Consider the following 115343-nt stretch of genomic DNA (forward strand, 5'->3'; position numbering starts at 1 on the left):
GATCCCGCCAATGGCGTGGTCGAGGTCGGTTCGGTTGCCCATGGCGCCAGGATGAAGCGCTCGCCGCTTTCGACCGAAGCGCATTATCTGATGGCGAAACACGTTTTCGAGGATCTGGGTTACCGCCGCTACGAGTGGAAATGCCACAATCAAAACGAACCCTCCAAGATCACGGCGAAGCGTTACGGCTTCACCTTCGAGGGGGTGTTCCGCCAGCACATGATCTCCAAGGGTGCGAACCGCGATACGGCGTGGTTTTCAATGATCGACGGCGAATGGCCGTTGATCGGCAAGGCGTTTGAAATCTGGCTTTCGCCGGAGAATTTTACGGCCGACGGCGCGCAGAAGCGCAAGCTTGAGGATATCCGCGCGGAGCTTGCCCATGGCCACGCCTGAAAAGAAGCCTGGCTCTGGCCGTAAAGACTGGTCGCCGGGCCTTGCCGCCGCTGGCATCATCCTCGGTTTTGGGCTGGTGTTTTACGTGATGCCGAAAATCATGCTGTGGCTGGGGGATTATTCGCCCTTTCTTGCGGCGGCGTTTGGCTCGGTGGTGGTGCTGTGCTTTTTCCTGCTGTTCTGGCTGCGCGCCCGCTACCAGCGCCGCCGCGACAGTTAGAACTGAAGCGACGCGCCAAGCAGCATAAGGCCCATCAAAAGCACGAACAGCGCACCGGCAATCTCGATCGCGTGGCTGATGCCCGCTGCCCTGCGGCTTCCGGGGCCGGCGAAGCGCACGGCGAGCCCTTTGGCCGAGACGGCCATGATGGCAAGCAGCGATACGGTGATGGCGGTACCCAGCGACATGGCAAGCACGGAAAGCACGCCGCCGAGAAAAATCCCGTTCAATAGCGCAAAGCTCATGACGATGATGGCGCCGGAGCATGGCCGCAGGCCAACTGCGATGATGGCCGACCATGCTTCGTGCAGGCTGAAATTCTTGCGTTTGAGAAGCAGCGGATCGGGCGCGTGCGATTTTCCGCAGGAGACGCAAAGATCACCTGTGCCGCTATGGGCGTGGTCCGCGAAAACCGGCTTGCCCTGAAACCTGAGGCCCGTGCCCATGCCCGTGGTTCTGACCGCTGTTGCTTCCCCCGCAACGGCGAAGGCGGCAACCGGTACGCGCCGGATGCGCAGCGACCAGAGCTTGCGCAGCAGAAGCCAGGCGCCGAACAGCGCCACCATGGCAAAGCTGGCAATCTCCATTGCCTGCGTGGCTTTCGTCATGGTGATGGAGGTGCCGCGCAGCACGAGCCAGGCTGCGACAACGAGGCCAATGGCCATTGCGCCCTGAATGAGTGCTGAAATGAAGGAAATGAGAATGCCGCGTTTCAGCTGCGTTTCATTGGCGATCATATAGGAAGAGATGACAGCCTTGCCGTGGCCAGGACCGGCGGCATGAAAGACCCCGTATGCAAAGGAGAGGCCAACCAGCGATGCCATCGCCCAATTGTCTTCGCGCATGGCTTTCAGGGCACCGGTCAGCGCCCGGTAGAACATCTGCTGGTGCACGTTGATCCATTGCATCAGCGGCGCGAACGGCCCGCCAAGGGCAAAAGACGGCTCGGCCGAGCCGATGCCGAGCGGCGATTGCGCATGGGCAGCACCTGCCACCGCCAGAACGCAGATCGCGGCGATGGTCAGGTGTCCGCAAAGGCGCCCGTTTCGGCTCAGCATGTCACCTCCAGCCGGGTGGCGAAGAGCTTGGTCATGTCGGTGCCGGTCGGGTCGTTGAAGAAGGCGTCGGTGAGCGAACTCTGGTTTTGCGAGATCACCTCGTCCGGGTCGGGGCGCACGACATGGTGCTTGCAGGCGGCGAGATCCTTGCCGACGGTCGCCAGATCACCGTCTTTCGCAAAATCGATCGCCGTATACATGGTCGGGTCCCATGCGCCGAAGCTGAGCTTGCCCTTGATGGAAAGCGGTGTGTTTGGCTTGACGGAAAAGAACATCAGGATCTGCTTGTCCTTGTAGTCCACGTGAATGGTGTCGGGCTTTGCGAAATCCACCTGTTTTCCGTTGGCGGTGATGAAGGTGTAGTAGGAAAATTCGCCAAGCGATTCACGCACGGTGTTGCCGATTTCGGCCAGCTCGTTCTTGTCCAGCTTCAGGTCGCCGTTCTTGTCGTAATCCATCACCACGCTTGCCGAAAACATCTCGTCGAAACGCCAGATGTTGCGCACCTCTTCGATGGTACCGTTCGGCCCCTCGACGATTTCCATGCGCGCTTCGGCGAATATATGCGGATGTGCCGCGGCAGCAACGGGAACGGAGGTCAGGCCAGCCGCAAGGAGCAAAAGTCGTCTGTTCATTATCCGGTCTGTCCTGCCTTCGAATCTCGGAGATGGATTCTAGCAGAAATTGGGACCGAATTTCGACTTGATATGCGCTTTGGTGATGTGGCTGCCTTATGTTTCAGAAGGTGCCGGTGAAACGCGAGGTCACGCTGGAGCCGCTATAGGACAGGTCGGTGTCGCGCTCGCCATGCAGAAGGCGGTTGAATTCCACCTCCAGCTTGCTGTTCTTGCCGGTATCGAAGGACAGTGTGGCCACAAGCCTGCGTTCGCTGGTGTCGTAATTGTAGTAGATCCAGTCCTTTTGGACACGCTGCAGCGCCAGGTCCAGCGCCACCTTGTCGGTGAGCTTGCTTTTAACCACGAACTGCCAGCGGCGGTGGAACTCGGCAATGGGATCATCAGGGTCGAAAAGCGCATAGTCCTGGGAGAAGCCAGCACCGAAGGCGATGCGGTCGGTAGCCTTCACCTCGGCTTCGGCCCTGAGATAGGGCCGGGTGCGCTTCACCTTGTCGCTGATATCGTCGCCGGAAATGGTCGCCAGGCCCCCTTCGGCCAGAACGGCGAAGCGTTCGGAGAACTTGTAACCGTAGGCAAGTGAGCCGCGCAGCGTGCTGGCCGGAAAACGCTCGTATTTCTCCTGCTGGCTTTCCGGCACGGCAATGCGGTCATAGGCAATTGTCAGTCCGGCCTCGCCGCCCGCCAGCGGGCGCACATGTTCGGCCTTGAGCGACAAGAGCGCTTCATTGGCCTCCAGGCGGGTGGGCATGAAATAGGCCGGACGGAAACGCGCCTTGCCTTTCATCAGGCTGGCAAAACCCGCCGTCAGCGTGTTCTTTCCGCCAAGAGCAAGGATGCCGAGCTGTGTCGATGCCTCCAGTTTGTGGTCCAGTCGCCGGTAACCGATGTCTTCTTCCGGCAGATGCAGGAAGATATCGCCGGCATCGCTGCGTGTGCCACGCAGTTCCACGGCCCATTCCAGCCGCTCCGACAGACGCCTGGTCAGTCCCAGGCTGGCAATGGTGTTGTGTTCATTGGCAAAACGGTACCGGGGCAGGCGAACCTCCTCATGCTCGAGCGAATAACGCAGTTCCGTGCCATCAAGCACGAATTTTCCGTTAAGCCCGAAGCCGGCGCGCAGCGAAATCGCCTTCAGCCGGTTGGTATCGCCGAAATAATTGGTGTCGTAGCCGATGCCGGTTTTATAGGTGATATTGTGTTCATCGGCGTTTTCCCCCGCCTGCGCACCGCAGGTGCAGGCAAGCCCAAGAACAAGCGCGATGTATCCCCCCAGCCGCATTTGCATCTCCGGTCGCTAATTAAGCAATATCTTATAGTTGGATGGTTAATAAAGTTTCAGGGGCGATATATTGTCGAGGCCGGAAGTCATGGTGTATTCCACGGAAATTCCAGAAGAATAGACCAGCGCCAATCGCGTAAAACTTGATTAAAATCACCAGTATTAAAGTTAATTGTTTATTGTAATATTAGGCTTTGCTTGAATTAGAATCCTCTAAATATACAGTTCGACTACGCCATGGGGCGTGATCAAACATAAGAGGAGAGAGAAATGATTGCCAAATTTGCTTGCATAGCCGCTGTTCTTACTGTCGCTTCCGTTGGTCAGGCCAATGCCGGTGGTCTGCTGGGCGGCATCCTGTCCGGAAACAGCAACAAGGGCGGCGCACTCGTCGTCGTGTCGCCAAGCATCGATCTGGGTGTCAGCGGTATCCTGTCCAATAACGGGATTCTGAACGGCAACAAGACCGGTATCCTGAATGGCCTTCTCAACGGCAACAAGACTTCCGTCGATGTCATCGACAACAAGAACGATGGCGGCAAAAAGCGTCGCCACTAATGGTGCAGATCGAAAATCGACAGGGATTTTCGGCGTAAACGATGCGCGCAGGATATAAGCCGGGAGCAGTCCTCCAGCTACGTGTGTATGACACACGATGCTTCCGGAAATAACAAACGGCGCATCGCATGACTGCAAGGGGGCCTTCAGGCTCCCTTTTTTTGTTCCTCTTTTCCGGTTTGCACCGTCTTTATCGGTGCGCACAATCCTCGGTAGCCATTAAGTGTAGAAAGGCGCGGACCTGGGAGGTTTTGGACCAACTAATATTCCAAATGTATATATTTTTTCTAATTTAATATACTTTTGTATTTTTATATATTGAAATAATATCTTGAGTTACATTTAGATATATTATTCCTACTTCGGCATTTCCACACTTGTTTTTAAACTTTAAATGTTTCAATCATAGGGTGTGTAAACTTGGCGAGTTTGTTTTTCGACCAGGTAATATTTCGTCCGCATCGCGGCGGGTAAGAAGATTTTGAAGGAGCTATTGCATGTTGAAACAATCATTTCTGGCGCTGGTCGCGCTCGCTATGCTTTCCGGTGTGGCCGTTGCCGCCGACGCCGTCAGTGACGTTCCGGTAGCGCCTGTCGCCACTGACGCCGCACCGGCCTTCTCATGGGGCGGTTTTTACGCCGGTGCTTCGGCAGGCTACGGTTGGGATCGTGTAAAGGTGAGTGCCTTTGGCGAATCCGTAACGCAAAAGTTTGATGGCGCCCGTTTTTCGGGTTTTGCAGGCTATAATTTCGAAGTGGCACCCTCCGTCATTCTCGGCGTTGAGGGCGACCTCGGTTACGACTGGGCCAAGAAAACCATTGACGGAGACAAGATCTCCACAGGTCTGAACGGTTCCGCACGCTTGCGCGCCGGCTACGCCTTCGACCGGGCCTTGATCTACACTGCTGGCGGTTACACCGCGACGGATAGCCAGGTTGATGCTGGTTCTTTCGGCAAGAGCAGCAAGTTGGTTCATGGCTGGACCATCGGCGCGGGTGTTGACTATGCCTTCAGCGACAACGTTTTTGGCCGCGTGGAATACCGCTACAACGATTTCGCTAGAGGCTCATACAGCATTGCGGGCGACTCCTTCCGTGGCGACCTCAACAACCACGTTGTCAATGTCGGCCTCGGCGTGAAGTTCTGATAAGCACCTCTGCCGCTTCCGGTCAGAGTCGATACGTCTCCTCGACGCTCACAGCATTGGTGACGGTTGACAGCATATTGATCCATTCCTGCCCGGCTGAAAGCTCCGCCGGGCAGTTACCTATGGCGGCGCGCGGTAGGCTAGTTGTCGCTATGGCGAGGCGAGGGAAAGCGACTAGCTCTTCCCGAAATCACAACGATGCTTAGACCATCCATGCGGGCTTGAACGGCGCGCCGTTTTGGTGTGAAGGTGGGCTTCACGTCCTCCCAGCCGCCAGTCGATTCCCATGCTACAGAAAAACACCTCGCCGGGCGTTTTTGATCGTCAGGCCTATATGATCGCCGTGCTGGTCTTCATCGCCGGCGGCACCAATGCGGCTGTTGTGCCGTTTATCGGTTTTTACATCATACAGGTCCTTGGTCACCCGCCCGCCACGCTTGGTCTCTACAGCGTGACGGCAATGGTTGCTTCGATCATCGCCAGCCGCACTTATGGCGAACGTGTCGATGCTGGTGTGCGGGTGCGGCCATTGCTGCTGCTATCTGTGTTTGGTGCTTTTATCGCAGCGGCGGCGGCGACCTCCGGGCACCTGGCATTGCTCGTGGCGGTGACGGCAACGGGAATGGGGCTTTCCAACGCCGCCAGTACCCTGATTTTCAGTTATGGTCGCTACTATGGCCGGGTAAAAGCACTGGATGCACCTGCCTATAACGCCTTTCTGCGGACAATGGTGTCGCTGGCATGGATGCTGCTTCCGGCCGCCGCCTATCTGATCCTCGATCTTGCCGGTGCGCAGGCCGTGTTCATGAATGCCATGCTGATGGCGGCCATCTGGGGCGGGCTTGCCCTTGCCTTCGTGCCGCGCGGCCAGACATGCCCGATGGAACGTCGGGAAGAGGGCGACAACGATAAGCGGCGCAACCTGCCGCTGTTGATGGCGGCGGCGGCCAGCTTCTGCATGTCTTTCGCCCACGCCCTGTGCGCCTCGGCCCTGCCGGTATTTCTGGTGCGCGAGGTGGGCCTGCCGGATTACGTGCCGGGCCTGTCGCTCAGCGTCAAATGCGCGATGGAGGTTCTGCTGATCCTGCTTGCGCCAAGGATCATGCGCCGGGTCAGCGCCCGCATCCTTCTTTGCATCTCTGCGGTGATGGCAATCGTCGCCTTCAACGTCATAGCCTCGGTCCAGACCCTTCCGGCCATGTTGTTCGGAGCAGCACTTGAAGGGGCCTATTACGGGCTTTGCGCCGGCACGTGCCTCACCTTCGTGCAGGGCTTTGCGCGGGGCCGCACGGCGCGGGCGACCGCGCTCTACATGAATTCCATCTTCCTTGCCGGGTTGTTTGCCGTGCCGCTTATGGGGTTTGTGTCGCAATATGCAAGCTTCGGTACGTCGATCAGACTTGCTTCGGTTGGTGCAGGGGCAGCCCTGCTGCTGCTGTTCCTGACGCGGCGTCAGGTGAGCGAATAGGGAGACAACGCCGAGGTTTTCTGGCGCTGACACCCACCAGCCCTCATGCCTGTGCTTGTCACAGGAATCCAGCCGATACGCGTCTGCGTGGCGAGAGAGCCCCTTCAGCCCAAGGACTTGGGCTGACTGAATTCCCGTGACAAGCACAGGCATGAGGGTAGTGGGAGATCGGCCAGCGCATTGTGCGCCCCATTGCTGCCCTTACGCTGAAATATCGACGATGCCGCAGTCGCCTGCCTCGGAGGCAAATGCGAGCAGTTTGCCGGTGGCGCTCCAGTCCATGCCGGTAATGGCGCCCTTGCCGGGGCGGCGAAGCAGGGCTTCCTTGCCGTCCGCAAGCCGCACGCCAAGGATCATGCCGTCAATGAAGCCAATGGCCAGCACATCTTCCAGCGGGTGAAAGGCGACATTGGTAGCCATGATGTTGGCGCGGCTGCCGAGTTCTTCGGGTGCCTTGCCCATCGGGCCGTCCTTGCCGGAAAACGGCCAGACGATCGCGGCCGGGGCACCTGATGAGGCGAGCCACTTGCCCTTTGCCGACCACGAAACGGATTTCACCTTGGCGGGATAACCCGTCATGCGCATATGGCGGGCTTCCATGCCGCCTTTTGTCGCTTCCATCTTCCAGCCATGCAGGGCGTTTTCCTGCATGGTGGTGACGAGGAACTTACCGTCAGGCGAGAAGGTGACGCCGGTATGGGCACCCTTCCATTCCAGATCGACCGGATCGCCTGCACTCGCCACCCAATGCAGCGTCACGCCGTTATAGCGTGCAACAGCAATGCGCAGGCCCTTGGGCGCGAAGGCTATTGCCTCCACCGTGCGCTCTTCCTTGAACTCCTTGATCGTCCCGTCAGAAAGCCGAACGAAGCTGGACTTGCCGACGCCATAAGCAACCGCCTTCTGCGGACCGCCGGCAACAACGCCGACCCATTTGCGCGGCACATTGGCCAGCTCGCTGAGGCTGCCATCGTGACCAATGCGTAGCACGCGCCCGTCCTCGCCGCCCGACAGCAGCGTGGCGCTGTAGGGATCGCGGATGCAGGTCAGCAGACCCTCATGCGCCTCAGTGACCTTCTCGCCGCCATCCAGCCGGTGAATGGTGCCGGCGGCGGTGGCAAACAGCGGAATGTCGCCGAGAAAATGGGTCGAGACCACGTGGCCTTCGATATCAAGCGGGGCAACAGTCGGCATGGGGCATCGGTCTTTCGTCTATGTGTTTGTCATTGATGGATTTCGGTCGCAGACCAGGTCGGGAAGACCCGTTGGTGCGGTTTCAACCCGTGGCGTCAGGTGGATCATAGGGGGCAGGCCCGTGAATGATCCGACTATCCATATGCTGGCGGCAATGGCTCCTCGGGTCAAGCCCGAGGACGACGTCGAAATTGAGGAAGGGCACCGAAAACGCCAAGGGTGGCACGGTGCCCCGTCAAGGATGTCAAGCCGTGGCAAGGCAGGCGTTGAAGCTCTTTTCCAGCTTTTCGCGGTCGAGTTCGCGGCCGATGAAGACAAGGCGGCTTTCGCGCTTTTCGCCTTCCTTCCACGGGCGCTGGTGATCGCCCTCGATGATCATGTGCACGCCCTGCACCACGTAACGTTCCGCATCGCCCTTGAATGCGATGATGCCCTTGAGGCGCAGGATGTTCGGGCCGTCTGTCTGGGTGACCTTCTGGATCCACGGGAAGAAGCGCTCAGGGTTCATCTCGCCGCCGCGCAGCGACACAGACTGCACCGTCACGTCATGGATCGGGGAGGCCGCGCCATGGTGGTGGTGATCGTGGCCGTGGTCATGATCGTGGTGCGCGTGATCATGGTCGTGATGATGGTGGTCATGGCCGTGATCGTGCCCATGATCATGGTGGTGGTGGTCGCAATCAGGACCGCATGCGTGATCCTCGTGGCCGTGCTCGAGGAAGTGCGGATCGTTTTCGAGCGCACGTTCCAGATTGAAGGCGCCCTGGTCGAGAACGCGGGCGAGATCGACGCCGGAACGGGTGGTCTTGTAGATGCGCGCAGAAGGGTTGATGGCGCGCACGATATCCTCGATGCGGGCGACTTCTTCCGGCGAAACGAGATCGGTCTTGTTGACGATGACGACATCGGCAAAGGCGATCTGGTCTTCGGCTTCGCGGCTGTCCTTCAGGCGCAGCGGCAGGTGCTTGGCATCGACAAGTGCGACCACGGCGTCAAGCTCGGTCTTGGCGCGCACGTCGTCATCCATGAAGAAGGTCTGGGCGACCGGAACGGGATCGGCAAGACCGGTGGTCTCGACAATGATACCGTCGAATCGGCCGGGCCGGCGCATCAGGCCTTCGACCACGCGGATGAGGTCGCCGCGCACCGTGCAGCAGACGCAGCCATTGTTCATTTCGTAGATTTCTTCGTCGGATTCGACGATCAGATCGTTGTCGATGCCGATCTCGCCGAATTCGTTGACGATGACAGCGTATTTCTTGCCGTGGTTCTCGGACAGGATACGGTTGAGAAGCGTCGTCTTGCCGGCGCCTAGATATCCCGTCAGGACGGTGACTGGAATGGGCTTGGCTGGTGCTGTTTCGGTCATGGAAACCTCGCGTGGAGAAAGGCCGGTTGAGGCCTCAAGGAATAAGTGTCGACGTCCATATAGGCGTGACATCAGGGCAGTTCAAAGGGATTCTGGCTGGTTTCGGCGCAGTTTTTCAAATTTTGTTATGAAATAACGTTATGTCAAAAGCGTGGACGTCTTCAAGCAGTTCGACAAGGCCTGAAATGGCATGGGAAATGATCCTTTCGCCCTTCTCGGCTGAGGCGGCGGCGGCGTTTCCGGCAACGCCATCAGGGTTCAGGTCGCTCATCAGCCAACCGAAAGCGTGTGGACCATAGGCACGCAGATGCCTGAAACGGCTGGCGAAATCGCTCTGGCGGGAGGGGAAGTCGGCGGCTTTCTCCATCGCCACCCGCTCCGGGCAAAGCGCCAGCATGACCGACGTTTCTATATCGCCACCATGGATATCGATCGCCTTGTCTTCCGGTGTCACCACATCCGTCGGCACGCCGAAGCGGGTCCAGCTGGTGGCGACCGCCAGCATACCGAAGCGGGCGCGCGCCTCGGTGGCGACGATGGTCATCAATGGCGAATTGCCGCCATGGGCGTTCAACATCACGAATTTACGCACGCCTTTTTCATATTCGGCCTTAGCAATGCCGAGCCAGCGCTCAACGGCCTCATCGTAACGCAACGACTTCGTGCCCGGCACATTCATGTGCTCGATGGAATATCCAACGGGCTCCACCGGCAGGAAGGAGACCGGCAGACTGGCGGGCAAAACAGCAGCCAAACGGGAGACAATGCCCGCCGCAATCAGCGTGTCTGTCTCGAAGGGCAGGTGCGGCCCGTGCTGTTCGTGCGCACCGAGCGGCAGCACTGAAATTGCACCTGTTGCGCGAAGATGAGGGTCTGTTACGTTTTCGTCGTGATAATGCGTGTATGAGTTTGGCATCTGGCAGTCCGCGCGTGCATTCGGTAAGGATTTCCAGCAACATATATCGGTTCCGCCACAGGGTAAAAGGCACTCGCATATGAGCAAGGACAAAACTGGGCATAAGGACAAGGGCGCCAAAAAGGACAAGGGCACCAAGAAAATAAAGGACGCCAAAAAGAGGGATGAGAATTTCAACCCTGAGGAACTGGCGCAATCCATCACCCAGGCCGCCCGTTCCATGCGCACGGCGCTGAGCCACAGCCTTGCCGAAAGCGGCCTTTATGCCGGGCAGGACGGCGTTATTCTGGCGTTGGCGCAGGAAGGCAGCCTCACGCCTGGGCAGATCGCCCAAAAACTTGGTGTCAAGGCGCCGACCATGACGCGAACCATCGGCCGCATGGAAGCCCAGGGCTTCGTGGAGCGCAGTGGCGATGACGAGGATGGCCGCGTAACACTGGTGAAACTGACGGAGACAGGCCTGAAAAGCGTCGAACATATCAACGTATCCATCGCAAATTGCGGTGCGCGCGCGATTGAGGGGCTTTCGGCCAAGGACATCAGGACCGTGGTTAAACTTCTCAAGGTGATCGATACCAACCTTCAATAATTTGTTGAGTTTTTAAAAAACCACTGTCTTTTTGTTGATATTCCTTAAACCGGTTGCGGATTTTGTTTAAATTGTTTAATTGCGATTTAAACAGATACTTCTGTCAATGACATGGGTTTGGGGAGAAATGCCGTGGCACAAAAGATCAAACTGTCGACAATCGCCGAAAGCCTCGGTCTATCGACTGCCACCATCTCCCTTGCATTGCGCGACAGTCCGCTGGTCGCCTCTGACACCCGCGACAAGATCAAGGAACAGGCCCGGGCGCTCGGTTACATCTACAACCGCCGGGCCGCCAGCCTGCGCACCTCGCGCTCCGGCATCATCGGCGTGGTGTTCCACGATGTGATGAACCCGTTTTATGGGGAAATTCTCAAGGCCATCGAAACTGAGCTGGATCGCAGCCGCCAGACCTTCATTCTGTCCAACCATTATGATTCGGTTGAAAAACAGCGCACCTTCATCGAGACGCTGCTGCAACTTGGTTCTGATGGTATCATCATGTCGCCCGCCATCGGCACGCCGATCGAGGACATGACATTGGCTGAGGAAAACGGCATGCCGGCCATTCTGGTGGCCCGCTCGCTCGAGGGCGTCGACATGCCGACCTATCGCGGCGATGACAGCTATGGCATTTCGCTTGCGACCAATCATCTGATCAGCCTTGGCCATCGCACCATTGCCATGGTTGGTGGTACCGACCAGACCTCGACCGGCCGCGATCGTTATCAGGGTTATGTCAACGCGCTGCGCAAGGCGGGAATCGAGGTCGATCCGAACCTGCGTATTCCCGGCCCACGCTCCAAGCAGGGCGGTTTCGAGGCCGCCGTGCATTTCCTGTCGCTGCCGCAGAAGCCCACCGCTGCCGTCTGCTGGAACGATCTGGTCGCCATCGGCCTGATGAACGGTATTTCGCGCGCCGGACTGGTGGCGGGCGTGGATATTTCCGTGACGGGTTACGACGATCTGGAGGAGGCGGCCATCGCCACGCCGGCGCTGACCACCGTGTCCAACGGCCAGGCCGAGGTGGGGCGCCTTGCGGCGCGCGCGCTTCTGGACAGGCTGGCGGGCAGCCACGAGCCTGATGGCGTGCACCTCATCAAGCCGGAAATGCGCATCCGCCAGTCGACAGGGCCGGTGCGTCCGAGAGTTTGAGCAGCGTATACCTCTCTTTCGTCATTCCGGCCTTAAGCCGAAAGCCAGCCAGCTCAAGTCCTTGAGCTGGAAAGACTCTTTGCGCCGCGCCGACGCGCGCCTCAAGTCCGGCATGACGGAGGTGGGTGTGTTAAAAAAGGCATGAAACTTCCGTCTGCCCCCATAGCTTCCCCTTATTGCCCTTTTCACGGCCGCCGTTGTTTGAAAAGATCGCGGCCCAGAAGAGCGGGACGGCGAGTGGTTCGCCCATGAATCCGCTCTGACGATATCAGAATGCAATCAGGAGGAATATCCACCCATGTCTGACAGACAAGCCGTCGTTCTCGTTCCCGGCAAGATCAACCCGCGCGTGCTCGAACGCCTCGAAGGCAAGGTCGAAATCGTGACAGTGCCTGCCGGTGCCGAGCCGGTTCTGCCTGATGGTGCGGCTGAGCGCATCAATGCCATCGCCGTTTCAGGCGTCGTAAACGCCAAATGGATCGATGCGCTGCCGAAACTCGAGATCATCGCCAATTTCGGCGTCGGTTACGATGGCGTTGATGCCAAACATGCCGCCACGCGCGGTATCGTGGTGACCAATACGCCCGACGTGCTGAACGACGAAGTTGCGGACACGACGATTGCGCTGCTGATCAACGCGGTTCGCCGTCTCTATCAGGCCGAAACCTGGCTGCGTGAGGGCAAATGGGTTGGCGAAGGGCCCTTCGCGCTTTCGCCGTTTTCGTTGCGCGGCCGCAAGGTCGGCCTGTTCGGCATGGGTCGCATTGGCCAGGAAATCGCCAAGCGGCTGGAGCCATTCAAGGTGGAGATCGGCTATCATACCCGCAGCAAGCGCGATGGTCTGCCCTATACCTATTACGGTTCGCTAAAGGAGATGGCGCAGGCTGTCGACACGCTGATCTGCATCGTGCCCGGCACCCCGGAAACGCACAAGGCGATCAATGCGGAAGTCCTCTCGGCACTTGGTCCGCAGGGCGTGTTCATCAATGTCGGACGCGGCTCCAGCGTCGATGAGGATGCGCTTTTGCAGGCCCTGAAGAGCGGTGCGGTGGGTGCTGCCGGTCTCGATGTGTTCTACGCAGAACCGAAGGTGCCGGAAGCGTTCCTGTCACTGCCGAACGTTTCCCTGCTGCCGCACGTCGCCTCTGCGTCCATCCCGACGCGCAATGCGATGGCCGATCTGGTGGCCGACAATATTCTCGGCTGGTTTAGGGATGGCAAGGTGCTGACGCCGGTGCCGGAAACGCCGGTTAAGGGGTAACACCTCTCCGCCGTCATCCTCGGGCTTGTCCCGAGGATCCAACCACGTAGCGTTAAATCAATCGGTTGCAGATGCTCGGGACAGGCCCGAGCATGACGAAAGAGGCAAAGTTCCGCGCTAACCCCGACTCTGCCTATTCCGCAATCTCACTCGTCGCGACCCATCGTCCCTCGGCGAAGGATCGGGCCATGGCATGAATGCTGCGCTCGATCTTCAGGCCTTCCTCGAAGTCGATGATATGCGCCGTCTTGCCCTCGATGGCCGCGATCAGTTCCCGGCACTCGATCACCTTCAGATCGTTGAAGCCGAGCCCGTGGCCGGGGGCGGGAATGAAGCGGTCATACGGCTTGTGGTGAGGGGCGGCGAGAACGGTTCTGAAACCCTGCTCCTCCGGGCGCCCGTCCGTGGTGTAGAGCTGGAATTCGTTCATCCGCTCCTGGTCGAAAAGGATCGAGCCGGTGGAGCCGTAAATCTGGATGGCGATACGGCCCTTGCGGCCCCAGGCCGAGCGGTTGGCGATCAGCACCGCCGAAATGCCGCCTTCGAGCTTCAGAAGCACGCTGGCAAGATCATGCGTTTCCACAGCGCGCTCGCCGCCACCACTTAGCGGCCGCGTCTCGTAAGGCTTCACCATGTCGGTGATCGCGCTTTCGGCATGGCCGAAAAGGGAAAACAGAAGTGATAGCGGATGAACAGCGAAATCATCCAGCGCGCCATAGCCGGAGGACGCTTCGCTCTTCCAGTAGAAGGGCTGGGTGGCATCCGCCATGAAGTCCTCATCCATTTCCGCACGGACATGGTAGACATTGCCGATCGCGCCTTCGTCGATAAGGCGGCGCATATGGCGGATGACAGGGTTCTGGATGTAGTTGTAGCCCATGGCCGCCGCCTTGCCCGAACGGCGGGCCGCATCACGCATCTTCACCGCATCAGTAAAGGCAGGCGCCATCGGCTTTTCGCACCAGACGTGTTTGCCGGCATCGAGTGCGGCAATCGCCATTTCGGGATGAAAGGCATTGGGTGTGGTCACCGAGATCACATCGATTTCAGGGTCGGCAAGCAGATCGCGCCAGTTGCCGGTCGAGCGGGCGAAACCGAACTCGGCGGCCTTCTTTGCCGCAAGCTCGGGATTGACCTCTGCCAGTGTGACCAGTCGTGGACGCTCCACATCGCCGAAAACGCTGGTGACGTTGTTCCACGCCAAAGCGTGGCACTTGCCCATGTAACCCGTGCCAATAAGGCCAACGCCAAGAGCGGCCATGGTCTCTTCTCCCTAAATTATTACAATGAAATCAGTGATCTATCTATTCATGTTGTATTGAGCACAGTGTAAGGCGGTAGGGCCGATATCTGCCCCACTGCCCTCATCCCTATGACAGGCACAGGAATGGGGGTACTGCGGAGTGCCTCAGGGATTGTCGCGCTTGAAAATCCAGTCGTGATCGGGGTGGTTCTTGAAGCGCCACTTGCGCATCGGCCCGGCCATCACGTTCAGATAATACATCTCGTAGCCATAAGGCGCGCCGCAGGGGTGGTGTCCCTTGGGAACCAGCACGACATCGCCATCCGCCACAGCCATGGTCTCGTCCAGCGACCCATCCTCGGTGAAAACGCGCTGGAAACCGAAGCCCTGCGCCGGGTTGAGCCGGTGATAATAGGTCTCTTCCAGATAGGTCATATCAGGGTAATTATCCTCATCATGCCGGTGCGGCGGGTAGGACGACCAGTTGCCCGACGGGGTGAACACTTCCGTCACGAGGAGACTATCGGCGACATCGCGCTCTTCCATGGCGATGGGGAAAATGTAACGCGTATTGGCGCCTTTGCCGCGCTCGGTCAGTTGCACGCCATCGGGACCGATCTGTTGCGCTTCGCGGCTACCTTTTTCACCCGGTGCGGTGCAGACACCGACGGTGCAATCCGTCGTCGCCGTCAAGGACCATTCGGAGCCGGCGGGGACATAAACGCAGTGCGGAGGCTTGCGCTCGAACACGTTCATGCGGTCGCCGAGTTCGCCGAACTCCTTGCCCCCGGCGGAAATCTTCGCCTTGCCTTCGACAAGCACCAGAATGACTTCCGTATCGCCAGTTTTCTCGGCTGCGGTTTCACCGGGCTTCAGACGATAAAGGCCGAAACCGACATAACCCCAATCCGCGCTCTGGGGCGTGATGTCGTGCACCTTGCCGCTTGTCGCGACCGGCTTGCGCAGAAGTGAGGTCATGGTGGTGTTCCTTTTCGTCGATATTTCGAATGGGCGGCGAACTACTCGTGACGTTTCGTTTTCCTCATCCCTGTGCTTGTCACAGGGATCCAGCCAGCCCAAGTCCTTGGGCTGAAAGGACTCTCTCCACCGCGCGAGAGCCGCGTCGGCTGGATTCCTGTGACAAGCACAGGAATGAGGGAGTAAAGGGCCTCAAGCCGCCTGAGCCTTGTCCAGTCCGGCCTCACGCGCAAAAGCCTTCAGCGATTTCAGGCCTAGGCTCTGATATTCGAAGGGGTTGCGCACATCCGGGTCCTGTTCGGCCTCGATGACCAGCCAGCCGCTGTAATTGTGCTCGGCGGCAATTTTCAGAACCGGCGGGAAGTTCACGCCGCCCTCGCTGTCGCCCGGCACGGTGAACACACCGCGGCGAACGCCTTCGAGGAAGGAAAGCCGCTCGTTCCGAACCTGATCGGCAATCACCGGCCGCACGTTCTTGGCGTGGATATGGCCGACGCGGTGCATGTATTTCTGCGCGACGCGCACGGGATCGCCGCCGCCGAACAGGCAATGGCCGGTATCGAGCAGCAGATGGGTCTTCGGCCCGGTATGCTTCATCAGAAGGTCAATCTCGTCTTCGCTCTCGACCACGGTTCCCATGTGGTGATGGTAGACGAGGGTGATGCCCTGTTCGGCAGCATAGGCCGCCAGCGCCTCGACACCCGCGCCGAACTTCGCCCAATCTTCAGCCGCAAGGCGCGGACGGTCGACCAGCGCCGTGTCGTCGGCACCGTGAATGGCGTTCGAGGTCTCGCAGACAATGATGACCTTCGAGCCCATGGCTTTCAGCAGATCGAGCGCCGGCTGCATCGCCTTCTTTTCGGATTCGATGCTGTCGGTCAGAAGGTTCAGCGAATGCCAGCCGGAGACGAAGGACAGGCCGCGCGGCGAAAGCACGCCCTTCAGGCCTTCCGGGTCGGTCGGGAACTTGTGGCCCTTCTCGATACCGTCGAAGCCGATCTTGGCGGTTTCGTCGAGGCATTGTTCAAGGCTGATATGGGCGCCCAGCGTGCGGTCGTCGTCGTTGGACCAGGCAATCGGGTTGGTTCCGTAACGGATCATCTTACTGTCTTTCCTTGATATGGTTTTCATAGCGCGCGCGCGCCGGTCCGATTTCGGCGCGGTCGGAAACTTCGGGTACCGCCACATCCCACCAGTGGCCACCGGCCTGCGGTGTCGGATAGGGGTCGGTATCGATGACGATGACAGTCGTGCGGCTGGATTCGCGAGCGGCCGCAAGCGCCGCTTCCAGCTCGGCGATGGTGGAAACCTTGCGCGCATCCGCGCCCATGGAGCCGGCATGGGCGACGAAGTCGATGGCGATGGGGTTGACGTTGGTGTGGGCGTAGAGGTTGTTGAACTCCGCGCCGCCGGTTTCCATTTGCAGCCGGTTGATGCAGCCGTAACCGCGGTTGTCGGTGATGACGAGCGTGATCTTGACGCCCATGGCAACCGATGTCGCAAGCTCGGAATTCATCATCATATAGGAGCCGTCGCCGACCATGACGATCACGTCCCGGTCCGGTTCCGCCATCTTGATGCCGAGGCCGCCGGCAACCTCATAGCCCATGCAGGAGAAGCCATATTCCATGTGATAGGAGAGCGGCAGCTTCGATTTCCACAACTGATGCAGCTCACCCGGCATGGTGCCCGCCGCGCACATGACAACGGTATTGTCGCGCGACTGGCGCTGCACGGCGCCGATCACCTGCATGTCGGTGGGCAGGCTGTTGGCATTGTCCTCACCCGGTGCCGCCGTATCGGCATCGGCCTTCTCGAACCATGCCGCCTTGAGCTTGGCATCCGGTGCCGTGAAGCGGTGGCTGCCAAGCGCGGCCGACAGTTTTTCGAGACCGATCTTCGCATCCGCCGTCAGGCTGATCGCATCATGCTTGGTGCTGTCATAGTGCTGCACATTGAGGGCGAGAATCTTGCGGTCCGGGTTCTTGAACAACGCCCAGGAACCGGTGGTAAAGTCCTGAAAGCGAGTGCCGACGCCGAACACCAGATCGGCTTTCTCGCTTATGATATTGGCGCTTTCGGCACCCGTGACGCCGACCGGGCCGAAATTGAGATCGTGATCCCACGCCAGTGCCGATTTGCCGGCCTGCGTTTCGACGACCGGGATGGAATGGGTTTCCGCAAAACGCTTCAGCGTTTCGGTGGCGCCGGAAAAATGCACACCGCCGCCGGCAACGATGACGGGGTTCTTCGCAGCCTTCAGCGCGGCGACGGCCTCTTCGAATTCCGCCACATCCGGTTCCGGGCGGCGTTGCCGCCAGACGCGCTTTTCAAAGAAGCTGACGGGATAATCATAAGCTTCCGCCTGCACGTCCTGGCAGAAGGCCAGCGTTACCGGGCCGCAATCGGCCGGGTCCGTCATGGTGCGCATGGCGCGGGGAAGGGCGGTCAGCAATTGTTCCGGGCGCATGATGCGGTCGAAATAACGGCTAACCGGACGGAAGCAGTCATTCACCGTCATCGTGCCGTCGCCGAAATCCTCCAGCTGCTGAAGCACGGGGTCGGGACCGCGATTGGCGAAGACATCGCCGGGGATGAGAAGAACCGGCAGGCGGTTGACATGGGCAAGCGCTGCCGCCGTTACCATGTTGGCAGCACCGGGGCCGATGGAGGAGGTGACCGCCATTGCCCGCCGGCGGCGCAGCTGCTTGGAATAGGCAATCGCCGCATGCGCCATGGATTGCTCGTTCTGGCCGCGATAAGTCGGCAGTTCCTCGCGAATGCCATAAAGCGCCTCGCCGACGCCGGCGACATTGCCATGGCCGAAGATGGCCCAGACACCGGCAATATAGGTCTCGCCATGTTCATTCATCTGCGCGGCGAGGTAACGAACCATAGCCTGCGCAGCCGTCAATCTGATTGTCTTCACGCTGCCTCTCCCTTTTTGGCGCGCGCCTCATCCCATATGCGGCACAGGCTGGTATAGCGCTGCGCCATGTCCTTCACCGCTTCCTCATCGGTGATCTTGCCACCGAGCCAACCACGCGCGGCGTCGGCGAAAATCGTGCGGCCAACCGCGAAACCTTTGACCAGATCGAAACCGGCGGCAAGGCGGAAGCTCTCCTCCAGCTCGCTTTGCGGTGCGTCGAGACCAAGAACGACGATGCCGCGCACGTAAGGATCGTTGCGATGCACGGCGTCGCAGGCATTTTTCCAGGCGGCTCTGGTTTTCATCGGCTCCAGTTTCCACCAGTCGGGATAAACGCCGATCTCGTAGAAGCGTTCGATGATGCGCGCGGCGGTCAGATCGTCGGTCGGGCCGACCTTGGAGGGAATGACCTCGAGCAGCATTTCCAACCGGTTGCGGCGTGTCGCCTGGAACAGACGCATCACCGTCTCCTCCTGCGCAGCGCGCATTTCGTCGGTATCATCCGGGTGGTAGAAGCACAGAACCTTGACGACATTTTCCAGCGGCCATTCGGAAAGCCCGCCGAAATCCTTGCCGAGTTCCGGTTCCAGCGTCAGCGGGCGCGAACCCGGCCATTCCACCGGCCGGCCGATCCACAGGCCGGAGCCGCTGGCTGCGAAAAGCGCATCGCGCCCGAGGCGGCCATCGCAGAGAATGCCGTAACCGGCCTTGTCACCGGCGACCGTTTGCGCGGCCTCGAGGCAGAGCTTCTTGAAGGCGCCGATGCGCTCGTGTTTCACGCCGAGTTCGTCGGCGATCGCTTCCAGCTGCATGCGATGGTCGAAGGCGAAGACGCGCATTGTGTCCCATTCGCCCTTGCGATTGGTGGACCAATGCACCTGTTCCAGCGCCTCGTCCTTGCGCAGCGCCTTGTTGCGGATGCCGGCCTTGAAGAAATATTGCAGCTCTTCCCAACTCGGATAGGCGGGCGTGCAGCCGTGGCGGGAAACGGCAAAGGCGCCGCAGGCATTGGCGTATTTCAGCGTTGTCGGCCAGTCCTCGCCGCGCAGCCAGCCACGGAAAAGCCCGGCCATAAAGCCATCGCCCGCGCCGAGAACATTGAAGACCTCGATCGGGAAACCTTCGCCCGTCTCGCCATCGTCCAGGCTCGCCGGAATTTCGCCGGCGAAAACCGAAGCACCCATCGGGCCACGCTTGCATACCAGCGTCGCGTTCGACACCTTGCGTACGGCGTTCAGCGCGGCCAGCGTATCGGTCGAGCCGCCGGCAATGTGGAATTCTTCCTCGGTGCCGACAATCAGATCGAACAGGTGGAGGGTAGATTGCAGCTTGGCGGTGACCTTCTGCGATTCCACGAAGCGGCTTTCGCCGTCGCCATGGCCGGCAACACCCCAGAGGTTGGGTCGGTAGTCGATGTCGAGCGCTGTTTTCGCACCGTTTTCGCGGGCAAGTTTCAGCGCCTTCAATACGGCCGCTTCCGTCTTCGGATGCGACAGATGCGTACCGGTGGCGCAGACACAGCCTGCTTCGGCAATGAAGGCGGGATCAATGTCGTCTTCGCTGAGCGCCATGTCGGCGCAGTTCTCGCGATAGAAAATCAGCGGAAACTGGTTCTGGTCGCGAATGCCGAGAAGCACCAGCGCCGTCAACCGCTCCGGATCGGTTTTCACGCCGCGTACGTCCACGCCTTCGCGCACCAGCTGTTCGCGGATGAAGCGGCCCATATGCTCGTCACCAACGCGGGTGATGACGGCACTGGCAAGGCCGAGCCGCGCAGCGCCGGCCGCAATATTGGTGGGAGAGCCGCCAATATATTTGGCAAAGGAGGCCATGTCCTCCAGCCGGCCGCCGACCTGCGAACCATAAAGGTCGACCGACGAGCGCCCGATCGTGATAAGGTCAAGTTTTTTCAAAAGCTTCCTCCTTCGGACCCCGCATTGAGGGAGCCTGATGCCAGTGGGCCTCCTCCGCCCACTTTCTGTCTCACCACCTTCGGGTGCATTCACGAGACGGACAATTATGGAATGCCCGTTTCATGAATTTGGATCATAAATTCTATTTTTTATGTTTTCAATAAAAATATTCAGGCTGTTTTGCGTGTTCCCACAGCGACAGCGAGTGTAATGGCGAGACAGAGCGTGGCGGAAAGCGAGCGGAATGCGCCGAAGTCGATTTCCGTTACCGTGAGCAGCGTGGCGCCGGACTTGCGCAGCGGATTGACGGCCGAATCGGACATGGCGACGACGGGAATGCCGTTGGCGCGGGCCATCTCCGCCAATTCCAGCGTTTCCGCCGAATAGGGGGAGAAAGTGATCGCAATCAGCGCGTCATCGCGGGAGATGGCGCTCAGATTGCCAAGGCCACCGACCGCGCTGTGCAAAACCGCAGGTACCTTCATTTTCTCGAAGGCGTAAGCGAGGTAACTGGCAATGGGGAAGGAGCGCCGCAAACCGATGATATGCACCGTGCGCGCCTGTGCTAGCGCCGAGACCGCCTCGTCAAGCTGCCGTGTATCGACCGATTTCAGCAGCATTTCCAACGAGGAACGGCCAGCCTCCACGAACTCCGCCAACAGGCCCGACGCGCTCTCGTCGCCCTTTTCGCGCAGGTGGTCCAGCCGGGTCGCATAATCCGGCCAGCCGCCTACGTAGGAATCGCGAAACAGGCGCTGCATCTCCGAAAAGCCGGAAAAACCCATGATCTGGCAAAAGCGCATGAATGCAGACGGCTGCACGCCGGCACCTTCTGCCATTTCGGCGACGGTGGAAACGGCGATGCGATCCTGATTGGACGCGACATAATCTGCACATTGACGTAATCGTTTCGGCAGGCCTTCCGCGACCTGAAGCAACCGCTCCTCAAAAGCCTTCACGGAGTCTGGCGCATCGATTGCCGTCATTGTCATTCCTTTGTGCAGATTGAAATCGTGTGCACTTTAACTGCAATGGAATTTTTATTCCATTCTGTTTTTTAGGAACGGATAAATGAAGCGGGATTGGGGTTTGTTGCGGTGTGTGATCGGGTTAACTTTCGTCATTCCGGCTCGAGGCCGGAACGACGAAGAGGGGGTGATTGACGCTTTTGGGTCAGTGCAATCCACCCACACCAAGATGCGTATCAACAATATCCGGGTTCGCCGCAAGATCGTCGGACGGTCCCGACCAGACGATGCGACCGCGTTCCATGATGATGGCGTGGTCGGCGAAGTCGATGGCCATCTGGATGCGCTGTTCGATGAGAAGAATGGTCATTTCGCCCGATTGCGCGAGTTTCGAGAAGGCCGCCATCAGTTCCTCGCAGATGACGGGCGCGAGACCTTCGAGCGGTTCATCGAGAAGCAGCACCTGCGGCTGGCCGAGGATGGTGCGGGCGGTGGAAAGCATCTGCTGCTCGCCACCGGAGAGTTGCGAGCCAAGATTGCGGCGTCTTTCCTTCAGGCGCGGAAACAGCGTGTATGCTTCCTCGATTGCCGCTTTCGGCCGAACCTTGAGGCCGACGAAGAGGTTTTCTTCGACTGTGAGTGTCGGAAAGACATCGCGGGTCTGCGGCACGTAACCGAGACCGGCGAGGGCGCGGGCAGCACTTGGCAGGGCGGTGATGTCCTGCCCGCCGAGATGGATATCACCGGCAAAACGTTTCGTCTGCCCGGCAAGCGTGGCAAACAGGCTTGTCTTGCCAACGCCGTTACGTCCGAGCACCGCGAAACGCGAACCGGCGGGAACGGAGAGCGACAGACCCTCGATGACACGGGTGGGGCCGTAACCGGCGGTCAGGTTGGCGATTTCAAGCGGCGCTGCGGGCATTGGCGTAACTTCCGAGATAGGCTTGGCGGACTTCTGCGTTGCTGGTAACTTCGCCAGGCGAACCGTCGAATATAACGGCGCCTGCGGCGAGCACGACCACACGTTTGGCGAAACGGAAGACCAGATCCATGTCGTGTTCGATCATCAATATGGCGAGGTCGGCGGGCAGGCGGTCGAGCGCCTGTTCGATACGCGCCGTTTCCGTCGAGGGAACGCCGGCGGCAGGTTCATCAAGCAGCAGGATTTTGGGCCTGAGCGCCATGGCGAGTGCGATCTCGATCAGCCGCTGCTGGCCATAGGCGATTTCACGCACACGGGTTTCGGCGATGGCAAGCAGGCCAAGCGTACCGAGAATGTCGCGCGCCTCGCTCATCACCGTTGGCATGGCGCGGTAACGGCCGAAAATCCGGCCCGTCCTGCCTTCTCTTTGCAGAATGGCGAGTGCGACATGTTCCTCTGGCGTCATGTCCTGAAACAGCCGCGTCACCTGAAACGAGCGGACAAGTCCGCGCTTAACGCGCTGACTGGCGCTGAGCCCCGTCACCTCTTCTCCGGCAATCCGCACGGTTCCGGCGGATGGCTTGATGTTTCCGGTAACGAGGTTGACGAAGGTGGTCTTGCCGGCGCCGTTGGGGCCGATCAGCACGGTGCGATCGCCGGGCGAAAGCGACAGCGAGACATTGTTGGTAACGACGAGACCGCCGAAATTTTTCTGCAGGCCGGAAACTTCGAAAATGGCGCTCATTTGCGATCTCCCCGCAGGCGCGCGATGATCTGTTCGCCCGCGCCATAAAGGCCGCGCGGCGCAAACAGCACGACGGCGATCAGAAGCAGGCCGACGATTGTAAGCCAGTGGAACGGATTGGCGGCGGAAACGACGTCCTCGAACCACATGAAGGTGGCGGTGCCGATCAGCGCGCCATAAAGCGAGCCCGCGCCACCGAGAACCAGCATGACCAGCGCTTCGGCAGACAGCGTGAAGCTGAGGCTGTCAAGGCCGACCACCTGGGTGGAGATGGCGTTCAGCGCGCCGCCGATTCCGGCGACGATGCCTGATATCACGAACATCTTCAAAATCGTGCCATTGACCGAGCCGCCCATAGCCTGAATGCGGATGCTGTCCTGCTTGACGCCGCGACACAGCATGCCGAAGGGCGAATTGACGACGACGCGAAGTGCCAGAAAAACCAGAAGCAGCAGGCAGACGCCATAGATATAGGCGGTGCGGCCGTAAAGATCGAATTCGAAGGTGCCGAACAGCGCATCGGGCGAGACGCCGGCAAGCCCGTCGCTGCCGCCCGTCCAGTCCGACGCCTTGTTGGCCGCCTCATGGAAAAGATGGACGACGGCGATGGAAAGCACCAGCTGCGGCAGGCCGTGCGCGCGCAACAGAACGGTGCCGGACAGCAATCCCGCGATGCCGCCCACTGCTGCGCCGATGAGGGTCATGAGAAGCGGGTCGGTGATACCGTAGTGGGCAGCGGCAATGCCGGCGGCATAGGCGCCGGCACCGAACAGGGCCGCATGGCCAAGTGTCGCCACGCCGCAATAGCCGGTAACGAGATCGATGGAGAGCACGAGAAGCGCTATCGCGATGATGCGCGTCAACAGCGCCAGATTATCCGGAAACAGGAAGTAACCGGCGATGGCGGCGATGATGATGAGCAGCGGACCGCCAATCGCGCGCAGGGGCGAGCGGGCCTTCGGCGGTTTTGCCGTTTCAGTGAGGTCGTTCATGAGCACCGCCATCTCATTTCGCCCTTCCAAGAAGGCCGCGCGGAAACAGCGTGATGATCACGATGACCGCCAGATAGAAGAAGAATTCGCCATATTCGGGGGCAAGGTACCGCCCGGTCGTATCGATGGCGCCAAGCAGCAGACAGGCGATCAGCGCGCCGGGGATCGAGCCTGCGCCGCCGACGGATACGACCACCAGGAAGGTGACCATGTAGCGCAGCGCATAATAGGGTTCGACCGGCAGCAATTCTGCGCCGATGACGCCGCCCATGGCGGCAAGGCCGACGGCGATGGCGAAGCTTACGGCATAGATGATTTCGGTGCGCACGCCGAGGGCTGCTGCCATGGCCGCGTTGTCCACCGCTGCCCGCAACTTGATGCCAAAGGCGGTCTTTTCGAACGTGAACCAAAGTGCCGCCGCCACCACGAGGCCAGCGACGATGGCGAAGATGCGGTGGGTGGCGATGGTGCGAAAACCGAGATCGGTGGGACCGGCCAGTTCCTGCGGCAGCGGAATGGTTTTGAGCGTTGGCCCGAACACGAAATTGGCGATGCCGATGATGCAGAAGGTGATGCCGATGGTCATCAGCACCTGCGTCAGTTCGGGCGCGCCGTAAATGCGCCGGTAGAGAAACCGTTCGAGCGGTATGGCGATCACGATGGTGCCGACAATCGCAACGAGGATTGCCGCCGCGTAACCAAGGCCGAGGCCATGGGCGGCATAGGAGGCGAGATACCCTCCGATCATGGCGAAGGCGCCGTGGGCGAGATTGACCACACGCATCAGCCCCATTGTCACGGATAGGCCAATGGAGATGATGAAAAGCACCATGCCATAGGCAAGCGCATCGACAAGGATGCTGAAGACCGTCTGCATGTTCGAAAGCTCCTCCCGATGCGATTGCGCCCGTGCCGGAGCCGCCCGCAAAAGGCGGCGCCGGTCATTTCCGTCTCAATGCTTACTTGGCGGCGGCAAGGCCCGGATCGCCCTGTTTTTCGAAAGTCTGGACTTCCTTGTTGTAATAGTTGCCGTCATCGCCCTTGGAGACTTCGCGCAGATAGATGTTCTGCGTGATGTGGCGGCTCTGCGGATCGATGCTGACAGGGCCGCGCGGGCTTGTCCAGGAAAGACCCTTCACCGCCTCGACAGCCTTTTCCGCATCCTGTTTGCCGCCGGTCGCCTCGATCATCTTGGTGATGACATACATGCCGTCAAACGCGCCTACTGCGGGGAAGGACAGTTCCTTGGGATTGCCAATGGCCTTGGTTGCGGCCTCCACGAAGGTCTTGTTTTCGGCTGAATCGTGGGAGACGGCATAGTGGAAGGTAGTCTGCATGCCGAGCGCTGCTTCGCCAAGGGCCGGCAGATCCGATTCCTGTGTAAGATCGCCCGGCGCGAAAAGCTTGATGCCTGATGATTTCAGGCCGTTGTCGTTGAAGGCCTTCACGAAGCCGAGCGTCGTCGGGCCGGAGGGCAGGAAGGCGAAGACGCCTTGTGCGCCGGAATCCTTCACGCGCTGCATGATGGGGCTGAAATCGTTTGTGGAAAGCGGCATGCGAATGCTTTCCACAACTTCGCCGCCAGCGGCGGTGAAGGCTGCCTTGAAGGCGTTCTCCGCGTCAACGCCCGGGCCGTAATCGCTGACCAGCGAAATGACCTTCTTGACGCCGCCATCAAAAGCCACCTTGGCGATGGGGGTGGATGTCTGCCATGTCGTGAACGAGGTGCGCACCACATAGGGGCTTTTGGTAACGATGGCCGACGTGGCCGCATTCATGATGACCATGGGCACATTGCCCTGTTTCAGAAGCGGCGTAACCGCCATGGCGTCGGGCGTAAAATAGAAGCCGGCGAGATATTGCACGCCTTCCTTTACAACCAGCTCCTGCGCCAGCGCCTTGGATTGCGCCGGATCGGCCTGCGGCACATCGCGGTAGACGACTTCGACAGTGTCATTGCCCACCTTGTTGCCGTGAAGCGAAAACCAGGCGTCTATGCCGGCCTTGAAGTTCTTGCCTTGCAGCGCGAAGGGGCCTGAGAACGGGCCGACCACGCCGACCTTGATCGTCTCGGCATAGGCAGCGGAACTGAAGCAGATGGCCGCGATTGCGGCGGTGATCCGTAATTTCATGATTTCCTCCCAATTGATCCGTGGCTCCCTCCACCGATCCAGCCAGTCAAACTGGTAAGTGCGATGGCCAAAGTAAAATGAAAAAAAAGGGGGCAATAAATAACCTTATGGTTATGGATCGCCGCCTTATCCGGTTCTGCCCGATATTGGATCATACAATAGGGATAGTCTGGCGATTCTCAATTGCCGCAGCAGCTGCAGCCATCACGAATGGTCCCGTTTCACCATGCTGCTTCCAAATGCCGCCGTTATGAAAAACGCCCTGCGCCACGCCGTCGGAAAATGACGATAATATGCACGTAATCCCGGTGCCTTAACCAGTTCTAAGGGGATTGTCCCTAGTCTCCCGAAGCATATTTTGAATTTCATTTGGTGTCTTGATGGGCGAATATCAGAATAAAGCCGTTGATCTTATGCGGAATCGCGTTGGCGACAGTATACTCAACAACAAGATCGAGCGCCGCGAAGCTTTTCTCCGCAAGGCGATGGCGCTGTATCACGTCATGGGCGGCGCGGCGGATGGCATGCGCGCCGCGGTGGAAGATGTTGTGCACCTGCCGAAGCCGAGCGTCGATGTCGCTGTTGGCGACGTGATGCATGAACTGGCAGCAATCGGTCACGTTGCCGATCTCGATATTATCCAGGCCGGGTATAACAAACTTGATGCCGCCAATCTGCATATTTTGAGCAAGGGCAAGCGGCTTTTGCAGAAGCAGCAGGAAAAGAAGCTTGCCGCCACGGCTGAGAAGTAAGCCGTACAAAGGGCAACTGAGGGTGATGACAAAGCTCCCTCACACCCGGCGTCATCGCTGGATTGCCCCAAGGATCCAATCACGTCCAACTAGATCAAGACGTTGCAGATGCTCCGGACAAGCCCGAGCATGACGGACGAGGGCTTCGGGACTTCGTCATCATTCTGAGGCCCCCGATCGGGCGCGCTTCGAAATCAGGCAACGTCCGCGACGAAAATATCCTGCCAGGCGTCGTAAGCGGAAAGAACCGTTTCCATCTGCGCCGTGTGTCCGGTGATGAAGTCGTCGCCGTAGATTGTCTCATCAGGATATTCGGTAATCAGCGTCATCGGCACTGTGTGGCGGTCGTCGATGGACGACAGGCACGGGAAGCCGTTGATGATGCGGAAACCGGTTTCACCGGCGTGAATCTCGTAAAGCGCGATCTGGCGGTTGTTGTAATCCAGCAGGCCCGGAATGGCGCCGAGATGGCGGGTAACCCGGTCGAGCAGGGCTTCCGCCTGCTTTTCCCAATCCGCATGGTGGCGGATGATCAGGAAAAAGCCCTTCGGCAGGGTCCACATCGCGAAATTGCGCGGCACATAACCGGAAAGCGGACGGGTCCATTCGTGCGAGGGATAACCGTGCAGGTTCACATGCAGGCTCGCGCCGCTCATCTCCTGCGCGCTGAAACGGATTGCCTTCTCGTTGAGATGGACGCCCGAATTTTCCAGCGTACGATATTCGAGATCGTCGCCGAGCGCCGTGTACCGCGCCGCATGGTGCATGTGGCGTGGATTGTCGGCGCGCAGCCGCTGGTGCAGGGCATAACCATCAGGGTTTTCCAGCGGCGAAATGGTGAAATGCGCGCCCTGTCTTTCCGCAAGTTTGCGGGCGGCGCGGACGGCGCCGACGATGCCGGTGGTTTCATTGGGATGCTGGCCGCCGCTGATCATCACGGCGGCATCGCTGCCCGCGACATAACGGGCGGCAAGAACGCGGCCCGACCGCGAGCGGGCCTCGAACGCCTCGCCGCCGATTTCCGCAAGCATCCGCGCGATCTGACCTGCCGCCACCGGTTCGCGGGCCTCGTCGATCCGCTGTTCGCCGCCATCCAGGAAAGTGGTGGTGAGTGCACGGGTCTCGATGCGGACCGAAACGTCGCCGTTGCTTTTGACGAGTTCCGGAACGATCTGGCCGGGTTTCAGGCCCCTGTCGCCCAGCGGCCGGCCGGACTTCTTCTGGAAGAATTCCAGGAGGGAGAAATAGAAATCCTCGTGCAGCGCTTCACGCAGGCTGACCACCTCGTCCCCGACCGGCAGCGCCATGTCTTCGGACGGATGCGTGACGCGGATGTTCAACTCCTCGAAATAGGGTTCCTCATCGCCCCAGCCGTGGTTGGCAACGGCATTGATTGCCGCTTCGAAAAGCTGCTCGTAATCCGTCTCCAGCCGCTCGCCCGTAGCGTCGCCGGCCGGACGGAACCAGCCGGTTGGCGAGACATTGGTTTCGCCGACGATATCGGTATGAACCCGGTTGGGAGCGAGAACCTTCAGGGTTTCCTTCTTGCTGTTGCGGCTCAGCGTAACGTCATAATGAAGCGCGTCGTCGTCGCGGGCGATAAAATCGATCTTCGCGTCGCCGGCTAGTGCCGCCAGCGGATAGGCCTCCAGCCGGAAACGATTGGCGGGTGCATTGGCGTGCACCGGGTAATGCACCTCGATGGCATCGACGCCACCAAGATTGATCTCTTCCAGAAAGGTGAAGAGAAGCGGCTTGTAGGCACTGCGGATGCGGGCACTGACGCCTTTTTTCTTCAGCCTTTCTTCGGCTTCGCGGCGGCTTTTGGCGTCATCGAACGTCCATGCCTCGAAGGACTGGCCGGGCGCGGAATTGGCGAGAAGCGCATCCAGAGTACGCTTGAAGGTCTGGTCGAAAATCTGGCTCATCACAATCACCTTGAGGTTCTGCCGGTGGGGTCGAGGCTGTCGCGCAGCCAGTCACCGAGAAGGTTGAGGCCAAGCACGGTCAGAAGGATGGCAAGACCGGGGAAGACGCTGACCCACCATGCCGTTTGCAGATAGGTGCGGCCATCCGCCAGCATGCCGCCCCAGCTCGGAATGGTCGGATCGACACCGAGGCCGAGGAAGGTGAGGCTGCTTTCCAGCAGGATGTTGTTGGCGACGTTGAGCGTCATCAGCACGATGACCGGGCCGATCAGGTTCGGCAGAAGGTGCTGGAGAATGATGCGCCAGTCCTTCACGCCAATGGCGCGGGCGGACAGGATGAATTCCCGTTCGCGCAGCGTCAGCACCGAGCCGCGTACCAGACGGGCATATTGTACCCATTGCGAGACGATCAAGAGGATGATGGTGTTGGTGAGGCTGCCGCCAACAATCGCGATGAAGGTGATGGCCAAGAGAATGAAGGGCATGGCGAGCTGGATATCGGCAAAGCGCATGACCAGCATGTCCCAGAAGCCGCGATAATAACCGGCGACCAGGCCGACGATCACGCCGAAGACCACGGCACCGATGACCGATGTGAAACCGACGAGCAGCGAAATCTTGCCGCCGGCCACGACACGGGCCAGTACGTCACGGCCGAGCGGATCGGTGCCGAGCGGATGGGCGGCGCTAGTGAAAGGCTTGGCAAGGCGCGCCATCAGGTCGATCTTTTCGGCACCGCCCGGAAACAGCACGTCGGAAAGAAGAACGGCAAGGCAGATGACGACGGTAAGCAGGGCGCCGAGGATGAATTCGAGATTGTTGAAGCGCGACAGGCGCGAGGTTTTGGCAGCCATCGTCAATTACTCCGTGCGGATGCGCGGATCGACCAGCCCGTAGGCGATATCGACCAGAAGGTTGATGCCGACGATCATCAGCGACAGCACGGTGATGACGGCCTGAAGCACGGGATAGTCGCGCGCGCCCACCGCATCGAAGGCGAGCGTGCCGAGACCCGGCCAGTTGAAGACGCGTTCGATGACGACGATGCCGCCGAGAAGTCCGCCGAATTGCAGGCCGAAATAGGTAATCAGCGGAATGGCGCAGTTACGCAGCGCATGCTTGTAAAGCACCTTGTTTTCGCTGAGGCCCTTGGCGCGCGCCACCATGACATATTGCGAGCGCAGCGTATCGAGCATGGCCGTGCGCACCAGGCGGACATTGGTCGCCGTCAGAATAACGCCCATGGTGACCGATGGCATGATGTAGCTTGCAAAGCCGCCCATGCCGCTTGGCGGCAGCCAGCCGAGCGTGATGGAGAAAAGCAGCACCAGCATGGTGGCCAGCCAGAAATTGGGGAAGGACAGGCCGACGAGCGAGAAGATACGGATCACCTGATCGGCCGTCTTGCCGCGCGAGGTCGCGGCCTTGATGCCAAGCGGAATGGAAAGCGCAATCGACACCGCCATGGAGATGAAGGCGAGAAGCAGCGTGGCGGGCAGGGCATCGGCGATGAGCCGTGATACCGGCGTGCTGCCAGTGAAGCTGCGGCCGAAATCGAGCGTAACCAGGCCTTTCAGGAAGCTGAAATATTGCACGAAGAACGGCCGGTCGGTTCCAAGCGCCGCACGAATGCGCGCCAGATCGTCTTCCGTCATGCTGCCGCCGCCCTGGAACATGGTGACAGCCGGATCGCCCGTCAGGCGGATGGCGAAGGAAACGAGAAGGGTGATGGCGATGACGACAAAAATCGCCTGCAGCAATCGCTTGATGAGGAAACCGGCCACGTTTTTTACCTTGAAGAGAGACCCGACCTTGCCCGCGGGATGGCGGGCAAGGCGCTTTTAGGGAGGATAAGCCTGATTATTCGACGGTGACGTCGGTCAGCTTCAGGCGGTTATCCGGCGGTGCCACGAAACCCTTGACCCGCTTGTTGATGCCGTAAATGGCATTGGTGTTGTAAAGCGGAATTTCCAGCGCGCGCTCGGCGGCATAGGCGCCGACTTGCTTGAGGATCTTTTCGCGCTCGGCTCGGTCAGTCAGCGGGCGCTGCGATTCCAGCAGCTTGTCCAGCTTCTCGTCCTTGTCGTAAGGGTTCCACTTTTCACCCGAGTGGTACATGGAATAGGCCGTGTTGTCGTAATCGAAGGTCCAGCCGCCCCACTTCTGCTGGAACATCGCGCCGGTCTTGCCCTGCGGGATGATGTCGTTCAGGAGCACGTTGGTCTCATAGGGCTTGATGGTGGCGGTGATGCCGACCATGGACAGATAGCTGGAGATGACCTGCGCGACTTCGTTCATCGTCGCATCGTTGCCTCTGATATCGATCTGCAGTGCCGCACCTGGCTTGACGCCGGCTTCCGCGAGCAGCTTCTTTGCGCCTTCCGGATCATAAGGCAGCGGCTTCAGATCGGCGTCGTAACCGAAGGACAGCGCGCTCTGGAAGCTGGCGATTTCCGAGGCCTGACCGGCAAGGATCGACTTGACGATCGTGCCGCGATCAACGGCCATGATGATGGCCTTGCGCACATTGGGATCAGCGGTGATGCCGTCACGAGTGTTGAAACGCAGCGCATCCACCGTCGGGCCTGGAACGCTGACGATCTCCAGCTTGGAATCGCCTTCGATGACCGGGATCATGCCGATCGGGATGGTGGGAGGAATGACGAGATCGACGCGGCCGGCCTGCAATTCGGCAACCGCGGTCGCCGGCTCGGCGATGAAGCGGAATTCCAGTTCGGAGAGCTTTGGTGCGCCGCCCCAGTAATCCGGGTTGGCTTCCAGCTTGATGTTGGTCTTCGGCGCATAGGAGACGAATTTGAACGCGCCGGTGCCGACCGGGTTGAGGTTGAAGTTGTCCTCGCCCTTTTCCTGAATGTATTTCGGCGGCACGATCATGCCGCCATAACCGGCAAGCTTGGTCAGAAGCACCGGATCGGGCGCCTTGAGCTTCATGTCGACGGTGTAGTCGTCGATGACGTCGACGCTTTCGATGGCGACATAGTTGGAGCGCTGCGGGCCCTTGGTACCCTGTTCGCCGAGAAGGCGCTCGAAGGTGAACTTGACGGCGGCGGCGTTGAAGGGCTCGCCATTATGGAACTTGACGTTCTGGCGCAGCTTGAAGCGGATGCGCTTGCCTTCATCCAGCTCTTCCCAGGATTCGGCAAGACCGGGCACGAGTTTCAGGTCCGGACCGCGATAGGTCAGGCCATCGAAGATGTTGGTGGCTACAGCTGCCCATTGTACCAGGAAGGTGTCGATCGGATCCCAGCTGCCGGGGTCCTGCGGGCTGGAAATGGTCATCTTGCCGGCGGCGAAAGCCGGCGCTGCGGTGAAGGCCGTGCCGGCCAGCGCAAGCGCGACGAACGTTGCCGTCATCCCCTTTTTGATTTTTGTCATCTACCTGTTCCTCTTCAGATGGTTACGGTTTTGGTTATTGTTCAGGCGCTCTTCGCGATGAAGTGGCCTGGATTGATTTCCTCATGGGCGAGAATGGCGGGCTCATCGCCGACGCGGCGCACGGGATTGGGAATTTCGCCCTCGATCATGGCGATGCGGCGCTCGATCAAGGGATCGGCAACCGGCACTGCGGAAAGCAGCCGGCGCGTATAATCATGCGTGGGCGTTTCGAAGACCTGCTGGCGGCTACCCATTTCCATGATCTGGCCGAGATAAAGCACCGCGACGCGGTGGCTCATCTTTTCCACCACCGCCATGTCATGGCTGATGAACAGGTAAGCAAGACCACGTTCCGCCTGCAGATCCATGAACAGATTGATGATCTGGGCCTGGATGGAGACGTCGAGCGCCGACAGCGCTTCGTCGGCGATGATGAGCTTGGGATCGGAGGCGAGCGCGCGGGCAATGCAGACACGCTGCCGCTGGCCGCCCGAAAACTCGTGCGGATACCGCGATGCATGTTCCGAACTCAAACCCACCCGTTCCAGCAGCTCATCCACCCGGCGGCGCACCGCCTTGGCATCGTTGATCAGGCCGTGGGTGTTGATCGGTTCGGCGATCGAGAAGCCGACCGTCTTGCGCGGATCGAGCGAGGCGAAGGGGTCCTGGAAGATATATTGCACTTCCTGCCGCATGCGGAAACGTTCCGCTGCCGACATCTCAGAATAGCTGCGGCCGTTGAAGGATATTTCGCCCGACACCGCCGATTGCAGCTGCTGGATGGTGCGGCCGATGGTGGATTTTCCCGAACCGGATTCACCGACCAGCGCCAGCGTCTCCCCGGCGTGGATGTCGAAGCTGACCTTCTGCACAGCGCTGCAACGGTGCGTCGCCTTGCCGAACAGGTTCTTGCGAATATCGAAGCGAACGAACAGGTCGCGAACCGAAAGCAGCGGCTTCTCGTCGTATTTCGCGGTGTTCTGCACGCGTTCCTCGCCCACCACGACCGGCTGGCCATCCTGCAGGACGGTGAGCGGCAGGCGCTTGGGAAACTCTTCGCCGGTCATGCTGCCGAGACGCGGAACGGCGGAAAGCAGCGCCCGCGTATAGGGATGCTGCGGATTGGCGAAGATGTCCTTGACCGGGCCTTCCTCAACCTTCCTGCCCTTCCACATGACGACGACGTCATCGGCCATTTCCGCCACCACGCCCATGTCATGGGTGATGAAGACCATGCCCATGCCGAGCTTCTTTTGCAGGTCGCGCATGATGTTGAGGATCTGCGCCTGAATGGTGACATCCAGTGCCGTCGTCGGTTCGTCGGCGATCAGCAGCTTCGGCCGACAGGCAAGCGCCATGGCGATCATCACGCGCTGGCGCATGCCGCCGGAAAGCTGATGCGGATAACGGTGCAAGAGCTCGGCCGCATCAGGCAACCGCACCATGTCGAGCAACTTTTTTGCCTCGGCCATGGCCGCCGCCTTGCCCATTTTCTCGTGCAGGACAAGCACTTCGCAAATCTGGTCACCGATGGTGAAGACCGGGTTCAGCGACGTCATCGGCTCCTGGAAGATCATGGCGATCTCCTTGCCGCGGATCGACCGCATTTCCTTCTGCGATGCCTTCAGCAGATCCTTGCCTTCGAACATGATGCGACCGGCGGGGTAAGTCGCGCCCATCATATCCGCAAGACGCATGGTTGAGAGCGAAGTGACCGATTTGCCCGATCCGGATTCGCCGACGATTGCCACCGTCCTGCCGGCTTCCACGGCAAATGAAATATCGTCCACGACGCGGCTGTCGCCGAACTCAACGCTCAGGTTTTCAACCGAGAGGAGGGCGTTGCGGTTTGCGGCAGTCATATCAGCGTCTCCGGCTTGGCGTGCGCGGCAATGCCGACGCGGCCATCTGAAATAGTGAGGGGGCAAGGGCGTGGGGCAGGCGCGCGGGATGAAACGCTGTGCCGGAGGATGGGAGGGTCAAAAGAAAGCGCATGGCGTTTCAGGCGCGATGTAGATTGGCTGCTGCCGGTCGATACGGGAATTGCGACCTGGTCGAAGTGCTACGGGCGATCTCACCGGTGCCGGTAAAATGCCTGGTGCCAGTCTCAGAATCGATGATGCGCATAAACTTGTATTCCCCACCCTTGTTTTACAAAAAAGCTAACAAAACCGGACAATCATGTCCAGAGTGTTGAACAATTTTTGTATACTGCTCTACAAATACGCAAGTGCATTTATTTTGGGCGCGGGTGTGCCGACGGGCCGGACCCCGATTAAGGGATGGTTTTAGTCTGTATTGAGGATGTGTCGATTTCAGTGGTTGCGGGTGCCGTTGCCCGTGGTACAGGCCGGATGAAGACTATTGAAAAAGGATACCGGGTATGACGAATAGAACGGGTGCGGTCAGGCTATCCGGCTTCCTGCGTTGCGCATCGGTGCAGGATGTCCAACTTGTAGAAAGCCATCTACCCGATCACATTCGCCTGACCAGATCGGAGCCGGGCTGTATTTCCTTTGAGGTATCGCAGACCGAAGACCCCCTGATCTGGAGGGTGGAAGAGCTTTTTGTGGACCGCGCTGCTTTCGATTTTCATCAGCAGCGCACGCGCGCATCCGAGTGGTTTGTTGCCACCTCCGCCATTCCACGGGACTATGAGATAGTGACGCTGACGTAAATAAAGACAGGCCGCAGCGGCATTCCTGCCGGCTGCGGCCTGTTTGGATTTTTGAAGCACAAGTGGACTGGTGTCTGCGCCTATTCCTTCGGCATGCCGATCGGTGGCGCAAGACGCCGCTGCGCAGCGATGCGGAAGGGGGCGTTCATCGCGCCATACCCGCCGTAGGCACCGCGCCTTTCGACAATTTCGAAGAAGAACCCTTCGCCGAAGGTGCGGCTGTAGATCTGGAAATATTCGCCGTTGTCGTCCCGGTCGTAGAGGATGCTTGCTTCCCGGAGTGCGTCGGAGACTTCCGGTTCCAGCCCGAAGCGGGCCTCCAGATCGTCATAATAATTGCGCGAGATCGGCAGGGCGTGAAAGCCGCGCGCATGCAGAGCCTTGGCGGTGGCGAAGATATCGTCTGTGGCGAAGGCGATGTGCTGGATGCTGGTGCCGAAACCCTCCGCCAGAAATTTGCCGGCAAAGGTCTTTCGGTTGTCGGCGCCGTTCATGGTCAGGCGGAAACGCGGGGAGGGCACGCTTTCTATGGCCTGGCTGCGCACCAGACCGCCGGGATCGACCACATCCACCATCGGCGTGCGGCGCGTTGAAAACAGCGATGTGTAAAACAGAAGCCAGGTCAGCATTTCATCGTAATGCGTTGTTTGCGCAAGATGGTCGATGCGGGTCAGTCCGGTGTTGCCTGCCGGTGTCGTCGCGTCTACCGGTGCGAATTCATTGTCCCAGATGGAGGCGAGCGCCGTGGAGCCGTCGAGGAAATAGATGACGCCGTTGCCCACGCCCTGAATGGCTGGAACCGCGACTTCGCCGGATTTGCGCGGTTCGGCGAATGTCGGCGCGCCCAGCGCTGCCGCACGCGCAAGCGCTGCCTGCGCATCATCGACCTTCAGGCCGAAAGCATAGGCATTGGTGCCGTGGATGGAGTAGGATGCACCGGCGAAACTCTCACCGGTGCCGCCGGTATTGATGACGATGCGAATGTCGCCCTGCGTATAGAGATCGACATCGCGATTGCGGTGCCTCGCGGTTTTATCAAAACCGAGTGTGGCGAGCAGCGCTTCCAGATTGGCCTTTTCCTCCGGTGCCGTTGTGAACTCGACAAACTCCACACCTTCCGTCTGCACCCGCTCAGGCATGGCGGGCGCCTCGATGCGGATGTCGGGCTCCAGACGGCGCACCTGATCCATGAGGTTGATGAGCGAACGATGGCCGTCCTCAGCCAGCAGACGCGCCGAGCCACCGCGGAACTGGTCGTTGAAGATTTCGAGCGACAGCGGGCCGCTATAACCGGTTGCGGCAACAGCGCGCATGAAATCCACCACCGGCAGATCGCCTTCGCCGGGCATGTTGCGGAAATGGCGGCTCCAGTACAACAGGTCCATGTCAATCAGCGGTGCGTCGGCCAATTGCACGATGAAAATCTTGTCGCCGGGAATGGAGCGGATGGAGTTGGGATCGATCTTGCGCGACAGCGTGTGGAAGCTGTCGAGGATGATACCGACATTTGGGTGATCGGCGCGGCGCACCACTTCCCACGCATCGCGATGATCGCTGATGTGCCGGCCCCAGGCCAGCGCCTCGTAACCCACGCGCACACCATGCCTGGCCGCAAGCTCGCCAAGCTCGTGGAAATCGGCGGCGGCGCGGTCTATGCCGCCCAACGACACCGGCGAGACATTCGAGCAGATCAGCATCAGATCGGTCCCGAGTTCGCCCATGATGTCGAATTTTCGCCCTGCGCGCTCGAAGGCGCGGGCGCGGTGCGGTTCCGGCATGCCTTCGAAATCGCGGAACGGCTGGAAAAGCGTGATATCCAGCCCATGATCCGCCGCAAGGGCCTTCACCTCGCGCGGCGAGGCGTCGTAGGTCAGGAAATCGTTCTCGAAAATCTCCACACCGGTGAAACCGGCCTTGGCAATGGCCCCCAGTTTCTCCGGGAATTCGCCGCTGATGGAGACGGTGGCGATGGAAGTGCGCATTGGCACGCCCTGTTTGCCTGTGTCATAGCTCGCCATATTGCGTTCCTTTTCAGCGTTATGTACTAATTGGTTAATAATAGGGGTGCGGCGGCAAGCCGTATACCCTGCTGATGGATGGATCATGACAAAAAGCGCAACTTCGAACGGCACCAGCGAAACCCGGCAGGCGAAGCGCGATCCGGAAGGCGTGCGCCGAGACATTCTTTCCGTTGCGATGGATGAGTTTTCGCAAAACGGCCTGTCGGGGGCGCGCATCGACGAGATCGCCGCCCGCACCCGCACGTCCAAGCGGATGATCTATTATTATTTTACCGACAAGGAGGGGCTTTACCAGCGCGTTCTTGAGGAAGCCTATGCCAAGGTGCGTGACGGCGAGAGCGATCTGGAGCTGGACGGTCTGGAGCCGGTTGCGGCGCTCGAAAAGCTCTGTCGGTTCACCTTCGATCACCATCGCCGCAACCCGGCTTTCATCCGCATGGTGATGATCGAGAACATTCATCACGGCCGGCACATGCAATCGTCCGAAACGATCCGCCAGCTCAACCGGCCGGCCATCGATGCCCTGGAAAGCGTGCTGCTGCGCGGCCAGAAGAGCGGTATTTTCCGCAACGGCATCAATGCGCTGGAACTGCACTGGCAGATCAGCGCGCTGTCCTTTTTCAACGTCTCGAACGTCGCAACCTTCTCGTTCATCTTCGGCGACGGGCTGTTTACCGAGAAGGGTCAGCAAACATTGTCGCAGCACGTCAGCGACATGGTGTTGCGATATGTGCTGAGCCCGGACCATATCACGACGATCGGGAAAGACGGCCGATGAGGTGGCTGAGCGCCACCCCGTAACCTTCGATGCCGAGACCGGCGATCACGCCTTCGGCGCGCGTCGAGACATAGGAGTGGTGGCGGAATATCTCCCGTTTGTGGATGTTGGAAATGTGAACCTCGATCACCGGTGCCTCGAAGGTATTGAGTGCATCGAGGATCGCCACCGAGGTATGGGTAAAGGCACCGGGATTGATGACGATCCCTGCCGATGTGCCGCGCGCCGCATGGATCCAGTCGATCAGCTCGTATTCCCGGTTGCTCTGGGCAAAGAATATCTCGTGGCCCGCCGCCTCGGCAATCGCGCGGCAATTGGCCTCCACATCGGCCATCGTTTCGTAGCCGTAGATTTCCGGCTGGCGTTGGCCGAGCAGGTTGAGGTTCGGTCCGTTAAGTATGGTGAAAAGGCTCACGCCACACCCTCTTTCGTGCAAATTTCGGTGAAATGTGCGGTCATGCGCTCGGCATCAGGTTCACGGCCGCAGAACAGCCGAAACGCGCCGACAGCCTGAAACACCGTCATGCCACCGCCGGGCAGGGTGCGACAGCCTTTTTGGGCCGCCGTCGCCAGAAGCTCGGTCACCAGCGGCATATAAACGATATCGGCCACCCAGTGCCGTTGTTCAAGGAGGTCGGCCTTGACCGGCATGCCGGGATGGGCGGGCATGCCCATCGGTGTGGCGTGGATCAACCCATCCGCGAAGGGCAGGGAATCTGCCGGGTCTTTCACGGCAAAGGCGTGGCCTTCGCCAAAACGGGCGTTGAGCTCTGCAGCCAGATGCTCTGCGCGGCTGAAATCGCGGTCGCAGATATCGAGATGGGTAATGCCGAGTTTCAGCGCCGCATGGGCCACCGCAACGCCTGCACCACCAGCACCGACCAGCAGCGCCCGGTCGCGTTTCGCATCCGGCAGGCCGCGCATGAAGCTTTCGTAAAATCCGTACCAGTCCGTATTGTGCCCGATGCGACGTCCGTCCTTGAAGACGACGGTGTTGACCGCGCCGAGCATGCGGGCATCATCAGACAATTCATGCAGGTGCGGCAGCACCGCCTGCTTGAAGGGATGGGTAATGTTGGTGCCGGCAAAGCCGCGCGATTCCAGCTCGTTGAGCAGATCGGGAAGCGCGCTCTCCGGCAGCTTGCGCGCCACGACATCGACAAGTTCATAGGAATAGTCGAGGCCGTGGGCAGCCCCTTCGCGCATGTGCAGCGCGGGAGATTTGGAAAGCTGGATGTCGGCGCCAATCAGGCCGACCTTGAAGGATTTGGTGTCTGTCATGATCAGGTCATCGCTCATCGAACGTGGTGGGAGAGGCGGGGGTCATCCCCGCCTGCCTGTCGGCTTCGGGTGAGCCTTAGTGATGGGCGAGAATTTCGCCGAGGAATGTGCGGGTACGCTGATGCTTGGGATCGCGGAAGAACTCGTCCGGCGGGCCTTCCTCGATGATTTCGCCTTCCGACATGAAGACCACACGGTCGGCAACCTGCCGGGCAAAGCCCATTTCATGGGTCACGCAGATCATCGTCATGCCGTCGCGGGCAAGGCCGATCATCGTGTCGAGCACTTCCTTGACCATTTCGGGATCAAGCGCCGAAGTCGGCTCATCGAACAGCATGGCTTTCGGCTCCATGCAGAGCGCCCGGGCAATCGCCGCGCGCTGCTGCTGGCCGCCGGAAAGCTGCGCCGGATATTTATCGGCCTGATTGAGAATGCGCACGCGCTCCAGATATTTGCGCGCGGTCGCTTCCGCATCGGCTTTCGACAGGCCCTTCACCCGCATGGGCGCCAGGGTGCAGTTTTCCATGATGGTCTTGTGCGGGAAGAGATTGAAGCTCTGGAACACCATGCCCACTTCACGGCGAACCGCATCGATGGCGCGGGTCGAATCCGAAAGCGTGGTCCCCTCGACCGTGATCTTGCCCTCCTGGATTTCTTCCAGATGGTTGATGCAGCGGATAAGGGTGGATTTTCCCGAACCGGACGGGCCGCAAAGAACGATTTTTTCGCCTTTGCGAACCGTCATGTTGACGCCTTTCAGCGCATGGAAGGCTCCATACCACTTTCCAACCCCTTCAAGGGCGATCAGCGGAGCCTGTGCGGCGGAGGATTGCGACATGGAACTTTCCTTCATGCTGGGAAGCAGTTAGTTGACGGTGTAGGGAATGTCAGGAAGCGAGGCCGGAAACTCCGGAACCGGGCGCTTCATCCATTTGGCATAGACTTTTGCGAGCTCGCCATTGGCCTTGGCTTTGTCGAGCCAAGCGTTGAGTGCCTCGTTCCAGTCCTTTTCACCGGGGCGCGTGGCGGCGCTGTTGTAGAGGGTCACGAGGTCGAACTTCACCTCGTAATCCTTGCCGCCAGCCGCTGCGAGACGGTCACCATAAAACTGGTTGCCGCCGATTGCCTCGATCTGGCCCGATAGGATCGCCTGAATGGTGGCGGCGTCATCGTCGAAACGCAGAATTTTTGCATTGGTGCCGGCACCTGCGGTCAAAGCCGTGTCCATCGGACTGGATTTCGGCGCGCCGACGGTCATTCCCGTGAGATCGTCGAAGTTGGCGATCTTCTTGTCCTTGGTGGCATAGACCGACATGACGTTATGCGCGTAAGGCTGCGCATATTGTACGTTTTTTGCGCGTTCCGGCGTCATCCCCATCGACGCGAACAGGGCATCGACCTTTCCGGTGCGAAGCGACGGGATGCGGTTGGCGACTGCAAGTGGTACGAACTCCACTTTCAGTCCAAGATAGTCCGCAAACCCGCGGGCCAAATCCGCATCATAACCTTCCTGAACACCAGAGGAATTTATGAAGCCCCAGGGCGCGTTGTCGCCCTGAATGCCGATGATGATCTTGCCGCTGGACTTTGCTTCTTCAAGTGTTCTGGCTTCTGCGCCTGCGGGTGTCAGGATTGGCAGCAAAGCTGCTGCCAATCCGACGGCGATGGCTGTTCGCCAACGCGTCTGTTTGTTAAAGATTCCCATTGGTTACTCCTCCCAATCCAGCCTCTTCCGGTCTTCACTTCACGGTGAAAGGAATATCCGGCAGGCTTTCCGGGAAAGCGGGAACTTCGCGCTTCATCCACTTGTCGTAGATCTTGGCAAGCTGGCCATCCGACTTGATCTTGTCGAGGAAGGCGTTGACGGTCTCGTTCCAGTCCTTTTCACCCGGACGGGTGCCGGCGCCGTTGTAAAGCGTCGTCAGGTCGAACTTCGGCTCGTATTTGCCGTTGGCAGCCTGATTGAGGCGGTCGCCATAAAACTGGTTGCCACCGACAACCTCGACCTGGCCGGAAATCAGCGCCTGAATGTTGGCGGCATCATCGTCAAAGCGCAGGATCTTGGCCTTGGAGCCTGCACCTGCCGTGATCGCCGTGTCCATGGCGCTGGACTTCGGAACGCCGACGGAAACGCCGGTCAGATCGTCATAGTTGCCGATCTTCTTGTCCTTGGGGCCGTAGACGGAAAGCACGTTACCGGCATAGGGCTTGGAATACTGGATGGTCTTGGCGCGCTCGGCGGTCATGCCCATGGTTGCGAACAGCAGGTCGACCTTGCCCGTCAGAAGGGCCGGAATGCGGTTTGCCACGGCAAGCGGTACGAATTCCACCTTGACGCCGAGATATTCGGCAAACGCCTTGCCGATATCGGCATCGAGGCCGTCCTGAACGCCGCTCGAATTGACGAAGCCCCAGGGCGAATTGTCGCCCTGAATGCCGATTACGACCTTGCCCTTGGCCTTGGCCTCATCCACCGTGCCGGCGAAGGCGTCGACCGGTGCGATAAAGGGCAGGGCGACCGTTGCTGCGGCGAGCGCGAGCAGGGTGCGACGTGAGAATTTACCGTTGGATTTCATCTTTTGCTCCTCCTTACAAAGCTTGATGACATGTTGATGGGTATTAGCGGGAAGCGGCTTGCATCCGCTTTTCTACACTGGCGCCCCACAGGGAAAGCGGCCAGCAGATCAGGAAATACATGATGCCGACGATGGCAAAGACCGTCAGCGGACGGAACGTCTGGTTGGAGACGATCTGGCCGGCGCGGGACAGTTCGACGAAGCCGACAATGGCGGCAAGCGACGTGCCCTTGATGAGCTGCACCAGAAAACCGATGGTTGCGGGCAGCGAAATCTTGAAGGCCTGCGGCAGAACCACGTCCTTCATACGCGACACGTAGTGCAGGCCAAGCGCGTTGGCGGCTTCGGTCTGACCCTTCGGCACAGCCTGGATGCCACCGCGCCAGATTTCACCCAGAAAGGCGCTGGCATGCAGGGTGAATGCGATGGCGACCGCAACCCAGGCATCCACATTCAGGCCCGCAAGCGCCACGCCGTAATAAACGACGAAAAGCTGCATCAGGAGCGGTGTGCCCTGGAAAATCGCGATGAAGCCGGTGCTGGCGCGCTGGATCGCCGGGGTTTCGGCAACGCGGCCAAGCGCGACGCAAAGACCGAAAATGCCGCCGCCGATGAAGCCGATCAGGGTCAGCGCAAGGGTCCATTTCAGGCCCTGCAGCAGGAAGAACAATTCGTTGGAACCGATGGATGCCATTGTCTTTTCCTCACTTGACCGGATAGCTGAACGATGTGCGGGAGATGAGGGAAAATATCCCCATCATCAGCGAGGAAATGACCAGATAAAGCAGCGTGATCGAGAAATAGACTTCAAAGGAGCGGAAGGTGTCCGCTTCGATCTGCTGAGCCACCGAGGTCAGCTCGTAAGCCGCAATCGAGGTACAGACCGAAGTGGTCAGCGTCAGCATGATGAACTGGCTGGTGAGTGACGGATAGACCGCGCGAAGCGCCGGCTTCAGAATGATGTGCCGGAAGATCTGCGCCCGGTGCAGGCCGAGCGCCAATCCCGCCTCAACCTGGCCTTTGGGAATGGAATCGACGCCACCGCGAATGATTTCAATGGCATAGGCGCCGCCGTTCAACGCAAGCGCAATGATGGCCGTGACAGTGGGGTTAAGCTTGATGCCGATTTGCGGCAGGGCGAAGAAGATGAAGAATATCTGCACCAGAAACGGCGTGTTGCGAATGGCTTCCACGAACCCGATGACCAGACCGCGCAGCAGCTTGAAGCGCGAACGACGGGCGACGACGCCGAGAACCCCGATGACGGTGGCGAGCGACATGCCGGCGATTGCAAGACCTATCGTTGCAAGACAGGCCAGAAGCAGCTCGGGCAGGCGGTCTATGACCGCCGAAAAATCGAGACTGTAAGACATATTTCCTCCCAACCCGTTCGGGTCCGAACAGACGTTTCGCCTTGTTCGCATCGCTTTGGAAACCCTGTGGCTCCAAAGCCCTCCGTTTGTTTTTACCGTGCCGGGGAAGCTCCACACTTCTCTGCCAGCATAGCGTTAACCTGAATGTTTGTACCAGTTAGTTCAATTTTGTGTCAAGCGCCAACTCCGGTTAGAAACAGCTTAAAAATCACTTTTTCTTCATTCATCTTGTTCAAGAAAGTCGTTTTTTATCAACGACTAATGTGATTGATCGCAAGCGTTTTCATCGCACGCCCGCGCCATTCCCATCTCGCTGGCAAAAGCGCCCGAAGGCCGCTCAGTCTTCGCGAAAACCTGCCATTCCTTCTTTAGTCTTCGCTTGCTCCCAGCCGGTCGATCTGCCCCGCGAGGCGCTCGGCGATCAGGAGTGAGGACCCCGTTGCCGTCACCATTTGCGGCAGCGACAGCCATTCGAGCATCCAGCCCGCGCCCGAACGTTCCTGTTCGTGAACGAGAGACTGGTGCAATGCCGAAATCTGCACGGCGTTGAAGCGTGCCAGCGTCACCAGCGTTTCCGCATTGACCGGGTTCTGCTTGTGCGGCATCGCCGACGAACCACCCCCGCCGCTCATGCGAATTTCCGCGCCGACTTCGGCCAGAAGCGCGATATCCTGCCCGAACTTGCCAAGCGTGCCGGTGACGAGCGACAGCAGATTGGCAAGCTCGGCGATACCGTCGCGCTGGCTCTGCCACTGCGGTCTGTCAGAAAGGCCGAGACGGTTTGCGAGATCGGCGCGGACAGTGCCGGCATTGTCGCCGAGCTTTTCCAGCGTGCCGGCCGCGCCGCCGAACTGGACGGCAAAACCGTGCTGCAAAAACGTGTCGATCCGAACCAGATGCCGTTCCAGCGGATCGATCCAGCTTGCCACCCTGTCGCCGACCGTGATGGCGATGGCGGCCTGCATGCGGGTATATCCCGTCAGCGGGTTGCTGCCATCGCGGGCCGCAATATCACCCAGCGTATCGATGAGGCGGCCGAGCCGTGCCGCGATGATTTCCGCTGCCGCCTTCAGCCGCAGCATCAGGCTGGTATCGATGACATCCTGGCTGGTGGCGCCGAAATGCAGCTTTTCCGCCGCAGTACCGGCAACCGCCGCCCGCATCTGCCGGACAAGTTCCGGCACCACAACGCCGTCCTTGGCGACGCCATGGCGAAGCGCGGTGGTATCGGCGGCAAAATCGGAAAGGCGGGAGACGATCGCATCCGCCGCATCTGCTTCAATGACGCCCGCCCCGGCTTGCGCCTGCGCCAGCGCCGTCTCGAAACGGATCATGGCATCGATATCCGCTCTGGCCGAAAACAGCTCAACGATTTCGCTGTCGCCAAAAAGGCCGGAGAGAAACGGATGCTCGAAGGGGGAAAGGCTCATCTCAGGTTCCGCTTTAAATTACTTGCACATATCGTCGTCGCAAAACCGCTACACACTTTGGTGCGATATGCTTCAGATATCGAAAAACACGGTTTCGCCCTCGCCCTGAAGGCGGATATCGAAACGATAGATGTTTCCTTCCTCCTTTTTGGCGACAAGCGTGGCGATGCGGCTTTTCTGCTCGACGCGGGCAAGGACCGGATCGGCGGCATTGGCCTCGCGCTCCTCGGGAAAATACATGCGGGTCTGCAGGCCAATATTGATACCGCGCGCCACGATCCAGAAAGTAATGTGCGGCGCCATCCACCGGCCGTCGCGGAAGGGCACCTTGCCGGGCTTGATGGTGTCGAAGATGAATTCGCCGGTATCCATGTCGCCGGGCGAGCGCCCCCAGCCGGTGAAATTCGGATCCGCCTTGCCGCGCGTTTCGCTGGGGCTGTTGTAGTAACCGTCCGTATCCGCCTGCCAGATTTCGATCAGGGCGTCCTTCAGCGGCATGCCAGCGCCGTCGTAGACCGTGCCACGCACGCTTACGCGTTCGCCGCGAGCCTTGTCGTTATAGAGCGCGCCGGAGCCCAGGTCCTTTTCGAACACGCCCTCGATGCCAACGAAATTGGGGGTGCAGCCGATATGGACATATGGACCTGCCGTCTGCGACGCTGATTCCTTGAGATAACCGAGCGGCTGGACCATGATCAGTTGCCTTCCTTGCGATTTTCGAAAAACGTGGAGCGGCGGCCGCGAAGCACGATGTCGAACTTGTATGCCAGCATGTCCATGGGAATGTTTGAATTCATATCCAACGGCGCGATCAGCCGCTTGATCGCATCCTCGTCCGGGATGGTTTTGACGATCGGACATTTCCAGATCAGCGGATCGCCTTCGAAATACATCTGGGTTATCAGCCGCTGGGCAAAACCGTGGCCGAAGACCGAGAAGTGGATATGGGCAGGCCGCCAGTCGTTGACGCCGTTCGGCCAGGGGTAAGCGCCAGGCTGGATGGTCTTGAACCAGTAATAACCGTTCTCATCCGTGATCGTGCGGCCGACGCCGCCAAAATTCGGATCGATGGCGGCGAGATAGGTTTCCTTCTTGTGGCGATACCGCCCGCCGGCATTGGCCTGCCAGAATTCCACGAGCGCACCGTCCACGCCGCGGCCGCGCTCGTCCAGCACGCGACCGTGGACCAGAATGCGCGGGCCAATCGGCATTTCGCCAGGGCGGGCATAATTGAGGATCAGGTCGTTATCCAGCTCGTTCAGCAGGCTGTGGCCGAAAACCGGCCCGGTGATCTCGCTTTTGGTGCCCTCCAGCGAAATCAGGGCGCGCTGCGGAGAACGCAGGATAGAGGTCTTGTACCAGGGAGCATAGGCCAGCGGATGAATGTCGCGGTCGCGTGCGAAGAACGGCCCGGTTTCGGGCTTTGTATTGCTCATTTCGTCTCCTCCTCGTCGCGGGAACTATCGGCTTTCATGCCGGCCAGAGCAAGCTTGGCGGTCTTGAAAGCGTGGTTGGCGGCGGGCACGCCGGCATAGATTGCGACATGCAGCAGCGCTTCGCGAATATCCGCTTCGGTGGCGCCGGTATTGGCGGTGGCGCGCACGTGCATGGCAAGTTCCTCGTCCTGACCGAGTGCGGCAAGCAAGGCGATGGTGACGATCGAGCGCTCGCGCTTCGTCCAGTGGTTACCGGACCACACCGTGCCCCAGGCCGCTTCGGTGATGAGCTGCTGAAACGGCTGGTCGAACCCCGTCGTCACCGTCTGCGCGCGGTCGACATGCGCGTCACCGAGCACGGCGCGGCGCGTTTTCATGCCCTGCTCAAATCTCTCGTTCTTGTCGATATTGTCCGCCATCTGTCAGTGCTCCGGCAAGGTCTTCAGAAAATCACCGACCGCCTGCGCATAGGCGAGCGGTTGTTCAAGGCATGGAATGTGGCCGCAGCGTGCAATGGTGGCGAGACGGCTTGCGGGAATGAGGTCCGCCAGCGATTGCACCAGTGCTGGCGGTGTCGACCCGTCTTCATCGCCCGCCACGCAGAGCGTCGGAACAGCGATGCGGCCCGCTTCGTGCGTGAAATCGGCATCGCGTATGGCGGCGCAGGTGCCGCTGTAACCGGCCTCCGGCTGTTGGGAAAGCATGTTGCGTGCACCCGCATAAACCACGTTGTCCGGCTGGCGAAAGGCTGGTGTGAACCAGCGCTCCATCACCGGATCGATCAGCGAGGTAAGGCCGTCAGCGGCGATCTTGTCGATGCGCGCGTTCCACATCTCGGCGGTGCCGATCCTGTGGGCGGTATTGCTGAGCACAAGGGCACGCACGAGATCGGGACGCCGGGCATAAAGTCCCTGTGCAACCAGTCCACCGACCGACAGACCCCAGATGACCGCATTGTCGACGGAAAGATGATCGAGGATGGCAATCAGGTCGTCCGCGTGATCGTCTATCGAATAGGCAGGGCGGCCGATATCGGACAGGCCATGGCCACGTTTGTCGTGCAGGACGAAAGCATAGTTGTCGCCAAGTTCCGCAATCACCGCATCCCAGATACGGAAATCGGTGCCAAGCGAATTGATAAAGGCGATGACCGGCTTGCCGCTTTCCAGTTCGTGCGCACGATAATGGATCGCGTTTTCGCCACAGCGCAGAAAATGCATGATGTACGTCCTCCTGTTGACGATATTGCAAGCACGTTCCGGTTAAGTAAAATGACATTATCGGTGAAAAATATAACCAATGGATTATATATTCGATGGTCGAGCAGCGTATAAAGTTCCGGCATCTTCAGACCTTCGTGGAGGTGGCGCGCCAGAAAAGCGTCATTCGTGCGGCGGAAATCCTGCATGTCAGCCAGCCGGCGGTAACGAAAACCATCCGCGAACTCGAGGAGATTCTCGGCGTCTCGCTGTTCGACCGCGAGGGGCGCGGCATCCGCATCAGCCGCTATGGCGAGGTTTTCCTGCGCCATGCCGGGGCGACGATGACGGCACTTCGTCATGCGGTCGATTCCGTCTCGCAGGAGGCGGCGCGTGCCGGCCCGCCGGTTCGCGTCGGTGCCTTGCCGACGGTTTCGGTGAGGATCATGCCGAAAGCCATGGCTGGGTTTCTTTCGGAAAAAACCGGCAGCCCGGTCAAGATCGTCACCGGTGACAATGCCGTTCTTCTGGAGCAGTTGCGCGTCGGTGATCTGGATCTCGTCGTCGGGCGCCTGGCTGCGCCGGAAAAGATGGCGGGCTTTTCCTTCGAGCATCTCTATTCCGAAAAGGTGCGGTTCGTCGTGCGCGCCGGCCATCCGCTGCTGTCACCGGGCATTTCGGTTTTCGATCACCTGCACGAATTCCCGGTATTGATCCCCACCCGCCAGTCGGTGATCGGTCCCATCGTCGAGCAGTTCCTGATCGCCAATGGGGTGCCGGCCTTGCCGATCCGCATCGAAACGGTATCGGATGCGTTTGGTCGCGCGTTCCTGCGCACCAGTGATGCCGTCTGGATCATTTCGGAAGGGGTGGTCGCAGGCGATGTGGCGGATGGAACTCTGGCGATCCTGCCGGTCGATACCGGCGATACCAGCGGTCCGGTCGGCTTGACGGTGCGGGCCGATACGCAGCCCTCACTGCCGCTGTCGCTGCTGATACAGGCCATTCGCGAAGCTGCGCGCGAACTGCTCGACCCGAAGCCCGAAACTCTTTCCTAATAGGGAAGACCGACATAGTTTTCCGCAAGCGCCGTGGAGGCCGCGCGGGAATGCACGAGGTAATCCAGCTCCGCTTCCTGGATGCGCTGGCCAAATTCGCCGGTATCGGGAAAGCGGTGCATCATTGTCGTCATCCACCAGGAAAAGCGCACGGCCTTCCAGACGCGGGATAGCGCTTTCTGCGAATAGGAATCGATGCCCGCTTCCGACCCTTCACGATAAAATTCGATGAGCGCCTCGCTGAGATAATGCACGTCGCTGGCAGCAAGGTTGAGGCCCTTGGCGCCGGTCGGCGGCACGATGTGGGCGGCGTCGCCCGCCAGAAACAATCGCCCGAAGCGCATCGGTTCACACACGAAGGACCGAAGCGGTGCGATGGATTTTTCAAATGACGGCCCAGTCACCAGGGCATCGGCGTGGTTTTCCGGCAGGCGGCGGCGGATTTCATCCCAGAAGCGCTCGTCGCTCCAGTCCTCCGGCCGGTCTTCCAGCGAACATTGCAGGTAATAGCGGCTGCGCGTGTGCGAGCGCATGGAACAGAGCGCAAAACCACGTGGATGGTTGGCATAGATGAGTTCGTGGCTGACGGGTGGCACTTCGGCCAGAATACCGAGCCAGCCAAAGGGGTATATCTTCTCGAATTCCTTGATCGAGCGCTCAGGCACGGATTTGCGGCTGACGCCGTGAAACCCATCGCATCCGGCAATAAAATCACAATCTATCCGATGGCTTACGCCGTCTTTTTCATAGGTGACACAGGGGCTGGTGCCATTGAAATCATGAGGCTCCACGTTCGAGGCTTCATAGATTGTGGTAAGCCCCGCTTTTTCGCGGGCATCCATCAGGTCGTGCGTCACCTCCGTCTGACCGTAGACCATGACACGTTTGCCGCCGGTCAGATCGAAGAGGTCGATACGGTGATCGCGCCCGTCAAAGGCCAGCGAGAAACCGTCATGCGGCAGACCTTCCTTGTGCAGGCGTTTATCGGCGCCAACCTTTTCCAGAAGGTGCACTGTGCCTTCTTCCAGCACCCCGGCGCGGACCCGACCGAGGATGTAGTCCTTGCCGGCCCGGTCGAGAATGACGGTATCGATGCCTTCATTGGCAAGCAGCTGACCAAGCAGCAGACCCGAAGGGCCGGAGCCGATGATGACGACCTTGGTGCGCATTAGTTTCCTCCCGGAATTGTCTCCCGTCAAGAAATTGACCAAAGCGCGTGACAAGCTCAATGGACTTTCTGATCCGTAAATTGCACAATTCGACCATGATGTGGAGAGCCAGGGGCGACATGCGGGTTGCGGCGAATGAAGGCCTATATGGCGAGGAGACAGCGCAAGGAACCGCTTTCCGCTTTCATTGCGAGACGCTTTTTTCCAGAAGCAGCCTGCATCGCTTTGAAATCGGCCTGCACCGGCATGCCGCGTTCCTGCAAATCTTGTACATTTGGGGCGGCGAGGGCGATGCGTTGCTGGATGGTCGCACCGAGGCTATCCGCCCACCAGTCGCCATTGTCGTGCCGCCGGGTTTCGAGCACGGCTTTCGTTTTTCGCGCGATATTGGCGGGGTGATCGTCACCGTGCTGCCGGGCGCGCTTGCCGCATCCGTGCAGGCGCTGCTGCTGCGGAATTTCCAGCAGCCCGTATTGTTGCCGTTGCAGGATTTCTCCGGGGGCGACCGATTGCGCAGGGATTTCGAACATATCTCCGCGGAGTATGAAAGCCACGAGATAGGCCGGGAGGCCATGATCGAAGGTCAGCTTGCCACCGTGACTGCGCTTCTTGCGCGAGCGGCGCGGCCTCTGCTGGAGAGAACCGGGGAAGGCCCTGCGGAACAGCGCTTCGAACTCCTGCTGTCACTGATCGCCCGACATATTCGCGAGCCGCGCAAGGCGGCGTTTTATGCGCAGAAGCTCGGCCTTTCCGAGACCCATCTCAACCGTCTCGTCCGTTCCGTTTCCGGCCTCAGCCTGCAACGGCTTGTCGCCAGGCGACAGATCGAGATCGCCCAGCAGGAACTGATCTTCACCGTATCGACCGTGCAGATGATTGCGGAAGATCTCGGTTTTGCCGATCCGGCCTATTTCAACCGCTTCTTCAAGCGGGAAACAGGCATGACACCCCGGGCATGGCGATTGGCTGAACGGCGGAAAATGGGAGATGACGGCGTGGCTTCGGCCTCACCTCAGGCAAGCATTCTTCCCAGTTCACGCTGGACGGAAAGCAGTGCCGGCAGATAACGCTCCACCAAATCCTCCATCGACGCTACCGAGGCGGCAAGCCCGACATTGAGTGCTGCGACCGTCTGCCCACGCACGGTTTTCACCGGCACGGCAATGGAGCGAAGGCCGATCTCCACCTCCTGATCGATCAGGGCATAACCGCGATTGCGGGTCGCCTCGAGTTCGTCGAGCAGGGCGTCGATACCGGTCATCGTCTTTTCCGTCCGTGCCACCAGCCGCGAGTGTTCCAGGACCTCGCGCTGCCGTTCCGGTGTGAGGGCTGAGAGGAGAACGCGGCCCATGGAAGTGCAATAGGCGGGCAGGCGCGAGCCAGGCATGAGGGCGATGGACATGACCCGCTGCTGGGCGGCGCGTGCCACATAAACGATTTCGGTATCGTCCAGAATGGAGACTGATGTGCTGTGGCCGATCTCTTCCGAAAGACGGTCGAGAAGGGGCTGGACGATGCGCGGCAGCGGCATGGTGGCAAGACAGCCGGTTCCAAGCCGCAGCACCTTGGGCGTCACAGTGAAGAACTTGCCGTCATAGGCGGCGTAACCCATTTCCGACAGTGTCAGCAGACAGCGCCGCGTGGTGGCGCGGTCAAGGCCTGCGATGTCAGCGGCATCGGATATGGACAGGCGCGGGCGCTCGGCGCTGAACGCCTCGATCACCTTCAGCCCCTTGGCGAGACCGCCCATCATGTCTCTTTCATTGACGGCCATGTCACGCTCCATTTGTGCGATATACGAACAAAAATCATATAACGCACAAAATTGTTGCCGTCGAGGCGGATTCGGATTTAGCTCTGCGCCAAGCAGCCTTGCGAGTTCCCATTGCTGGGCTGGATGGAGGATTAATATGGACAAGACAATCAAGAGCGCGACTGATGCCATTTCCGGTATCGGCGACGGCGCGACGGTGATGATCGGCGGTTTTGGCGGCTCCGGCGCGCCCATCGAGCTGATCCACGCCCTGATCGACAAGGGACCGAAAAACCTGACGGTCATCAACAACAACGCCGGCAATGGCCGTATCGGCATTGCCGCAATGATCGATGCGGGCATGGTCAAGAAGATGATCTGCTCGTTTCCGCGCTCTTCCGATCCGCGCGCTTTCACCGATAGATATCTGGCCGGCGAAATCGAGCTGGAACTTGTGCCGCAGGGCACGCTTGCCGAGCGTATCCGTGCCGGTGGCGCGGGCATTCCGGCATTCTACACCCCGACTGCCTTCGGCACGGAGCTTGCCAATGGCAAGCCGATCGCCGAATTCGACGGCCGGTCGTATGTTCAGGAACGCTGGCTGAAGGCGGATTTCGCCATCGTCAAGGCCGAGCTTGGCGATACCTACGGCAATCTCACCTACAACAAGGCGGGGCGCAATTTTAACCCGCTGATGTGCATGGCGGCAGCCACCACCATCGCCCAGGTCTCGAAGATCGTCGCTGCCGGCGAGATCGACCCCGAGCATGTCGTCACGCCAGGCATTTTCGTCAATGGCGTCGTAGAAATCGCCGATCCGCAACAGGAAGAAATTCTCATTCGCGCGGGAGTAGCCTACGCATGACCCAGCCAATCAACACTCGCGACGATATCAAGCTTTCCAACGCCCAGATCGCCTGGCGCGCGGCGCAGGACATCGAGGATGGCGCTTACGTCAATCTCGGTATCGGTTTTCCCGAAATGGTCGCCCGTTACCAGCCGCCCGGCCGTCAGGCCATCTTTCACACCGAAAACGGCATCCTGAATTTCGGCGAAGCGCCGCCGGAAGGTGAAGAGGACTGGAACCTCATCAATGCCGGCAAGAAGGCCGTGACGCTGAAGCCGGGTGCCTCCTTCTTCCACCATGCCGACAGCTTCGCCATGGTGCGCGGCGGGCATCTGGATGTGGCGATCCTCGGCGCCTATCAGGTGGCCCAGAATGGTGATCTCGCCAATTGGCGCGTTGGCTCCAAGGGCGTGCCCGCCGTTGGCGGCGCCATGGATCTGGTGCATGGCGCCAAGCAGGTTTTCGTCATCACCGAACATGTGACGAAGAACGGCGAGCCGAAGCTTGTCGAAAAATGCGCCTTTCCGCTGACCGGCGTCGGCTGCATCACCCGCATCTATACCAGCCATGCGGTGATTGACGTCGTAGATGGCCGTTTCGTTTTGCGCGAAAAACTGGCGGCGATGAGCTTCGATGAATTGCAGGCCATGACCGGCGCGCCTCTCCATGTCGATGGCGAAGTTGCCGATCTTGTCGCTCCGGAACTTTGAGGAACAACCGATGACCGATGCATTCATCTGCGACTATATCCGCACACCAATCGGCCGTTTCGGCGGCGCATTGTCTTCAGTGCGCGCTGACGATCTCGGTGCAGTGCCTTTGCGGGCGCTTGTCGAGCGTAACCCATCAGTGGATTGGGAAGCCGTTGAGGACGTGATCTTCGGCTGCGCCAACCAGGCGGGGGAAGATAACCGCAATGTTGCCCGCATGTCGCTGCTGCTGGCCGGCCTGCCGGTTTCGGTGACCGGAACCACCATCAACCGGTTGTGCGGTTCGGGCATGGATGCCGTCATCGCCGCTGCCCGTGCCGTCAAATCCGGCGAGGCGGAATTGATGATCGCAGGCGGCGTGGAAAGCATGAGCCGCGCGCCCTTCGTGCTGCCCAAGGCCGAAAGTGCCTTTTCCCGCAATGCCGAAATCTACGACACGACCATCGGCTGGCGTTTCGTCAACCCGCTGATGAAGGCGCAATATGGCGTCGATTCCATGCCGGAGACCGGTGATAACGTCGCCGTCGATTATCAGGTCTCACGCGAAGATCAGGACGCCTTTGCCGTTCGCAGCCAGCAAAAGGCAGCCGACGCGCAGGCCAATGGCCGCCTCGACAAGGAAATCGTCTCGGTCACGATCCCGCAGCGCAAGGGCGATCCGCTGGTGGTGTCGAAAGACGAACATCCGCGCGCGACGAGCCTTGAAGCCCTTGCAAAGCTGAAGCCGGTCAACAAGCGCGACGGTGCGACAGTGACGGCGGGCAATGCATCCGGCGTCAATGACGGTGCGGCGGCTCTCATCATCGCTTCGGCTGAAGCCGCAAAGAAATACGGCCTGACGCCGATTGCCCGCATTCTCGGCGGAGCAACTGCCGGCGTTCCGCCGCGCGTCATGGGCATAGGCCCTGCGCCTGCCTCAGCCAAGCTTCTGGCGCGTCTAGACCTGAAACAGGAAGAGCTTGACGTGATCGAGCTGAACGAAGCCTTCGCCAGCCAGGGTCTCGCAACGCTTCGCCAGCTCTGCATTGCCGATGACGATGCGCGGGTGAATGCAAATGGCGGCGCGATTGCGCTTGGGCATCCGCTCGGCATGTCCGGTGCGCGCATTGCTGGCACCGCAGCACTCGAGCTTTCTCTGACCGGCAAGCGTTATGCGCTCTCGACCATGTGCATCGGCGTCGGGCAGGGCATTGCCGTGGCGCTCGAGCGGGTCTGACGGGATCGCGGCATTCGGTTCTGTTGAATGGTCCGGATGCCGCTGCCGCCGTGTCTTCACCTATGTCGGCAGGTGCTCAGGAACTCCACGCATGATTTTCTCGCGTTGGTGCATTCCAACTCCCCTCATTCCTGTGCTTGTCACAGGAATCCAGCCGACGCGCGTATGCGCGGCGGAGGGAGTCTTTTCAGCCGAAGGACTTGGGCTGGCTGGATCTCTGTGACAAGCACAGAGATGAGGGAAGTGGAAAAGCAGGCCTCGCACCGGACACCCCAGCCATCAATATTTATGCCGCGTGCTATGGCACCCCTCGCCGAAATCTCGGTATGCGTTGGATTCTATCATTATCCGTGACATGTTTTGCGGGGTATGACAGGGTTCTTTCCGTGTAAGGGGTGTCTTCATGAAGCGTCCGACAATCACAGATGTTGCAAACGCCGCCGGCGTCAGCGTTGCGACTGTCGACAGGGTGTTGAATGGTCGCCTGCCGGTGCGTGAAGAAACCTCCAGACGGGTGTTCGAGGCGGCGGAGAAGATCGGCTTTCATGCCACCAACATCATCCGCCAGCGCATGCTGGCCGATCTGCCGTCCTATAATCTCGGCATCATTCTGCGGAAAGAACGGCACTCCTTTTACCAGACATTTGCCGATGAGCTGGAGCTTGCGGCGCGCAACGTGAGGGATCGCCATCTGAACCTGCGCATCGAATTTGCGCAGTCGGGCGAGCCGAGCGAGCTTGCGGGCCTTCTGTCCGGCATGAAAGGTCGGGTGCAGGCCGTGGCGGCCACCGGGCCTGACTATCATGACGTTACGGCGGCCGTTGAGGCGCTGAAGGCGAAGGGTATTCCCACCTTTTCCCTGCTTTCCGATTTCGCGCAGGGTGTGCGGGAGGCCTATCTTGGCGCGAATAACATGAAGGTTGGGCGCACGGCCGCCTGGATGATCTCGCGGCTGGCGCGCAGCAAGGGCAAGGTGCTTCTTTTGCTCGGTGGCCACCGTTTTCACGGTCATTCGCTGCGGGAAACCGGTTTTCGCAGCTACATCAGGGAATATGCGCCGGAATTCGAGGTGATGGATGCGCTGATCACGTTGGAAACGCGGCGGCTGACCTACGAGCTTGTCATGGACACCATCGCCAAACACCAAGATCTCGTCGGCATCTATTGCATCGGCGGCGGCATGGAAGGCGTGATCGAGGCCTTGCAGCAGGAGAACCGCCAGGAAACCATCGTCTGCCTCGTGAACGAGTTGACACCGGAATCCCGTCAGGCGCTGCTTGAGCGGCGTATTACCGGCGTGTTCCAGACGCCGCTTCGCGAACTATGCACGGACCTTGTTGCCACGATGGTTCACACCATCGAACACGGCATGGCGGAAACACCGGGACAGAGATTTGTGCCCGCTCATCTATGGGTTCCTGAGAGCCTTTGATGGTTTGATAGATTCTATCATAAATGCCACGTCTATTTCTATCAGCCATGATGGTTTTGCCCGCCGAAGACGCGTTGACGCCGGCCCCGGACTAGAGTCATGTTGCCGGCATGTGGAGCGGGCAGGAGGCTGATCCACGACAATAACGATGTTTCAAGGTTGCCAAACGCCGCAGATTTCCATCTTCGGCGACGGGTATCCTTTTGCCGGAAAGCGGTTGTGGCGCGATGCACTTGCGGCTGTGCAACCGGTTTCTTTTCAAGAGTTTCGGAGGAGGACGACATGAAAAGACATTTTGCGATTGCGGCTCTGGCCACCATGCTGGCGACCACGGCTTCGGCTCAGACCATCGGCGTTTCGATGGCCCTGTTCGACGATAATTTCCTGACCGTGCTGCGTAACGGCATGATCGACTATTCGAAGGGCATGAACGGTGTCTCGCTGCAGATCGAGGACGCCCAGAACGATGTCGGCAAACAATTGAGCCAGGTGCAGAACTTCGTCGCCGCCGGTGTCGACGCCATCATCGTCAATCCCGTCGATACGGATGCGACGGTGGCGCTTTCGCAGGCGGCTGCCGCAGCCGGCATTCCGCTTGTCTACGTCAACCGCCAGCCGGTCAACCTCGACAATCTGCCGGACAAGCAGGCCTTCGTCGCTTCCGATGAAAAACAGTCGGGAACGTTGCAGACGCAGGAAGTCTGCCGGCTTCTGAAGGCTGCCGGCAAGACGGAAGCCAAGGCGGTGGTGATGATGGGCGAGCTCTCCAACCAGGCGGCGCGGATGCGGACTGAGGACATCAAGGAGGTGGTCGCCACTCCGGATTGCAGCTTCATCAAGCTCGTTGAGGAGCAATCCGCCAACTGGTCGCGCACGCAGGGGTCGGACCTGATGACCAACTGGCTCTCGGCTGGCGTTGAGTTCGATGCGGTGATTTCCAACAATGACGAGATGGCGATCGGCGCGATCCAGTCGCTGAAGGCGACCGGCCGGCCGATGGACGGCGTCATCATCGCGGGTATCGACGCGACCCAGGATGCACTTGCCGCGATGGCGGCAGGCGAACTGGATGTCAGTGTTTTCCAGAATGCCGCCGGCCAGGGCAAGGGCGCGGTGGATGCCGCGCTGAAACTCGCCAAGGGCGAGACGATCGACAAGAAGGTCTTCGTGCCCTTCGAACTCGTCACACCCGCCAACCTCAAGGATTATCAGGCGAAGAACTGATTTCGGCATTCACTGGGAATGCCGGCAATAAACCAAGGGGCCGCTCATGGAAAAGCAGGCCCAAGGCCGCGGTCTCTTCTCCCGGACCGCGGCCTAACCTGTCCGCAACGACCTCAACAGATATCGACGACAAGGAAGCGTAAATGCGCATCGCCATCGACCCGTTCATGCACCGCCATCTCAGCCTCGAAGCCCTTCCCGCCAAAGTTAGGGAGCTCGGTTACGACTGGATCGAGCTCAGCCCGCGCGCCGATTTCCTCGAATGGTTCAAGGCGCCACGCGTGTTTCCCGAAAGGATCCGCTCGTTCAAGAAGGCGCTTGCGGCCGAAAACGTCAAGATTGCCTCGCTGCTGCCGATGTATCGCTGGGCCTCCAATGACGAGACAGAACGGAAGGCGGCAGTGAAACACTGGAAACGCGCCATCGAGATCGCCGTCGAACTGGAGGTCGACACGATGAACTCCGAATTTGGCCGTGGACCGCATCCCGACAAGGGTTCCTGCTATTGCTGCCATACCGGCTCGATGATCGAGGCCTGCGAGGATGCCTGGTGGCGCTCCATGGAAGAACTTGTACCGATCTTCGAGCGCGAAAGCATCAATCTGCATGTCGAGCCGCATCCGGAAGACTGGTGCGAGACGCTTCAGCCGGCGCTCGACATCATCCGCACCGTCAATTCGAAGAATGTGAAGTTTCTTTATTGCGCGCCTCACACCTTCTATTTCGGCGACGACACCAAGGCGATGCTGCGCGAAGCGAAGGATGTGCTCGCCCACGTGCATGTCGGCGACACCTTCAATCACAAGGCCAGTTCAGGGCTGCGCTACATTCTCAACCCGCCCGGCACGCAGGCGCGCGTGCACCAGCACTTGAACATCGGCCAGGGCGAGGTGCCGTGGGACGACTTCTTCGGCACGCTTTCCGAAATCGGCTTCGACGGCATCATGACCTCCTGTGTTTTTGCGTGGGAGGACAGGGCCGATGAATCGGGCAGGTTCATGTGCGCCGAGATCAACAACTATATCGAAAAATACCGCAAGTGAGGTTTTTCCCATGACTGTGAGAATTGGTGTCATCGGCACCGGCGCGATTGGCCGTGACCATGCCCGCCGCATCAACAAGGTCCTCGGAGGCGCAAAGGTCGTGGCGCTGAGTGACGTCAACCCCGCATCCGCCGAGGCGGTGAAGAACGACATTGCTCCGGACGCCGTCATCTTCGCCACCGGCGAGGAACTGATTGCATCGCCGGATGTGGACGCCGTTCTGGTGACCTCCTGGGGTGCAACGCATGAGCAATATGTGCTGGCCGCCATTGCCGCCGGCAAGCCCTGCTTTTGCGAAAAGCCGCTGGCGACAACGGCCGAAGGGGCAAAACGCGTCGTTGACGCCGAGGTGGCGCAGGGCAAGCGGCTGGTTCAGGTGGGCTTCATGCGCCGTTATGACGCCGGTTATGTGGCGTTGAAACAGGCCGTCGACAGCCGGATCGGCGCGCCGATCATGGTGCACGCCGCCCATCGCAATCCGGCGGTTCCGGAGCAATATGTGACTGCTATGGCCATCCACGACACGATGATCCACGAGATCGACGTGTTGCGCTGGCTGCTCGACGATGACTATGTTTCGGCGCGGGTTCTCTTTCCCCGCTCGGCGGCCAGAAGCCATGCGCGCCTGAAGGATCCGCAGATCGTCATTCTGGAGACCGCCAGGGGCACGATCATCGACGTCGAAATTTTCGTCAATTGCCATTATGGCTATGATATCCAGTGCCAAGTGGTGGGAGAGGATGGCATAGCCAGCCTGCCGGAACCCATGTCCGTCCAGACGCGTCTCGGGGCCAAGCTGCAGAACGATATCCTGACCGACTGGAAGGATCGCTTTATCGCGAGCTATGATGTGGAGTTGCAGGATTTCATCCATGCGGCGGCGAAGGGGACCGCGGCCGGACCGAATTCCTGGGACGGTTACGTGGCCGCCATCACATCCGATGCCTGCGTCGCCGCGCAGGAAACCGGTGGCGCTGCGGTCGCCATCGAACTTCCCGCGCGTCCTGCCCTTTATAAGTGAGGATATCTCATGCGTTTTGCCATCAACCACATCACCGCACCAAAACTCTCCCTCGAGGACTTCTTCGCGACAGCGCGCAATCTTGGCCTTAGCGAAGTCGAAATCCGCAACGACCTGCCTGACATCGTCGGCACGGTGGACCCGGCTGCGGTGAAGGCCGCGGCCGAAAAGGCCGGCGTGACGATCATCTCCATTAACGCGCTTTATCCCTTCAACGTCTGGTCGGGCGATCTGCCAAAAAGGGCAGTCATGATGGCTGATTACGCCGCCGCAAGCGGCGCGAAGGCGCTTGTCATGTGCCCGCTCAACGAGGGCCGGCAGGTACCGTTCGACGATCTCGTGGCCGCGCTGAAGGCCATGAAGCCCATCCTTGAGGAACGTGGGCTGACTGGGCTTGTCGAACCGCTCGGTTTCCCAGTCTCGTCGCTGCGCACCAAGGCTGAGGCCGTCAAGGCCATCGACGCGGCAGGCGGAGGCGATGTCTACAGGCTGGTGCACGACACCTTCCATCATCATCTGGCAGGAGAGACGGTGTTTTTCCCCGAACGCACCGGCCTCGTCCACATATCAGGCGTGACCGACCCCGCTGTCTCCGTCGCCGACATGCTGGACGCCCACCGCGTTCTGGTGGATAGCGACGACCGGCTGGAGAATCTTGCCCAGATCAGGACGCTGGAGGCAGCTGGCTACAAAGGGCCTTACAGCTTCGAGCCTTTCGCGGCTGAGGTGCATGAGTTGAAAGACCCGGCTGCTGCCGTCAGAGACAGTATCGACCATATCTCCCAGGCGCTATGACCGCCTCACCGTCTGCGGTTTGCTGCAGGCGGTGCTTGCGTTCGAATACAAGCTGATTGGCAGAAAACACAGAGAAATCAATTCCGCTTTTACGGATGATGCTGTACTCTTTGCGTGACAAAACAGAGCAGCAATCGGGCTCGGGTATTCTTGAAATCAACTGCTTTGAGCAGGCTTTCTGCCCGCCCCATCCTTAAAAGAGTGGGTGAATTTCCCTTTTATGAAAATAGACAGGAAAACGACGCTTAAGGATGTGGCGCAGCAGGCGAATGTGTCGCTTAGCACCGCTTCGCACGCCCTTAACGGCACGGCCCCCTTGACCACGCTGGTGCGCGAGCGGGTGCTGGAAGCGGCCCGTTCGCTCGGTTATCTCGAAAACCGCCGGCAGAAGGCGACGATTGCGACCCTGCGCGTGGTGTTGCTGGCAATGACCAACGATGCGGCTCCGCAAAGTGATCTCAACATGGTCAGCTGGACGATGCTGAACGGTTTCCGGCGCGAATGCGAACGGCGCGGCATTCGCATCGTGCCCTTCGTCAGCGCCACAAGCCGGCTTGACCCTGTCGCGGTGGCGCAGGCGGCGGATGCCGACAATGTGGATGGCATCGTGGTGTTGAACGATGACCGGTCGCAACTGGTTCATGCGCTTTCGGCGCTCGGCAAACCAGTGGTACTGATCAATGGCGAGGACCCGGCCATGATCGTCGATACGGTGACGGCCGAGAACCGTTTCGGCGCCCGCCTCGGCATCGAGCACCTGCTTTCCCTTGGGCATCGCAATATTCTGCACATTACCTGGAAGGGGCGCACGACGATCCGCCGCCGATACGACGGCTATAGCGACGCATTTCTTGCGGCGGGGTTTCCGGTGCCTGCGGATATGGTCATTGAGGTGGAGAGTTATGAACCCCAATGGGGCGAAACCGCCATTCGTCGCCTGCTGGCCGAGGAGCGCCCGCTCAGAAATGCAACGGCAATTTTCTGCGCTGCCGACAATCTGGCCCTCGGCTGTCTGAAAGCACTGACGGAGGCCGGTGTCCGGGTTCCCGATGACGTTTCGGTATTGGGTTTTGACGATATCATGCCGGCGGCCTTCAGTGCGCCGCCGCTCAGCACCATTCAATTGCCCGCCGACAGGCTGGGTGGTGCGGCACTTTCCCTGCTGGAGCAGCGGCTTGTCGCCGCCGACCCGACCCGGCCTGCGCACCGGCTGGAACTTGGCTGTCGACTTGTGCTGAGGGGCAGCATCGCACCGCCCCCCAAATGATACCGAGCTTTTACTTCATGCCCGTCCCAGCAATGCCTGTCGTGATATAGCGTTGCAGGAACAGGAACACGACGGTAACCGGCGCCAGGCTGAGGAAGGTCATGGCGAGAATATAGTGCCATTGCACCGAGAACTCGCCCTGGAAGGCGTTCAGACCCACCTGCAGCGTGAAGTTCTCGCGGCTGCTGAGGACAATCAACGGCCAGAGGAAGTCGTTCCAGCGCCACAGCACCGAGAAGATTGCGAGAACCGCTAGTGCAGGTGCCGTCAGCGGCAGGATGATGCGCCAAAAGATGCGGAATTCGCTGGCCGCATCGACGCGCGCGGCTTCGATCAGTTCGTCCGGGATCGTCAGCATATATTGCCGGAGCAGGAACACGCCGGTTGGTGTCGCGACGGTGGGAATGATGACACCCCAGAGATTGTCGACAAGGCCGACACCGACGATAACAAGATAGGCTGGCACCATGACGACGGTAAGTGGGATCATCAGGGTGGAGATGATCAGCACGAAAATCGCCTTCTCGCCGCGGAAGCGGTATTTCGAGAGAGCAAACGCCGCCATGGCGTTGACGATCAAGGTTAAAACCGTCGCGACAACAGTGACGAAGACCGAGTTTTTCAGGAAAGTCAGGAAGTTGAACTGGGTCAAGGGATCGGTGAAGTTCTGCGTCGCGATCGTCAGTTTCTGGACGGGCGACATTTCGCGTGTGTCGACGCTGACCGGCGGGCCGGGATTGGCCGGATCCACCATCTGCGCCTTGATGCCAACGCGCCGGACCATGGCCATCTCCCGCTCCATGCCGTCGATGGTGACGGTCCAGAGGCTGAGCGGCCTGTCATAACCTGGAACTTCCACCTGCACGGCGGCGCGCGGCAGAAGGCTCGGCGGAAACCGTGTGATCTCGGCTTCCGGCTTCAGCGAGGACATGGCGGCCCAGACGACGGGTATGAGCACCGCGAGCGTTCCGCCAATGAGCCACACCCAGGAGAGAATATCGGTGAGGCCGATCCTGCCGGGGCGGCGGGTTCGCGTCAGGAAAGTGACTGCGTTTATATTGCCGGACATGATCAGGACTCCATCTTTTTGCCGAGGCGCAGTTGCACGAGCGTCAGCGCGAGAAGAACAAGGCCCATCAGAACCGATGCGGCGGATGCGAGGCCGAAGAGCCTGAGATCGCTGCCAAAGGCCATCTGGTAGATATATTGCACCACGAATGTATTGGCCGTGCCCGGCCCGCCGCCATTGGTCAAAACCCAGGCCTCATCAAATATTTGCACTGAGCGGATCATCAAAAGGATCAGTACGACGAGAAGGTTGGGAGCCAGCAGCGGCAGCGTGATGCGCAGCAATGTGCGCCGGGGCGAAGCGGCGTCGATTGCGGCTGCCTCATAAAGGTCTTTGGGAATGGCCTGCAGCCCGGCCAGCAGGATGAGCGTGTAAAAGCCCATGTGGAACCAGACGGATACGACCACGACGAAGAAGCGCGACCAGCCGACATCCAGCAGGAAGATTTCCGGCGGCACGCCGAGCATCTGGAAGAAGGCGTTCAGCAGTCCGTTGCGGTCAAGAAACCATTTCCAGATGAGGCCGATGACGACAGGTGACAGCAGTACGGGATAAAAGAACATGGCGCGGAAGAAGCCGCGCGCGGCAATCGCCCTGTTAAGAATGAGGGCCGTGACCAGCGCGACGAACAGCGTGGCGACAACGTTGAAGCCGACGAACCAGAGCGTGTTCCAGATCGCTGTCCAGAACAGCGATTCCCGGCAGCTTCCGGGGTCCATATAGCTCTGGCAATCGAGTAGCTTGCCGAAATTCTCCAGACCGACAAAGGGGCGGTCGGTGATCAGCAGCTCGGTGCCGCCGGTAAAGGCGTAACCGACGGCAATGGCAATCGGCAGGAAGGTGAAGATGCCGAAGAGAACGAGGTTCGGCATCAGGAAAATATAGGGCATGCGCCTTTTGCCGATCAGCCGCTCTATGAGGTTGAGCGGCACTTCGGCGATTGCCATCACGGCGTCGAGCACGCGGTCGGACAGTCTCGCAAGCGTCGGATTGGCCATGCTAATCTCTCCCGTGGCTGTCAAGGCGCGGCAGCGCCAGTTCGGTTTCGGGGTCGAAGACATGCACCCTTTCGCGCGCCGGCATGATGTTCAGAACTGAGCCTGAAGCGGGTGCGAAATGGCCGGCCTGGTGCACGATGATCTGCTCTTTCTGGCCCTGAAGATTGCCGTAGAGATAGGTCTCGGTGCCGAGGCTCTCGTGATACTGCACTTCGAAGGGCAGGCCCTTTTCCTGCGTGATGACAAAATGCGAGGGGCGGATGCCCGCCAGAACTGCCTGTCCGGGGGTAGCCACGGCGGGATCGACGAGGCAGGGCAGGGACACGCCGTATCCGGTGTCGATTGCGAAGCCGCCGTCGCTGCCGGCGACGAATGTGCCCTTCAGTATGTTCATGCGCGGTGAACCGAGGAAGCCGGCGACGAAGAGGTTGCGCGGATTGTCGAAAAGCTCGAGCGGGCTGCCCACCTGTTCGATGCGGCCTGCGCGCAGCACCACGATCTTGTCGGCCATAGTCATGGCTTCCACCTGATCGTGGGTCACATAGATCATCGTCGTCTTGATATCGCGATGCAGCCTTGTGATTTCGGCGCGGGTCTGCACGCGCAGCGCCGCATCGAGGTTCGACAGCGGCTCATCAAACAGGAAAATGTCAGGCTCGCGCACGATGGCACGGCCGATGGCGACGCGCTGGCGCTGGCCGCCGGAAAGCTGTTTCGGCTTGCGGTCGAGATAGGGTTCGATGGCCAGCATGCGCGCAGCCTCGTTGATGCGGCTTTCGATTTCCGCCCGCTTGAAACGCAGGTTTTCAAGGCCGAAGGCGAGGTTCTTGCGCACACTCATATGCGGATAGAGCGCATAGGACTGGAAGACCATGGCGATCTTGCGCTCGGCCGGCGAGAGCGCGCTGACATCGCGTCCGCCAATACCGATGGTGCCTGACGTCACATCCTCAAGGCCGGCGATGATGCGCAGCAGCGTGGATTTTCCGCAGCCGGAAGGGCCGACGAAAACGACGAATTCCCCGTTCTCGATCTGAAGATCGATATCATGCAGGACATGAACGGCACCGAATGCCTTGTTGAGGTTTTCCAGCTTCAGACTTCCCATTACCTGCTCCCTTCGGGCAAGGTCGTCTCTGCGACGATCTCTTTTGCATTCCAGCCCTCGGGTAAGGGCATCGTTCTTCCAATGGCAACGTCGCGCGCAGAAAATCCGTGAACGCCGGACAGATAGATCGCAGGCATGCCGCCGGGGTAATCTTCAAGTCCAACGATCCTGCCGTCGGCGCTGCGTGTCCAGGCATTGGCGCGGCCGGCAGCCTCCGGGCTTGGTGCAATGTCCGCATTGGTCGGGCGAAGATCATATTGCAGGCCGGTACCGAGTTTACCGGGCTGCTGCGACAGCGAAATGCGCGCGAGCGTGACATTGTGGATGCCGGCGCTCGATGTGGCGACGAGGTTTATCGCTCCTTCCATCGAACCGCTCAGGTCTTCCACCGCAAGGTTTTCAACCTTGCCGGCCTGACGTTCCGGGCGGCGGTCTACCACGGTGACAGTCACGGCTTCGCCCGATCCCCAGAAACCGCCCGGTGTTTCGTGGCACTCTGCCTCGATCCGCGAAAAGCGGATGTTGCGCATGGCGCCGCCATCGCGGGAGAAAAGGCCGATGCCGCGATTGGATGCGATGACTTTGCAGTCCTCGAACACCACATCGGTGAAATCGCCGAAGGATTCCGTGCCGAGCTTCAAGGCGCAGCTCATGCTTGAGACAGTGCAGCGGCGAACCGTGATATCGGCGCAGGCGCCAACAGCCTTGCCATCCGGTCCTGCGCTGGTCTTCAGGCAGATACCGTCATCTGCGGTGGAAATGGAGCAATCCTCGATCAGTGCGCGCCGGCAGGCATCCAGCACGATGCCGTCGGTGTTGGGCAGGCGGCGATCGTTTTCGACACGGATGTTGCGGAAACTCAGATCTTCGCAATCGACCATGTGCAGGGTCCACATTGGCGAACCGCTGACGACGAGGTTTTCAAGGCGAACGTCGCGGCAGGATTCCAGGACAATGACACGCGGCCGCTTTTTCGCCGGCACATAGGTTCCCATGGCTTCGTCGTCACCGATGATGAAGTTCTCACCGCCAGCCTCGATAAGGCCGGGGCCGGTGACGGCGATGTTGCTCGCGCCCTTTGCGACGATCATGCCGCGATCGGAATCCTCGGCGATGACAGAAACGGACGTATGGGCATAGGCGTCGTAGTCGGAAATCGGCGCGAGCACCGCGTCTTGTGCAAGGTGAAGTTCCACGCCGCTTTTAAGATGAAGGCCGCCGCTGACATGCCGTCCGGCCAAGAGCGACACGACGCCGCCGCCTGCGGCCGATGCTGTATCTATTGCCTGCTGGATATCGGCAGTGGCGTCACGTCCCTCAGCGGCAATGGTGATATTGGTGTGAGCACTCATGATGCCTGCGGCCTTTTCAGAAAGACGTCGATCAGGAGCAGCATCGTCAGCGCCTGCCCATAGGGTGTCGGCAAATTGGGAATGCGGCGGTAGAAATCGAGGTCGTGGCCCATGGGCGTTCCGTCCGACACACCGTGCACGACGCCTTCGTCATCGATATTGCCCAGCACCGCCTTCAGCGCCCGCTCGGCATGGGCGCGGTTTTCTTCGCCGAGAATACCTGCCTCGATGCCGCGCAGAATGCCATAGGCGATGCCAGCGGTTGCCGACGTCTCGACCGGCGAAGTCGGATCGTCGAGGAGCGTGTGGAACATGCCATCCTCGCGCTGATACTGGCGCAGCGAACGCACCTGGCTTGCAAGCACATTGGCGAGGAAACGTTTGTCCTTTTCGGCAAGCGTCGGCACCAGTTCGAAGAGTTCGGGGATTGCAACGGTGATCCAGGAATTGCCGCGTGCCCAGAAGGCATGCGCAAAATTGTGGCGTCCGATGAAGGTCCAGCCGTGATACCACAGCCCGGTCACGGGGTCTGACAGGTAACGCGCATGGATCATGAACTGGTAGACTGCCTCATCGATCCAGTCCTGACGTTTGCAGACCACACCGGCGCGGGCAAGGAACAGACAAGCCATGAACAGCGTGTCGTCCCAGAGTTCACCCTCGTTAAGCCGCTCCTTGACCACGTGCTGGAAGCCGCCATCTTCGGTTTTCGGCAATTTATGCACAAGCCAGTCGGCCCAGTCTTCTACCAGCGCCCGGAAATCCGGCCGGTCGACATGTTCGGTGAGGATGACGAGCGGTAGCATTGGCGCGGAACTGTTAATCTGGCGCGGCGGCAGGCCACGATCGATCTGCCAGCCGTACCAGGTCACGAGATCGTCCAGAGCCTTCTGGTCGTTTGCGGCAAGCGCCCGGCGCAGGAAGCCGTAAAGGCCAACGCCCACTTCCCAATCCCATTCATCGAACTGGATCTTGCCGTCGGAACTGCCGCTTGCCAGGCCTTCCTGTATGCCCTTGAGGCGGCTGAAGGCGGCGGCGACGCTGTCGATCGTCGTTCTGAGAGTGTCTTTCTCGATGCTTTGCTGGTTCATCTGGTCATTCCGCTTAGGAGTAAAATGGCTGTGCCACGCCGTTGCCTGCGGCGGTTTTGGCACTGTCGAAGGTGATCTGTGGCTGTGGCTGCTCGTGATCGAAGGCCATGGCTTGCCCGCCGATGGTGAAGGTGCCGTCCCAGTTGAGGGAGAGTTCGGGGCCACCGGGCGGCGTGACCGAGAGCAGGCGCCTGTCGGCGTCGAACATGACCTGCGTGGCGAGAATTCTTTCGCGGAAGCGGGCGAATGCGTTCGTATCTCCGCAGCCGATGATGCCGATCCAGCCGGCGCGGCGGCCAGGGGATCTGATCTCGCGGCCGGTGGTAGCGCCTGCCGTGACAGGCTCAAGACCATTGGTTGCATGAAGTGCTGCAAAGCCGCGGCCCGCGCGGGTGATGAGCCAGTTACCCTTCGTCACCACCTCGTCCAGCCCGTCGCGACCGAGATAGGCATGGGTCCAATCATTGCGGTGATCGTCCGTATCGAAGATCATCATGGCGATATCCCGGTGCTGCGCTACGCGCGGCAGGATGCCGCTGCCCGCCCAGTAAGAGGGGCGCTGCGTGCCCCAGGGGTCGTCTTCGCCCGGATGGTTGACCCACAGCCGCGCCATCGGATGGCCGGCAAGTTTGATGTCCATGACGTGCTGCTGGTGGCCCTTGCGTCCTGTCTTGTGGTCCACCACGGTGGAAAGCTGGGCTGCTTCGTTCTTGAAAAGCGCGAGCTTGCCCGGCTCCAGTCCCTGCGCATAACGCGCCTCGACCATGCGGCCGCCTGTCAGTTGCGACAGGGCGGCAAGATGCGGCGGCGGCAGGTAATCTCCACAGCAGAACATCGGCAGCGAGGCGACGCCATTGTTGAGCCAGCCCTGACCGAAGGCAACTTGCGCAAAAGGTGCAAGTTCCGTCATCGGCCCGGCGCGTAGCTCCTTGTCATAGGCCCTGCCTTGGGAACCGGAGGGAACGCCACCAAGCGTATGCAGAGCGATCATTTCGAAAATGAGATCGAGCTGGTGGCGGGCGCGGGCGGCAAGTTCCGGTTCGGCCCAATGTTCGATGGCGAGAAGGCCGATGAAATCCACCGGGTAATAGGCGGCCGAATTCCATTCGGCGAGACCGTGCGCCTCGACGCTGTCGAACCAGCGCTGCAGCCGGTCTGCGGCCAGCACCGCCTGCTCCCTGCCGGTGCGCCCGGAGGCGCTGAAGATGGCGTCCGGCAGATAGTCTCCCGCGAGCAGCTGGCTGGTATGGAAGCACAGAACGTGGTTCTCGCTCCAGAACCACATGACGTCGTTGCCGGGTTCGTCCACCCAGTAGCGATAGGAGAGAATAGAAGAGTTGATCCGCTCAAGCATCTGAGGGGGAAGCCGGTCACCATAGGCGCGCACCAGCCAGAGAAGTGGCACCAGCGCGAAATCTGAACAATCCTCGCGCCGGTCGATGGACCGCAGCGTTGCGTCGACGATGCCGGAAATCGTCTTCATGTCACCGCTGCCGGTAGCGACCATTGCCAGCGCACGGCCGATGCGCCATGCACCAAAGCGGGCGCTGAAGGACAGCGCGGCTTTCTTTCGCTCGGCAATATCGGCGGCGGCCGGCTGTGGCGCCGTATTGCCCATGAAGGCCGCGTCGATGACGCGCGTTACCGTTCCGGCACCTGAACCCATGGTGATCCTGACGCCATGATATCCGTCCGAAATGCCTGCCGTCTCGGGGATCGTCAGGGTCGATCGCCCGGCTTTCAGCACGGTATCGACCTCGGCAAGGGCGGCGCGCTCGTGGCCGTGGCTTTTCACCGCAATGTGGACGGGAAGGTCGCTGGCAGGTGCTGCCCCGAAAACCAGCTCGAGGGCCGCGCCGGAAAAAACGTCGCGTGCGGGGCGAACATCGCGCACCAGTGCGGCAAGACGTTTCGTTTGTTCCCGGTCGAGCGGCACCGGCAGTACGACGGTGAGCGGCGTGGCGTCGGTAACCTCAAGCTCGAAGAACCAGATGATGTCACGTTCCGCCAGATCTTCGCAAAGCAGCAGCACTTCGTTATCACCGACCGCAAGTTCGAGCGTTATATCGCGGCTGCTTTCGACATTGCGGATGAAGGGCTCAAAGCGGACCTGTTCCACTCCGCCCACCCAGATGCGCACGCCGCCGCAGGTGCGCAGCCGTAAATGCGCCTGTCTTGCGGTTTCGCTGCGGAACGTGCCTTTCAGCCAGCGCTGCACATGGGTCGGAACGTGCCAGAAACCGGTGAATTCAACGCGTCGGTTGGAACCCGGCAGGTTGAGGTGCGAAACCGTAAAGTTGGAGTCGGGCGCGATGTCGCGCTCGATCATCGTCTGTTGAAAGGCCTTGCGGCAAGGCAGGTCGCCAACATCCACAAAGCCGTTGATGAAGCGATAATTGACCCGGTCTTCCGCCGGTGCCGCAATTCCCGGAAATGAGGTTTCCACCAGATCCGAGACGATCCAGGCGGTAACCGTTTCGCCCTGCGGCACGGTATATGTGGGCTGCGACATGCCCGTCGCCAATGGTCCATCCGTCATAATGGATCGCCTCCCGTCGATCTTAATGAAATTATTTTCACAAATCTATTTTCGCTTTATTGCGTCGATTTGTGCGATTTAGCCGAAACAAACAGCTTGACGTTTATTCTGTCAAGTCGCAAAACAAGCGAAATCGAATTAAGACGAGGAGCCTCAATTCGATTTGTGAAAAGTTTTTCATTGGGAGGATGAGCATGCTGAAACTGTTTTCGGGCGTCAGCGCCCTCGTATTGGCCTCTATCGCCGGCCTTTCGGTCGCAGAGGCCGAGACAAGAACGATCACGTTCCTTTTTACGGATGACGACCAGGGTTATGTGCAGCGCATGTCTGAACTCAGCAAGGAGTTCGAGGCGGCCAATCCGGGCGTGAAGATCAACTTCGTGTCTTCCGGTTATGATGCCGTTTCCAAGCAGCTGCCGGTACAGCTTGCGGTGGGCGAGGGGCCGGATGTTGCCAAGATCACCGACTGGCAGCTCGCTTCCTACTATCTCGACATGCGCCCCTATATGAAGGATGCGGATGGCTTTGCCAAACTGCACGGTTCGAGCCTTGCCCAGCTTCGTCTGCCTGGTGTCAACGATCCGCAGTCGATCAACGGTTACATGGCCTCGCAGACGCTGAACCTGCCCTTCGTCAACAAGACGCTGTTCGAGCAGGCGGGTGAACCCTTGCCCGGGCCGACCGCGAAATTGAGCGAGATCGTCGAGGCGTCCGCGCGCGTCGCCAAGTCGACCGGCGTGCAGATTCCCTTCACCATGGACCGCTCCGGCCACCGCTTCTCCGGCGGCGCCTTCGCTTATGGTGCGACCTACGTGAAGGACGGCAAGTTCAGCTTCCCCGACGACGCGGCGAAAAAATACATCTCCGACATCTATTCATGGACGCAGAACGGAAGCTTCCCAAAGGAAATGTGGGGTGCTGCGGGTGGCTCGCAATACAAGAACATGGGCGATGAATTCGTCAACGGCAATGTCGTGACCTATGTGGCTGGCAACTGGATGGTCAATCCATTCCAGAACAAGATCGGTGACAGCTTCGAATGGACCGCGATCAACGCCCCCTGCGGCGATGCCGGTTGCTATGCCATGCCCGGCGGCACGGCGATTGTCGGCTTCAAGCGCACCAAATATCCCGAAGACGTCGCCCATTTCGTCGAATTTCTCGGCTCTGAAAAGGTGCAGCGGGAAATCGCCGAAAATTACGTGATCCTGACGGGCGCCGAAATCGTCGATCCGCAATACAAGTTGAAGAGCGAAAACGCCAAGGCGGCGATGAAGGTCTTCCTGGACAACAAGAAGAATGTGCCGCAGGCCGCCCGCGAATTCGAGCACGCCAAGGGCGGTACCGCCATGTACCAGCAGATCGTCCAGCGCATGAGCCAGCTCATCGTCGGGGAACTGACGCTCGACCAGACCTACAAGGTTCTGGAAGACGATGTCGCCAAGATCAACGAGGCCGTTGCGGTCAAGAAATGATGAGCGCCCGTTCTTTCATCACGAAATAACGATGCTCTCGATCTGCCCGGAGTTATGCTCCGGGCATACTTCGCCGCTTGTTCGCCGGCTGTTGCGGCATATGCGATCTGACTTAATCAGCAAGTCGAAAAAAACTGCAATACGCCCGGCATAAAAGCTGACGGCGAGGCGCGCCGGAAGCTGCGTGCCCGCTTCGTCACGCGTCATTCGCTGAAATCATAGGATTCGTCATGGCTAAACTGAAGATGTCGTCTTTTCCGTTCGTGCGGTCGACCTTGCTTGCCTCCGTCGCATTGCTGGTTCTTGCCCCGAACGCACAGGCATTCGAGCGTACTCAACCCGCAGGTCAGGGTTATGCCATTACGGTGCCCGAACCCGCAGCAAGATATCCGCTGCCGCTTTCCGACACCTATCGCAACCAGACTGGCAAGAATGCCAAGGGCGAAGATGTCCGTGCCTATGACGACCGCGACAATCCCGTCATCGAAATCCTCTCGGGTTTTAATCGCATCTGGACGCTGGGCGATGAAAAATGGGCGGATGGCGGCGCCAATGGCGACGGTCCGAGTGATTTCAGCCATGTGAAGGCCGTCAATCCCGCTGTCTGGCAGGAAAACATGCGTTACGTGCTTTCCGTAACCGGTGAGAACCGCACCCCCGCCGCCGCCTTGAACGCCTATATGAAAGACCGCCGCTCGCAGGGTTACAGCATGATCGACGGCATGGGGCCGCTTGCTCCGTGGTATCGCGAAGGCGCGGGCGCGACGACGACGATCAACCACACCCTGGCGGATTTCGATCCGAACGAGGTCATCACGCGCAAGGAAGAAGACAAGGGCACCGAGGCTGGAGCGGCCGATTCCGAGCTGAAGGATGTCGTGGCCCTCATGAAGGTAATGCGTGGCCCGGAAGGCACGACGTCGCCAGCGAAATATTTCTATTCCACGCCGCGCCCATGGCGCATGAACGCCAAGGGCGAGGTGATAGAGACAGGCACCGAGACCATCGGCGACCGCAAGTTTGAAACTTACGACACCGATCCAGGCGTCGTTGTGCCCGCGCTCAAATATGCGCGCGAGAACCGTGGACGCGGCAAGGATGGCGGCTTTCCGAGCGGTCACACCAATGCCGCCTATCTCGCCGCCATCACTTATGCTTACGTTGTGCCGGAGCGGTTTTCCGAATTGCTGACTGCCGCTTCCGAGCTCGGCGAAAGCCGTATCGTTGCAGGGATGCATTCGCCAGTCGACGTGATCGGCGGCCGCATTACGGCCACCGCCATAGCCGCCGCTATTCTGCAGGATCCGAAAAACACCGATCTCAAGAAGGCCGCGCATGATGAATTGCAGGCCTATTTTGCCAAACGCTTACCAGCGGGACAGTCCCTGATCGACTTTGCCCATAGCGCGAAACCGGATGTAGACCCTTTTGCCGATGCGGCGACCAACGAGGCTGATTATCGCCGGCGTATGACCATTTCCTTCAGCCGCGACAAAACCGTTGGCGATGCGCCCATGGTGGTGCCGAAGGGTGCCGAGGTTCTGCTGGAGACACGCCTGCCTTATCTCGATGCCGCGCAACGCCGCGCAGTCCTGTTCTCCACTGGTATCGAGGCCGGTTATCCGCTGCTTGACAACAGCAATGGCTGGGGCCGGATCAATCTGGTGGCCGCCGCTGCCGGTTATGGCGCCTTTAACGGCGATGTCGACGTGACGATGGATGCTGCGGCGGGTGGGTTCAATGCGGCTGACCGCTGGACGAACGATATTGCCGGGGCAGGGCGTCTCGTCAAATCCGGCAGTGGCGCGCTCACGCTCACCGGCGCCAACAGCTATAGCGGCGGCACCGTCTTGCAGGACGGAATGCTTGTGGCATCCTCTGCCAATGCGCTTGGTACAGGTGGCGTTCTGGTCTCCGGCGGAACGTTTTTGCTGAACGGCGACAGTGACATCGTCATTGGTGGCGATTATGCCCAGACGGGCGGCACGCTGGCGCTTGATCCGCAAAAGGCTCCGCTGCGGGTCAAGGGCAACGCGACGCTTGACGGTGCAACCCTGCGGCTCGCCTTCGATGGCGCCGCACCCGCTGCCGGCACGCGCTTCAACGTCATCGCCGCAGACGGCCTGACCGGCACCTTCGCTGCGATCGACGCGGGCAATGTGAAGGTGCGACCGGTTTACACCGGCTCGGCGCTGTCCGTGGTGGTCGAATAGGCTGCGGGGCTAAGGTTTTGCGGGCGCGGTTTGATCGCCGCGCCCGGCCTACCAGGTTACAGGAAATAACGGACCCTGAGCGGCAGCAGGGTGGCTCCGAGTGCCGAGGAATCGCCTTCTGTCTCGCTGAGCACCAGTTTTGCTTCCTGCGGGCCGATGCCGTAACGGTGTTCGCGTTGCGAGGGCATGTGTACACGTTCGATCATCATCCGGCCGAGTGCGCGCGGCAATTGTCCACCAAAGACGATCGCGTGTGGATCGAGAACCGCAATCAGGCTCGCCACCAGCCGGTCCACCTGCGGCATGGTCCGCTCAAGCCATTCCTCGACACCCGGCCAGGCAGGGTCAAAATGATGATAGAGCGCTTCGATCGAATCTATCTCGCTCCCGTGTTTTTGCAGCGTCGTGATCAGATATTGCAGCGCCGGCCGCCTGTCGGCTTCATCCGGGTTGAAGATGCCGCTGAATTCACCGGCATTGCCGTGAAAACCGTAGAAAGGCTGGCCTCCCAGAATGAGGCCGCCGCCGAAACCATAGTTGAAAGATAGATAGGCGAAGGTCTGGCACCACAGTCCCACGCCGCGAAGGCTTTCGCCGATCGCACCGGTAGTTGCGTTGTTTTCCAGCCAGACCGGCAGACGGAATTTCTCTTCAAGGATCGGTTTCAGGTCCATCAGCGACCAGTCGCGCAATGGTTCCGGCGCGTTGAACGCCCGATCTTCCGACACGAAAAATCCCGACATTGAAAAGCCGAGGCCGAGCAGGCGTTCGCGCGGGATGCCGTGGTCCGCCAGCAACCGTTCCAGAGCGAGCGACAGTGCGGCAAGCGTCATTTCGCGATCGCTGGGAAGCATCCGCAATTTTTCTTCGACAACCACCATGCAGCGGAAATCGGCGATGCAGATCACCACGGAGTCAGTGTTGATGGAAATTCCGAGCGAATAGGCCGCCTCAGGCACCAGTTCAATGGTCGGGCTCGGCTGGCCACGCGTTCCTTTAAGCGGTGCGCCGGTACGCAAAAGGCCGCGTTCCAGCAGGCCTTCGATCAACCGATGCACGGATTGTTGCGTCAGGTTCGTGTGACCGGTGATTGTTGCACGGGCAATGGGGCCGTGGCGGCGCACGACGCGCGGCGAAACCGGCATTCCCTGGGTTGCCGCCGCAACGCCTGAATTGATGGCCGTGACGGAAACTCTCTGGCCGGAGACCGCGGAATTGGTGCCGGCCGAACTTGCCTGAAATTCCCATGAAAACCGGTGCCGGGTGAGAGATTCAGGCACCCGGCACCAACCAACGGCTATTGGACCGAAAAGCCTCTGATGACTGGTGGTTAAGCCCAACCCTTCAGCGCCCGGCCGGAATAATAGCTGGGCGTTGTGGCGCGGTAGATCGGTATGCTGGCGGCGCCGAGATGGGGCAGGTCGCTCATCATCGATTTGCGTATTTCAGGCGGCTCGACGAAAAAGTCTTCGCCGAGCATTTCCAGCGAGCCAATGCGCTGCACGATATGTTCAAGAACCCAGTCAGGTAGCGATCCGCCAAAAATGATGGCGCCGGGATCCATCGTCCGGGCAACCGTCAGCGCCAGCAGACGAAGCTGGTCGGTCGCCCTTTCCAGCCAGGCAACCACGGCGGGGTGGTCGCAATAGCTTTCATCAATATCCTTCAAACGCCGGATGCCCACTCCGTGGGCGGCCAGCGTGTCGCAAAGGTCCTGTCCAGAGGGACGTGGATGGGATTTGGGAAACAGGCCGCCAAACTCGCCGGCATTGCCGTTCGTGCCGCGATAGAGATGGCGCTGAACCACAACGGCGCCGCCTATGCCATATGTCAGCCAGATCATCGCAAAATTGCGGATGCTTCGACCCGCTCCGTAATACAGTTCCGAGAGGATGACGGTATTGCCATCATTTTCGTGAAAGACCGGGAAATCGAAATAGGGCTGGAAGTCCTTGTCCACGTCGATGTCGCGCCAGCTCTCGAATTGCTTGATGCGAAAGACATGGCCTCGATCACGTTTGAAGTGGCCTGGAAAGCTGATGCCGCAGCCAAGCACATCCTTCTTTTTGATCTTTGCCTTTTCAACCACCTGTCGGGCGGCCGTCTCGGCCATCTCCATGATATGCTCGAAACTGTGCCCCTCAAGCTCCGACCTGATTTCCTGCCTGATCGTGCCGTTGAGATCGGCTAGGCAGACGCGCAGATCGTCCGGGTTGAAGTAGACCCCGAGTGTGAAAAGTCCGTTCGGATTGATCTCGATGGCAGTGGATGGCTTCCCCCTTTTGCCGTCGCTGCGCGCTTCCTCGGCTTCGAGGATTAGGCCGGATTCCAGAAGATTGGCCGTCAGGCGGGTGAGAGTCGGTGCGGAAACATCCATCTCGCGCGCCAGTTCGATGCGCGACATGCCTCCCTTGCCGCGCAGGATTTCGAGCAGACGCCGTTCATTGTAGCCGAGGTCGATCAACCAGGTCTCCCACGAGAAGTTAAGTCGGATGATTAGCGCAATTTCAGTGGCTGTGCACCTTGTTTTCCGGAACGTCCTGACTTTTCAGGTTCGAAGATTAAGCGCGGCTGTCTTCAAATGTTGAGTTTTTTCAGACGGATATTGGATTTTTGTATTCAAGATAAATTGCAGCTTGACTAATTAATTTACGTAAAGAAAATAAATAGCAGACGACGGGTAGCGACACGCAAAATCAATAAGAAATTATGTCGTACTGCCTTGCCAGTCAGGGAACAAAAAAACGGAGCACCCTTTATGCGTCAATCATGCACTATTTTCGCGCGCCTTGTTGCTGGCGCAACTTTCCTTGCCAGTGCGGCTTTCGCCCATGCGGAAGGTACCGTCGTGGTCTATTCGGCAGCGCCGCAGCAGCTTATGGATGAGTTGCTGCCGATGTTTGAAAAGAAGACCGGCACCAAGGTCGAGCTTGTCAAAGCCGGTTCCGGCGAGCTGATGAACCGCATCAAGGCGGAAAGCGGCAAGGCGGCTGGCGACGTGATCTGGAGCGTTGATGGCACCGTCATCGACTTTTCCGCCGACCTCTTCGAACCTTACAAGCCTGTCGAGGCAGCATCGATCAACCCTGCCTTTTCGCCGAGCACCAACTGGGTTCCTTTTACCGCAGTCGTTACGGCCTTCATCGTCAACAAGGAAGCGCTGAAAGGCGCGCCGGTTCCGACATCCTGGGCCGATCTTGCCAAGCCCGAATATAAGGGTCTGATTTCCTCGGCCCGTGCCGATCAGTCCGGCTCCGCCTATATCCAGATGGCGACGGTTTTGCAGGATTTCGACAGTGAGGAGAAGGGCTGGGAAGTTTATACCGGCATTCTCGGCAACTCCGTTCTTTCCACCTCTTCAGGCGCTGTTCCGCGTTTCGTCAATGATGGCGAGCAGGCGGTCGGTATCACGCTCGAAGACGCCGCCCTGCGCTACAAACTTGGCAGCGCCCCGGTAGAGATCGTTTATCCGAAAGAAGGCACGGCAATCGCGCCTGACGGCATGGCGCTCGTCAAGGGTGCGCCGAACGCCGAAAACGGCAAGGCCTTCATCGATTTCATCGTCTCCAAGGAAGCGCAGGAAGTCGTGGTGAAAGCCGGTCGTCGCTCGGTCAGAACCGATGTTCCTGCCAATTCGGCGCTCGTTCCGCTGTCCGATGTTCCGGATGCGAAGTACGACTTCAAGTGGGCTGCGGACAACCGCTCGCGCCTGATGGAAAAGTGGAACGAGATCCTGCTCGACGTCCAGTAAGAACATTGCCGGGGGCGGTGCGTCAGGCAGCCGTCCCCTGCTTTCCTCGTTCACAACAGCATTTTCGTTCCGTCCACCGTGGTCGTGTGCCGCGCAGGATATGTCATGGAGCAGCACATGGCCGCCGTAGAAATTACCAGCATCAAGAAAAGTTACCGGGATGTCGTTGCCCTCTCCGACATCAACATCTCCATTCCCTCCGGATCGTTTTTTACGCTTCTTGGACCCAGCGGTTGTGGCAAGACGACCCTCTTGCGCACGATTGCAGGTTTTCACCAGCAGGATAGCGGCAGCATCAGCATCGAAAGACAGGCGATCGAACATGTGCCCGCCCACAAGCGCGATGTCGGCATGGTCTTTCAGGATTATGCGGTGTTTCCGCATATTTCGGTGTTTGACAACATTGCCTTCGGTCTGAAACAGCGCAAGGCGTCTTCAGCCGAGATCCGCGAACGGGTCGGCAAGATTCTCGATGTCGTGCAGCTCGCTCCCTATGCCAAGCGTATGCCTCACGAACTCTCCGGCGGCCAGCAGCAGCGTGTGGGTCTTGCGCGCGCACTCGTCATCAACCCGAAAGTGCTGTTGATGGACGAGCCGCTGTCCAACCTCGACGCCAAACTTCGCGTGGACCTGCGCCGGGAACTGCGTGAAATCCAGCAGGCCATGAACATCACCACCGTCTATGTCACGCATGATCAGGAAGAGGCGCTTGCCATGTCCGATCTGGTTTGCGTCATGTATGGCGGAGTCATTCAGCAGGCTGCACCACCCTGGGAAGTCTACAACAATCCCGCCAACCGCTTCGTCGCGTCGTTCGTGGGCGCAAACAACTTCCTGACGCTTGACCGTGCAGGCGGGCAGACATCCATTTCCGGCCACAAGGTCGCATTGCCGCAGGCGGATGCGATTTCCCCGCAGCGGAAGATCGTCGCCGCCATCCGCCCGGAGGCGATTTCTGTCGGTCCTGCCGCGATCGATGGTGACGAGCGCATCGAACTGCCCGTGACCATAAGACTGGTCAGCTTCACGGGGCGTGAGATGAACGTTGCAGCCGTTCTCTCGTCGGGCGAGGAAATCGAGGCGATCACCAAGCCATCGCCTGAGATCATTGCACTGCAGCCCAACCAGAAGACCACTTTCTCTTGGCGCGCGGCCGATGCGAAGCTGTTCGGCGAGGGCGTAACCGGGGAGCGCCTGTCATGACGGATATGACTGCGACTGCAACTCCCGGCGGTTTCCGCCTGCGACTGCCAGGTTTTTGGACAAGCGTGACGGTGTTTGCCGTCATCCTGCTGGCGATCTTCCTGATCCTGCCGATTTTTAGCGTCTTCTTCATCAGTTTCTTTGATGCCAAAACCGGTGCGTTCGGTCTCAGCAACTATGCGGAAGTGTTCACACGGCGTTTTTATACCGTCGCACTCTGGAATACGCTTCTCATCGGTGTGCTGGGCATGCTGGGCGCCTGCCTTCTCGGTATTCCGCTTGCCTTTTGCACGTCCCGTTATCGCATAAAGGGGCGCACTTTCATTGCCACCTTCGCGGTTCTGGTTCTGTGCGCACCGCCGTTCATTGGTGCTTATGCCTGGATTATGCTGTTCGGTGCCAATGGTGCTGTCACCAATCTCTTGTCCTTCGCCGGCATTTCATTGCCGACGATCTACGGGATCCCGGGCATCGTGATGGTCTTCAGCCTGAAGTTCTTTCCCTACATCTTCCTGATGACGGAGAACGCGCTGAACACCATCAACAAGTCCTATGAGGACGCGGCGGAAAATCTCGGCTGCACGGCGTTCGAACGTTTCCGCAAGATCACCTTGCCGCTGGTCTTTCCGGCAGTCAGCACCGGCGCGATCATCTGCTTCGTGCTGTCCATCGCCGACTTCGGAACGCCGGCAATCCTCGGCAAGGGCATCAGAACACTTTCGACCATCGCCTATGCGCAATACACCTCCGAAATGGCCGGTACGCCGACCATGGCGGTAACGATTTCCATGGTGATGATTGCAATTTCGATGGCGGCACTTCTTTTGCAGCGGCACATTCTTGCCAAGCGCCGTTACGCCAGTTCACTGACCAACAGGCCGGTAAAGCAGTCCATGCGCCCGTTGAAGTCGTTCATCGTGCACGGCTTCTGCTATCTGGTCGTCTTCATCGCCATGCTGCCGTCGCTCACGGTCATCTACACCTCGTTCCTCGCAACCAGCGGTCCCGTCTTTACCGGCGGCTTCGGGTTGGACAGCTATGCCCGTATCCTTCGTGATTCACCGCAGGCGATTGCCAACAGTTTCACGTTTGCACTGGCTGCCGTGATACTGATTGCGATCGTTTCCGGCCTGCTGTCCTTCATCGTGGTGCGACGCGACAATGCGGTCTCCGGCTCGCTCGATCTCCTGCTGATGGTGCCTTACCTCATTCCCGGCGTTGTCATGGCGATCGGTTACGTCACGACGTTCCGCTATCCGCCCTTTGATATCACCGGGACGGCGCTTATCATCATCCTCCTGGTGTTTATCCGCCGGCTGCCCTACGGCGTCCGCTCCACGACATCGATCCTCAGGCAGATCAAGCCGTCCATCGAGGAGGCCGCGGTCAATCTCGGGGCTTCGCCGGCAAAGACCTTCGTGTCGGTGACGGTGCCGCTGATGCTGCCCGGTCTCATCATCGGTTCGCTGATGAGCTTCATAACGGCTATCAACGAGTTGTCCTCGACGCTGATCCTCTACACGGCACGAACGATCACCATGCCGGTTCTCATCTATGTTCAGGTGATCGATGGTGAATTCGGCACGGCGGCGGCGCTTTCAACCGTCCTTCTGGTCAGCACAGGGCTTTGTGTCTTCATCGTGTTCCGCCTCTCGGAAGACAAAGAAGCCTCTTTCGTCTGAAACCATACCAGCCCTCACCAAACGACTGCAGGAGCGGCGACATAAGTGTCGCCGCCAGCCTCCCTCTGCCCAGCCTCCCTCTGCAAGGAATACACGACGATGAATATCGCGAGCTTTTCGCAATCGAAATACAAGAACGCCGCAGCGCCCGGGGACGATGTGGCACTGATCATACCGGGACGGGTTCTGGCCGTTTTTGATGGTGCGACCGACCCGACCGGTGCAAGTTACGGCGGGTTGAGCTCGGGCCGTATCGCAGCACTCGCTGCCGCAAATGCCGTGGCGAAAATGGGCCTCGATGGCACGCTGGAAAAAATTGCCGCGCCTCGGCTTTTTCAAGACATCAGCGATATCCTGAAGCAAGAGGCCGAGCGCATCAATGCCAGCCATCCACCCTCGACAACCCTGGCAATCGTTGCTGACTTGGGAGACAGTTTCCGCCTGCTTCTGGCCGGCGATTCCGGTGTGCGTATCAACGGCTCCCGGTTGCTGCAGCATGCCAAGCTTATAGACAAGGTGAGTACATCGGCGCGCATCCTTGTTTTCAAACAGCTTTTTGCCGCTCTGAGGGATGGTGATGTAGCCGAGGCACGCACGCGCGCAACCATCTTTTCCGGCCTGCGTTCCGCTGTCGAAAACGGCATCATGACTGCGCCGGAGGCGGAGAATGTTGTCATTGCCGCAGCCCGCATGAGCGGTCTTGAGAGCGATATCGAAGCGGTCGAGGAATTCCTGATGGGCGGAATTCGCGTCCAGCCGCAATTCGCAAACAGGCAGGGACACGTACTGGGATACGCCTCGGTCAATGGCGGAAAGGTCATAGAAGAGGGGACGGTCGATCTTAGCATCGCCAAGGACACGCTTGTGAGCCTTGAAATCTTTTCCGACGGTTATCTGTCTCTGCCAGCTGGAACCGATATTGCTGACTGGGAAGCGGAATTTGACCGCGTCGAGGCGGCAGATTTTCATAAACTCGCCGACTATCCGTCGGTGAAAGGCTCGACAAGCACCGAATTCAGCGATGACCGAACGGTCGTCTGCCTGAATGTTGGGTAAAGACGGCTAGTCCATTACACAGGTATTTGAGGGCCGGGCAGGACCTTGACACATGGGGCTTGCCCCTAGGAGATCGTGACGGTTCAATCTTGATAGTGAGGACATGAACGCCATCGACGCGGAAGCACTATCCGCGTCGAAGACGGCAGGCGACGATCACGAGCATGACAGTGTGAAAGCCCCGACCGATGTCATATCGATATGGGTGTCGGCGGCAAGGTCGCTTGTTATCGCACCACAAAGGCTGCCGGTGGTGACGATCTGTCCGCGTTTCAGCGTTCCATTCCTGTTGAGGGGGGAATTGGCGAAAGCGATGAGCGGGGCGAGCGGATCGGTATTAGGGTGTTTCACCACGGCATCGAAACGGATATCTGTGCCTTCGGTCACCGTTAGATGCGGCAGATCGCCGGTATTGTCGGCAAAGGTATCAACGATTGCCGCGTCTATTTCCGGCCCGAGAACAAACCCGCGATTGGCAAGGCGATCCGCCAGAAAGAGCGGGAAGGGAACCTGGTTCTTTTCCACCAGCCGGTAGCCGAGCAGCTCGACACCGAGGTGAACGGCGTCGATATGCGTCAATATATCGGCCCTGCTTAGCGGGGTTGCGGTTGCGGCGGGAATATCTGAGGCGAGCGTGAAGCAGATTTCCACCTCGATGCCTTCGACGTCCGCTCCCGAAAAGGACGCGATATTGTCGTCACCGACGCGGTAACAATCGACCATCGGCGCAGCGACCGCCGTACCATCAGGCCGGATCGCGAGCTTCCAGCCTCCCACTGTTTTACCGGACGCTTCAACAAAAGCACCTTGAACGGCCATGGCCTCCTCAAGACTACCGGGAACGAGACCATCCGCCTCAATCGTCGCCAGCGGAATTTTAGTGCTGTCCAGGCCTGCTTTTACAAGGCCTTGGGCCAGTTTTTCGATTGCCGTCATTCCCGTCATGATCCTTGCTGCTGTCTAATTGCCGAATGCTGTCACGATTTGACGCTGTTTGCCAAGGCCATCAATGCCAAGTTCGACAACATCTTCGGCTTTCAGGAAGACTGGCGGCTTCATTCCAAGGCCGACGCGGGGCGGCGTACCGGTCGTGACGACGTCACCGGGCATGAGCCGCATCGAGCCAGAGCACGAGGTTTTGTAGATCGTCGATTTGGTCCGGATTCACAAGCCATGGGCCGAGCGGGCTCAAGCTTTGGCCGCCGAGGAGGGGGCAATCGTGGTTGCCATCCATCAGGGGAAGGAAGTCGTCGGCACCGTGAGCGTTTCCGCGCCGCTAATACGGTTGAGCGATGAACGCGTGGCAGATTCTGCCGCTCCTGGTGAGAGCAGCGAGCGATATGGATATCGCCTTGTAATCGGCATTAACCGGACGAAGGTACCTGGTGTAACAGGCAAGCTTAATAAGGATCGGGCGGCAATGCCGCCCGATAATTGTTTGACTTAGGCTACGTCCGCATCGAACTGGATGCTGTGCAAGCGCTTGTAGAGACCATCCGTTGCGAGCAACTCGCGACGGCTTCCCTGCTCCACAACCTGACCATTATCCATGACGACGATCTTGTCAGCGCGGTTGATCGTGGAGAGCCGGTGAGCAATGACAATCGATGTCTTGTTAAACGTCAACCGCTCAAGCGCGTCCCGGACAAGCGCTTCGGATTCCGAATCGAGCGCGCTCGTTGCTTCATCGAGGATCAATATGTCCGCATCTCTCAGCATGGCGCGGGCGATGGCAACACGCTGACGCTGGCCGCCAGAGAGACCAGAGCCGTTTTCGCCGAGCTTGCTATCATAACCATCGGGCATGTTCATGATGAAATCATGTGCGTTGGCCGCTTTGGCCGCAGCGATGATTTCCTCATCTGTAGCATTGTCACGACCGACAGAAATGTTGTGCTTCACCGTTCCCGAGAAGAGGAAGGTTTCCTGGCCCACGTAAGAAACATGCTCGCGCAGGCTGGCAAAGGACACATCGCGCAAATCCATTCCGTTGATCTCGACCGAACCGCTTTGCGGATCATAAAGACGCATCATGAGGTTGATGATCGTCGACTTACCGCTGCCGGAAGGCCCGACCAGCGCAGTCATCTTGCCACCCTCGAAGAGGACGCTGACGTCCTTCAGAACCGGCTGGTTAGCAACATACTCGAAGCTGACGTTCTTGAGCTCCACATTGCCGCTCGCCTTGGGGAGCGGCTGCGCATCCTTCTTCTCGGCAAGCGTCAACGGTGCGTCCAGAACCTCGAACATCATGCGCACGCCGATCATGCCGCCTTCGATCTGGACACGCATGCGGGCGAGACGCTTGGCTGGCTCATAGGCGAGAAGCAGGGCAGTAATGAAGGCCATCAGGTCGCCCGGCGAACCACCTTTTTCAAGAACGGTGTAACCGGATACGGCGATGACGGCAGCAATGGCGAGGCCAGACAGGGTCTCCATGATCGGGCTGGTCGCCGCTTCAAGCTTCGCAATGCCATTGGCGCGTTGCTCTACGTCGGACACAGCCTTGTTCATGCGCTGGCGCATCAGTTTTTCGAGAGAGAATGCCTTGATGACGCGAACGCCGATGCTGGTTTCCTGCACGACATTGACGATTTCGCCGAGCGAAGCAAGTTCCGCTTCCATGATCTTGCGAACACGACGTAGAACGAGACGAACGCTGAAGATCGCCAAAGGACCGATAATCATGGAAATCGCACTCAGAAGGAAATTCTGGGCGAACATCACGATAATCAGGCCAAGGAGTGAAAAGAGGTCACGGACGAAAGACGTTACGATCGTGTCTATGACGCTTCGGGCCGCTTGTGCATTGTAGGTGACGCGTACGAGCAATTCGGAGGACGGCAGGTTTTGAAAAAAGGAGACTCCCTGTTTCAATAACCGGTCATAGATTTTTCGCTGTTGCTCGGCAACAATGCTGTTGCCCGCTTTGCTGAGGTAGTAGCTCTGCACGAAGGTGGCGAAGCCTTTAACGATGAAAATGGCTGCAACTGCAAACGCGATCTCAAGGACAACGTCGAAACCCTGCTTCAGATAAACACTGTTGACGATATCACGCATGATCCATGCGCTGAGAGAGGTCGTACCTGCGACGATAAGCATTGCCGCAATCGCCGCAGAATACCAGCCAACGTGTTTTTTGAAGTTTTCCTTAAAGAGCCGCGCTAGCAGCTTTTTGTCGTCTGGCGACAAAAATGATCCGATCACTGCAATATCCTTGCGAATTCAAGATAAATAATGTTCCGAGATAAGACCTGCTCACCGCCCCATGGCAAAGGTAATTGTCGTGTCACCCAGTCAGCATGTCAGTTGTATTCACCTTGTTACACTGGTCAATCCACGTTGCGCTACTTAAGTCGACCGTTACTTAGGGATATCCGACGCGCGAATCCAGATATTCCGGTAACGATTTGCGCATGTCAGGACGAGACGCTTCTGTCCAGAGCTATATGTGGCCCGCATTAGCCGCTAGGAAATAGTCCCCCGCATTCTGTCTGTCAATATCGGCGTGCTGGCCTGGTTCTCGCGCAAACCGCGATATGCCTTCTCATTGCGTTCTCCGAATTAATTGTAATATTAGATGTGAAACTACTCTATATTATATCGATTTATTTGCTTAATATTCATGTTTATTTATAATTATATTATAAAAATAAAATATTATAAAAACGAAATATTTTTATTTTTATGATATTTGTATGGACTCATTTTAAATTTAGTCGTAACTGTAGATTCTATGTGATAAAAATCACTATAAATAGTAAGATTATATTGATTTGCTGAAGGTTTACTTTGAGAAATAATTTTGTGTACGATGAAGTTAAGATGTTCGGGTTAAGTGTACCGGATATCGAGGTGCTGGCACAAAGATATTATTCGCAATGTGCAGAAGATCTTATTGTCGTTAGTATACTAAAAGCACTATCCATACGGGGACGTTTCGATCTGTCGATAGAGCGATATCTGGAGATTGGGGCAAATCATCCTATTGCCACCAGCGCGACCTATCTTCTTTCTCTCGAGTTAGGGATGAGTGGCGTCCTCGTTGAGGCAAATCCCGCGCTCATAGCCGATCTGAAGAAAGTACGAAAACAAGACATTGTTTTGAACAAGGCTATTATCGTCGGCGATTCCGAGTCTGTGGAACTTTTCGTATCAAATCAAAATGAACTATCTTCCCTTTCGAGGCGGTTTGTCGAAGATTGGCAAGACGGCGCGATAGGAGTGAAAGAGGTTGTCACCGTTCAGGCATCTCGTATGAACGATGTGCTGGAAGAGTTTTTTTCTGAGCGCGCGCCGTTGTATCTATCGATCGACACCGAAGGTTTGGACCTTGATTTACTGGAGGACGTAGATTGGGACCGTTGGCGTCCTGCCGTAGTTCAAGCTGAGCCGTCGGAACACTTTATTGAGAACAATGCTGAACTGATCTCTCAATTGCTGGAGAGTAAAGGTTACGTTCTTGTCGCGAAGACAGCAGTCAATCTGATATTTATGGATGTCAACTTAGCCGTAAAAAATGGCTTGTCTCTAGCCGACGAAAAGAGCGCGGATATAGAGAGTAGCCTTAGTCCCGTTGGTGTAGGAATTGTGACCCGAACGAAGGATCGCACCGTACTGCTCCGGAGGGCGCTGGAAAGCGTGAAGCACCAGACATATGAAGATTGGAAATTGGTTGTCGTAAATGATGGCGGGCAAGCTGAACCCGTTGATTGGCTTGTTGCGCAAATCTTTCAAGGAGACGCCAGAGTGAGCGTTCTTCATCATGAGGTATCCAAAGGGATGGAGGCAGCATCGAATGCTGGGCTTGCAACCTTGGATACGGAATATGCGGTCATTCACGATGACGACGATAGCTGGGCGCCGGAATTTCTAGCTTCGATGACCACGACCATTGCTCGCCGGAAGAAGACGTTCCCATCAATTAAGGGAATAGCATGCCGCCTCAACACAGTATTTGAAACTGTCATCGGCAATGAAATCATAATAGAGCGCGTCGAACCCTTTCGATCTTGGCATTCAGACAATCTCGATGAGGGTTTGCTCTCCGTTCAAAAAATGTTGGTTCGTAACCAATTTCCCCCCATTGCATTTATGTTCGACCTACCCGCCGCTCGACAGATTGGGCTTTTTGACGAGAGTCTGCCTGTTCTCGGCGACTGGGATTTCCATACGCGTTTCATCCTTAAGCATGATGTTTGGGTGATTCCCGAGTTTTTGAGCTTTTACCATCATCGGGTTTCGTCGACGGGTGCACTGGGAAATACTGTGCATGCCGGTGCAGATCGACATCGCCTTTACAATCAAAAAATTCGCAACGATCTGATACGCCAAGTCGCCGGCGAAAATGGGGAAAACCGAATCGCAGTGACCATTCCCATGGAAGTACAAGAGCTTACGCAAAACGAATTCAGTCACATTTTATGGCGATTGTGGCAAATGGAGGAGGCTATCAAAAGTCTGCGGCACGAGCGTCCGAGATGGCGTCAGAATATTTCTCGTTCGTTCCGGCGGTGGAGAAACCGCGTTCTCGGTCGTGCGATCGAAGGATAATTCCATGTATGATTTAGTGACATTCGATATTTTTGATACGCTCGTACATCGCAAATTGCGTGCGCCTGTAGATGTTTTCGAAGCGGTGCGCGTAGCGACCCTGCAGAGCAATATCGCGCTTCTCAACCATGACCTTCTCGCTTCATTCAGCCATCACCGCATGCAGGCCGAAAAGGACGCGCGCGACATCTTTGCTGCTGCGTCACGAGGTGAAGGCGAAATCAACCTCGATGAGATTTACCATCGTTTTGAAGTCCTTACAGGATGTAGTTCTGAGGTGAGAGAATTGCTCCGTGCCAAGGAGCTTGAGCTAGAAAAAACTTTCCTCTTTGCAAGCAAAAAAGGCCTGCAGGTCTTCGAGGAGCTACGCAACAAAACCAAAAAGCTTGCATTTGTTTCGGATATGTACCTGTCCTCGTCATGGCTGAGGAAGATGCTAGAGGAGAAGGGATTTGCGAACCTATGCGACGTTCCCATTTTTGTTTCAGGAGAGCTCAGGAAAAGCAAACACAGCGGTGAACTCTATGCGGAAGTTAGAACCAGACTAAATATCGCCCAAGATGCAAATTGGCTGCACGTCGGAGACAACAGTTGGTCGGATGTTAAACAGGCACAGAAACATTCAATCAAAACCCGTTGGGCAGACTGGGCGATAGTCGATAATCAACGATTGGTTTGTGCTCGTTCGCGGAGTGACTATACGGTCAATAGCATCATCGAGTTTTTCGCTACGCCGCAGGCGCGACAATTCCTACCCGAGAATGGCTACGAACGTGTTGGGTATCGAATATTCGGACCTTTGATTTTCGGATTCATGCTGTGGCTATGTGCGAAGGTGCTTGAAACGAAAGTCGAGCAGGTTGCTTTCGTTGCCCGAGATGGATGGCTTCCTCACCGTCTGTTTGAAATTTTGAAAAAGGATGTGGGTTTGGACCACGTCGCTACCTCCTATGTGCATTTTTCAAGACGTGTTGGTCATCAAGTCGGAATAAGAGAGTGGGATATCGAAAAGACTTGGGCCCCATTTACAGGCAAGGTCGCTCGACCAATAGAGCATTCCCTAGAGACCGTTGGGTACGACGTAAGAACGATACCGCATCTGCTGGATCAATTCGGACTGGCGGCCAGTAGCCCCGTTTTACACGAGAAGATCAGTGCCGGACGCGACATGCTCAGCACAACTTTTGAGCTTGGACTTAAAGCGGCTTCCGATAGACGAAGGAAATTTCGACCGTATTTCGACCGTCATTTTTCACCAGGCATAAAAACGGCGCTGGTCGATATTGGTTGGAATGGCAATATTCAACGGTACCTGTTGGGAGCGCTCGACCAGAAATATTCGAAAGAAGACTTTGTCGGGCTTTATTTAGGACTGCACTCATCCGCCACGACGAATCGCGACCTAGGCTTTTCTATGCAGGGTTGGTTGTCCCATTATGGCAATCAGCCTCATATCCAAGAGTATCTTCAGTCGGGAGGAGTGGAGCTGCTGGAATTTGCCCTTACTGCGGACCATGGCACGACCTTGGGGTATGAGATAAGCGATACTGGTGAGATTGTTCCGAAACTAGAGGATATTCTGCCTGAGGAACGAGACTATCGCGAAAAGGCTATGAGTGTACAACAGGGTGTCATCAAGTTCGTGGAGGATAACCGCTATCTTCTAAAAATTTACAATCCTGCTGTGATCTCTTCGCCAGCTTGGGCAGCACCTTTCCAGCGACTCGTGACCGATCCACAGCAAGACGAGTTGGATTTGCTCGCTGGACTTTCCCATTCGGACACCGCAGGTGTCACCTCGGCGCGAATCGTCCTCGCTGCTCGACAGCCCGATAACATTCGAAAATCGAAACGGCGGATGCGATTAGCCAGAGATGAGGCATTTTGGAAGGTTGCCTTTGACCGATTGAACAAGTGAAAATGGTTGCTTCTCTTGATTTGCAGGACTTGAGAGAAGTATCTCGAATCCAGCTTCACTGGAGCTTTCTGTGTAAGCATTTAAGTAAAATGTGCGCTCTAAGTGGGGCGCCCATTCCCAACGTTGGACCGCACAACGAGCAGCCCTAGGAGGGCTGTACTGACAGTTTTTTGTGCGACCGGCAGGCGGGTGTTACTCAACGCTGACAGGAGGAGGCGCTACATTTGATCGCAACGGCAGGATCCGCATCTTGCCGCGATCTCTTGGAAAAGAAGCTGCGACGCTTCCGACGACTCAATGGGACCTCAACCACAGCCAAATTGACCATTGCTTCCGTCAATTAGTCAGAAATCACGCTTTGGATTGTCCGTACTGCCGGATCATTTGCTCAATGACGGAGCCGGCAGATGTTCTTGACGTCACCTCGAGAACGAACGATGGCAACATCTTCAGTGCCTTGGCCTTGTGCAAGCGGCACTAGCGCTGAAAATCCGCTCAAGTTGTCCAGCGGCATTCTCAGTTGTGAGTTTACGTCGTCTCTGGGGGTTCTTAAAGCCTCGACATATTTGGGTTTGCCGTCAGATGCGGGGAGTTGAACATAGACTCGCTCATGGACGCTTTTGTCGCCCTCCGCGGGGATAACCCAGCCGGCCAACTTGGCAACGCGAACACCATTATCTTCAACAATTTCGCTTATATCGATTGCGCCGTGGCATTCGGTGGAAACGGCGTTTTCGTCGTTGAACGCTGTTCCGGAAAACCCAATTTTACAATCGTTGACGACTGCGGTGTTCCATTGTCTCTGAACAATAAAGTCAGCGAACTGGGCAGGTGGCATACTATTGTTTCCGCAAGATACAAGCGCAGCAACCTTTCCGGCATCCATGTAATGATCCGGATTTGCCAAAACGAGTTGCGTATCGGGAAAGCCATCTTTTATCATGAAAGACTTACGTTCTGCCATGTAAGTAAATGTCGAGCTCCAATCGTTACCCGCCGCGATAAACTGGCGGTCTTCAGGAAGCGCGTTGCGAAGAGACTTCCCTACGGCCACATCTCGATCGTAACCGTTGAATTCTTGCGAGATCGCTGGATAGTACTTGATGGAGAAATAAATGTAGTTAGACGCGATAATGATAACGACAAGGGTCATAACCTTTTTCGGTGCGAAACCGTACAATGTTCCCAGAGCGACCGCCGCCGCCAACAAGAGGAAAACCAGGTTTGCGGACTGATAGTAAGTGTGCACTAAATGCAGATTGGGGAACATAAAAAATGGTAAAAAACCAAGCGCCAGCGCTATGCAAAAGAGCACAAGTTCGATCTTTCGTCCCTGCTTGATGCACCATATTGGAAAGTAAACGAACAAGACCAACCCAACGACAGCGCCGAGATTTCCAACGAACATCCTGATCAGGATGACTTTTTCGTAGAGCGCTGGTTCAAATCTTTGAGCGAATGTGCCCCAGTTCCAAGGGCTCAACCGGGCGGATGTAAGATACTGACCCAATACATTCAGAGACTTTTGATCGTCGGTAAATTTTATCCAGATATAAGCGACTACAACCGGAATTAGAAAGCCGAAAACCGGCACGGCAAGGACTCTCAATTTGAAGAGCGATTTGAAACCCTCCGCCTGACGCAAGGTCACGTAAGCATATATTAAGGCCATCACGATGAGCACGGGTAGTGCTGTCGTCGATTTCTGCAGCAATGCGAGCGTAGCGCACAACAGCAGAAGCGCGTTGCAGCTAGCGGTAAAGCCCTCACGCACACCAAGGGTAAAATAATATAAAAATGCGATGGTAAAGAAAAGCGCGGTCGTCTCGATCATGAAAGATCGTCCCCAATACAAATAAACGGGGGAAGATAGTATCAGTGCCGCAAATATGTACAATGTTTCGCGGTGTAGCTTGAGAAGCCTGAAAATTCCGGCAATGGGCCATAGGCATGCCAATAAAAACAGGTTGCTTACCAACCGTCCCACTGCATCAAGTGACAAGTTGAATGTTTTCGCAATAACGGCAACGATACCCTGGTAGAGCGGAAATTCGAACGGGATCGCCCAAGGTCTGCCGCCGACCGGCGTTTGATAAGCGAGGGCGAAGCCCTCTTTTATAAACCAATAAGACGTCAAAGCCGTCTGAGCCTGGCGAAACGCATACATATCGAGCGGCGGCTGATTGACGTAATATATCGTAAAAAAGGCAGACACACACAGTGTAGCAAACGCTAACAGTGCCAAGCGCGAATTGATGATTGTCATTATGAAACTGCTGCCTTCTGCCTCAAATTTGCTGAGCTATCCCGTTTAGGCTGGAACTTGTCAAGTTGGTCAGGCCCGGGTTGATTCCAACTAATGGATGACGCACTCCCCGCGGCGGCGTTCCCAGGACGTCGTTTTACAGGGGTATATCTCAATTCAGAAAATGAGCGGATAGCAATACGGCACTTATTCTCGTATAGGCGATAGCGAAACAACAACGTAAGGGCCATTATGAGTTTCAACCATTCATCAGAAGGACATAGTTCCACAGAGAGTGACGCCCTCTCGGAATTACCCATCATTGTTGATTTGGATGGAACGCTTCTTCTGTCGGATACACTTTATGAAGCTGCGGCGCTCTCGTTATTTCGGAAACCTTTGGCATTGATGTCGGCCCTGCCAACTCTTTCGCGTGGTCGCCATGTGCTGAAAGCCACGATTGCCAAACAGGTTGATCTTACTTCGCTTGTTTTGCCTTTCCGTGAGGATCTTGTAAACTGGTTGCGCCAGAAAGCCGGTGAGGGGCATACTCTGCATTTGTGTTCCGCCGCCGACCAGACGATCGTCGATGTTGTTGCGGCCAAGTTAGGAATATTCAATTCCGCCGTAGGGTCCAGTGAGAGCAACCTGAAAGGTCCGGCCAAAGCAAGCTATCTGGCCTCGCGTTTTCCCGAAGGTTTCATCTATGTGGGCGACAGCGGCGCAGACCTCGCGGTTTGGGCCGCTGCGGATGCGATAGTTTTGGCCGGTGCGAGCGACGGCGTTGCCGCCAAGGCTCGAAAACTCGACAAGCCCGTTGTCGCTGAGTTTTCCAACTCGCCGATCGGCTTGAAAGGGTTTTTGAAGGCGATTCGCGTTCATCACTGGACAAAAAATGTTTTGATTTTCGTTCCGATGATCCTTGCCCACGAGTGGGCAAATGCAGCTTTGCTCATCGAGACGCTCTTGGCATTTCTTTGTCTGCTTGCAGTAACATCCGGTACGTATCTTTTGAACGATATTGCGGATCTGCATGCCGACCGACAGCACTGGTCGAAACGAAACCGCGCTATGGCCAGTGGCCGTTTGTCGATCAGATTTGGCTTCGTACTCGCTCTAGCGCTTATTTTTATGGGTTTTGTCGCTGCAGCGCTGCTTTCATTGCAGTTCGCTTCTGTGCTTTTAGGTTACTTTATCGTCACGGGGGCTTATTCACTTGGGCTAAAACGTATTCCTCTACTCGATACATTGATAATAGGGATTCTCTTTACATCCCGTGTGGTGATGGGCGCTGTTTTGCTTGAGCACTCGCGTCCGGCTTGGCTGTTGACATTTGCAGTGTTCTTTTTCTTTTCCCTCGCTGTGGCGAAACGACATACCGAGATAGTTCGGGCGTCTACCAGTGGCGCGGCCAGCCTTAAGAGCCGAGGCTATGAAGTGGGAGACGCGCCGCTGACGCTTTCTCTCGGCGTGAGCGCCGCGATGGCTTCGCTTGTCGTTCTCGTTATTTTCATCTTGCTGGAGATGCTGGCGGGCAATGAATATGCGCGTCCCGAATTCCTGTCCGCCATTCCTGTCCTGCTGTCGATATGGCTCGGCCGTATTTGGATATTGGCGCACAGGGGCCGCATGAATGACGATCCCGTGAGTTTCGCCATCAGGGACAATGCGAGTATCGGCCTCGGTGTCGTCATTGCGATCGTTTTTCTGGTCGCGCTATGAGTCGTTTTGCGTCCACCTTTGGAGTTAGTTCGTGGGGCGGTGTCTTGCGGACTCGTCATATGTTGTCGCGTCCGACCTGGCGAGACGAATTGCCATCATTGATGGATGAGGCCCGTCAGCAGGATATTCCGCTTTTGGCGTGCGGTCTGCGCCGTTCCTATGGCGATAGCGGCCTCAACCCGAATGGAGGGTTGATCGACATGACTGCTCTCGACAGGATGGTTTACTTCGACCCTCAAACAAGGGTTCTACGTGCAGAAGCAGGTTTGTCCATCGATGCCATCCTCAGGATCATCGTTCATCAGGGATACTTTATACCGGTTACCCCCGGCACCCGGTTTGTAACGATAGCTGGCGCTATCGCGAACGACGTGCATGGTAAAAACCATCACAGAACCGGAACGATAGGCCGTTGGGTAAGGCGTATCGGCTTGTTGCGGTCGGACGGACAGGAAGTCGAATTGGCTGCGGACGACAGCACCGGCCTCTTCGCTGCGACCATTGGCGGATTGGGGCTAACGGGGCTGATAACGTGGGCAGAACTGGAGGTCATACCCATCCAGAGCGCTATTATTGACGCAGAAAACATCCCATTTGCCAATACACGAGAATTTTTCCGCTTGGCTGAGGAGAGCGAGGCAGGTTTCGAATATAGCGTTTCATGGATTGACTGCCTTTCTGGTGGCGACAAGCTGGGTCGGGGAATTTTCACGCGTGGAAACCACGCCAAAACTGGCTCCCGTTTGTTGGATAATGGCAATACCGTGCTTACCATGCCCGTTAGTTTGCCAGGCTTTGCGATGAACAGCTATTCCATTCGCACCTTCAACGCTGCGTACTTCCACCGGGGCAGTAAGAAAAGCGGAAAAACCAGAACAGGTATTTATCCGTTCTTTTATCCGTTGGACTCAATCGGCCGCTGGAATCGCATGTATGGCCGGAGGGGAATGTATCAATACCAGTCCGTTGTCCCTCCATCGGTGCAGGAAGACGCGACGAATGAGATGTTGAAGACAATCTCAGCGAGTGGACAGGGCTCGTTTCTTGCGGTCCTTAAGACATTTGGGTCGCTCAAGTCGCCTGGAATGCTCTCGTTCCCACGCCAGGGAACGACTTTGGCTTTGGATTTCCCCAATCGGGGAGAAACAACGCTGAAGTTGATGGAGCGTCTGGATGCTATCGTGATGGAGGCTAAAGGACGCCTCTATCCCGCCAAAGATGGCAGGATGCCGGCCAGGATATTCCAAGACGGTTATCCGGATTGGCATCTCTTCTCAAAACATATCGATTCGGGATTTCGTTCAGGTTTTTGGACGCGGGTGGCTCAGGATTAAAGGAAAAAAATTGCGAGTTATTCTCTTGGGAGCAACCTCCTCCATCGCTATGGCGACTGCGCGGATTTATGCCGCTGAAGGCGCATCAATTTTGCTTGTCGGTCGCGCTATGGGCCGTTTGGAGCAAACTTCGGCTGACCTGAAGAGCCGGGGTGCAGGGCGTGTTGAGATTGCTATCTGCGATCTCGCAACGCCAAATGACGCAACCGGTCAACTGCAGGGTTTTGTTGACCAGATCGGTGGTGTCGATCACATTATCCTGGCCTATGGCATTCTCGGCGATCAGCACGCGGCGGAACGCGATATAGAACACGCTGAAGAGATTTTTAGGGTCAATTTCAATTCTGCCGCCGCTTGGTGCCTGGCTTCGGCAGATCTGCTTGAGCGACAGGCTAGGGGCACTTTGGTGGTTATTGGATCGGTTGCGGGTGATCGCGGGCGTCGTGCCAACTATATCTATGGTGCTGCAAAGTCCGGATTGGCTATACTTGTCGAAGGCATTGCGCACCGTTTTGCAAACAAGGGGCCTCGAGCCGTTTTGGTGAAACCCGGGCCGACAATAACTCCGATGACGGAAGGTATGAACAGGTCCGGTCTTCTTTGGGCGAGGCCTGAGCAGATTGCCGCAGTTGTTCATGCCGCAGCTTTACGCGGCGGGCCGGTCGCTTATGCGCCCGGGTTCTGGCGTTACATTATGCTGGTTATCCGAAACATCCCCAGCCGCATCTTCAATCGGATGGAGATATAATGAAGAAAATTCTCATAACCGGCGCTGCGGGCCTAGTGGGGCAAAATATCATTGCGCGTCTCAAGGGTGTCGACGGCCTTGAAATTATCGGTATCGACAAGCATCCAAGCAACACAGCGTTGCTGCGCCAGCTGAACCCTGACATCAAGGTCATTGAAGCCGATCTGGCCGTACCCGGAGAATGGCAAAATGCGTTCCGGGGCGTCGACGCTGTTCTGCTTAATCAAGCCCAGATCGGTGGCTTGGACGAACACGAATTTACCGAAAACAACGTGACCGCGACAGAAAATATCGTCGCGGCAATGCGTATGCATAAAACACCTTATTTCGTGCATATCTCGTCTTCAGTGGTAAATTCAAAAGCCGATGATTTCTACACGCGATCGAAAACGGCTCAGGAACAGTTCATCGATACTGTGACGGATATTCCGCATGTCATTTTGCGTCCAACGCTGATGTTCGGCTGGTTTGATCGTAAGCATCTGGGGTGGCTTCGCCGTTTCATGGATCGCACACCGGTCTTTCCGATTCCGGGCGACGGCAACTTCATCAGGCAGCCTTTGTATGTGGGAGATTTCGCCGCGATCATCATCTCTTCCATGCAAAAAATGCCGACAGGGACTTACGATATCTCGGGGTTGGAGCAGGTTTATTATGGCGACCTGATAAACTTGATTCACAGCACCGTGAAGCCCAAGGCTCGCATCATCTACATCCCCTACAAATTATTTTGGTGGCTTCTTTTTATCTACGGAAAGTTGAGTTCAAAGCCGCCTTTCACAACCAGCCAACTTGAGGCACTTGTGATACCCGAAACATTTCCGGTAATTGATTGGCCGGTAGTCTTTGGAGTGGAGGCAACTCCGTTGCGCAGTGCAATCACCGAGACCTATTTGCACCCGACATACAGCAAGATTGTGCTGGATTTTTAGGAGACAGTACCAATGAGCCGCATTGTGGTGATCGGGGCGGGGGCCATGGGGCTTGCCGCAGCACATCGTGCCGTAAATTTGGGCCACGAGGTTGATCTGGTCGAGAGTGATGCAGTAGCCGGTGGAATGGCTGCCCATTTTGATTTTGGCGGGCTATCTATTGAACGATTTTATCACTTCGTCTGTAAATCCGACGAGCCGACATTTGCGCTGATGCGCGAGCTTGGCATCGCCGATCGCATGAAGTGGCGTGGAACGTCGATGGGATACTTCATGAAAGGCCGGATTCATCCTTGGGGTGATCCAATCTCCCTATTGCGGTTCCCGCATCTGAGTTTGATCGCGAAGTTCCGTACGGGCCTTCAAATGTTCCTGACGACGAAAGCGCGCAATTTTTCGAAGATTGAACATAAGACCGCCCGGCAGTGGCTTGAACAGGGTTCGGGCAAAGAAGTGTATGATACACTTTGGAAGCGTCTGATGGAACTGAAGTTCTACCAACTTGCTGACGATATTTCGGCCTCATGGATAGCTACGCGCGTGCGCCGCATCGGCAATTCCCGGCGTTCGTTATTTCAGGAAGAACTTGGCTATATAGATGGTGGAAGCCAAGTTCTGGTCGATGCGCTTGTCGACGCCTATACAAAACAAGGCGGACGCCTGCACCTCGGCGAAGCCGCCGAATGCGTCCAGTGCCTGGACGGCAAAGTGACAGGTGTACGAACGAAAGAGCGGTTCTTGCCGGCGGATGCGGTTATTTCCACCCTGCCGACGCCGTTGGTCTCCCGCTTGGTGCCTGATCTACCCGAGGCGTCGAAGAAGAAATACGATGAAATCCGCAATATCGGCGTGGTATGCCTTCTCTTCAAATTGAAGAAGTCAATCAGCCGTCATTTCTGGATCAACATCGTGGATGACACCATCGAAATACCCGGACTGATCGAATTTTCGAATCTTCGTCCTGTGAAGGATACAGTCGTTTATGTGCCGTACTACATGCCGACGACGAATCACAAATGGAGCTGGAGCGATCAGCAGTTCATCGACGAAGCTCTGGGCTATATCAAAAAAGTAAATCCAGACGTTGGCGATAGTGACGTTATCGAAGTTAAAGTCGGGCGTCTCGCTTATGCGCAACCCGTCTGCGAGCCAAATTTCTATGAGAAACTACCGCCCGTACAGACCCCGATTTCGGGGCTGCAGATTGCCGACACGTCCTATTATTATCCAGAGGATCGGGGCATTGCGGAAAGCGTAAGGCTGGGCAGATCAATGGCTGAAGCTGCTTTGAAATGAAGCCGATTTCTGAAATGATCTCATCACCTTTCGTTCGTTTTGTGTTGTCAGGTGGCATAGCTGCAGGCGTGAACGTTTTATCGCGAGCAGCATTGTCCACAATCACCAGCTACTCTGTTGCCATCGTGATAGCATACCTTATCGGGATGACGACGGCCTATGGCCTTATGAAGCTATTCGTTTTCGCGGAGTCTGGTCGCCGGCCTGAGGCGGAGTACCTGCGCTTTGGCTTGGTGAACGTGGTTGCGTTGGTGCAGGTGTGGGTTGTGAGCGTCGGGCTGGCTACATGGCTCTTCCCAGTCACTGGGTTCGGTTTTCATCCTGAGGCCGTTGCGCATGTAATCGGCGTTTTAAGCCCGGTCGCTACGAGTTACTTTCTGCATAAGTACTTTACGTTTTCGTCCAGTTAGAGCTGGAGCCAGAACGATGGGAAATCAGACATGTTCGAGAGTGACGTGATCTGGAATGGTTTATCTTCATGTTTTTGAAGCGGTGGAAATAAAATGCAATGTGTGGTTTGCGGCAGCGACAAATTCGTCAATAACAAGGTAATTTGGGATGAGCTCGCTGAGGAATGGGGCATAAACAGCTTCGAACGGGGCTATATTGATCGGCAACAGGGTACGCAGTGTTTGGGTTGCGGGTGTAATATTCGCAGTCAGGCCCTTGCACGTTCTATAATGCGTCATTGGTCGTGGAAGGGGAGATTTGCGGACTTCGTTATTGATAGTAAGGGAAAAAAAGTTCTCGAACTCAATGAGTGCGCACAGCTATCGAACTACCTGAGGCAAATGCCTGATCGAACACTTGCAGAATATCCGGAAGTCGATATGCATTCGCTCCCGTACGCGGATCAAACTTTCGATTTGATTGTCCATTCGGATACTCTCGAGCATGTCGAAAACCCTGTGAAAGCCCTATCAGAGTGCAGACGGGTTTTGAAACCGGGAGGTCTTCTAGCCTATACGGTTCCGATAATTGTAGACAGGCTGACGCGTGATCGGAAGGGATTGCCAAACAGCTACCATGGTGCTCCAAGCTCCAACGCATCCGACTTTCAGGTTGTTACCGAATATGGAGCTGACGCTTGGAAGCATGTCGTTGAGGCTGGGTTTGAAGATGTCTGCCTGAGCACGTTCGACTACCCCGCGGGAATTGCAATTAGTGCATCGTGCGTAAGCGATCATCAGCCGGAAGCCTCATGGTTGGGAAAATTCCTTTCACGAGGAAAAAAATCGTAAGTCTTTTCCAGATGTCCGTCATCTGGAGGTGTCAATATTGCCTCTGAGCGCCTCCCGAATCGGTCACGGCGTTTTGAGAAGCGTGAGGTGTATCTAAACTTCCGCACAACAGCTTCAAATAATCCCACTTGTTTTTAGGGGCGGGATCATTGTCTCGACTTGAGCCAGAGAATAGGGTATCCGCCTCGAAACATAACAGCTGCGTATTTTGCCGAGGAACAGTATGAACGACGATCTTGATTTCACCGGCGAACGCTATCTACCGACGATTGGTGGCAATATCTATCTCGAACATATGCATCGGTATCATCTGGCAAAAAATTTTGTCAGAGGTAAAGACGTTCTGGATATCGCAAGTGGTGAGGGTTTTGGCACCGCACTCCTGGCGGAAACTGCCCGATCAGTGATTGGCGTCGATATTTCAGATGAAGCAGTCCGTCACGCGCAAGTGAAGTACAAAACCGGGAGCATTTCGTTTAAGGTGGGGTCGTGCGAAGACATCCCACTCCCGTCGGCGTCTGTGGATGTCGTCGTCTCATTTGAGACACTTGAACATATTGAGGCCCATGATCGCTTCATGCAAGAGATCAAACGCGTCCTGCGGGCTGATGGAATACTGATCATTTCGACGCCGGAGAAATACGCCTACACCGTCGCGACGGGGCTGGTTAATCCCTTTCATGTAAAAGAACTTTTTAAGAACGAATTCAATGAACTCTTGGGGCAACATTTTGCCCATGTCTCGATGCATGGCCAGAAGATAGGTTTCGGCTCGATCATCGCATCAGAAAACCAGTCTGCGCGGTTTTTTGAAACAGACTCTGGAAGTGGCGCAACTGCGGCCGGTATCGAGGCGCCGATGTATATGATCGGTGTCGCATCAGATCGACCCGTTGAGAATGTGAGCATGAGCGGGGTTTTCTCGCAGGATATTCAGTCTTCCGAACCCGTCTTGAAGCGCGTAGAGTTCGAGGAAGCACAGTGGTCTGATGCGTTGATGAAGGATATTGACCATATTTCCGGTCAAGTAGATGCGCTTCAGCGAAGCAATTGGATGAGCAGTGCTTCTTTGGCAAAACTGTTGAAGCGACTGATTTACGCCCGGCTGCTTTATACACTGTCGAAAATAAAAGCTTTCAGTACGCGTCGACGGAAAAGATTTTTGAAGTCTGCTGAGAAACGCGATCCTATGTTGCTGTCGCGCAAGGTGGATCAGTTTTGCCTCGACTATTATCAAAAGATCACAACAAACAAAATTATCGCGGCTAGCCGTTCAAACCTCAGTGCGCGTAGCGGCGTGAGGGTGACAGCTATTGTTCCTAATTTCAACCATGCCCGTTATCTACCTCAACGCCTCGACAGCATCTTGGCGCAAACCTATCCTCTCATCGATATTCTGGTCCTTGATGACTGTTCCACCGACGACAGCCGGTCGGTGATTGATTCCTACGTCAAACGTTTTCCAGAGCGTATCAGGGCAATTTACAATACCGAGAACTCCGGCAATGTTTTCCGCCAGTGGCAAAAGGGCCATTCCCAGGCAAAAGGTGACCTCGTCTGGATTTGTGAAAGCGACGATTTTTGCGAGCCCACATTCGTCGAGCGGACGATAAGTGCATTCCGAGATCCAAGCGTGATGTTGGCGTTTGGCCGCATTCAGTTTGCCAACAGTGATGGCAATTATTTCGCGGGACTGGATCACTATCGGGAAGATAGTGAACCCGGGATCTGGGACGTTCGAACCGCCCGCCCCGCGGCGGAATGGTTCCGTGGCGGCTTTGGAGTAAAGAACGTGATTGCAAATGTTGGCGGCAGCTTGTGGCGCCGGTTCGACATTTCCGACCAAGTCTGGGAAGAAGCACGCAGCTTTAAGATAATGGGAGATTGGTATCTCTACTCGGTTATTGCCGGTGGTGGACAGATTGCATATGAACCGAGCGCAATAAGCTATTTCCGAATTCATGAGAGCAATACGTCCGGCAGCAGTGCGCAGTCTAAACCCGAATATTACAAGGAATACGCGCGACTGATGGCGGCGTTAAAAGGCCGCTGGGATATTCCGGATGATACTCTGCAGCGCTTTATCGAGGTATGCCGCAGTGTTTCAAAAGGTGCCGGCTTGCAGGGAGCAAATTTTGACGAATTATTGAATGCGCCGGCACTTCGCGCCATACCGCGCGACAACATCCATGTGCTTATAGGTATTTTAGGCTTTTCTTTCGGCGGCGGCGAGATATTCCCTATTCATCTCGCAAACGCGCTTCGCCGCAAAGGCGTGATGGTTTCTATTCTGCAGATGCACGATGTCGATGACCATAGAGATGTCAAACGGATGCTGAATCCGGGAATTCCCGTCTACACGGCAAATGCGGTTCGTGACATGGGTGTAGACAACTTTATCAAAAAAGCCGGTATCTCCATCGTCCATTCGCACGTTGCCAATGTCGAGGGTTTTTTGCTCGATGGTGTAGGCGTTTCAGTTCCTTTCATCTCTACACTGCACGGCTCCTACGAAGCTATGGATGTTGCAACAACCAGGATTTCGCGTTGGAGCAAAAAAATTGATCGGTTCGCGTATACGGCTGATCGAAATTTGACGCCGTTCAATAACTTGCAGATTCCGCAGGACAAATTTCTAAAAGTGAAAAATGCGATGCCTGTTGATGATGTCTCATTTCCAAAAAATCGAGCGCAACTCGGTGTCGCGGATGATGCGGTGGTATTTGCTCTCGTCGCAAGAGGAGCGGAAGGAAAAGGTTGGACTGAAGCTGTAAAGGCCTACCTTATCCTGCGTGAACGGCGGCCCGAGGTGCCGATGGCATTGCTCATGGTTGGCGAAGGACCTGCAACCGATGCTGCAAAACAGTTGGCGGCTTCAGATTCAACAATTCACTTCCTCGGCTTCGTGACAGAGATTTATGGTCTCTATCGCATGAGTGATGTCGCCCTGATACCCACGCGCTTTCCGGGGGAATCTTATCCTCTTTGCCTGATACAAGCGCTGCAGGTTGGTGTGCCCTGCGTTGCAACCGATATCGGTGAGATCAGGGGCATGTCTCAGATCGGAGATCGGCAAGCTGGCATCATTATCGCCAATGATAGCGATAATGTCCGGTTCGTGGCAGAGTTGACGGCAGCAATGGAAAAGATTTTGGACAAAACGCTTCGCGAGGGGCTGAAGGAAAACGCAGAAGCTTTGGGGAAGACATACGACATCGATGTGTTGGCTGGCGAGTATCTGGATGAGTATCGTACGATCCTGACGCGACGTTCCTCTCCGCAGTCGAATTAAGGTGATTGGCTTTTCATGAACATATTGGTTCTCGGCGGAGGCGGCTTCATAGGCTGCCATCTTGTGGAAGATCTGGTGGCGGCAGGGCATGCCGTCACGGTTATGGGGAGAAGCCGGCTGTCCTCACGTCCTCTCTCAACTGAGGTTCAGTACATCTCGGGAGAACTGGCCGATAGCAAACTGATGCGCAAGGTCTTGCGAGATGTCGATGCCGTCGCTCATCTTGTAAGTGGCACGGTTCCGTCTACGGGTGACAAGGATCCAGGCAGAGACGTGGAAGTCAACCTGCTGGGAACCCTCAGTCTTCTGGAAGATATGGCCGCGTGCGGCGTAAAACGGATATTGTATTTGTCGTCCGGTGGCACGGTTTATGGAAAACCGCAGGAAATTCCGATTCCGGAAGGCCACATTCTGGATCCGATATGTTCATACGGTGTGGTGAAAGTCGCAATTGAGTCCTATCTCAAGCTCTACGAGATGAAGGCCGGCTTGCAACCGATCGTGATACGTGCGTCGAACCCCTACGGCCCGTATCAGGGCAATCTTGGGGTGCAAGGCATCATTGGGACTTATCTGAACCTCGCTCTCAAGCATCAACCGATCGAAATTTGGGGTGATGGTTCGACCATCAGGGACTATATCCACGTCAAGGACCTCGCCAGCCTCTGTGTCGCCGCGCTGCAAAGCGACAAGATCGGGATATACAACGGCGGCAGTGGTACTGGCACGTCAGTCCTGCATATAGCGGAAGTGGTTCAGGAGATTACCGGAAATCCCATACCGATCATCTACAAGCCCCATCGCAGTCTGGATGTTCCTGTATCGGTTCTGGATGTGGAGCGGGCAAAGATGGATTTCGACTGGAATCCGAAGATTGGCCTTAGGGAAGGCATTGCTGGCGTGTGGTCTTGGCTCAAGGAAAGTCAGGTAAAATCCTAAGGTACTTGGAGAGTGACAAACTTGCGAGTGTTGAACTCTGTTAGAGGCCGATAGGCTTCTTGCTGGTCGTCCCCTTGAAAAAACCGACAGCCTTTGCCCGACGCCGCGCTGAAAAAAGAACGGTTGGCGAAAGTAGAAGCGCAAGCGCCTGAACGAACGTCGAAGTTTTCGGGAAGGGTCTCTTGTGTTTGATACCCGTGTAAATCCTCGATCGAGCCATGTGATAGGCTTTCAGATGCGCGATCTGAGGTGAACGCCCTGAAGAATGTCCCGCCGCATGAACGGTCAGGGAATTGCGCACGAACATGAGTGGCCCCAGTTGCGCAAGACGCAGGGAAAGGTCGTCATCTTCGTGATAGAGGAAAATATTGGGGTCAAAGCCTCCAACTTTTTCGAAATTTTGCTTCGAAACAACAAATGCGGCGCCGCTAAGGACCGGCACGGGGCTGTCGGCGTCGGGCCATCCCTTCTTCATGTATTGGCTGCGCCGCAGGAGCCATGAGCGGCGCTTGAAATACTCACTTCCATCCGCGTTGGCGATTCGCGGATTGAAAGCGACTGCTGAAGGATGTTGCTGTATTGCCTCCAGCAGTGCCTCAAGAGCGCCGGGCTTCAATCTCGCGTCTGGATTCAAAAACAGGATCCAGGGTGTCTGGACGACTTCCGCTCCTGCATTGCAGCCTCGGCCAAAGCCTAAATTTTCATCAAGCCGGACGATGTCGATGTTTCTTCCTTTAGGAAGATTTGCGAAACTGTTAGTTCGCCCGTTGTCGACAAGAACGATTGGCGTCTCCTCGGGGATCGATGCGATCATGTCAACAATGAGCGCATCGCTCTTGTAGCAAACGGAAACGATTGTCACGGCTGAAAGTGGGAGTTTTGCCATTTCGTATCCAATGGGTGGGTAGCGAGTGCGCGCCTGCATTCATTATTGTTTCGAGCCTGTCCGACGAACAGACCTCTAACGAATTCAGTCTCCATCTTACATCAATGGCAGATGATCAAAGCGCTAGGATGCCGCAAGTCTTCTCAAGTAAACACCGTAATCACCTTTGCCGGCCTTTTCGGCGATTTCTGAAAACTGGGCCTTCGTAATGAATTCCTTGCTGAAGGCAACTTCTTCAGGGCAAGCTATCTTGAAGCCCTGACGCTTTTCCAGGGTGCGCACAAATTCCCCGGCTTCGAGCAGGCTATCCGGCGTTCCGGTATCAAGCCAGGCGTAACCGCGACCCATGATGGATACCTTCAGCTTTCCGCGTTCCAGATAGATGCGGTTCACGTCCGTTATCTCATACTCGCCGCGCGCGGAAGGCTTGAGATTGGCGGCGATGTCCACGACATCGGCGTCATAAAAATACAGACCGGTAACGGCCCAGTTGGATTTGGGCTTTAACGGCTTTTCTTCAATGGACAGCGCGCGCATCTCACTATCGAATTCAACGACGCCATAACGTTCAGGATCGTTGACGTGGTAGGCGAAAACGGTGGCTCCGTCATTGACGTCGGTACCGCTTTGCAAGAGCTCCGGCAGTCCGTGCCCGTAATAGATATTGTCGCCGAGGATCAGGCAGGACGGGGAGCCACCAATGAAGTCGGCGCCGATCATGTAGGCTTGGGCAAGCCCGTCTGGGCTTGGCTGAACGGCATATTCGATCGAGAGACCCCATTGGGAACCGTCTTTCAGAAGGTTCTGGAAAAGCGGCATGTCATGTGGTGTCGATATGATGAGGATCTCGCGAATGCCGGCCAGCATCAACGTCGTCAGCGGATAATAGATCATCGGCTTGTCGTAAACGGGCAGGATCTGCTTTGAGACCGCCAATGTCATAGGATGCAGACGCGTTCCGCTGCCTCCGGCAAGAATGATGCCCTTCATGGCATTTCCTTTTTGTTCTGCGCTAGGGCGGCCATGACCGCGCGCGTTGATGTCTGCCATTCCGGCAATCTTATTCCATAAACTTCTTCCAGCTTGCTGCAATCAAGCCGGGAGATTGCCGGGCGTCGGGCCGGGGTAGGGTATTGTGCGGTCGTGATGTCATTGACAATCATCGACTTTCCGCCGTTTTCCGCAGAAAACTCGAATATCTGTTTGGCAAAACCCGCCCAGTTCGTTTCACCTGTTCCGGACATGTGAAAAACGCCGCGAAGATGTGAGGCTGGATCCGTTGCAAGTTTTCTCGCGATCGACACAATCCCGACGGCGATGTCGGTTGCCGAGGTGGGGCACCCAAACTGGTCCGCAACCACATTGATCTGATCGCGGCTTTCGCTTAGACGGAGCATGGTTTTTAGAAAGTTGCTGCCATATTCCGAGTAGACCCATGCGGTTCGCAGAACAGCGTAGTTGTCGGTGCTTTCAGAGACAGCCTGTTCGCCTTCGAGCTTTGAGCGGCCGTAAACGGAGGCTGGTCCAGTGGGATCATTCTCGACATAAGCAGTGGTCTTGGTGCCGTCGAACACATAATCCGTGGAAATATGAATGACGGGAACACCGATGTCATTTGCGGCTCGCGCGACGGCTTTTGCTCCGTCCCGATTGACGGCAAAAGCGATGTCCGGTTCGCTTTCCGCTTTATCCACGGCGGTGTAGGCAGCAGCCGATACCACGACATCGGGTTTCGCCTCCCGCAGCGCTTTGAAAACAGTGTCAGGTCGCGCAAGGTCAAGCTCCGGCCGGCCGAGAGCAACAATCTCCAGACCGGGTCCGGCCAGTGCCTGAAGGGCACTAACGACCTGTCCATTTTTCCCGGTGACTGCCAGCCGCATCCGGTTCAGGCCTTCGTCAGAACGCCGAGGCGCTCACCTGAGTAGACGCCTTGACGTAGCGGCTCCCACCACCATTCATTGTCGAGGTACCATTCAACGGTCTTGCGAATTCCAGTCGCAAAATTTTCCTGTGCTTTCCAACCCAGTTCCGTTTCGAGCTTTGTTGCATCGATGGCGTAACGGGCATCGTGACCGGGGCGATCCGTGACATATTTGATCAGCTGGGCGTGGGGCTTCGATTGCGGGCGCAGTTCGTCCAGAATGGAGCAGATGCAGTTTACTACATCGATGTTCTTCTGCTCGTTTCGGCCGCCGACATTGTACTTTTCCCCGGCGAGTCCCGTCTGTACAATGAGCCACAGCGCGCGGGCGTGGTCATCCACATATAGCCAGTCGCGGATGTTCGCGCCATTTCCGTAGACCGGCAGCGGCTTGCCTTCCAGCGCGTTGAGAATAATGAGCGGAATAAGCTTTTCCGGGAAATGAAATGGCCCGTAATTGTTGGAGCAGTTGGAAATCACGACCGGAAGGCCATAGGTGCGCTGCCAAGCGGTGGCGAGATGGTCGCTTGCGGCTTTTGAAGCGGAATAGGGCGACGAGGGATCGTAGGGCGTTGTTTCTTCGAAGAGGCCATGCTCTCCGAGCGAACCGTAGACCTCGTCGGTCGAGACGTGAAGCATGCGGAAGGCTGATTTTGCGTCTTCGGCAAGACCGTTCCAATATTGCCGCGCTGCTTCCAGCATCGTGAAGGTGCCATTAATATTGGTCTGAATAAAATCAGCCGCGCCGGTGATGGAGCGGTCGACGTGGCTTTCGGCTGCCAGATGCATCACATAGTCCGGCTGAAATGTCGCGAAAGCGTCATTCATTGCGGCCCGGTCGCATATATCAGCCTGAAGAAAGCGGTGGTTTGGCGCGTTTTCGATTGGCTTGAGCGAAGCCAGATTACCGGCATAAGTCAGCTTGTCGATTGTAAGGACATCCGCACCGACCTCGCTTACGAGATAACGCACAAGGGCAGACCCGATAAATCCGGCGCCGCCGGTGACTAGAACGCGCATCATCAGTTTCCAGTTTTTTGGTAGGTGAAATATTCAGGCAATTCCGACAGAGACGGCTGCTTGGCGTCCTTGTCGGAAAGCACGCAACGGTCCAGCTTTGGCCAGTTGATGCCGATGGCGGGATCATCCCATTTGACACCGTGATCATGCGCGGCGCTATAGGGAGCTGTCACCTTGTAGGATATAACGGTGTCGTCAACCAGCGTCATGAAACCGTGGGCAAAGCCTGCCGGAACCCACAGCTGTTCGCCTTTTTCCGGTGAAAGCTCAACGGCGGTCCATTGTCCGAAAGTGGGTGATCCTGTTCTGATATCGACCGCAACGTCTAATAGTCGTCCCCGAAGACAGCGAACGAGTTTGCCCTGTGCAAAAGGTTGCGCCTGGAAGTGAAGGCCTCGAACCGTTCCGGCCTGCGCGGACAGAGATTCATTGTCCTGCACGAACTCGACGTCCGACACATTCTCGCGAAACCAATCCCGTTTGAAAACTTCGCTGAAGTAACCCCTGCTGTCGCCAAACCGAGCCGGAGTTATCTTTTTTAAGCCTGATATCGAGAATGCTTCTACCTGCACTGCGCGGATCCTGTCTGCTCTGCCTGCTTACGGTGATATGACTTTATCGCTACGGACAGTCAATAACGCTTTATCGGTCCACCACACAAGAGTATCTTGCTCTGCAACAGAGAGTATAGCGGATAACGTGGCGGGTCTGTATCTCGCCCAAGACTATGTCCGTTTATGCGGCCTGATCGATGTCCTCAGTTCCACCAGTCTTTCCAGTGTCTCAAGGCTTCGATCGGGGCGGGCAGCGGAGAGGGCGAGCGCCATGGTTTCCATGGCGATGAAGGATGGGGCGTGTAGCGCTACCCCTTCGTTCTTTGCACGGGGCAGCAGGAGATAAGCGTTGGCGTGTTTTTTGAGCACGCTGTCTTCCTGGCCGAGCAGCATGATAATCGGGATGTCGAGGCGACCAGCCTCAGCGATTGCGGTTTGGGCTTCGCGGTGGGCGCGGCCGTGCAGGAGCATGATGAGGACGTGGCCGTTTTCAAGGTCGAGCAATTGTTCGGCGAGCGTGATACCGGTGGCGTTCAGCGCATAGGAGCGAACGCCGGAGCGCTGGAACAGCCGGGCGGCATAGGTGGCGATAATGCCGGAGGCTCCGATGCCGAGGACGCCGATGCCGCGTGCTTCCGCCAGAAGACGCACGGCGGCGGCCATGGCGTCGCGGTTTTCCACAGTGGCCAGCATTTCCAGCGCGTTTTTCTGGTTATCGAGAACGAAGTCGATTGCCGCGTCGCAGTTGCCCGATATGGATTTCGTGGTAGCGGCCAATTTTTCAACCGGCGAATCCGTCACGCCGAGATAGGCCTCCAGAGTTTCCTTGAGGTCGACCAGCCCCTGAAACCCAAGTGCCTGAATGGCGCGAATGACCGTCGCATCGGAGGTATTGGTCTCAAAGCCGATTTCCAGCGCCGATTTACCGAGAACGGCATGGCGGTGGCCGTCAATATATTCGGCAACGGCAAGCAGTCCGGGCGAAAGACGGTCGCGGCGCTTGCGCAGTTGCTCCCCGAAACGATCTGTATGTCTAGGCCTTGATATACGGGTTTCGCCAGTCGTCATGGGACTTTCCGTGAAGGTGAGTTCTTACTCTTCTTCACGGATTAGCAGTGCGCCAAGCTGGCAGGCAAGCGCTTTTGTCGCGGCAATTGTTCCCCTTTACTTTTCAGCCGTGGGCCTTACCGCGAGATGCGACTGGATCGCGGAGACCATGAGGCTGAGTGCGGCGTAGGAGTTGGAGATTGCCTCTTCCCGCGGCAGAAGGATGTAGCGACCGTTGCGGCAGGCCTGCAGAAAATTGCAGAAACCCGGCATTACAGCCTCCATCATGTCGATTTCGGCCTGCGGAGAAGCGCCGGTATCGGAACGATACGGATCGAAAATGAAGTCGGCGTCGAGCTCCGGCAAGCGCTCGGCGCTGATCTCGATGCGCTCGCCGTCTGGAATATCGTCGATGATGGCTGGGAACCGAAAACCGGCATCTCGCAGCACCCGGCCGAGCGCACGATACGTATGGTAGACGCTGATCTTGCCATTCAGTGGCTGGAACACCGAGACAGTGCTCGCGCCGGTTTCGACCGAGGCCTTCAGCGCTTCAATCTGCGCCCGGTAGCGTCGGTCCAGAACGGCAAGTCGCGCCTGCGTGCCGGTCAGTTCAGCCAGCACCCTGTAGATATGCGGCGCGCCGTCCTTCGTATTGTCGATGGCGACGGTCGGGGCGATCTGCTCCAGTTTTTCGACTGGTGTCGGTCGGTCCGGTTCCGTCAGGATGAGATCGGGCTTGAGGGCGACGATCGCTTCCAGATCGGCGTTGATGGAGCCTATATAGGCGATGTCGCTATTGTCGAAATCGACACCGGTCAGAATGGCGCTGGAGCGCAGATAGGGTTTGCCGTCCCCACCCATGCGGCCATGGCTACCCACCGGCATCACACCTAATTCTATCAGCGGGATGGTGAGATCGATGTCGTGCAGGGCGACGATACGTTTCGGCTGTAAGGGGACAGACACGGTGCGGCCGAGGTCGTCGGTAAAGGTCCGGCTGCCCTCCGCGTGAGCAACGCATACCCCCAGAAGAAGTCCGGCGGTTGAAACGAAAGCGAGAATGGTTTTGCGCATGAAAGACCTATAGTCGGTGCCGGTGAAACCAAAGAAGGGTAAGAAGCGTGGGGGCGCCCACGGCCGAAAGAACGAGCCCGATCGGCAATTCCAGCGGTGAAAAAGCGGTTCGGGCAATCGTATCGGCAATTGCAACCAGCGTCGCTCCTGCCAGACCCGCGCCCATAACAAGCCCGGTATGGGAGCTGCCCGGCAGCAAAAGTCGGGCGATATGCGGGCCGATCAGGCCGACAAAACCGATGCTGCCGATAAAGGAGATACAGGATGCGGTGAGAACGACCGCAAGGATGACATGCAGCGCTGATAGCCAGCGGGTGTGAACGCCGAGTGCCGCTGCATTATTGTCGCCGAGCGCCTGAACATCCGCGGCACGGGCGGTGAGGAGAACAAGGCAAAGGGTGATGGCCAGGATGGCTGAAAGGATCGAGACGGCGCTCCAGGATGCGCCTTGCAGGTTTCCTACCATCCAGATCATCGCCGTCTGCAAATTGCGAATATCAAGCGATGCCATAAGGATAAGCAGCAAAGCTGATAAAAACCATGAGAAGCCGATGCCCGTCAGAACGAAGCGCAGCCGTGAGGTGACACCGGAAAGCGAAAAGACGATTGCAGCACTCGCCATCCCACCGGCGATACCGGCCAGGGGGCGGAATATCACCGGCAGGGATGGCAACAAAAACAGGCAGCCCAGCACCGCGAGCAACGCGCCTTCGCGCACGCCGAGCAGGCCCGGGTCGGCAAGGCTATTGCGGGTGGTCGCTTGCATGATGGCACCGGCAACGCCGAGCATGGCGCCGGAGACTATGGCAAGCGCCAGGCGCGAAAAGCGAAAGTGGAGAACCACCACGGCGTCATTCGAGGCGGGATCATTGTTTCCAGCGGTCAATAACGACCACAGGGAGGAGGTCGGGATGTATTGGCTGCCGGCGGTAAGCGACCATACCGTGACAATCGTAAGGCAAAGGGTAAGCGTCACCAGAATAGCCAGCCGCTGCGGCAAGAGGCGAATTGAAAAATGCGCCAGTCTGATGACCCTGTAATGGTTCATTTCAGCACCCTACGCACCAACCAGAGAAAGACCGGCGCTCCGACAAGGCCGGTCATTGCCCCAGTCGGCAGTTCCTTTGGCGCAAGAATCAGGCGGGCGGCGAGATCGGCGGCGATCAGTAAAACCGCGCCGCCGAGCGCGGCTATGGGAATGGCAAGCAGAAGCCGCCCCGTTCTTAGCCGCGACACGAGTGGCGGCACCACCAGACCGACGAAACCGATAGGCCCGGTGACGGCTATGGCCGCGCCACAGAACAGCGATATTGCGGCAAGCGCCAAGATCCGGGTCGAGCGGACAGGTACGCCAAGCGGTGTGGCGGTGGTGTCACCCAAAGCGAGCAGATCGAGCCGCGGCGCGACGGTAAATGCAAGGAGAAGTGCGATAATGGCAGCGGGCAGGGCGGCGGCGACGGCTGCCATCGAAATGCCTGCCGTATCGCCAACCAGCCAGAAGCGCATCTGCTGTAATGTTTCCTCGTTGAGAATGAGGATGGCGGAGGTAAGGGTTCCGGCAAGCGTCGACAGCGCGATACCGCAAAAGACGAGTTTTGCTGGCGTCAGACCCTGCCGTCCGGCGGATGCGAGCAGAAGGACGAGCGAGAAGCTGATGCCTGCGCCCGTCGCCGCCAGCATAGGGCGCAAGGCCGGCGTTGCGATTAACCCCAGCGGCGTCACTGTCGCCGCGACGACCGCGAGGCTGGCGCCCGCATTTAATCCCAGAATATGCGGCTCGCCCAGCGGGTTTCGAAGCAGGGTCTGTAACAGAAGCCCTGCCACTCCAAGGCAGGCGCCGGCTTGCAGCGCCGCAAGCAGACGCGGAAGCCGCAGACGCAGCAAAACCTGCTGGTCAAAATTGCGGGCGTCGTAGGAAAATATCAGGTCGTTCAGAACGTGTGGAGCAACGGCGCGCGGGCCAGTGCCAATATGTGCCAGAATCAGAAGCAGCATGGCCAGAAACATAAGCAGTGCTGCCGCAAGCGCGCGGCCATAGGCCTTTTCCTGTATGGCGGGCTTGCTGTAGCTCATCCTGGCGAACATCATGCCGCGCTAGTCCGTCCGGGCAGGGGAAGAAATACCGGCCTCGCCGTTACCGGATGCGTGAGCTGGGCGACAGGCATGTCGAAAACGTCCGAGATGATTTGGGCATCGCACAGCGTCGCTGTTTCCAGCCGGTGCCGCAGCCGTCCATCCTTCAGAAAAATCAGGTGATCGGCATATTGCAGGGCGAGATTGATATCATGCAGCACGGCAACGATCGTGCGCTTGTGGTGGGTGACGAGGCCAGCCAGCATATCCAGCACCTCTATCTGGTGATGCAGATCCAGAAATGTCGTCGGTTCGTCCAGCAGGATGATATCTGTCTGCTGCGCGAGCGCCATGGCGATCCACGCGCGCTGGCGCTGGCCGCCGGAGAGGCTGTCGATTGCTCTTTCGGCAAGGCCGGACATTCCGGTCACGGAAAGTGCCTCGTCCACTGCGTCCGCGTCTTCCTCGCTCCATTGCTTCAAAAATCCCTGATGCGGGTAACGGCCACGGGAGACGAGATCGAAGACCGAAAGCCCTTCCGGCGTGTGGTTCTGCTGTGCCAGCATGCCCAGCCGCTTCGCCACCTCCCGTGTGGGATGATGAAATATGTCGCGGCCGTCGAGAAGGATATGGCCGCTTGCCGGGCGGTGCAGGCGGGCAAGTGCGGAGAGAAGCGTCGATTTTCCCGACCCGTTCGGACCGAGCAGAACGGTAAATCGGTTCGGCGCAACGTCTATGGACACGTCGGCAAGCACGGGGGTGTCGCCATAGGCAAACTCAATTGCATTGGCCGCAAGACGTATGTCCGCGCGTCTGTTTTTGCCACCGTCGTCCAAGATCTTCCCCGTTTGCGAGCCGCCACCAGAATTATTGATGACTGTAGTAGTCAAGTATATAGCTTTCGAAAAGCCGGTTTTTACGCGGTGATTTGCACAAAAAGCGACGATCTTGAGCTCGAATCAGAACTGTGGAGGCATGAGGGAGCGCGCATCCACCAGATGTTTCGCCCGTCACAAGCCGAATTAAAGTTGACTACTACATTCATCAATTGAAAGAGCGGTGCATCATCGTCGCGATGACGATTTGGGGCAGCCGGGGACAAGACAGATGCATGACGGTTCGATGATCATTCAGGTAGGCTCGCGAGCGCTGTTGGCGTTGCTTCTGGCCGGAGTTGCCCTGCCTGCTTTTGCGCAGGAGACCACGGCACCGAAGAAAAATGCCGACGGGACGACCGTGCTTGAGACGATAACCGTTAATGCCGACGTCAAAAAAGGTGCGCGCGGCTATCAGCCGATAACCACTGGCACTGCGACGCGCACCGAGACGCCGATCCTCGATATTCCGCAATCGGTCAACGTCGTGACAAACAAAGTGCTGCGTGACCAGCAGGCGCGCTCGCTCGATGATGCGCTCGCCAATGTCAGCGGCGTTACCCAGTCAAACACGCTGGGCGGCACGCAGGATGCCGTTATCCGCCGTGGTTTTGGTGACAATCGCGATGGCTCGATCCTCATCAACGGGCTGAAGACCGCATTGCCGCATTCCTTCAACGATACGGCGGAGCGAGTGGAAGTGCTGAAAGGGCCGGCATCCACGCTCTACGGCATTCTCGATCCGGGCGGCATGGTGAATGTCGTGACGAAGAAGCCTGAAGATACTTTCTCCGCCGAAGCCTATTCGCGCTTCTCAGCCTTTGGGGCGGGCAAGTACGGTACATCCGGCGGTTTCGATGTGACCGGACCTATTGCGGGAACGGATTTTTCCTATCGCCTGATCGGTCAGGGGGAGAACAGCGACTACTGGCGCAATTTTGGTGAGAAGAAGAACTGGCTGATCGCACCCTCGCTAAAATGGAGCGGCGAGGATACCGACATTACGGTTTCCTATATGCATGAGGATTACAGCGTGCCCTTCGATCGCGGCACGATCTTCGATCCGGCGACAGGAAAGGCAATCAATGTCAGCCGACGTCTCAGGCTGGACGAGGCCTATAACATCACCGATGGCAAATCCGATCTGGCGAGTATCTCAATAGACCGCCAATTGTCCGAAGACTGGAAACTGTCGCTGAACTACGCCTATAGCCAAAACGAATATTCCGACAACCAGGCCCGCGTGATGGGTTACAATTCCCGCACGGGGCAGGTGACGCGGCGTGCTGACGCCACGCAATATTCCACCATCTACAACCACGCGGCCCGCGCTGACCTGACCGGTGAGGCTGATATTGGTGGCCTGCGCAACGATCTGCTGTTCGGCATGTCCTACGATTACAGCGACACGCTGCGCACCAACATGTTGCGATGCGCGAATTCGACGAATTTCAACATTAACAATCCCGTTTACGGCAGGTTGCCGGCGTGCACGACGGTCAGGGCCGTCGACAGCGACCAGACGGAGGAGCTTTCCACTGCTTCGATCTATATGCAGGACGCCGTGCATCTGGGCGATCAATGGATCGCTGTCGGCGGTTTGCGCTACCAGTATTACGACATCTATGCCGGCAAAGGCCGCCCCTTCGTCGTCAACACAAAGAACAATGGCGGCGAACTCATCCCCAATGCCGGTCTCGTCTACAAGCTCACGCCGGATGCATCCCTTTATGCCAATGTGGCGAAAACCTTCCGCCCGCAATCCTCGATCGGAGCCTATTATGGTGGGCTCGATCCGGAGGAGGGCATTTCCTATGAGGTGGGTGCCAAGTTCGACCTGTTCACCGGGTTGAATGCCAATATTGCTTTGTTTAATGCCCGCAAGCGCAATGTCGCCTATTCGGAGGATGTAGGCGGTGTGTCGACGGTGAAGGCCGCCGGTCTCGTTCGCTCGCGCGGGGTGGAGGTGGATATTGCCGGCAGCCTTACCGATAGTCTCGATCTAATCGCAAGTTATGCCTATACGGACGCTCTCGTTCTCGAAGATTCCACCTATGCCGGCAAGCGCTTGCCGAATGTCGCGCGTCACACCGGCTCGCTGTTTCTTGCCTATGATGTCGGTGAGGTCGGGCCGAACGGCAACACGCTGCGGATCGGCGGAGGAGTGCGGGCCGTCGGCCAGCGTGCCGGCATCAACGACAATTCCTATGACCTGCCGGGTTATGCCGTCTTCGACGCCTTTGCGACCTATACGCTTCAGTTGGAGAAACCGGTAACCCTGCAGCTCAATCTGAAGAACATCTTCGACAAAAGCTATTATACCTCATCCATTGGCTCCACCAGCTACGCCAATGCAGTCGGCGAGCCCTTCAACGTCAGCCTCACGGCCAGCGTGAAATTCTAAGGGTACAGGCGACGCAATCCATCTGGGTCGCGCCACTGCTGATGAAAGCAGACTCGTGCGTGTCTTGCATGGCTGCGCTGCATTAAAGCCTATTTAATATGCGGCAAAACCGGGTATCTTGTTTTCATCGAAGCGATGCACCTCCTCCCGCAAAGCTTCGGATTGAGATGACCCTATCCTCCTCCCAAGGGTTGTCTTGTGAACAATGGCACTCCTCCTCCCAGCCGTTGTTCGAAATTTCGGAAAGCCTGCCGCACCTCCTCCCGCGGCGGGCTTTTTCGTTTTCGGGACAGGGGCATCACAGGCCAAGCGCGAGCTGCGGTTCCTCTTCACTCTCTTCGGTGCTCAGCGACGAAAGGGTGATCCCCAACAGCCTTACCGGACGTTTGAATGGAAAGACGGAGGCAAGCAGGGTCTCTGACATCTCCTGGATAGTCGCAAGGTCAGGCACGGCTCCCGACACGGTCCTGCTGCGTGTCGCCTGGCTGAAATCCGAATATTTGATTTTCACGGTCACAGTTTTTCCCGTGATGTCGTGGGCCTCGCAATAGCGCCAGACCTTCTGAGCCAAAGGACCAAGCTCCGCCTTCGCCAAGTCGAGATCGTGGATATCCTCGGCGAATGTGTCTTCTGCGCCGACAGATTTGCGGATGCGATCGGGCTTGACCTGCCGTTCATCGATGCCGCGGGCGATGTTGTAGAAATAAGGGCCGGACTTCCCGAAATGCTGTTGCAGAAAACCGAGTGATTTCGACTTGAGATCGAGCCCTGTTTCGATGCCGTGCCGTTTCATCCGCTCCGCCGTGGCGGGTCCTACGCCATGGAATTTCTTGACGGCCAGGGCTTCAACAAAGCCAGGCCCATTCTTCGGCGTAATGACGGCCTGGCCATTCGGTTTGTTCAGGTCGCTTGCCATCTTGGCCAGAAACTTGTTGTAGGAGATGCCGGCAGATGCATTGAGGCTGGTGACCGCCTTGATTTTTGCGCGGATCTCCAGCGCAATTTCGGTGGCGATCTCCATGCCTTTCAGGTTTTCGGTGACATCGAGATAGGCTTCGTCGAGCGATAGCGGCTCGATCAGAGGGGTATATTCGGCAAATATCTCGCGTATCTGTTGCGACACCTGCCGGTATACCTCGAAGCGTGGCGGTACGAAGATCAGATCCGGGCATTTCCGTTTGGCAGTGACGGACGGCATGGCTGAATGGACGCCAAAGGTTCTCGCCTCGTAACTTGCCGCAGCCACCACGCCTCGTGCGGCCGATCCGCCGACGGCGACCGGCAGGCCGCGAAGTGCGGGGTTGTCGCGTTGCTCCACCGATGCATAAAAGGCATCCATGTCAATATGGATGATCTTTCGAACAGGGTTGTTATCCATCGTTCCAGCCTGTACGATCTTCCCTATTTCCACATCGCGCGCATCCGCGCGCCTACATCGATGCGGATCTGCTGCGCGCTGCGCTCGGAGGCTGCGGCCGAAACCAGGGGCCAGGTGGCGGTTTCAAAGAACTGCAGCAAAGTTGCCGGTATGAAGCGGGTTCTAGCGGCATAGACATGCCGGTCTCCCTGCGCGTTCTGGCCATGGGTGAAGAACCGTTGCGGGGTTATCAGTGACAGGCTGTCCTTGGCGCGCGTCATGGCGACATAGAGCAGCCGGCGTTCCTCTTCGACTTCATGCGTGGAGCCGACACCCAGATCGGAAGGTATGCAGCCATCGACCACGTTCAGGATAAAGACGGAGCGCCATTCCTGGCCTTTTGCCGAATGAATGGTTGAAAGCGTCAGATAATCCTCATCGAGCAGCGGCACGCCTGCCTGATCGCTGGTGGCATCCGGCGGATCGAGCGTCAGTTCGGTGAGGAAGCGTTCGCGGGAAGGATAGCCGCCGGCAATCTGCTCGAGTTGCAGCAAATCGGCCTTCCGCGTCTCGGCATCCTCATGGATGCGTTCGAGGTGGGGCTCGTACCAGAGCCGCGCCTGCTCGATATCTGATGGCCAGCCGCCGTGCGATTTTCGCATGTTCGCCAGCAACTGCACGAAGGATACCCAGTCACCGCCGGTTTTGGGTGGCGGCGGAATTTCGGCAAGGGCGAGCAAAGGTTCGGGATCTGCCGCAATCGTATCGAGAATAGTGCCGGCTTTCTTCGGCCCGATACCCGGCAGCATCTGAAGTAGCCTGAAACCGGCGACGCGGTCGCGCGGGTTTTGCGCGAAACGCAATACTGCCAGCATGTCCTTTACATGGGCACTGTCGAGAAACTTCAGGCCGCCAAATT

General features: G+C 57.7%; 101 protein-coding genes and 1 pseudogene (2 of these 102 running past the window's edge). 40 read left to right on the forward strand and 62 right to left on the reverse strand.

Going from position 1 to position 115343, the window contains the following annotated elements; translation table 11 throughout:
• Both CRP02_RS10640 and CRP02_RS10645 read left to right on the forward strand, forming a co-directional pair.
• Positions 1 to 396 carry the 3' portion of a GNAT family N-acetyltransferase gene (locus CRP02_RS10640; RefSeq protein WP_097099493.1) on the forward strand. The gene continues 297 nt to the left of window position 1, outside the view, so only the last 396 of its 693 coding nucleotides appear in the window; its start codon lies off the left edge, out of view; the stop codon is at positions 394 to 396.
• Positions 383 to 616, forward strand: coding sequence for a hypothetical protein (locus CRP02_RS10645; protein ID WP_097099492.1), 234 nt, complete (start codon positions 383 to 385; stop codon positions 614 to 616). The genes CRP02_RS10640 and CRP02_RS10645 overlap by 14 nt, the downstream gene beginning before the upstream one ends.
• On the opposite strand, the gene CRP02_RS10650 is transcribed toward CRP02_RS10645, so the two are convergent.
• The 3 genes from CRP02_RS10650 to CRP02_RS10660 form a co-directional block, all read right to left on the reverse strand.
• The gene (locus CRP02_RS10650) at positions 613 to 1674 is read right to left on the reverse strand and encodes a nickel/cobalt transporter (RefSeq protein WP_097171033.1); all 1062 of its coding nucleotides are present in this window, start codon (positions 1672 to 1674) and stop codon (positions 613 to 615) included. The two genes, CRP02_RS10645 and CRP02_RS10650, sit on opposite strands and share 4 nt — an antisense overlap.
• Positions 1668 to 2309, reverse strand: coding sequence for a DUF1007 family protein (locus CRP02_RS10655; protein WP_097171034.1), 642 nt, complete (start codon positions 2307 to 2309; stop codon positions 1668 to 1670). Before CRP02_RS10655 ends, CRP02_RS10650 begins: the two co-directional genes overlap by 7 nt.
• A gap of 103 nt (positions 2310 to 2412) precedes the next feature.
• The gene (locus CRP02_RS10660; RefSeq protein WP_097171035.1) at positions 2413 to 3591 is read right to left on the reverse strand and encodes a hypothetical protein; all 1179 of its coding nucleotides are present in this window, start codon (positions 3589 to 3591) and stop codon (positions 2413 to 2415) included.
• Positions 3592 to 3861: 270 nt separating this feature from the next.
• Here CRP02_RS10660 and CRP02_RS10665 point away from each other — a divergent pair, with 270 nt between their 5' ends.
• The 3 genes from CRP02_RS10665 (at position 3862) to CRP02_RS10675 (ending at position 6765) form a co-directional block, all read left to right on the forward strand.
• Positions 3862 to 4149 carry a hypothetical protein gene (locus CRP02_RS10665; protein ID WP_004430950.1) on the forward strand — a complete coding sequence of 96 codons (288 nt, stop codon included), beginning with the start codon at positions 3862 to 3864 and terminating at the stop codon, positions 4147 to 4149.
• A gap of 497 nt (positions 4150 to 4646) precedes the next feature.
• Positions 4647 to 5297: an outer membrane protein gene (locus CRP02_RS10670; RefSeq protein WP_097171036.1), complete on the forward strand. Its 651-nt coding sequence runs from the start codon at positions 4647 to 4649 to the stop codon at positions 5295 to 5297.
• 286 nt (positions 5298 to 5583) lie between these two features.
• On the forward strand, positions 5584 to 6765 hold the full coding sequence (locus tag CRP02_RS10675) for an MFS transporter (RefSeq protein ID WP_097099487.1): 1182 nt from the start codon (positions 5584 to 5586) through the stop codon (positions 6763 to 6765).
• 201 nt (positions 6766 to 6966) lie between these two features.
• Here CRP02_RS10675 and CRP02_RS10685 read toward each other — a convergent pair whose 3' ends face one another.
• From CRP02_RS10685 to CRP02_RS10695, 3 genes are all read right to left on the reverse strand, one after another.
• Entirely contained in the window at positions 6967 to 7959 is a 993-nt protein-coding gene (locus tag CRP02_RS10685) for a WD40 repeat domain-containing protein (protein WP_097171037.1), read from the reverse strand.
• A gap of 244 nt (positions 7960 to 8203) precedes the next feature.
• The gene (locus CRP02_RS10690; RefSeq protein ID WP_004430957.1) at positions 8204 to 9328 is read right to left on the reverse strand and encodes a CobW family GTP-binding protein; all 1125 of its coding nucleotides are present in this window, start codon (positions 9326 to 9328) and stop codon (positions 8204 to 8206) included.
• A gap of 115 nt (positions 9329 to 9443) precedes the next feature.
• Positions 9444 to 10244, reverse strand: a complete 801-nt coding sequence (locus tag CRP02_RS10695) for a creatininase family protein (protein ID WP_097171038.1) — start codon at positions 10242 to 10244, stop codon at positions 9444 to 9446.
• A gap of 79 nt (positions 10245 to 10323) precedes the next feature.
• Between CRP02_RS10695 and CRP02_RS10700 the strand changes: the two genes are divergently transcribed.
• From CRP02_RS10700 to CRP02_RS10710, 3 genes are all read left to right on the forward strand, one after another.
• Positions 10324 to 10833 carry a MarR family winged helix-turn-helix transcriptional regulator gene (locus CRP02_RS10700; RefSeq protein WP_097171326.1) on the forward strand — a complete coding sequence of 170 codons (510 nt, stop codon included), beginning with the start codon at positions 10324 to 10326 and terminating at the stop codon, positions 10831 to 10833.
• Between the two features lie 132 nt (positions 10834 to 10965).
• Positions 10966 to 11988 carry a LacI family DNA-binding transcriptional regulator gene (locus tag CRP02_RS10705; protein ID WP_004430963.1) on the forward strand — a complete coding sequence of 341 codons (1023 nt, stop codon included), beginning with the start codon at positions 10966 to 10968 and terminating at the stop codon, positions 11986 to 11988.
• A 298-nt stretch (positions 11989 to 12286) separates the two neighbouring features.
• Positions 12287 to 13249 carry a 2-hydroxyacid dehydrogenase gene (locus CRP02_RS10710; protein ID WP_097171039.1) on the forward strand — a complete coding sequence of 321 codons (963 nt, stop codon included), beginning with the start codon at positions 12287 to 12289 and terminating at the stop codon, positions 13247 to 13249.
• Positions 13250 to 13382: 133 nt separating this feature from the next.
• Here the strand turns inward: CRP02_RS10710 and CRP02_RS10715 are convergent, their stop codons facing one another.
• The 11 genes from CRP02_RS10715 to CRP02_RS10765 all read right to left on the reverse strand — a co-directional run bounded on the left by CRP02_RS10715 (position 13383) and on the right by CRP02_RS10765 (position 26071).
• Positions 13383 to 14510 (reverse strand): Gfo/Idh/MocA family protein, encoded by a 1128-nt coding sequence (locus CRP02_RS10715; RefSeq protein WP_097171040.1) that lies wholly within the window; start codon positions 14508 to 14510, stop codon positions 13383 to 13385.
• A 147-nt stretch (positions 14511 to 14657) separates the two neighbouring features.
• Positions 14658 to 15470, reverse strand: coding sequence for a 5-deoxy-glucuronate isomerase (gene iolB, locus CRP02_RS10720; protein ID WP_013762346.1), 813 nt, complete (start codon positions 15468 to 15470; stop codon positions 14658 to 14660).
• 192 nt (positions 15471 to 15662) lie between these two features.
• Positions 15663 to 16571, reverse strand: coding sequence for a myo-inosose-2 dehydratase (gene iolE, locus CRP02_RS10725; protein WP_097171041.1), 909 nt, complete (start codon positions 16569 to 16571; stop codon positions 15663 to 15665).
• A gap of 1 nt (position 16572) precedes the next feature.
• On the reverse strand, positions 16573 to 18399 hold the full coding sequence (gene iolD, locus CRP02_RS10730; protein WP_097171042.1) for a 3D-(3,5/4)-trihydroxycyclohexane-1,2-dione acylhydrolase (decyclizing): 1827 nt from the start codon (positions 18397 to 18399) through the stop codon (positions 16573 to 16575).
• Positions 18396 to 20312 (reverse strand): bifunctional 5-dehydro-2-deoxygluconokinase/5-dehydro-2-deoxyphosphogluconate aldolase, encoded by a 1917-nt coding sequence (locus CRP02_RS10735; protein WP_097171043.1) that lies wholly within the window; start codon positions 20310 to 20312, stop codon positions 18396 to 18398. Before CRP02_RS10735 ends, iolD begins: the two co-directional genes overlap by 4 nt.
• A 170-nt stretch (positions 20313 to 20482) precedes the next feature.
• Positions 20483 to 21298, reverse strand: coding sequence for a MurR/RpiR family transcriptional regulator (locus CRP02_RS10740; protein WP_004430982.1), 816 nt, complete (start codon positions 21296 to 21298; stop codon positions 20483 to 20485).
• A 187-nt stretch (positions 21299 to 21485) separates the two neighbouring features.
• A complete protein-coding gene (locus CRP02_RS10745) occupies positions 21486 to 22202 on the reverse strand; it encodes an ABC transporter ATP-binding protein (RefSeq protein ID WP_097171044.1) in 717 nt (238 codons plus the stop codon).
• Positions 22183 to 22947 carry an ABC transporter ATP-binding protein gene (locus CRP02_RS10750; protein WP_097099480.1) on the reverse strand — a complete coding sequence of 255 codons (765 nt, stop codon included), beginning with the start codon at positions 22945 to 22947 and terminating at the stop codon, positions 22183 to 22185. Before CRP02_RS10750 ends, CRP02_RS10745 begins: the two co-directional genes overlap by 20 nt.
• Positions 22944 to 23951, reverse strand: coding sequence for a branched-chain amino acid ABC transporter permease (locus CRP02_RS10755; protein WP_097171045.1), 1008 nt, complete (start codon positions 23949 to 23951; stop codon positions 22944 to 22946). The genes CRP02_RS10750 and CRP02_RS10755 overlap by 4 nt, the downstream gene beginning before the upstream one ends.
• Position 23952: 1 nt before the next feature.
• Entirely contained in the window at positions 23953 to 24816 is an 864-nt protein-coding gene (locus CRP02_RS10760; protein WP_013762353.1) for a branched-chain amino acid ABC transporter permease, read from the reverse strand.
• Between the two features lie 82 nt (positions 24817 to 24898).
• Positions 24899 to 26071: an ABC transporter substrate-binding protein gene (locus CRP02_RS10765; protein WP_097171046.1), complete on the reverse strand. Its 1173-nt coding sequence runs from the start codon at positions 26069 to 26071 to the stop codon at positions 24899 to 24901.
• Between the two features lie 380 nt (positions 26072 to 26451).
• On the opposite strand from CRP02_RS10765, the gene CRP02_RS10770 reads away from it, so the two are divergent.
• Positions 26452 to 26823 (forward strand): hypothetical protein, encoded by a 372-nt coding sequence (locus CRP02_RS10770; protein ID WP_097171047.1) that lies wholly within the window; start codon positions 26452 to 26454, stop codon positions 26821 to 26823.
• A gap of 194 nt (positions 26824 to 27017) precedes the next feature.
• Here the strand turns inward: CRP02_RS10770 and CRP02_RS10775 are convergent, their stop codons facing one another.
• The 5 genes from CRP02_RS10775 to CRP02_RS10795 form a co-directional block, all read right to left on the reverse strand.
• The gene (locus tag CRP02_RS10775) at positions 27018 to 28751 is read right to left on the reverse strand and encodes a M14 family metallopeptidase (protein ID WP_097171327.1); all 1734 of its coding nucleotides are present in this window, start codon (positions 28749 to 28751) and stop codon (positions 27018 to 27020) included.
• Positions 28752 to 28756: 5 nt separating this feature from the next.
• Positions 28757 to 29605, reverse strand: coding sequence for an ABC transporter permease (locus tag CRP02_RS10780; protein WP_004430999.1), 849 nt, complete (start codon positions 29603 to 29605; stop codon positions 28757 to 28759).
• Between the two features lie 6 nt (positions 29606 to 29611).
• The gene (locus CRP02_RS10785; protein WP_003499197.1) at positions 29612 to 30535 is read right to left on the reverse strand and encodes an ABC transporter permease; all 924 of its coding nucleotides are present in this window, start codon (positions 30533 to 30535) and stop codon (positions 29612 to 29614) included.
• Between the two features lie 76 nt (positions 30536 to 30611).
• Positions 30612 to 32147, reverse strand: a complete 1536-nt coding sequence (locus CRP02_RS10790) for an ABC transporter substrate-binding protein (protein WP_097171048.1) — start codon at positions 32145 to 32147, stop codon at positions 30612 to 30614.
• A gap of 41 nt (positions 32148 to 32188) precedes the next feature.
• A complete protein-coding gene (locus CRP02_RS10795; RefSeq protein WP_004431005.1) occupies positions 32189 to 34009 on the reverse strand; it encodes an ABC transporter ATP-binding protein in 1821 nt (606 codons plus the stop codon).
• Positions 34010 to 34530: 521 nt separating this feature from the next.
• On the opposite strand from CRP02_RS10795, the gene CRP02_RS10800 reads away from it, so the two are divergent.
• Positions 34531 to 34824, forward strand: a complete 294-nt coding sequence (locus CRP02_RS10800; protein WP_179783986.1) for a putative quinol monooxygenase — start codon at positions 34531 to 34533, stop codon at positions 34822 to 34824.
• A gap of 80 nt (positions 34825 to 34904) precedes the next feature.
• Here CRP02_RS10800 and CRP02_RS10805 read toward each other — a convergent pair whose 3' ends face one another.
• The gene (locus CRP02_RS10805) at positions 34905 to 36806 is read right to left on the reverse strand and encodes a bifunctional sugar phosphate isomerase/epimerase/4-hydroxyphenylpyruvate dioxygenase family protein (RefSeq protein WP_097171328.1); all 1902 of its coding nucleotides are present in this window, start codon (positions 36804 to 36806) and stop codon (positions 34905 to 34907) included.
• Positions 36807 to 36927: 121 nt separating this feature from the next.
• On the opposite strand from CRP02_RS10805, the gene CRP02_RS10810 reads away from it, so the two are divergent.
• Positions 36928 to 37623 (forward strand): TetR/AcrR family transcriptional regulator, encoded by a 696-nt coding sequence (locus CRP02_RS10810; RefSeq protein ID WP_097171050.1) that lies wholly within the window; start codon positions 36928 to 36930, stop codon positions 37621 to 37623.
• Here CRP02_RS10810 and aroQ read toward each other — a convergent pair.
• From aroQ to pcaD, 12 genes are all read right to left on the reverse strand, one after another.
• Entirely contained in the window at positions 37595 to 38038 is a 444-nt protein-coding gene (aroQ, locus tag CRP02_RS10815) for a type II 3-dehydroquinate dehydratase (RefSeq protein WP_097099472.1), read from the reverse strand. The two genes, CRP02_RS10810 and aroQ, sit on opposite strands and share 29 nt — an antisense overlap.
• The gene (locus tag CRP02_RS10820) at positions 38035 to 38922 is read right to left on the reverse strand and encodes a shikimate dehydrogenase (protein WP_013762364.1); all 888 of its coding nucleotides are present in this window, start codon (positions 38920 to 38922) and stop codon (positions 38035 to 38037) included. The genes aroQ and CRP02_RS10820 overlap by 4 nt, the downstream gene beginning before the upstream one ends.
• A 58-nt stretch (positions 38923 to 38980) precedes the next feature.
• Positions 38981 to 39742 (reverse strand): amino acid ABC transporter ATP-binding protein, encoded by a 762-nt coding sequence (locus CRP02_RS10825; RefSeq protein WP_004431018.1) that lies wholly within the window; start codon positions 39740 to 39742, stop codon positions 38981 to 38983.
• Positions 39743 to 39769: 27 nt separating this feature from the next.
• Complete coding sequence (locus CRP02_RS10830; RefSeq protein ID WP_097171051.1) at positions 39770 to 40609, reverse strand: transporter substrate-binding domain-containing protein; 840 nt, start codon at positions 40607 to 40609, stop codon at positions 39770 to 39772.
• A 34-nt stretch (positions 40610 to 40643) separates the two neighbouring features.
• Positions 40644 to 41480 (reverse strand): transporter substrate-binding domain-containing protein, encoded by an 837-nt coding sequence (locus tag CRP02_RS10835; protein WP_004431022.1) that lies wholly within the window; start codon positions 41478 to 41480, stop codon positions 40644 to 40646.
• Positions 41481 to 41523: 43 nt separating this feature from the next.
• Positions 41524 to 42174 carry an amino acid ABC transporter permease gene (locus CRP02_RS10840; protein ID WP_097099470.1) on the reverse strand — a complete coding sequence of 217 codons (651 nt, stop codon included), beginning with the start codon at positions 42172 to 42174 and terminating at the stop codon, positions 41524 to 41526.
• 10 nt (positions 42175 to 42184) lie between these two features.
• Entirely contained in the window at positions 42185 to 42853 is a 669-nt protein-coding gene (locus CRP02_RS10845; protein ID WP_045022345.1) for an amino acid ABC transporter permease, read from the reverse strand.
• A gap of 368 nt (positions 42854 to 43221) precedes the next feature.
• Complete coding sequence (locus CRP02_RS10850; RefSeq protein WP_097171052.1) at positions 43222 to 44283, reverse strand: 3-carboxy-cis,cis-muconate cycloisomerase; 1062 nt, start codon at positions 44281 to 44283, stop codon at positions 43222 to 43224.
• Between the two features lie 72 nt (positions 44284 to 44355).
• Positions 44356 to 44976: a protocatechuate 3,4-dioxygenase subunit alpha gene (gene pcaG / locus CRP02_RS10855; protein WP_097171053.1), complete on the reverse strand. Its 621-nt coding sequence runs from the start codon at positions 44974 to 44976 to the stop codon at positions 44356 to 44358.
• A gap of 2 nt (positions 44977 to 44978) precedes the next feature.
• Positions 44979 to 45719, reverse strand: coding sequence for a protocatechuate 3,4-dioxygenase subunit beta (gene pcaH, locus CRP02_RS10860; protein WP_004431032.1), 741 nt, complete (start codon positions 45717 to 45719; stop codon positions 44979 to 44981).
• Entirely contained in the window at positions 45716 to 46138 is a 423-nt protein-coding gene (pcaC, locus tag CRP02_RS10865) for a 4-carboxymuconolactone decarboxylase (RefSeq protein WP_019567000.1), read from the reverse strand. The genes pcaH and pcaC overlap by 4 nt, the downstream gene beginning before the upstream one ends.
• A gap of 3 nt (positions 46139 to 46141) precedes the next feature.
• Positions 46142 to 46939 (reverse strand): 3-oxoadipate enol-lactonase, encoded by a 798-nt coding sequence (pcaD, locus tag CRP02_RS10870; protein WP_097171054.1) that lies wholly within the window; start codon positions 46937 to 46939, stop codon positions 46142 to 46144.
• A 95-nt stretch (positions 46940 to 47034) separates the two neighbouring features.
• Here pcaD and pcaQ point away from each other — a divergent pair, with 95 nt between their 5' ends.
• The gene (gene pcaQ / locus CRP02_RS10875; protein WP_097171055.1) at positions 47035 to 47976 is read left to right on the forward strand and encodes a pca operon transcription factor PcaQ; all 942 of its coding nucleotides are present in this window, start codon (positions 47035 to 47037) and stop codon (positions 47974 to 47976) included.
• On the opposite strand, the gene pobA is transcribed toward pcaQ, so the two are convergent.
• Positions 47973 to 49145: a 4-hydroxybenzoate 3-monooxygenase gene (pobA, locus tag CRP02_RS10880; protein WP_097171056.1), complete on the reverse strand. Its 1173-nt coding sequence runs from the start codon at positions 49143 to 49145 to the stop codon at positions 47973 to 47975. The two genes, pcaQ and pobA, sit on opposite strands and share 4 nt — an antisense overlap.
• Positions 49146 to 49264: 119 nt before the next feature.
• On the opposite strand from pobA, the gene CRP02_RS10885 reads away from it, so the two are divergent.
• Positions 49265 to 50212: a helix-turn-helix domain-containing protein gene (locus tag CRP02_RS10885; protein ID WP_097171057.1), complete on the forward strand. Its 948-nt coding sequence runs from the start codon at positions 49265 to 49267 to the stop codon at positions 50210 to 50212.
• Here CRP02_RS10885 and CRP02_RS10890 read toward each other — a convergent pair.
• On the reverse strand, positions 50158 to 50919 hold the full coding sequence (locus CRP02_RS10890; protein ID WP_097171058.1) for an IclR family transcriptional regulator: 762 nt from the start codon (positions 50917 to 50919) through the stop codon (positions 50158 to 50160). The two genes, CRP02_RS10885 and CRP02_RS10890, sit on opposite strands and share 55 nt — an antisense overlap.
• Positions 50920 to 51055: 136 nt before the next feature.
• Between CRP02_RS10890 and CRP02_RS10895 the strand changes: the two genes are divergently transcribed.
• From CRP02_RS10895 to CRP02_RS10940, 9 genes are all read left to right on the forward strand, one after another.
• Positions 51056 to 51763: a 3-oxoacid CoA-transferase subunit A gene (locus CRP02_RS10895; RefSeq protein ID WP_060642652.1), complete on the forward strand. Its 708-nt coding sequence runs from the start codon at positions 51056 to 51058 to the stop codon at positions 51761 to 51763.
• Positions 51760 to 52455 (forward strand): CoA transferase subunit B, encoded by a 696-nt coding sequence (locus CRP02_RS10900; RefSeq protein WP_004431045.1) that lies wholly within the window; start codon positions 51760 to 51762, stop codon positions 52453 to 52455. Before CRP02_RS10895 ends, CRP02_RS10900 begins: the two co-directional genes overlap by 4 nt.
• Before the next feature lie 10 nt (positions 52456 to 52465).
• Positions 52466 to 53671 (forward strand): 3-oxoadipyl-CoA thiolase, encoded by a 1206-nt coding sequence (pcaF, locus tag CRP02_RS10905; RefSeq protein WP_097171059.1) that lies wholly within the window; start codon positions 52466 to 52468, stop codon positions 53669 to 53671.
• 403 nt (positions 53672 to 54074) lie between these two features.
• A complete protein-coding gene (locus CRP02_RS10915) occupies positions 54075 to 55103 on the forward strand; it encodes a LacI family DNA-binding transcriptional regulator (protein ID WP_097171060.1) in 1029 nt (342 codons plus the stop codon).
• Positions 55104 to 55385: 282 nt separating this feature from the next.
• The gene (locus tag CRP02_RS10920; protein WP_013762379.1) at positions 55386 to 56327 is read left to right on the forward strand and encodes a sugar ABC transporter substrate-binding protein; all 942 of its coding nucleotides are present in this window, start codon (positions 55386 to 55388) and stop codon (positions 56325 to 56327) included.
• Positions 56328 to 56470: 143 nt separating this feature from the next.
• A complete protein-coding gene (locus tag CRP02_RS10925) occupies positions 56471 to 57370 on the forward strand; it encodes a sugar phosphate isomerase/epimerase family protein (RefSeq protein ID WP_097171061.1) in 900 nt (299 codons plus the stop codon).
• Positions 57371 to 57380: 10 nt separating this feature from the next.
• Positions 57381 to 58391, forward strand: a complete 1011-nt coding sequence (locus CRP02_RS10930; RefSeq protein WP_097171062.1) for a Gfo/Idh/MocA family protein — start codon at positions 57381 to 57383, stop codon at positions 58389 to 58391.
• A gap of 9 nt (positions 58392 to 58400) precedes the next feature.
• Positions 58401 to 59186, forward strand: coding sequence for a TIM barrel protein (locus tag CRP02_RS10935; RefSeq protein WP_097171063.1), 786 nt, complete (start codon positions 58401 to 58403; stop codon positions 59184 to 59186).
• 220 nt (positions 59187 to 59406) lie between these two features.
• On the forward strand, positions 59407 to 60453 hold the full coding sequence (locus tag CRP02_RS10940) for a LacI family DNA-binding transcriptional regulator (protein ID WP_179783987.1): 1047 nt from the start codon (positions 59407 to 59409) through the stop codon (positions 60451 to 60453).
• A gap of 10 nt (positions 60454 to 60463) precedes the next feature.
• On the opposite strand, the gene CRP02_RS10945 is transcribed toward CRP02_RS10940, so the two are convergent.
• From CRP02_RS10945 to CRP02_RS10970, 6 genes are read right to left on the reverse strand one after another with little or no spacing between them, the layout of a single operon-like run.
• A complete protein-coding gene (locus CRP02_RS10945) occupies positions 60464 to 61522 on the reverse strand; it encodes a carbohydrate ABC transporter permease (protein WP_013762383.1) in 1059 nt (352 codons plus the stop codon).
• 2 nt (positions 61523 to 61524) lie between these two features.
• Positions 61525 to 62520 (reverse strand): carbohydrate ABC transporter permease, encoded by a 996-nt coding sequence (locus CRP02_RS10950; RefSeq protein WP_004431062.1) that lies wholly within the window; start codon positions 62518 to 62520, stop codon positions 61525 to 61527.
• 1 nt (position 62521) lies between these two features.
• Entirely contained in the window at positions 62522 to 63628 is a 1107-nt protein-coding gene (locus tag CRP02_RS10955; RefSeq protein ID WP_076844710.1) for an ABC transporter ATP-binding protein, read from the reverse strand.
• The gene (locus CRP02_RS10960) at positions 63628 to 64980 is read right to left on the reverse strand and encodes a glycoside hydrolase family 28 protein (protein WP_097171065.1); all 1353 of its coding nucleotides are present in this window, start codon (positions 64978 to 64980) and stop codon (positions 63628 to 63630) included. The genes CRP02_RS10955 and CRP02_RS10960 overlap by 1 nt, the downstream gene beginning before the upstream one ends.
• The gene (locus CRP02_RS10965) at positions 64977 to 66071 is read right to left on the reverse strand and encodes a glycoside hydrolase family 88 protein (protein WP_013762386.1); all 1095 of its coding nucleotides are present in this window, start codon (positions 66069 to 66071) and stop codon (positions 64977 to 64979) included. Before CRP02_RS10965 ends, CRP02_RS10960 begins: the two co-directional genes overlap by 4 nt.
• Positions 66072 to 66084: 13 nt before the next feature.
• Positions 66085 to 68610 (reverse strand): hypothetical protein, encoded by a 2526-nt coding sequence (locus tag CRP02_RS10970; RefSeq protein ID WP_097171066.1) that lies wholly within the window; start codon positions 68608 to 68610, stop codon positions 66085 to 66087.
• Positions 68611 to 68804: 194 nt separating this feature from the next.
• On the opposite strand from CRP02_RS10970, the gene CRP02_RS10975 reads away from it, so the two are divergent.
• Positions 68805 to 70085, forward strand: coding sequence for an ABC transporter substrate-binding protein (locus CRP02_RS10975; RefSeq protein ID WP_097171067.1), 1281 nt, complete (start codon positions 68805 to 68807; stop codon positions 70083 to 70085).
• Positions 70086 to 70103: 18 nt separating this feature from the next.
• Here CRP02_RS10975 and CRP02_RS10980 read toward each other — a convergent pair whose 3' ends face one another.
• Complete coding sequence (locus CRP02_RS10980; RefSeq protein ID WP_097171068.1) at positions 70104 to 70292, reverse strand: hypothetical protein; 189 nt, start codon at positions 70290 to 70292, stop codon at positions 70104 to 70106.
• A gap of 23 nt (positions 70293 to 70315) precedes the next feature.
• Here CRP02_RS10980 and CRP02_RS10985 point away from each other — a divergent pair, with 23 nt between their 5' ends.
• On the forward strand, positions 70316 to 72298 hold the full coding sequence (locus CRP02_RS10985; protein WP_097171069.1) for an acid phosphatase: 1983 nt from the start codon (positions 70316 to 70318) through the stop codon (positions 72296 to 72298).
• A gap of 56 nt (positions 72299 to 72354) precedes the next feature.
• Here the strand turns inward: CRP02_RS10985 and CRP02_RS10990 are convergent, their stop codons facing one another.
• Together CRP02_RS10990 and CRP02_RS10995 are read right to left on the reverse strand one after the other, a co-directional pair.
• Positions 72355 to 73443: an ROK family protein gene (locus tag CRP02_RS10990; protein ID WP_097171329.1), complete on the reverse strand. Its 1089-nt coding sequence runs from the start codon at positions 73441 to 73443 to the stop codon at positions 72355 to 72357.
• A gap of 185 nt (positions 73444 to 73628) precedes the next feature.
• The gene (locus CRP02_RS10995) at positions 73629 to 74762 is read right to left on the reverse strand and encodes an ROK family transcriptional regulator (protein WP_004431088.1); all 1134 of its coding nucleotides are present in this window, start codon (positions 74760 to 74762) and stop codon (positions 73629 to 73631) included.
• 294 nt (positions 74763 to 75056) lie between these two features.
• Between CRP02_RS10995 and CRP02_RS11000 the strand changes: the two genes are divergently transcribed.
• From CRP02_RS11000 to CRP02_RS11015, 4 genes are all read left to right on the forward strand, one after another.
• Positions 75057 to 76049 (forward strand): ABC transporter substrate-binding protein, encoded by a 993-nt coding sequence (locus CRP02_RS11000; RefSeq protein ID WP_013762397.1) that lies wholly within the window; start codon positions 75057 to 75059, stop codon positions 76047 to 76049.
• Between the two features lie 117 nt (positions 76050 to 76166).
• Entirely contained in the window at positions 76167 to 77252 is a 1086-nt protein-coding gene (locus tag CRP02_RS11005; RefSeq protein WP_004431090.1) for an ABC transporter ATP-binding protein, read from the forward strand.
• Positions 77249 to 78934 (forward strand): ABC transporter permease, encoded by a 1686-nt coding sequence (locus tag CRP02_RS11010; protein WP_097171070.1) that lies wholly within the window; start codon positions 77249 to 77251, stop codon positions 78932 to 78934. Before CRP02_RS11005 ends, CRP02_RS11010 begins: the two co-directional genes overlap by 4 nt.
• A 99-nt stretch (positions 78935 to 79033) precedes the next feature.
• Entirely contained in the window at positions 79034 to 79990 is a 957-nt protein-coding gene (locus CRP02_RS11015; RefSeq protein ID WP_097171071.1) for a hypothetical protein, read from the forward strand.
• A 156-nt stretch (positions 79991 to 80146) separates the two neighbouring features.
• On the opposite strand, the gene CRP02_RS11020 is transcribed toward CRP02_RS11015, so the two are convergent.
• The 3 genes and pseudogenes from CRP02_RS11020 to CRP02_RS11035 all read right to left on the reverse strand — a co-directional run bounded on the left by CRP02_RS11020 (position 80147) and on the right by CRP02_RS11035 (position 83197).
• On the reverse strand, positions 80147 to 80926 hold the full coding sequence (locus tag CRP02_RS11020; RefSeq protein WP_097171330.1) for a 2-keto-4-pentenoate hydratase: 780 nt from the start codon (positions 80924 to 80926) through the stop codon (positions 80147 to 80149).
• A 24-nt stretch (positions 80927 to 80950) separates the two neighbouring features.
• A pseudogene (locus CRP02_RS11025) lies at positions 80951 to 81191 on the reverse strand (fumarylacetoacetate hydrolase family protein); the annotation flags it as partial.
• A 242-nt stretch (positions 81192 to 81433) separates the two neighbouring features.
• On the reverse strand, positions 81434 to 83197 hold the full coding sequence (locus CRP02_RS11035; protein ID WP_097171072.1) for an ABC transporter ATP-binding protein: 1764 nt from the start codon (positions 83195 to 83197) through the stop codon (positions 81434 to 81436).
• 600 nt (positions 83198 to 83797) lie between these two features.
• Between CRP02_RS11035 and CRP02_RS11040 the strand changes: the two genes are divergently transcribed.
• Positions 83798 to 85543 carry a glycosyltransferase gene (locus CRP02_RS11040; RefSeq protein ID WP_097171073.1) on the forward strand — a complete coding sequence of 582 codons (1746 nt, stop codon included), beginning with the start codon at positions 83798 to 83800 and terminating at the stop codon, positions 85541 to 85543.
• A gap of 4 nt (positions 85544 to 85547) precedes the next feature.
• Complete coding sequence (locus CRP02_RS11045; protein WP_097171074.1) at positions 85548 to 87461, forward strand: HAD family hydrolase; 1914 nt, start codon at positions 85548 to 85550, stop codon at positions 87459 to 87461.
• A gap of 388 nt (positions 87462 to 87849) precedes the next feature.
• On the opposite strand, the gene CRP02_RS11050 is transcribed toward CRP02_RS11045, so the two are convergent.
• Positions 87850 to 89727 carry a hypothetical protein gene (locus CRP02_RS11050; RefSeq protein ID WP_097171075.1) on the reverse strand — a complete coding sequence of 626 codons (1878 nt, stop codon included), beginning with the start codon at positions 89725 to 89727 and terminating at the stop codon, positions 87850 to 87852.
• Positions 89728 to 89958: 231 nt separating this feature from the next.
• Between CRP02_RS11050 and CRP02_RS11055 the strand changes: the two genes are divergently transcribed.
• From CRP02_RS11055 to CRP02_RS11095, 9 genes are all read left to right on the forward strand, one after another.
• Positions 89959 to 91428 carry a UbiA family prenyltransferase gene (locus tag CRP02_RS11055; RefSeq protein ID WP_097171076.1) on the forward strand — a complete coding sequence of 490 codons (1470 nt, stop codon included), beginning with the start codon at positions 89959 to 89961 and terminating at the stop codon, positions 91426 to 91428.
• 59 nt (positions 91429 to 91487) lie between these two features.
• Complete coding sequence (locus tag CRP02_RS11060; protein ID WP_097171077.1) at positions 91488 to 92762, forward strand: FAD-binding oxidoreductase; 1275 nt, start codon at positions 91488 to 91490, stop codon at positions 92760 to 92762.
• A 10-nt stretch (positions 92763 to 92772) separates the two neighbouring features.
• Positions 92773 to 93510: an SDR family NAD(P)-dependent oxidoreductase gene (locus CRP02_RS11065; RefSeq protein ID WP_323455345.1), complete on the forward strand. Its 738-nt coding sequence runs from the start codon at positions 92773 to 92775 to the stop codon at positions 93508 to 93510.
• Positions 93510 to 94442, forward strand: coding sequence for an NAD-dependent epimerase/dehydratase family protein (locus CRP02_RS11070; RefSeq protein ID WP_097171078.1), 933 nt, complete (start codon positions 93510 to 93512; stop codon positions 94440 to 94442). Before CRP02_RS11065 ends, CRP02_RS11070 begins: the two co-directional genes overlap by 1 nt.
• 12 nt (positions 94443 to 94454) lie before the next feature.
• Entirely contained in the window at positions 94455 to 95738 is a 1284-nt protein-coding gene (locus tag CRP02_RS11075) for an NAD(P)/FAD-dependent oxidoreductase (RefSeq protein ID WP_097171079.1), read from the forward strand.
• Positions 95735 to 96148 (forward strand): GtrA family protein, encoded by a 414-nt coding sequence (locus CRP02_RS11080; RefSeq protein WP_097171080.1) that lies wholly within the window; start codon positions 95735 to 95737, stop codon positions 96146 to 96148. Before CRP02_RS11075 ends, CRP02_RS11080 begins: the two co-directional genes overlap by 4 nt.
• A gap of 93 nt (positions 96149 to 96241) precedes the next feature.
• Entirely contained in the window at positions 96242 to 96979 is a 738-nt protein-coding gene (locus CRP02_RS11085) for a class I SAM-dependent methyltransferase (RefSeq protein WP_097171081.1), read from the forward strand.
• Between the two features lie 223 nt (positions 96980 to 97202).
• On the forward strand, positions 97203 to 100271 hold the full coding sequence (locus CRP02_RS11090) for a glycosyltransferase (RefSeq protein ID WP_097171082.1): 3069 nt from the start codon (positions 97203 to 97205) through the stop codon (positions 100269 to 100271).
• Between the two features lie 15 nt (positions 100272 to 100286).
• On the forward strand, positions 100287 to 101210 hold the full coding sequence (locus CRP02_RS11095) for an NAD-dependent epimerase/dehydratase family protein (RefSeq protein ID WP_065660258.1): 924 nt from the start codon (positions 100287 to 100289) through the stop codon (positions 101208 to 101210).
• 40 nt (positions 101211 to 101250) lie between these two features.
• Here the strand turns inward: CRP02_RS11095 and CRP02_RS11100 are convergent, their stop codons facing one another.
• The 10 genes from CRP02_RS11100 to CRP02_RS11145 form a co-directional block, all read right to left on the reverse strand.
• Complete coding sequence (locus CRP02_RS11100; protein WP_097171083.1) at positions 101251 to 102096, reverse strand: glycosyltransferase family 2 protein; 846 nt, start codon at positions 102094 to 102096, stop codon at positions 101251 to 101253.
• A gap of 123 nt (positions 102097 to 102219) precedes the next feature.
• Complete coding sequence (gene rfbA, locus CRP02_RS11105) at positions 102220 to 103086, reverse strand: glucose-1-phosphate thymidylyltransferase RfbA (protein WP_097171084.1); 867 nt, start codon at positions 103084 to 103086, stop codon at positions 102220 to 102222.
• On the reverse strand, positions 103083 to 103976 hold the full coding sequence (rfbD, locus tag CRP02_RS11110; protein ID WP_097171085.1) for a dTDP-4-dehydrorhamnose reductase: 894 nt from the start codon (positions 103974 to 103976) through the stop codon (positions 103083 to 103085). Before rfbD ends, rfbA begins: the two co-directional genes overlap by 4 nt.
• 5 nt (positions 103977 to 103981) lie before the next feature.
• A complete protein-coding gene (gene rfbB, locus CRP02_RS11115; protein WP_097171086.1) occupies positions 103982 to 105037 on the reverse strand; it encodes a dTDP-glucose 4,6-dehydratase in 1056 nt (351 codons plus the stop codon).
• 2 nt (positions 105038 to 105039) lie between these two features.
• Positions 105040 to 105609, reverse strand: a complete 570-nt coding sequence (gene rfbC / locus CRP02_RS11120) for a dTDP-4-dehydrorhamnose 3,5-epimerase (RefSeq protein ID WP_097099418.1) — start codon at positions 105607 to 105609, stop codon at positions 105040 to 105042.
• Between the two features lie 153 nt (positions 105610 to 105762).
• Entirely contained in the window at positions 105763 to 106659 is an 897-nt protein-coding gene (locus tag CRP02_RS11125) for a MurR/RpiR family transcriptional regulator (protein ID WP_097099417.1), read from the reverse strand.
• A gap of 96 nt (positions 106660 to 106755) precedes the next feature.
• On the reverse strand, positions 106756 to 107715 hold the full coding sequence (locus tag CRP02_RS11130) for an ABC transporter substrate-binding protein (RefSeq protein WP_097171087.1): 960 nt from the start codon (positions 107713 to 107715) through the stop codon (positions 106756 to 106758).
• A gap of 7 nt (positions 107716 to 107722) precedes the next feature.
• Positions 107723 to 108763 carry a FecCD family ABC transporter permease gene (locus CRP02_RS11135; protein ID WP_097171088.1) on the reverse strand — a complete coding sequence of 347 codons (1041 nt, stop codon included), beginning with the start codon at positions 108761 to 108763 and terminating at the stop codon, positions 107723 to 107725.
• Positions 108760 to 109803 (reverse strand): FecCD family ABC transporter permease, encoded by a 1044-nt coding sequence (locus CRP02_RS11140; protein ID WP_097171089.1) that lies wholly within the window; start codon positions 109801 to 109803, stop codon positions 108760 to 108762. Before CRP02_RS11140 ends, CRP02_RS11135 begins: the two co-directional genes overlap by 4 nt.
• Positions 109800 to 110624: an ABC transporter ATP-binding protein gene (locus CRP02_RS11145; protein ID WP_097099413.1), complete on the reverse strand. Its 825-nt coding sequence runs from the start codon at positions 110622 to 110624 to the stop codon at positions 109800 to 109802. Before CRP02_RS11145 ends, CRP02_RS11140 begins: the two co-directional genes overlap by 4 nt.
• A gap of 271 nt (positions 110625 to 110895) precedes the next feature.
• Here CRP02_RS11145 and CRP02_RS11150 point away from each other — a divergent pair, with 271 nt between their 5' ends.
• Positions 110896 to 113067: a TonB-dependent siderophore receptor gene (locus CRP02_RS11150; RefSeq protein WP_097099412.1), complete on the forward strand. Its 2172-nt coding sequence runs from the start codon at positions 110896 to 110898 to the stop codon at positions 113065 to 113067.
• Between the two features lie 298 nt (positions 113068 to 113365).
• Here CRP02_RS11150 and dinB read toward each other — a convergent pair whose 3' ends face one another.
• Together dinB and CRP02_RS11160 are read right to left on the reverse strand one after the other, a co-directional pair.
• Positions 113366 to 114445 carry a DNA polymerase IV gene (gene dinB / locus CRP02_RS11155; protein ID WP_097171090.1) on the reverse strand — a complete coding sequence of 360 codons (1080 nt, stop codon included), beginning with the start codon at positions 114443 to 114445 and terminating at the stop codon, positions 113366 to 113368.
• Positions 114446 to 114468: 23 nt separating this feature from the next.
• Positions 114469 to 115343, reverse strand: the end of a protein-coding gene (locus CRP02_RS11160) for an ATP-dependent helicase (protein WP_097171091.1). 1192 nt of this gene lie beyond the right edge of the window; the window shows 875 of its 2067 coding nt (coding positions 1193-2067); its start codon lies off the right edge, out of view; it ends in the stop codon at positions 114469 to 114471.

It is taken from the genome of Rhizobium sp. AN5 (genome assembly GCF_900215255.1).
GTDB classification, from domain to species: Bacteria; Pseudomonadota; Alphaproteobacteria; order Rhizobiales; family Rhizobiaceae; genus Agrobacterium; species Agrobacterium tumefaciens.

Bases quoted from the DNA above. Each gene is read 5' to 3' on its own strand.
- CRP02_RS10700 (WP_097171326.1), top strand. From the start codon at position 10,324: ATGAGCAAGGACAAAACTGGGCATAAGGACAAGGGCGCCAAAAAGGAC.
- CRP02_RS11005 (WP_004431090.1), top strand. From the start codon at position 76,167: ATGGCCGCCGTAGAAATTACCAGCATCAAGAAAAGTTACCGGGATGTC.
- CRP02_RS10890 (WP_097171058.1), bottom strand. From the start codon at position 50,919: ATGGCCGTCAATGAAAGAGACATGATGGGCGGTCTCGCCAAGGGGCTG.
- pobA (WP_097171056.1), bottom strand. From the start codon at position 49,145: ATGCGCACCAAGGTCGTCATCATCGGCTCCGGCCCTTCGGGTCTGCTG.
- CRP02_RS10985 (WP_097171069.1), top strand. From the start codon at position 70,316: ATGGCTAAACTGAAGATGTCGTCTTTTCCGTTCGTGCGGTCGACCTTG.
- CRP02_RS10740 (WP_004430982.1), bottom strand. From the start codon at position 21,298: ATGACGGCAATCGATGCGCCAGACTCCGTGAAGGCTTTTGAGGAGCGG.
- CRP02_RS10800 (WP_179783986.1), top strand. From the start codon at position 34,531: ATGACGAATAGAACGGGTGCGGTCAGGCTATCCGGCTTCCTGCGTTGC.
- CRP02_RS10835 (WP_004431022.1), bottom strand. From the start codon at position 41,480: ATGAAATCCAACGGTAAATTCTCACGTCGCACCCTGCTCGCGCTCGCC.
- CRP02_RS11010 (WP_097171070.1), top strand. From the start codon at position 77,249: ATGACGGATATGACTGCGACTGCAACTCCCGGCGGTTTCCGCCTGCGA.
- pcaH (WP_004431032.1), bottom strand. From the start codon at position 45,719: ATGAGCAATACAAAGCCCGAAACCGGGCCGTTCTTCGCACGCGACCGC.
- CRP02_RS10900 (WP_004431045.1), top strand. From the start codon at position 51,760: ATGACCCAGCCAATCAACACTCGCGACGATATCAAGCTTTCCAACGCC.
- CRP02_RS10850 (WP_097171052.1), bottom strand. From the start codon at position 44,283: ATGAGCCTTTCCCCCTTCGAGCATCCGTTTCTCTCCGGCCTTTTTGGC.
- CRP02_RS10930 (WP_097171062.1), top strand. From the start codon at position 57,381: ATGACTGTGAGAATTGGTGTCATCGGCACCGGCGCGATTGGCCGTGAC.
- CRP02_RS10670 (WP_097171036.1), top strand. From the start codon at position 4,647: ATGTTGAAACAATCATTTCTGGCGCTGGTCGCGCTCGCTATGCTTTCC.
- CRP02_RS10830 (WP_097171051.1), bottom strand. From the start codon at position 40,609: ATGGGAATCTTTAACAAACAGACGCGTTGGCGAACAGCCATCGCCGTC.
- CRP02_RS10960 (WP_097171065.1), bottom strand. From the start codon at position 64,980: ATGAGTGCTCACACCAATATCACCATTGCCGCTGAGGGACGTGACGCC.
- CRP02_RS10920 (WP_013762379.1), top strand. From the start codon at position 55,386: ATGAAAAGACATTTTGCGATTGCGGCTCTGGCCACCATGCTGGCGACC.
- CRP02_RS10710 (WP_097171039.1), top strand. From the start codon at position 12,287: ATGTCTGACAGACAAGCCGTCGTTCTCGTTCCCGGCAAGATCAACCCG.
- CRP02_RS10970 (WP_097171066.1), bottom strand. From the start codon at position 68,610: ATGACGGATGGACCATTGGCGACGGGCATGTCGCAGCCCACATATACC.
- rfbA (WP_097171084.1), bottom strand. From the start codon at position 103,086: ATGAAGGGCATCATTCTTGCCGGAGGCAGCGGAACGCGTCTGCATCCT.
- CRP02_RS10645 (WP_097099492.1), top strand. From the start codon at position 383: ATGGCCACGCCTGAAAAGAAGCCTGGCTCTGGCCGTAAAGACTGGTCG.
- CRP02_RS11080 (WP_097171080.1), top strand. From the start codon at position 95,735: ATGAAGCCGATTTCTGAAATGATCTCATCACCTTTCGTTCGTTTTGTG.
- CRP02_RS10925 (WP_097171061.1), top strand. From the start codon at position 56,471: ATGCGCATCGCCATCGACCCGTTCATGCACCGCCATCTCAGCCTCGAA.
- CRP02_RS10805 (WP_097171328.1), bottom strand. From the start codon at position 36,806: ATGCGCACTTCCATCGCCACCGTCTCCATCAGCGGCGAATTCCCGGAG.
- CRP02_RS10750 (WP_097099480.1), bottom strand. From the start codon at position 22,947: ATGAGCGCCATTTTCGAAGTTTCCGGCCTGCAGAAAAATTTCGGCGGT.
- pcaQ (WP_097171055.1), top strand. From the start codon at position 47,035: ATGGTCGAGCAGCGTATAAAGTTCCGGCATCTTCAGACCTTCGTGGAG.
- CRP02_RS11020 (WP_097171330.1), bottom strand. From the start codon at position 80,926: ATGACGGCAATCGAAAAACTGGCCCAAGGCCTTGTAAAAGCAGGCCTG.
- CRP02_RS10685 (WP_097171037.1), bottom strand. From the start codon at position 7,959: ATGCCGACTGTTGCCCCGCTTGATATCGAAGGCCACGTGGTCTCGACC.
- CRP02_RS10760 (WP_013762353.1), bottom strand. From the start codon at position 24,816: ATGCAGACGGTCTTCAGCATCCTTGTCGATGCGCTTGCCTATGGCATG.
- CRP02_RS11015 (WP_097171071.1), top strand. From the start codon at position 79,034: ATGAATATCGCGAGCTTTTCGCAATCGAAATACAAGAACGCCGCAGCG.
- CRP02_RS10795 (WP_004431005.1), bottom strand. From the start codon at position 34,009: ATGACTGCCGCAAACCGCAACGCCCTCCTCTCGGTTGAAAACCTGAGC.
- iolB (WP_013762346.1), bottom strand. From the start codon at position 15,470: ATGACCTCACTTCTGCGCAAGCCGGTCGCGACAAGCGGCAAGGTGCAC.
- CRP02_RS10915 (WP_097171060.1), top strand. From the start codon at position 54,075: ATGAAGCGTCCGACAATCACAGATGTTGCAAACGCCGCCGGCGTCAGC.
- CRP02_RS11050 (WP_097171075.1), bottom strand. From the start codon at position 89,727: ATGACAATCATCAATTCGCGCTTGGCACTGTTAGCGTTTGCTACACTG.
- CRP02_RS10825 (WP_004431018.1), bottom strand. From the start codon at position 39,742: ATGTCGCAATCCTCCGCCGCACAGGCTCCGCTGATCGCCCTTGAAGGG.
- CRP02_RS11135 (WP_097171088.1), bottom strand. From the start codon at position 108,763: ATGAACCATTACAGGGTCATCAGACTGGCGCATTTTTCAATTCGCCTC.
- CRP02_RS10990 (WP_097171329.1), bottom strand. From the start codon at position 73,443: ATGCCGGTTTCGCCGCGCGTCGTGCGCCGCCACGGCCCCATTGCCCGT.
- iolE (WP_097171041.1), bottom strand. From the start codon at position 16,571: ATGATCCGTTACGGAACCAACCCGATTGCCTGGTCCAACGACGACGAC.
- CRP02_RS10820 (WP_013762364.1), bottom strand. From the start codon at position 38,922: ATGAGCGATGACCTGATCATGACAGACACCAAATCCTTCAAGGTCGGC.
- CRP02_RS10955 (WP_076844710.1), bottom strand. From the start codon at position 63,628: ATGGGAAGTCTGAAGCTGGAAAACCTCAACAAGGCATTCGGTGCCGTT.
- CRP02_RS10770 (WP_097171047.1), top strand. From the start codon at position 26,452: ATGGGCGAATATCAGAATAAAGCCGTTGATCTTATGCGGAATCGCGTT.
- CRP02_RS10745 (WP_097171044.1), bottom strand. From the start codon at position 22,202: ATGCCCGCAGCGCCGCTTGAAATCGCCAACCTGACCGCCGGTTACGGC.
- CRP02_RS11090 (WP_097171082.1), top strand. From the start codon at position 97,203: ATGAACGACGATCTTGATTTCACCGGCGAACGCTATCTACCGACGATT.
- CRP02_RS10660 (WP_097171035.1), bottom strand. From the start codon at position 3,591: ATGCGGCTGGGGGGATACATCGCGCTTGTTCTTGGGCTTGCCTGCACC.
- CRP02_RS11150 (WP_097099412.1), top strand. From the start codon at position 110,896: ATGCATGACGGTTCGATGATCATTCAGGTAGGCTCGCGAGCGCTGTTG.
- CRP02_RS10840 (WP_097099470.1), bottom strand. From the start codon at position 42,174: ATGGCATCCATCGGTTCCAACGAATTGTTCTTCCTGCTGCAGGGCCTG.
- CRP02_RS11060 (WP_097171077.1), top strand. From the start codon at position 91,488: ATGTTGTCGCGTCCGACCTGGCGAGACGAATTGCCATCATTGATGGAT.
- CRP02_RS10715 (WP_097171040.1), bottom strand. From the start codon at position 14,510: ATGGCCGCTCTTGGCGTTGGCCTTATTGGCACGGGTTACATGGGCAAG.
- CRP02_RS10810 (WP_097171050.1), top strand. From the start codon at position 36,928: ATGACAAAAAGCGCAACTTCGAACGGCACCAGCGAAACCCGGCAGGCG.
- CRP02_RS11070 (WP_097171078.1), top strand. From the start codon at position 93,510: ATGAAGAAAATTCTCATAACCGGCGCTGCGGGCCTAGTGGGGCAAAAT.
- CRP02_RS11000 (WP_013762397.1), top strand. From the start codon at position 75,057: ATGCGTCAATCATGCACTATTTTCGCGCGCCTTGTTGCTGGCGCAACT.
- CRP02_RS10755 (WP_097171045.1), bottom strand. From the start codon at position 23,951: ATGGCGGTGCTCATGAACGACCTCACTGAAACGGCAAAACCGCCGAAG.
- CRP02_RS10655 (WP_097171034.1), bottom strand. From the start codon at position 2,309: ATGAACAGACGACTTTTGCTCCTTGCGGCTGGCCTGACCTCCGTTCCC.
- CRP02_RS10765 (WP_097171046.1), bottom strand. From the start codon at position 26,071: ATGAAATTACGGATCACCGCCGCAATCGCGGCCATCTGCTTCAGTTCC.
- CRP02_RS10690 (WP_004430957.1), bottom strand. From the start codon at position 9,328: ATGACCGAAACAGCACCAGCCAAGCCCATTCCAGTCACCGTCCTGACG.
- rfbD (WP_097171085.1), bottom strand. From the start codon at position 103,976: ATGCGGCTGGCAGTCACCGGGAAAAATGGACAGGTCGTTAGTGCCCTT.
- CRP02_RS11075 (WP_097171079.1), top strand. From the start codon at position 94,455: ATGAGCCGCATTGTGGTGATCGGGGCGGGGGCCATGGGGCTTGCCGCA.
- CRP02_RS11125 (WP_097099417.1), bottom strand. From the start codon at position 106,659: ATGACGACTGGCGAAACCCGTATATCAAGGCCTAGACATACAGATCGT.
- CRP02_RS10695 (WP_097171038.1), bottom strand. From the start codon at position 10,244: ATGCCAAACTCATACACGCATTATCACGACGAAAACGTAACAGACCCT.
- pcaG (WP_097171053.1), bottom strand. From the start codon at position 44,976: ATGGTCCAGCCGCTCGGTTATCTCAAGGAATCAGCGTCGCAGACGGCA.
- CRP02_RS10885 (WP_097171057.1), top strand. From the start codon at position 49,265: ATGCGGGTTGCGGCGAATGAAGGCCTATATGGCGAGGAGACAGCGCAA.
- CRP02_RS10965 (WP_013762386.1), bottom strand. From the start codon at position 66,071: ATGAACCAGCAAAGCATCGAGAAAGACACTCTCAGAACGACGATCGAC.
- CRP02_RS11085 (WP_097171081.1), top strand. From the start codon at position 96,242: ATGCAATGTGTGGTTTGCGGCAGCGACAAATTCGTCAATAACAAGGTA.
- CRP02_RS11055 (WP_097171076.1), top strand. From the start codon at position 89,959: ATGAGTTTCAACCATTCATCAGAAGGACATAGTTCCACAGAGAGTGAC.
- CRP02_RS10940 (WP_179783987.1), top strand. From the start codon at position 59,407: ATGAAAATAGACAGGAAAACGACGCTTAAGGATGTGGCGCAGCAGGCG.
- pcaD (WP_097171054.1), bottom strand. From the start codon at position 46,939: ATGCATTTTCTGCGCTGTGGCGAAAACGCGATCCATTATCGTGCGCAC.
- CRP02_RS10975 (WP_097171067.1), top strand. From the start codon at position 68,805: ATGCTGAAACTGTTTTCGGGCGTCAGCGCCCTCGTATTGGCCTCTATC.
- CRP02_RS10895 (WP_060642652.1), top strand. From the start codon at position 51,056: ATGGACAAGACAATCAAGAGCGCGACTGATGCCATTTCCGGTATCGGC.
- CRP02_RS10650 (WP_097171033.1), bottom strand. From the start codon at position 1,674: ATGCTGAGCCGAAACGGGCGCCTTTGCGGACACCTGACCATCGCCGCG.
- CRP02_RS10935 (WP_097171063.1), top strand. From the start codon at position 58,401: ATGCGTTTTGCCATCAACCACATCACCGCACCAAAACTCTCCCTCGAG.
- rfbB (WP_097171086.1), bottom strand. From the start codon at position 105,037: ATGCGCGTTCTAGTCACCGGCGGCGCCGGATTTATCGGGTCTGCCCTT.
- CRP02_RS11095 (WP_065660258.1), top strand. From the start codon at position 100,287: ATGAACATATTGGTTCTCGGCGGAGGCGGCTTCATAGGCTGCCATCTT.
- CRP02_RS10665 (WP_004430950.1), top strand. From the start codon at position 3,862: ATGATTGCCAAATTTGCTTGCATAGCCGCTGTTCTTACTGTCGCTTCC.
- CRP02_RS10675 (WP_097099487.1), top strand. From the start codon at position 5,584: ATGCTACAGAAAAACACCTCGCCGGGCGTTTTTGATCGTCAGGCCTAT.
- pcaC (WP_019567000.1), bottom strand. From the start codon at position 46,138: ATGGCGGACAATATCGACAAGAACGAGAGATTTGAGCAGGGCATGAAA.
- CRP02_RS11130 (WP_097171087.1), bottom strand. From the start codon at position 107,715: ATGCGCAAAACCATTCTCGCTTTCGTTTCAACCGCCGGACTTCTTCTG.
- CRP02_RS10780 (WP_004430999.1), bottom strand. From the start codon at position 29,605: ATGGCTGCCAAAACCTCGCGCCTGTCGCGCTTCAACAATCTCGAATTC.
- CRP02_RS10775 (WP_097171327.1), bottom strand. From the start codon at position 28,751: ATGAGCCAGATTTTCGACCAGACCTTCAAGCGTACTCTGGATGCGCTT.
- CRP02_RS10980 (WP_097171068.1), bottom strand. From the start codon at position 70,292: ATGACGCGTGACGAAGCGGGCACGCAGCTTCCGGCGCGCCTCGCCGTC.
- CRP02_RS10945 (WP_013762383.1), bottom strand. From the start codon at position 61,522: ATGTCCGGCAATATAAACGCAGTCACTTTCCTGACGCGAACCCGCCGC.
- CRP02_RS11140 (WP_097171089.1), bottom strand. From the start codon at position 109,803: ATGATGTTCGCCAGGATGAGCTACAGCAAGCCCGCCATACAGGAAAAG.
- dinB (WP_097171090.1), bottom strand. From the start codon at position 114,445: ATGGATAACAACCCTGTTCGAAAGATCATCCATATTGACATGGATGCC.
- pcaF (WP_097171059.1), top strand. From the start codon at position 52,466: ATGACCGATGCATTCATCTGCGACTATATCCGCACACCAATCGGCCGT.
- CRP02_RS10790 (WP_097171048.1), bottom strand. From the start codon at position 32,147: ATGACAAAAATCAAAAAGGGGATGACGGCAACGTTCGTCGCGCTTGCG.
- CRP02_RS10845 (WP_045022345.1), bottom strand. From the start codon at position 42,853: ATGTCTTACAGTCTCGATTTTTCGGCGGTCATAGACCGCCTGCCCGAG.
- CRP02_RS11045 (WP_097171074.1), top strand. From the start codon at position 85,548: ATGTATGATTTAGTGACATTCGATATTTTTGATACGCTCGTACATCGC.
- CRP02_RS10950 (WP_004431062.1), bottom strand. From the start codon at position 62,520: ATGGCCAATCCGACGCTTGCGAGACTGTCCGACCGCGTGCTCGACGCC.
- CRP02_RS11100 (WP_097171083.1), bottom strand. From the start codon at position 102,096: ATGGCAAAACTCCCACTTTCAGCCGTGACAATCGTTTCCGTTTGCTAC.